Annotated in this window: 101 protein-coding genes, 1 tRNA gene and 1 pseudogene; 90 read left to right on the top strand and 13 right to left on the bottom strand. The window is 65.7% G+C overall.

Annotation, left to right across the window (positions count from 1 at the left end):
• From IV112_RS04030 to rplQ, 43 genes and pseudogenes are all read left to right on the top strand, one after another.
• A pseudogene (locus IV112_RS04030) lies at window positions 1-92 on the top strand (elongation factor Tu); the annotation flags it as partial.
• Between the two features lie 45 nt (window positions 93-137).
• Window positions 138-213 (top strand) — tRNA-Trp (locus IV112_RS04025).
• A 57-nt stretch (window positions 214-270) separates the two neighbouring features.
• Window positions 271-624 carry a preprotein translocase subunit SecE gene (gene secE, locus IV112_RS04020; protein WP_304001134.1) on the top strand — a complete coding sequence of 118 codons (354 nt, stop codon included), beginning with the start codon at window positions 271-273 and terminating at the stop codon, window positions 622-624.
• Entirely contained in the window at window positions 621-1,154 is a 534-nt protein-coding gene (gene nusG, locus IV112_RS04015) for a transcription termination/antitermination protein NusG (protein ID WP_019915273.1), read from the top strand. The genes secE and nusG overlap by 4 nt, the downstream gene beginning before the upstream one ends.
• A 152-nt stretch (window positions 1,155-1,306) precedes the next feature.
• Window positions 1,307-1,738, top strand: coding sequence for a 50S ribosomal protein L11 (gene rplK, locus IV112_RS04010; RefSeq protein ID WP_018228072.1), 432 nt, complete (start codon window positions 1,307-1,309; stop codon window positions 1,736-1,738).
• 2 nt (window positions 1,739-1,740) lie between these two features.
• Window positions 1,741-2,433 carry a 50S ribosomal protein L1 gene (gene rplA / locus IV112_RS04005; protein WP_304001133.1) on the top strand — a complete coding sequence of 231 codons (693 nt, stop codon included), beginning with the start codon at window positions 1,741-1,743 and terminating at the stop codon, window positions 2,431-2,433.
• Between the two features lie 266 nt (window positions 2,434-2,699).
• A complete protein-coding gene (gene rplJ / locus IV112_RS04000) occupies window positions 2,700-3,230 on the top strand; it encodes a 50S ribosomal protein L10 (RefSeq protein ID WP_019915271.1) in 531 nt (176 codons plus the stop codon).
• A 79-nt stretch (window positions 3,231-3,309) separates the two neighbouring features.
• Window positions 3,310-3,687 (top strand): 50S ribosomal protein L7/L12, encoded by a 378-nt coding sequence (gene rplL, locus IV112_RS03995; RefSeq protein WP_019915269.1) that lies wholly within the window; start codon window positions 3,310-3,312, stop codon window positions 3,685-3,687.
• Between the two features lie 322 nt (window positions 3,688-4,009).
• Window positions 4,010-8,086, top strand: a complete 4,077-nt coding sequence (rpoB, locus tag IV112_RS03990; RefSeq protein WP_304001132.1) for a DNA-directed RNA polymerase subunit beta — start codon at window positions 4,010-4,012, stop codon at window positions 8,084-8,086.
• Window positions 8,087-8,143: 57 nt separating this feature from the next.
• Window positions 8,144-12,346: a DNA-directed RNA polymerase subunit beta' gene (rpoC, locus tag IV112_RS03985; RefSeq protein ID WP_304001131.1), complete on the top strand. Its 4,203-nt coding sequence runs from the start codon at window positions 8,144-8,146 to the stop codon at window positions 12,344-12,346.
• Between the two features lie 190 nt (window positions 12,347-12,536).
• Window positions 12,537-12,914, top strand: a complete 378-nt coding sequence (gene rpsL / locus IV112_RS03980) for a 30S ribosomal protein S12 (protein WP_008061703.1) — start codon at window positions 12,537-12,539, stop codon at window positions 12,912-12,914.
• A 25-nt stretch (window positions 12,915-12,939) separates the two neighbouring features.
• The gene (rpsG, locus tag IV112_RS03975; RefSeq protein ID WP_019915266.1) at window positions 12,940-13,410 is read left to right on the top strand and encodes a 30S ribosomal protein S7; all 471 of its coding nucleotides are present in this window, start codon (window positions 12,940-12,942) and stop codon (window positions 13,408-13,410) included.
• 65 nt (window positions 13,411-13,475) lie between these two features.
• Window positions 13,476-15,569 carry an elongation factor G gene (gene fusA / locus IV112_RS03970; RefSeq protein WP_304001130.1) on the top strand — a complete coding sequence of 698 codons (2,094 nt, stop codon included), beginning with the start codon at window positions 13,476-13,478 and terminating at the stop codon, window positions 15,567-15,569.
• A gap of 23 nt (window positions 15,570-15,592) precedes the next feature.
• Window positions 15,593-16,783, top strand: coding sequence for an elongation factor Tu (gene tuf / locus IV112_RS03965; RefSeq protein ID WP_304001129.1), 1,191 nt, complete (start codon window positions 15,593-15,595; stop codon window positions 16,781-16,783).
• 76 nt (window positions 16,784-16,859) lie between these two features.
• Complete coding sequence (rpsJ, locus tag IV112_RS03960) at window positions 16,860-17,171, top strand: 30S ribosomal protein S10 (protein WP_018413334.1); 312 nt, start codon at window positions 16,860-16,862, stop codon at window positions 17,169-17,171.
• Window positions 17,172-17,275: 104 nt separating this feature from the next.
• Entirely contained in the window at window positions 17,276-17,917 is a 642-nt protein-coding gene (rplC, locus tag IV112_RS03955) for a 50S ribosomal protein L3 (protein WP_024300633.1), read from the top strand.
• A gap of 10 nt (window positions 17,918-17,927) precedes the next feature.
• The gene (rplD, locus tag IV112_RS03950; protein ID WP_304001128.1) at window positions 17,928-18,551 is read left to right on the top strand and encodes a 50S ribosomal protein L4; all 624 of its coding nucleotides are present in this window, start codon (window positions 17,928-17,930) and stop codon (window positions 18,549-18,551) included.
• A complete protein-coding gene (gene rplW / locus IV112_RS03945) occupies window positions 18,548-18,874 on the top strand; it encodes a 50S ribosomal protein L23 (RefSeq protein ID WP_020163428.1) in 327 nt (108 codons plus the stop codon). The genes rplD and rplW overlap by 4 nt, the downstream gene beginning before the upstream one ends.
• Window positions 18,874-19,701 carry a 50S ribosomal protein L2 gene (gene rplB, locus IV112_RS03940; protein ID WP_304001127.1) on the top strand — a complete coding sequence of 276 codons (828 nt, stop codon included), beginning with the start codon at window positions 18,874-18,876 and terminating at the stop codon, window positions 19,699-19,701. Before rplW ends, rplB begins: the two co-directional genes overlap by 1 nt.
• A 10-nt stretch (window positions 19,702-19,711) precedes the next feature.
• Window positions 19,712-19,987 carry a 30S ribosomal protein S19 gene (gene rpsS / locus IV112_RS03935; protein WP_008061716.1) on the top strand — a complete coding sequence of 92 codons (276 nt, stop codon included), beginning with the start codon at window positions 19,712-19,714 and terminating at the stop codon, window positions 19,985-19,987.
• A 12-nt stretch (window positions 19,988-19,999) separates the two neighbouring features.
• Window positions 20,000-20,329 (top strand): 50S ribosomal protein L22, encoded by a 330-nt coding sequence (gene rplV, locus IV112_RS03930; protein ID WP_020163430.1) that lies wholly within the window; start codon window positions 20,000-20,002, stop codon window positions 20,327-20,329.
• A gap of 5 nt (window positions 20,330-20,334) precedes the next feature.
• Entirely contained in the window at window positions 20,335-21,189 is an 855-nt protein-coding gene (gene rpsC / locus IV112_RS03925; protein WP_019919625.1) for a 30S ribosomal protein S3, read from the top strand.
• Window positions 21,158-21,571, top strand: coding sequence for a 50S ribosomal protein L16 (gene rplP / locus IV112_RS03920; RefSeq protein WP_008061728.1), 414 nt, complete (start codon window positions 21,158-21,160; stop codon window positions 21,569-21,571). The genes rpsC and rplP overlap by 32 nt, the downstream gene beginning before the upstream one ends.
• Before the next feature lie 3 nt (window positions 21,572-21,574).
• Window positions 21,575-21,769, top strand: a complete 195-nt coding sequence (gene rpmC, locus IV112_RS03915) for a 50S ribosomal protein L29 (RefSeq protein WP_019919624.1) — start codon at window positions 21,575-21,577, stop codon at window positions 21,767-21,769.
• Window positions 21,766-22,035, top strand: coding sequence for a 30S ribosomal protein S17 (gene rpsQ, locus IV112_RS03910; RefSeq protein WP_018228087.1), 270 nt, complete (start codon window positions 21,766-21,768; stop codon window positions 22,033-22,035). Before rpmC ends, rpsQ begins: the two co-directional genes overlap by 4 nt.
• A 155-nt stretch (window positions 22,036-22,190) precedes the next feature.
• Window positions 22,191-22,559, top strand: a complete 369-nt coding sequence (rplN, locus tag IV112_RS03905; RefSeq protein WP_008061731.1) for a 50S ribosomal protein L14 — start codon at window positions 22,191-22,193, stop codon at window positions 22,557-22,559.
• Window positions 22,560-22,578: 19 nt separating this feature from the next.
• Entirely contained in the window at window positions 22,579-22,896 is a 318-nt protein-coding gene (gene rplX / locus IV112_RS03900) for a 50S ribosomal protein L24 (RefSeq protein WP_019919623.1), read from the top strand.
• Between the two features lie 9 nt (window positions 22,897-22,905).
• Window positions 22,906-23,445 (top strand): 50S ribosomal protein L5, encoded by a 540-nt coding sequence (rplE, locus tag IV112_RS03895; protein ID WP_019919622.1) that lies wholly within the window; start codon window positions 22,906-22,908, stop codon window positions 23,443-23,445.
• 7 nt (window positions 23,446-23,452) lie between these two features.
• Complete coding sequence (gene rpsN / locus IV112_RS03890) at window positions 23,453-23,758, top strand: 30S ribosomal protein S14 (RefSeq protein WP_019919621.1); 306 nt, start codon at window positions 23,453-23,455, stop codon at window positions 23,756-23,758.
• 12 nt (window positions 23,759-23,770) lie between these two features.
• The gene (gene rpsH / locus IV112_RS03885) at window positions 23,771-24,166 is read left to right on the top strand and encodes a 30S ribosomal protein S8 (protein WP_019919620.1); all 396 of its coding nucleotides are present in this window, start codon (window positions 23,771-23,773) and stop codon (window positions 24,164-24,166) included.
• Window positions 24,167-24,176: 10 nt separating this feature from the next.
• Complete coding sequence (gene rplF / locus IV112_RS03880) at window positions 24,177-24,710, top strand: 50S ribosomal protein L6 (protein WP_304001126.1); 534 nt, start codon at window positions 24,177-24,179, stop codon at window positions 24,708-24,710.
• A gap of 11 nt (window positions 24,711-24,721) precedes the next feature.
• Window positions 24,722-25,075 carry a 50S ribosomal protein L18 gene (rplR, locus tag IV112_RS03875; RefSeq protein WP_019919618.1) on the top strand — a complete coding sequence of 118 codons (354 nt, stop codon included), beginning with the start codon at window positions 24,722-24,724 and terminating at the stop codon, window positions 25,073-25,075.
• 20 nt (window positions 25,076-25,095) lie between these two features.
• A complete protein-coding gene (rpsE, locus tag IV112_RS03870) occupies window positions 25,096-25,620 on the top strand; it encodes a 30S ribosomal protein S5 (protein ID WP_304001125.1) in 525 nt (174 codons plus the stop codon).
• A gap of 8 nt (window positions 25,621-25,628) precedes the next feature.
• Window positions 25,629-25,811: a 50S ribosomal protein L30 gene (gene rpmD / locus IV112_RS03865; RefSeq protein ID WP_425762881.1), complete on the top strand. Its 183-nt coding sequence runs from the start codon at window positions 25,629-25,631 to the stop codon at window positions 25,809-25,811.
• Window positions 25,812-26,246: a 50S ribosomal protein L15 gene (rplO, locus tag IV112_RS03860; protein ID WP_019919616.1), complete on the top strand. Its 435-nt coding sequence runs from the start codon at window positions 25,812-25,814 to the stop codon at window positions 26,244-26,246.
• A 3-nt stretch (window positions 26,247-26,249) separates the two neighbouring features.
• Entirely contained in the window at window positions 26,250-27,575 is a 1,326-nt protein-coding gene (gene secY / locus IV112_RS03855; protein WP_019919615.1) for a preprotein translocase subunit SecY, read from the top strand.
• 6 nt (window positions 27,576-27,581) lie between these two features.
• Window positions 27,582-27,800, top strand: a complete 219-nt coding sequence (infA, locus tag IV112_RS03850; RefSeq protein ID WP_008061745.1) for a translation initiation factor IF-1 — start codon at window positions 27,582-27,584, stop codon at window positions 27,798-27,800.
• A 32-nt stretch (window positions 27,801-27,832) separates the two neighbouring features.
• Window positions 27,833-27,946 carry a 50S ribosomal protein L36 gene (gene rpmJ / locus IV112_RS03845; RefSeq protein WP_081627205.1) on the top strand — a complete coding sequence of 38 codons (114 nt, stop codon included), beginning with the start codon at window positions 27,833-27,835 and terminating at the stop codon, window positions 27,944-27,946.
• Window positions 27,947-28,000: 54 nt separating this feature from the next.
• Window positions 28,001-28,366, top strand: a complete 366-nt coding sequence (rpsM, locus tag IV112_RS03840) for a 30S ribosomal protein S13 (protein WP_019919614.1) — start codon at window positions 28,001-28,003, stop codon at window positions 28,364-28,366.
• Window positions 28,367-28,382: 16 nt separating this feature from the next.
• Window positions 28,383-28,772 carry a 30S ribosomal protein S11 gene (gene rpsK, locus IV112_RS03835; protein ID WP_008061749.1) on the top strand — a complete coding sequence of 130 codons (390 nt, stop codon included), beginning with the start codon at window positions 28,383-28,385 and terminating at the stop codon, window positions 28,770-28,772.
• Window positions 28,773-28,785: 13 nt separating this feature from the next.
• Window positions 28,786-29,415: a 30S ribosomal protein S4 gene (gene rpsD / locus IV112_RS03830; protein WP_019919613.1), complete on the top strand. Its 630-nt coding sequence runs from the start codon at window positions 28,786-28,788 to the stop codon at window positions 29,413-29,415.
• A gap of 42 nt (window positions 29,416-29,457) precedes the next feature.
• On the top strand, window positions 29,458-30,435 hold the full coding sequence (locus IV112_RS03825; protein ID WP_024300631.1) for a DNA-directed RNA polymerase subunit alpha: 978 nt from the start codon (window positions 29,458-29,460) through the stop codon (window positions 30,433-30,435).
• Between the two features lie 86 nt (window positions 30,436-30,521).
• Window positions 30,522-30,914: a 50S ribosomal protein L17 gene (gene rplQ / locus IV112_RS03820; protein ID WP_020647632.1), complete on the top strand. Its 393-nt coding sequence runs from the start codon at window positions 30,522-30,524 to the stop codon at window positions 30,912-30,914.
• Window positions 30,915-31,021: 107 nt separating this feature from the next.
• On the opposite strand, the gene cobA is transcribed toward rplQ, so the two are convergent.
• The 5 genes from cobA to IV112_RS03795 are packed head-to-tail and all read right to left on the bottom strand — an operon-like array spanning window position 31,022 to window position 35,664.
• Window positions 31,022-31,825, bottom strand: coding sequence for a uroporphyrinogen-III C-methyltransferase (gene cobA, locus IV112_RS03815; protein WP_304001123.1), 804 nt, complete (start codon window positions 31,823-31,825; stop codon window positions 31,022-31,024).
• Window positions 31,809-32,537, bottom strand: a complete 729-nt coding sequence (locus IV112_RS03810) for a phosphoadenylyl-sulfate reductase (RefSeq protein ID WP_304001122.1) — start codon at window positions 32,535-32,537, stop codon at window positions 31,809-31,811. Before IV112_RS03810 ends, cobA begins: the two co-directional genes overlap by 17 nt.
• Complete coding sequence (locus tag IV112_RS03805; RefSeq protein ID WP_304001121.1) at window positions 32,534-33,148, bottom strand: DUF934 domain-containing protein; 615 nt, start codon at window positions 33,146-33,148, stop codon at window positions 32,534-32,536. The genes IV112_RS03810 and IV112_RS03805 overlap by 4 nt, the downstream gene beginning before the upstream one ends.
• Complete coding sequence (locus tag IV112_RS03800; protein ID WP_304001120.1) at window positions 33,141-34,823, bottom strand: nitrite/sulfite reductase; 1,683 nt, start codon at window positions 34,821-34,823, stop codon at window positions 33,141-33,143. Before IV112_RS03800 ends, IV112_RS03805 begins: the two co-directional genes overlap by 8 nt.
• 55 nt (window positions 34,824-34,878) lie before the next feature.
• The gene (locus tag IV112_RS03795; RefSeq protein WP_304001119.1) at window positions 34,879-35,664 is read right to left on the bottom strand and encodes a sulfite exporter TauE/SafE family protein; all 786 of its coding nucleotides are present in this window, start codon (window positions 35,662-35,664) and stop codon (window positions 34,879-34,881) included.
• A gap of 109 nt (window positions 35,665-35,773) precedes the next feature.
• On the opposite strand from IV112_RS03795, the gene IV112_RS03790 reads away from it, so the two are divergent.
• From IV112_RS03790 to xdp1, 4 genes are all read left to right on the top strand, one after another.
• A complete protein-coding gene (locus tag IV112_RS03790) occupies window positions 35,774-36,697 on the top strand; it encodes a CysB family HTH-type transcriptional regulator (protein ID WP_304001118.1) in 924 nt (307 codons plus the stop codon).
• Between the two features lie 67 nt (window positions 36,698-36,764).
• A complete protein-coding gene (locus IV112_RS03785) occupies window positions 36,765-37,334 on the top strand; it encodes an alkaline phosphatase PhoX (protein ID WP_304001117.1) in 570 nt (189 codons plus the stop codon).
• Window positions 37,335-37,440: 106 nt separating this feature from the next.
• Entirely contained in the window at window positions 37,441-40,248 is a 2,808-nt protein-coding gene (gene prsT, locus IV112_RS03780; protein WP_304001116.1) for an XrtA/PEP-CTERM system TPR-repeat protein PrsT, read from the top strand.
• Window positions 40,249-40,387: 139 nt separating this feature from the next.
• Window positions 40,388-41,164, top strand: coding sequence for an exosortase-dependent surface protein XDP1 (gene xdp1, locus IV112_RS03775; protein WP_304001115.1), 777 nt, complete (start codon window positions 40,388-40,390; stop codon window positions 41,162-41,164).
• A 58-nt stretch (window positions 41,165-41,222) separates the two neighbouring features.
• Here xdp1 and IV112_RS03770 read toward each other — a convergent pair whose 3' ends face one another.
• Together IV112_RS03770 and IV112_RS03765 are read right to left on the bottom strand one after the other, a co-directional pair.
• Complete coding sequence (locus IV112_RS03770) at window positions 41,223-43,064, bottom strand: ABCB family ABC transporter ATP-binding protein/permease (protein WP_304001114.1); 1,842 nt, start codon at window positions 43,062-43,064, stop codon at window positions 41,223-41,225.
• A 246-nt stretch (window positions 43,065-43,310) separates the two neighbouring features.
• The gene (locus IV112_RS03765) at window positions 43,311-44,552 is read right to left on the bottom strand and encodes an MgtC/SapB family protein (protein ID WP_304001113.1); all 1,242 of its coding nucleotides are present in this window, start codon (window positions 44,550-44,552) and stop codon (window positions 43,311-43,313) included.
• Between the two features lie 86 nt (window positions 44,553-44,638).
• Here IV112_RS03765 and IV112_RS03760 point away from each other — a divergent pair, with 86 nt between their 5' ends.
• From IV112_RS03760 to IV112_RS03705, 12 genes are all read left to right on the top strand, one after another.
• A complete protein-coding gene (locus tag IV112_RS03760) occupies window positions 44,639-44,842 on the top strand; it encodes a heavy-metal-associated domain-containing protein (RefSeq protein WP_304001112.1) in 204 nt (67 codons plus the stop codon).
• 369 nt (window positions 44,843-45,211) lie between these two features.
• Complete coding sequence (locus IV112_RS03755) at window positions 45,212-45,694, top strand: MSMEG_0572/Sll0783 family nitrogen starvation response protein (RefSeq protein ID WP_304001111.1); 483 nt, start codon at window positions 45,212-45,214, stop codon at window positions 45,692-45,694.
• A 259-nt stretch (window positions 45,695-45,953) separates the two neighbouring features.
• Window positions 45,954-46,991 carry a Nit6803 family nitrilase gene (locus tag IV112_RS03750; protein WP_304001110.1) on the top strand — a complete coding sequence of 346 codons (1,038 nt, stop codon included), beginning with the start codon at window positions 45,954-45,956 and terminating at the stop codon, window positions 46,989-46,991.
• Entirely contained in the window at window positions 46,912-48,048 is a 1,137-nt protein-coding gene (locus tag IV112_RS03745; protein ID WP_304001109.1) for an MSMEG_0568 family radical SAM protein, read from the top strand. Before IV112_RS03750 ends, IV112_RS03745 begins: the two co-directional genes overlap by 80 nt.
• The gene (locus tag IV112_RS03740) at window positions 48,035-48,610 is read left to right on the top strand and encodes an MSMEG_0567/Sll0786 family nitrogen starvation N-acetyltransferase (RefSeq protein ID WP_304001108.1); all 576 of its coding nucleotides are present in this window, start codon (window positions 48,035-48,037) and stop codon (window positions 48,608-48,610) included. The genes IV112_RS03745 and IV112_RS03740 overlap by 14 nt, the downstream gene beginning before the upstream one ends.
• A complete protein-coding gene (locus IV112_RS03735; RefSeq protein WP_304001107.1) occupies window positions 48,607-49,617 on the top strand; it encodes a sll0787 family AIR synthase-like protein in 1,011 nt (336 codons plus the stop codon). Before IV112_RS03740 ends, IV112_RS03735 begins: the two co-directional genes overlap by 4 nt.
• Complete coding sequence (locus tag IV112_RS03730) at window positions 49,610-50,791, top strand: MSMEG_0565 family glycosyltransferase (RefSeq protein WP_304001106.1); 1,182 nt, start codon at window positions 49,610-49,612, stop codon at window positions 50,789-50,791. Before IV112_RS03735 ends, IV112_RS03730 begins: the two co-directional genes overlap by 8 nt.
• A 9-nt stretch (window positions 50,792-50,800) precedes the next feature.
• Window positions 50,801-51,088: an MSMEG_0570 family nitrogen starvation response protein gene (locus IV112_RS03725; RefSeq protein WP_020163453.1), complete on the top strand. Its 288-nt coding sequence runs from the start codon at window positions 50,801-50,803 to the stop codon at window positions 51,086-51,088.
• 19 nt (window positions 51,089-51,107) lie between these two features.
• Window positions 51,108-52,385: an MSMEG_0569 family flavin-dependent oxidoreductase gene (locus tag IV112_RS03720; protein WP_304001105.1), complete on the top strand. Its 1,278-nt coding sequence runs from the start codon at window positions 51,108-51,110 to the stop codon at window positions 52,383-52,385.
• On the top strand, window positions 52,379-53,239 hold the full coding sequence (locus IV112_RS03715; RefSeq protein ID WP_304001104.1) for a Pnap_2097 family protein: 861 nt from the start codon (window positions 52,379-52,381) through the stop codon (window positions 53,237-53,239). Before IV112_RS03720 ends, IV112_RS03715 begins: the two co-directional genes overlap by 7 nt.
• Before the next feature lie 10 nt (window positions 53,240-53,249).
• A complete protein-coding gene (locus IV112_RS03710; RefSeq protein ID WP_304001103.1) occupies window positions 53,250-54,641 on the top strand; it encodes a PLP-dependent aminotransferase family protein in 1,392 nt (463 codons plus the stop codon).
• 270 nt (window positions 54,642-54,911) lie between these two features.
• Window positions 54,912-55,541, top strand: a complete 630-nt coding sequence (locus tag IV112_RS03705) for a PEP-CTERM sorting domain-containing protein (RefSeq protein WP_304001102.1) — start codon at window positions 54,912-54,914, stop codon at window positions 55,539-55,541.
• Between the two features lie 44 nt (window positions 55,542-55,585).
• Here the strand turns inward: IV112_RS03705 and ccoG are convergent, their stop codons facing one another.
• Window positions 55,586-56,977 carry a cytochrome c oxidase accessory protein CcoG gene (gene ccoG, locus IV112_RS03700; RefSeq protein WP_304001101.1) on the bottom strand — a complete coding sequence of 464 codons (1,392 nt, stop codon included), beginning with the start codon at window positions 56,975-56,977 and terminating at the stop codon, window positions 55,586-55,588.
• A gap of 117 nt (window positions 56,978-57,094) precedes the next feature.
• On the bottom strand, window positions 57,095-57,418 hold the full coding sequence (locus tag IV112_RS03695) for an antibiotic biosynthesis monooxygenase family protein (RefSeq protein WP_304001100.1): 324 nt from the start codon (window positions 57,416-57,418) through the stop codon (window positions 57,095-57,097).
• A 539-nt stretch (window positions 57,419-57,957) separates the two neighbouring features.
• Here IV112_RS03695 and IV112_RS03690 point away from each other — a divergent pair.
• The gene (locus IV112_RS03690; protein ID WP_304001099.1) at window positions 57,958-58,680 is read left to right on the top strand and encodes a phytanoyl-CoA dioxygenase family protein; all 723 of its coding nucleotides are present in this window, start codon (window positions 57,958-57,960) and stop codon (window positions 58,678-58,680) included.
• Here the strand turns inward: IV112_RS03690 and IV112_RS03685 are convergent.
• The 3 genes from IV112_RS03685 to IV112_RS03675 form a co-directional block, all read right to left on the bottom strand.
• Window positions 58,671-59,201: a hypothetical protein gene (locus IV112_RS03685; protein ID WP_304001098.1), complete on the bottom strand. Its 531-nt coding sequence runs from the start codon at window positions 59,199-59,201 to the stop codon at window positions 58,671-58,673. The two genes, IV112_RS03690 and IV112_RS03685, sit on opposite strands and share 10 nt — an antisense overlap.
• 189 nt (window positions 59,202-59,390) lie before the next feature.
• Complete coding sequence (locus IV112_RS03680) at window positions 59,391-60,803, bottom strand: PLP-dependent aminotransferase family protein (RefSeq protein ID WP_304001097.1); 1,413 nt, start codon at window positions 60,801-60,803, stop codon at window positions 59,391-59,393.
• Window positions 60,804-60,845: 42 nt separating this feature from the next.
• The gene (locus IV112_RS03675) at window positions 60,846-61,214 is read right to left on the bottom strand and encodes a cupin domain-containing protein (RefSeq protein WP_304001096.1); all 369 of its coding nucleotides are present in this window, start codon (window positions 61,212-61,214) and stop codon (window positions 60,846-60,848) included.
• Window positions 61,215-61,440: 226 nt separating this feature from the next.
• On the opposite strand from IV112_RS03675, the gene IV112_RS03670 reads away from it, so the two are divergent.
• From IV112_RS03670 to IV112_RS03545, 26 genes are all read left to right on the top strand, one after another.
• The gene (locus IV112_RS03670; RefSeq protein ID WP_304001095.1) at window positions 61,441-62,106 is read left to right on the top strand and encodes a TetR/AcrR family transcriptional regulator; all 666 of its coding nucleotides are present in this window, start codon (window positions 61,441-61,443) and stop codon (window positions 62,104-62,106) included.
• Between the two features lie 91 nt (window positions 62,107-62,197).
• Entirely contained in the window at window positions 62,198-64,678 is a 2,481-nt protein-coding gene (locus IV112_RS03665) for an acyl-CoA dehydrogenase (protein ID WP_304001094.1), read from the top strand.
• 9 nt (window positions 64,679-64,687) lie between these two features.
• Window positions 64,688-65,971, top strand: a complete 1,284-nt coding sequence (locus IV112_RS03660) for an acetyl-CoA C-acetyltransferase (protein ID WP_304001093.1) — start codon at window positions 64,688-64,690, stop codon at window positions 65,969-65,971.
• Window positions 65,968-67,935 (top strand): 3-hydroxyacyl-CoA dehydrogenase NAD-binding domain-containing protein, encoded by a 1,968-nt coding sequence (locus tag IV112_RS03655; protein ID WP_304001092.1) that lies wholly within the window; start codon window positions 65,968-65,970, stop codon window positions 67,933-67,935. The genes IV112_RS03660 and IV112_RS03655 overlap by 4 nt, the downstream gene beginning before the upstream one ends.
• Complete coding sequence (locus IV112_RS03650) at window positions 67,932-68,333, top strand: acyl-CoA thioesterase (protein WP_304001091.1); 402 nt, start codon at window positions 67,932-67,934, stop codon at window positions 68,331-68,333. The genes IV112_RS03655 and IV112_RS03650 overlap by 4 nt, the downstream gene beginning before the upstream one ends.
• Before the next feature lie 72 nt (window positions 68,334-68,405).
• A complete protein-coding gene (locus IV112_RS03645) occupies window positions 68,406-69,713 on the top strand; it encodes an OmpP1/FadL family transporter (RefSeq protein WP_304001090.1) in 1,308 nt (435 codons plus the stop codon).
• Window positions 69,714-69,782: 69 nt separating this feature from the next.
• Entirely contained in the window at window positions 69,783-72,164 is a 2,382-nt protein-coding gene (locus IV112_RS03640) for a 3-hydroxyacyl-CoA dehydrogenase/enoyl-CoA hydratase family protein (protein WP_304001089.1), read from the top strand.
• A gap of 13 nt (window positions 72,165-72,177) precedes the next feature.
• Window positions 72,178-73,374 carry an acetyl-CoA C-acyltransferase gene (locus IV112_RS03635; protein ID WP_304001088.1) on the top strand — a complete coding sequence of 399 codons (1,197 nt, stop codon included), beginning with the start codon at window positions 72,178-72,180 and terminating at the stop codon, window positions 73,372-73,374.
• Window positions 73,375-73,611: 237 nt separating this feature from the next.
• Window positions 73,612-74,421 carry an enoyl-CoA hydratase/isomerase family protein gene (locus IV112_RS03630; protein WP_304001087.1) on the top strand — a complete coding sequence of 270 codons (810 nt, stop codon included), beginning with the start codon at window positions 73,612-73,614 and terminating at the stop codon, window positions 74,419-74,421.
• Between the two features lie 351 nt (window positions 74,422-74,772).
• Window positions 74,773-76,536 (top strand): PQQ-dependent dehydrogenase, methanol/ethanol family, encoded by a 1,764-nt coding sequence (locus IV112_RS03625; protein ID WP_304001086.1) that lies wholly within the window; start codon window positions 74,773-74,775, stop codon window positions 76,534-76,536.
• 37 nt (window positions 76,537-76,573) lie between these two features.
• Window positions 76,574-77,332 carry a substrate-binding periplasmic protein gene (locus IV112_RS03620; protein WP_304001085.1) on the top strand — a complete coding sequence of 253 codons (759 nt, stop codon included), beginning with the start codon at window positions 76,574-76,576 and terminating at the stop codon, window positions 77,330-77,332.
• Between the two features lie 55 nt (window positions 77,333-77,387).
• Window positions 77,388-77,795 (top strand): c-type cytochrome, encoded by a 408-nt coding sequence (locus tag IV112_RS03615; protein WP_304001084.1) that lies wholly within the window; start codon window positions 77,388-77,390, stop codon window positions 77,793-77,795.
• Between the two features lie 61 nt (window positions 77,796-77,856).
• Complete coding sequence (locus IV112_RS03610) at window positions 77,857-78,282, top strand: c-type cytochrome (RefSeq protein WP_304001083.1); 426 nt, start codon at window positions 77,857-77,859, stop codon at window positions 78,280-78,282.
• 31 nt (window positions 78,283-78,313) lie between these two features.
• The gene (locus tag IV112_RS03605) at window positions 78,314-78,784 is read left to right on the top strand and encodes a GlcG/HbpS family heme-binding protein (RefSeq protein WP_304001082.1); all 471 of its coding nucleotides are present in this window, start codon (window positions 78,314-78,316) and stop codon (window positions 78,782-78,784) included.
• A 136-nt stretch (window positions 78,785-78,920) separates the two neighbouring features.
• Window positions 78,921-79,640 carry a flagellar brake protein gene (locus tag IV112_RS03600; protein ID WP_304001081.1) on the top strand — a complete coding sequence of 240 codons (720 nt, stop codon included), beginning with the start codon at window positions 78,921-78,923 and terminating at the stop codon, window positions 79,638-79,640.
• Between the two features lie 339 nt (window positions 79,641-79,979).
• Window positions 79,980-80,309 (top strand): hypothetical protein, encoded by a 330-nt coding sequence (locus IV112_RS03595; RefSeq protein ID WP_304001080.1) that lies wholly within the window; start codon window positions 79,980-79,982, stop codon window positions 80,307-80,309.
• 113 nt (window positions 80,310-80,422) lie between these two features.
• Window positions 80,423-81,658, top strand: a complete 1,236-nt coding sequence (locus IV112_RS03590; protein ID WP_304001079.1) for an NnrS family protein — start codon at window positions 80,423-80,425, stop codon at window positions 81,656-81,658.
• A gap of 2 nt (window positions 81,659-81,660) precedes the next feature.
• A complete protein-coding gene (locus IV112_RS03585; protein ID WP_020163478.1) occupies window positions 81,661-82,101 on the top strand; it encodes an RrF2 family transcriptional regulator in 441 nt (146 codons plus the stop codon).
• A complete protein-coding gene (locus IV112_RS03580; RefSeq protein ID WP_304001078.1) occupies window positions 82,098-82,409 on the top strand; it encodes a metal-sulfur cluster assembly factor in 312 nt (103 codons plus the stop codon). Before IV112_RS03585 ends, IV112_RS03580 begins: the two co-directional genes overlap by 4 nt.
• A 29-nt stretch (window positions 82,410-82,438) precedes the next feature.
• Window positions 82,439-82,843, top strand: a complete 405-nt coding sequence (locus IV112_RS03575; protein ID WP_304001077.1) for a ribonucleotide reductase subunit alpha — start codon at window positions 82,439-82,441, stop codon at window positions 82,841-82,843.
• Window positions 82,840-83,922, top strand: a complete 1,083-nt coding sequence (locus tag IV112_RS03570) for a hypothetical protein (protein ID WP_304001076.1) — start codon at window positions 82,840-82,842, stop codon at window positions 83,920-83,922. The genes IV112_RS03575 and IV112_RS03570 overlap by 4 nt, the downstream gene beginning before the upstream one ends.
• Window positions 83,919-84,575, top strand: a complete 657-nt coding sequence (locus IV112_RS03565; protein WP_304001075.1) for a 5-formyltetrahydrofolate cyclo-ligase — start codon at window positions 83,919-83,921, stop codon at window positions 84,573-84,575. Before IV112_RS03570 ends, IV112_RS03565 begins: the two co-directional genes overlap by 4 nt.
• A 19-nt stretch (window positions 84,576-84,594) precedes the next feature.
• Window positions 84,595-86,046: an AAA family ATPase gene (locus tag IV112_RS03560; RefSeq protein WP_304001074.1), complete on the top strand. Its 1,452-nt coding sequence runs from the start codon at window positions 84,595-84,597 to the stop codon at window positions 86,044-86,046.
• The gene (locus IV112_RS03555; RefSeq protein ID WP_304001073.1) at window positions 86,043-87,653 is read left to right on the top strand and encodes a VWA domain-containing protein; all 1,611 of its coding nucleotides are present in this window, start codon (window positions 86,043-86,045) and stop codon (window positions 87,651-87,653) included. Before IV112_RS03560 ends, IV112_RS03555 begins: the two co-directional genes overlap by 4 nt.
• Complete coding sequence (locus IV112_RS03550; RefSeq protein ID WP_304001072.1) at window positions 87,650-88,528, top strand: Rossmann-like domain-containing protein; 879 nt, start codon at window positions 87,650-87,652, stop codon at window positions 88,526-88,528. Before IV112_RS03555 ends, IV112_RS03550 begins: the two co-directional genes overlap by 4 nt.
• A 74-nt stretch (window positions 88,529-88,602) precedes the next feature.
• On the top strand, window positions 88,603-89,049 hold the full coding sequence (locus tag IV112_RS03545; protein ID WP_304001071.1) for a L,D-transpeptidase family protein: 447 nt from the start codon (window positions 88,603-88,605) through the stop codon (window positions 89,047-89,049).
• 276 nt (window positions 89,050-89,325) lie between these two features.
• On the opposite strand, the gene IV112_RS03540 is transcribed toward IV112_RS03545, so the two are convergent.
• Window positions 89,326-89,601 (bottom strand): CopG family ribbon-helix-helix protein, encoded by a 276-nt coding sequence (locus IV112_RS03540; RefSeq protein ID WP_304001070.1) that lies wholly within the window; start codon window positions 89,599-89,601, stop codon window positions 89,326-89,328.
• A gap of 385 nt (window positions 89,602-89,986) precedes the next feature.
• On the opposite strand from IV112_RS03540, the gene IV112_RS03535 reads away from it, so the two are divergent.
• The 4 genes from IV112_RS03535 (at window position 89,987) to IV112_RS03520 (ending at window position 93,287) form a co-directional block, all read left to right on the top strand.
• A complete protein-coding gene (locus IV112_RS03535; RefSeq protein WP_304001069.1) occupies window positions 89,987-90,964 on the top strand; it encodes a DUF5050 domain-containing protein in 978 nt (325 codons plus the stop codon).
• A gap of 72 nt (window positions 90,965-91,036) precedes the next feature.
• Window positions 91,037-92,464: a hypothetical protein gene (locus IV112_RS03530; protein ID WP_304001068.1), complete on the top strand. Its 1,428-nt coding sequence runs from the start codon at window positions 91,037-91,039 to the stop codon at window positions 92,462-92,464.
• Window positions 92,465-92,552: 88 nt separating this feature from the next.
• On the top strand, window positions 92,553-92,786 hold the full coding sequence (locus tag IV112_RS03525) for a DUF1653 domain-containing protein (RefSeq protein WP_304001067.1): 234 nt from the start codon (window positions 92,553-92,555) through the stop codon (window positions 92,784-92,786).
• Window positions 92,787-92,837: 51 nt separating this feature from the next.
• Window positions 92,838-93,287: a GNAT family N-acetyltransferase gene (locus tag IV112_RS03520; protein ID WP_304001066.1), complete on the top strand. Its 450-nt coding sequence runs from the start codon at window positions 92,838-92,840 to the stop codon at window positions 93,285-93,287.
• Window positions 93,288-93,350 lie beyond the last annotated feature (63 nt).

Below are 93,350 nucleotides of genomic sequence, written 5' to 3'. Positions count from 1 at the left end.
CCCCGATCGCGATGGAAGAAGGTCTGCGCTTCGCGATCCGCGAAGGCGGCCGTACCGTCGGCGCCGGCGTGGTTGCAAAGATCGTCGAGTAAAGAGTTGTACTCCGGGTCGCGCGTGCGGCCCGGTTCGCGTTTTGCAGGGGCATAGCTCAATTGGCAGAGCGTCGGTCTCCAAAACCGAAGGTTGGGGGTTCGATTCCCTCTGCCCCTGCCACTCCGGTGGCCAAGCCGGACAAAATTTTGCGGAGTGCGTGCGCACTTCCGGATGCTCATGACTGACCAGTTGAAGCTTGCGCTGGCCATCGCCCTGTTGATTGCGGGTGTGGCCGGCTTTTATGTTTTTGCCGACCAGATCATGGCTGTGCGGGTGCTGTCCGTGCTCGCGGGTCTGGGTGCTGGTGTCGCGGTGGCGTGGTTCACCGAGCCGGGGCGGCGCTTCATCGTTTTTGCCAACGAGTCGGTGGCCGAGGCCAAGAAGGTTGCCTGGCCCAGCCGCAAGGAAACGCTGCAGACCACCGCCATCGTGTTCGGCTTCGTGGTCGTGATGGCGCTGTTCCTGTGGTTGACCGACAAGAGTCTCGAGTGGGTGTTGTACGACCTGATCCTGGGCTGGAAGAAATCATGAGCAAACGTTGGTACGTTGTGCACGCCTATTCCGGCTTCGAGAAGTCGGTTCAGCGCGCGCTGACCGAGCGTGTTGCGCGTTCGGGCATGCAGGACAAGTTCGGCCAGATTCTCGTGCCGGTCGAGGAAGTGATCGAAATGCGCGGCGGCCAGAAGGCCGTGTCCGAGCGCAAGTTCTTTCCTGGCTATGTGCTCGTCGAGATGGAGATGGACGAGGACAGCTGGCACCTGGTCAAGAGCACGCCGAAAGTGACCGGCTTTGTTGGCGGCTCGGCCAACAAGCCGACGCCGATTTCCGACAAGGAAGTCGACAAGATCATGCAGCAGATGCAGGAAGGGGTGGAGAAGCCCCGTCCCAAGGTGCTGTTCGAGGTGGGCGAGCTGGTGCGCGTCAAGGAAGGTCCTTTCACCGACTTCAATGGCTCGGTGGAAAGCGTCAATTACGAAAAGAGCCGTCTGCACGTGTCGGTGACCATCTTTGGTCGTGCGACGCCGGTCGAGCTCGAGTTTTCGCAGGTCGAGAAGGTCTGACCTGAAGTTCAAGGCGGTGCCGCAAGGCGCCGCCACGGTGCGCGGCAGGGCCTTTCGGGTCTGCCGCGTGATTGTTTCCGGCGCTCACGCGCCGGATGAGGAGTGGCCGGGCCTGAGTGTCCGCCACGCTATCACTCGCAAATGGAGTCATCATGGCGAAGAAAATCGTCGGCTACGTGAAGCTGCAAGTGCCGGCCGGCAAGGCGAACCCGTCGCCCCCGATCGGTCCCGCGCTGGGTCAGCGCGGTCTGAACATCATGGAGTTCTGCAAGGCGTTCAACGCGCAGACCCAGGGTATGGAACCGGGTCTGCCGATCCCGGTGGTGATCACCGCCTACGCGGACAAGTCCTTCACTTTCGTGATGAAGTCGCCCCCGGCGACCATCCTGATCAAGAAGGCTGCCGGCATCACCAAGGGCTCGCCGAAGCCGCACACCGACAAGGTCGGCAAGGTCACCCGCGCCCAGCTCGAAGAGATCGCGAAGGTGAAGAACAAGGATCTGACCGCTGCCGATCTGGATGCCGCTGTGCGCACGATCGCTGGTTCCGCCCGCAGCATGGGCATCACGGTGGAGGGCCTGTAATCATGGCAAAGCTCTCGAAGCGCGTTCAGGCGCTGCGCGCCAAGGTTGATCGCAACCGCGCATACCCGCTGGCCGACGCGCTGGCGCTGGTCAAGGAAACCGCCAACGCCAAGTTCGACGAGTCGGTCGATCTGGCCGTGAATCTGGGTATCGATGCGAAGAAGTCGGACCAGCTGGTCCGCGGCTCGGTCGTGTTGCCTGCTGGCACCGGCAAGAGCGTGCGCGTCGCCGTGTTCGCCCAGGGCGCCAAGGCCGAGGAAGCCAAGGCCGCTGGCGCCGATGTCGTCGGTTTCGACGATCTGGCCGCCCAGGTCAAGGAAGGCAATCTGAACTTCGACGTGGCCATCGCCACGCCGGACGCAATGCGCGTCGTCGGCGCGCTGGGCCAGATCCTTGGTCCGCGTGGCCTGATGCCGAACCCGAAGGTCGGCACCGTGACGATGGACGTGACCACCGCGGTCAAGAACGCCAAGGCCGGTCAGGTGCAGTACCGCACCGACAAGGGTGGCATCGTCCAGTGCACGGTCGGTCGCGCCTCCTTCACGCCGGAACAGCTGACGACCAACATCAAGGCTCTGATCGAAGCGCTGAACAAGGCGCGTCCGGCAGCCGCCAAGGGTGTCTACCTGCGCAAGGTGTCGGTGACGACCACCATGGGCGTCGGCATCCGCGTCGATCAGGCGACGGTGCAGTAAGGAATTGAATTCGCGCCTGGTTCGCCGGGCGCATGACAACAGGACTTTGGGCCGTCGCGGCCAGCATGGCGCGGCGGGTTGTCAAAGACCGCAGGTGCCCGCAAGGGTCTAATGGTGCGCAAGTGCCGCCTGCGCAGATGGCGTTACCCGACACAGGATGGATGGTGTCCTCACGGACAGTTTCTTCTCCTGAATACGGTCGCCGCACGTGGTTGATCCGGTGAGCAGTGATGCGATCCGGACGACTGTAATCATGGGAGTAGACCTTGGCACTCAATCTCGATCAGAAGAAGGAAGTGGTTGCCGGCGTATCCGCTGCAGTTGCGGGCGCGCAAGTAATCGTGATCGCCGAGAACAAAGGTCTGGAAGTGGGCGATGTCACGCGTTTGCGTGCCCAGGCCCGTGCGCAGGGCGTCTACCTGCGTGTTCTGAAGAACACGCTGGCTCGTCGCGCTGTTGCGGGTACCCCGTTCGAGGGGTTGGCGAATGAAATGACCGGTCCGCTGCTTTACGGCATGTCGGCCGATCCGGTTTCGGCCGCGAAGGTCATTCAGGATTTCGCCAAGGGCAACGACAAGCTGGTGATTCGCGGTGGCGCGCTGGCCAATTACGTCATGGACGCCGCTGGCGTCAAGGCGCTGGCCTCCATGCCGAGCCGCGAAGAACTGCTGGCCACCCTTCTGGGCACGATGCAGGCGCCGATCGCCAAGTTCGTTCAGACGCTCAACGAAGTTCCGGGCAAGTTTGTCCGTACCGTTGCAGCCCTGCGCGACGAACGCGAAAAGCAGTCCGCTTAAGTTCAGGCCTCAATTCAGATCAAGCAATCATCCGCGCGACTGCATGTTGATGCACCGCGCTTGAAACAGGAGTTTTGAAATGTCCGTTAGCAAAGACCAGATTCTGGAAGCCATCTCCGCCATGACCGTTCTCGAGCTGTCGCAGCTCATCAAGGACATGGAAGAGAAGTTCGGCGTGTCGGCTGCTGCCGCTGTGGCCGTTGCCGCCCCGGCTGCCGGCGCCGCTGCCCCGGCTGCTGAAGAGAAGACCGAATTCACCGTCGTTCTGGCCGCTGCCGGCGAGAAGAAGGTTGAAGTCATCAAGGTCGTGCGCGCAGTGACCGGCCTGGGCCTGAAGGAAGCCAAGGACCTGGTTGATGGCGCTCCGAAGCCCGTCAAGGAAGGCATCTCCAAGGCTGACGCTGAAGCCCTGAAGAAGCAGCTGGAAGAAGCCGGCGCCAAGGTCGAACTGAAGTAATTCGACTCTGGTTGGCGGGAGCGCGTGCTTTGCGGCACGCGCTCCCGTTGTCGTTTATGCAGCATGTTCGGAATACCAGGAAAACGCGGCACTAAACCGCCTTTTCCTTGTCTTCCGAAGCGATCACGGAAGACCGTCGTCGGTCGAGCGAAAGTCCCGCCTCGGGTGTTCAACCCGCGCTTTCGCTGTCAGCCCAGGGGTTGGTAGAGGCCAACCGCCGGTGACGCTGTCCTGATTGCATTCCGTGGTGAAACACGGGTCGCGCGCCGGGTGGCGCACGCTCCGTTTTCCCCGGCCATCGCACTCTTTGTCCGGAGATTTCATGGCCTATACCTACACCGAGAAGAAACGCATCCGCAAAAGTTTTGCCAAGCGCGATGCGGTGCTCGACGTGCCCTTCCTGCTGGCGACCCAGCTGGAGTCCTACACGCAGTTCCTGCAGACCGACGTGCCGCTCGAGCATCGTCGCAATCAGGGCCTGCAGGCCGCATTCACGTCGATCTTCCCGATCAGCTCGCACTCCGGCAATGCCCGTCTCGAGTTCGTCCATTACATGCTGGGCGAACCGGCCTTCGATGTGAAGGAATGTCATCAGCGCGGTCTGACCTTTGCCAGCCCGCTGCGCGCGCGCGTCCGTCTGGTCATCATGGACCGCGAAGCGCCGAAGGAAACGATCAAGGAAGTGAAGGAGCAGGAAGTGTACATGGGCGAAATTCCGCTCATGACGACCACCGGCTCCTTCGTCATCAATGGCACCGAGCGTGTCATCGTCAGCCAGTTGCACCGTTCGCCCGGCGTGTTCTTCGAGCACGACCGCGGCAAGACGCACAGTTCGGGCAAGCTGCTGTTCTCCGCCCGCATCATCCCGTATCGCGGCTCCTGGCTCGACTTCGAATTCGACCCGAAGGACTACCTGTACTTCCGCGTGGACCGTCGCCGCAAGATGCCGGTGACCATTCTGCTGAAGGCCATCGGCATGATGCCGGAACAGATCCTCGAAACCTTCTTCGACTTCGACAGCTTCAACCTGGCGTCGAAGAGCGGCATTCAGATGAAGCTGGTGCCGGAACGTCTGCGCGGCGAAATCGCCAAGTTCGACATCGTCGATGCGTCGGGTAAGGTCGTGGTCGCCAAGGACAAGCGCATCACCGCCAAGCACATCCGTGAACTGGCCGAATCGGGCACCGAATCCATCGCCGTGCCGGAAGACTTCCTGGTCGGCCGCGTGATCGCGACCGCCGTCGTCGATCAGGACAGCGGCGAGATCCTCGCCAACGCGAACGACGAAATCACCGAAGACCTGCTGGCCAAGATGTCGGCCGCCGGCGTCGGCGAGATCAGCACGCTGTACACCAACGATCTGGACCGCGGCCCCTACATCTCGCAGACCCTGCGTACCGATGAGACCGCCGATCAGTGGTCGGCCCGCGTGGCCATCTACCGCATGATGCGTCCGGGCGAGCCGCCCACCGAAGATGCGGTGGAAACGCTGTTCCACGGCCTGTTCTACTCGGAAGAGCGCTACGATCTGTCGGCTGTCGGCCGCATGAAGTTCAACCGCCGTGTCGGTCGTGACGCCATCGAAGGTGCGCCGACGCTGTCGAACGAAGACATCGTCGACGTGATCAGGATCCTGGTGGATCTGCGCAACGGCAAGGGCGAGATCGACGATATCGACCACCTCGGCAACCGCCGCGTGCGTTCGGTCGGCGAACTGGCCGAGAACCAGTTCCGCGCCGGTCTGGTGCGTGTCGAGCGTGCGGTGAAGGAACGCCTGTCGCAGGCCGAGTCGGACAACCTGATGCCGCATGACCTGATCAACGCCAAGCCGATTTCGGCCGCGATCAAGGAGTTCTTCGGTTCCAGCCAGCTGTCGCAGTTCATGGACCAGACCAACCCGCTGTCGGAGATCACGCACAAGCGTCGTGTGTCCGCTCTGGGTCCGGGCGGTCTGACGCGCGAGCGCGCAGGCTTCGAAGTGCGCGACGTGCACCCGACTCACTATGGTCGCGTGTGCCCGATCGAAACGCCTGAAGGTCCGAACATCGGCCTGATCAACTCGCTCGCGCTGTATGCCCGTACCAACAAGTACGGCTTCCTGGAAACGCCGTATCGCCGCGTCGATGCGGGCCGTGTGACGGACCAGATCGACTTCCTGTCCGCGATCGAGGAAGGCAAGTACGTGATCGCGCAGGCGAACGCCTCGCTGGACAGCGAGGGTGGCCTGAGCGACGAGCTGGTGTCCTGCCGCCACAAGGGCGAATTCATGCTGTCGACGCCGGATCAGGTCCAGTACATGGACATTGCGCCGGGCCAGATCGTGTCGGTCGCAGCGTCGCTGATTCCGTTCCTCGAACACGATGATGCAAACCGCGCACTGATGGGCGCCAACATGCAGCGTCAGGCGGTGCCCTGCCTGCGTCCGGAGAAGGCCTTCGTCGGTACCGGCATCGAGCGCACCGTGGCTGTCGACTCGGGTACCGCGGTACAGGCGCTGCGCGGCGGTGTGGTCGACTACGTCGATGCAAGCCGTGTCGTGGTCCGCGTCAATGACGAGGAAACCGTCCCGGGTGAAGTCGGCGTCGACATCTACAACCTGGTCAAGTACACCCGTTCCAACCAGAACACCAACATCAACCAGCGTCCGGTCGTGAAGATCGGCGACATCATCGCCAAGGGCGACGTGGTGGCCGACGGCGCCTCGACCGATCTCGGCGAACTGGCCCTCGGCCAGAACATGCTGGTCGCGTTCATGCCGTGGAACGGCTACAACTTCGAGGATTCGATCCTGCTGTCGGAGCGCGTCGTCGCTGAAGACCGTTTCACGTCGGTCCACATCGAAGAGCTGACCGTGGTCGCCCGCGACACCAAGCTGGGCCCCGAGGAAATCACGCGCGATATCGCGTCGCTCGGCGAAGCACAGCTCGGCCGTCTGGACGAGTCCGGCATCGTGTACATCGGCGCCGAAGTCGAAGCCGGCGACGTGCTGGTCGGCAAGGTGACGCCGAAGGGCGAAACCCAGCTGACGCCGGAAGAGAAGCTGTTGCGCGCCATCTTCGGCGAGAAGGCTTCGGACGTGAAGGACACCTCGCTGCGCGTGCCCTCGGGCATGAACGGCACGGTGATCGACGTGCAGGTGTTCACCCGCGAAGGCATCGAGCGCGACAAGCGCGCGCAGTCCATCATTGACGACATGCTGCGCGGCTATCGCCAGGATCTGGGCGACCAGATGCGCATCGTCGAACGCGACACCTTCGCCCGTATCGAGCGTCTGCTGATCGGCCGCGTGGCCAACGGCGGCCCGAAGCGCTTGGCCAAGGGCGCGACCATCACGCGCGAGTACCTGGACGGCGTCGAGCCGCACAGCTGGTTCGACATCCGCATGGCCGAAGAGGACATCGCTGGCCAGCTGGAAAGCCTGCGCGAATCGCTGGAGAAGACCCGCACCGACTTCGACCTCGCCTTCGAGCTGAAGAAGAAGAAGCTCACCCAGGGCGACGAGCTGCCGCCGGGTGTGCAGAAGATGGTCAAGGTCTATCTGGCGGTGAAGCGTCGTCTGCAGCCGGGCGACAAGATGGCCGGCCGCCACGGCAACAAGGGTGTGGTGTCGAAGATCACGCCGATCGAAGACATGCCCTACATGGAAGACGGCACCTCGGTCGATATCGTGCTGAACCCGCTGGGCGTGCCGTCGCGGATGAACATCGGTCAGATCCTGGAAACCCACCTTGGCATGGCTGCTCGCGGCCTGGGCAAGAAGATCGACGCGATGCTGCGCCGTCAGGCCAATATGGCCGAACTGCGCGCCTTCCTCGACGAGATCTACAACCGCAGCGGCACCAGTGAAGATATCGCCTCGCTGAACGACGGCGAAGTGCTGGAACTGGCGAGCAACCTGAAGCACGGCGTGCCGTTCGCGACGCCGGTGTTCGACGGTGCGCACGAAGGTGAGATCCGCCGCATGCTGGAACTGGCCGACATGCCGGCTGGCGGCCAGATGACGCTGTACGACGGCCGCACCGGCGAGGCCTTCGAACGCCAGGTCACCGTGGGCTACATGCACGTGCTGAAGCTGCATCACCTGGTCGACGACAAGATGCACGCCCGTTCGACCGGCCCGTACTCGCTCGTCACGCAGCAGCCGCTGGGCGGCAAGGCGCAGTTCGGTGGTCAGCGTTTCGGTGAAATGGAAGTGTGGGCGCTGGAAGCGTATGGCGCTTCCTACACGCTGCAGGAAATGCTCACCGTGAAGTCCGATGACGTGACCGGCCGTACCAAGGTCTACGAAAACATCGTCAAGGGCGAGCACAAGATCGATGCCGGCATGCCGGAGTCGTTCAACGTGCTGGTGAAGGAAATCCGATCCCTGGCCATCGACATTGATTTGGAGCGGTTCTAGGACTGGGCGCGAAAGCGTTCCGCCTAGCCCCTAGCCACTAGCCCCAAAGGAGTTGCCATGAAAGCATTGCTGGATCTTTTCAAGCAGGTCACGCAGGAAGAAGAGTTCGACGCGATCACCATCGGTCTCGCGTCGCCGGACAAGATCCGTTCCTGGTCCTACGGCGAAGTCAAGAAGCCGGAAACGATCAACTACCGCACCTTCAAGCCGGAGCGGGACGGTCTGTTCTGCGCCAAGATCTTCGGCCCGGTCAAGGATTACGAGTGTCTGTGCGGCAAGTACAAGCGTCTGAAGCATCGCGGCGTCATCTGCGAGAAGTGCGGCGTTGAAGTCACGCTGTCCAAGGTGCGTCGCGAGCGCATGGGCCACATCGAGCTGGCCAGCCCGACCGCGCACATCTGGTTCCTGAAGTCGCTGCCGTCGCGTCTGGGCATGGTGCTCGACATGACGCTGCGCGACATCGAGCGCGTGCTGTACTTCGAAGGCTATGTCGTCGTCGATCCGGGCATGACGCCGCTGAACCGCGGCCAGCTGCTGTCGGAAGACGACTATCTGGCCAAGGTCGAGGAGTACGGCGACGACTTCACCGCGTTCATGGGTGCGGAAGGCGTGCGCGGCATGCTGCGTTCGCTCGACCTGAACCGTGAAGTCGAGAAGCTTCGCGGCGAGCTGGAAGCCACCAGCTCAGAAGCGAAGATGAAGAAGATTTCCAAGCGTCTGAAGATTCTGGAAGGCTTCCAGCATTCCGGCATCAAGCCCGAGTGGATGATTCTGGAAGTGCTGCCCGTGCTGCCGCCGGACCTGCGTCCGCTGGTGCCACTGGACGGCGGTCGTTTCGCGACCTCCGATCTGAACGACCTGTACCGCCGCGTCATCAACCGCAACAACCGCCTGAAGCGCCTGTTGGAACTGAAGGCGCCTGAAATCATCGTGCGCAACGAAAAGCGCATGCTGCAGGAGGCGGTGGATTCGCTGCTCGACAACGGTCGTCGCGGCAAGGCGATGACCGGTGCCAACAAGCGCCCGCTGAAGTCGCTGGCCGACATGATCAAGGGCAAGGGCGGCCGTTTCCGTCAGAACCTGCTGGGCAAGCGCGTCGACTACTCCGGCCGTTCGGTCATCGTGGTCGGTCCGCAGCTCAAGCTGCATCAGTGCGGCCTGCCGAAGAAGATGGCGCTCGAGCTGTTCAAGCCCTTCATCTTCAACAAGCTCGAACTGAACGGCATGGCGACCACCATCAAGGCCGCCAAGAAGCTGGTCGAGCAGGAAGTGCCGGAGGTGTGGGACATCCTGGAAGAGGTGATCCGCGAACATCCGGTCATGCTGAACCGCGCGCCGACGCTGCACCGTCTCGGCATCCAGGCGTTCGAGCCGACGCTGATCGAAGGCAAGGCCATTCAGCTGCACCCGCTGGTCTGCGTGGCGTTCAACGCCGACTTCGACGGTGACCAGATGGCCGTCCACGTGCCGCTGTCGCTGGAAGCGCAGATGGAAGCGCGCACGCTGATGCTGGCGTCGAACAACGTGCTGTCGCCCGCCAACGGCGAGCCGATCATCGTGCCGTCGCAGGACATCGTGCTCGGTCTGTACTACGCCACCCGCGCCAAGATCAATGGCAAGGGCGAAGGCATGATGTTCGCGAACGTGAACGAAATGCGCCGCGCCTACGAGAACGGCTTCGTCGAACTGCACTCGAAGGTGGCGGTGCGCATCCGCGAAGTCGAAGTCGTCGACGGTGAGAAGCGCGAGAAGATCACGCGCTACGACACCACGGTCGGTCGCGCCATGCTGGCAGAAATCCTGCCGCCGGGCCTGCCGTTCTCGGTGCTCGACAAGCCGCTGAAGAAGAAGGAAATCTCGAAGCTGGTAAACCACAGCTTCCGTCGCTGCGGCCTGCGCGAAACCGTCATCTTTGCCGACAAGCTGATGCAGGCCGGTTTCGGTCTCGCGACCCGCGCCGGCATTTCGATCGCGGTGAAGGACATGCTGGTGCCGGACGCCAAGCACACCATCATCAGCGCTGCCGAAGCGGAGGTGAAGGAAATCGCCCAGCAGTACACCTCGGGTCTGGTGACCGACGGCGAGCGCTACAACAAGGTGGTGGACATCTGGGGCCGCGCCGGTGACCAGGTCGCAAAGGCGATGATGGACCAGCTCGGTCAGGAAGATACGGTCGATCGCAACGGCAACACGGTGAAGCAGGAGTCGTTCAACTCCATCTACATGATGGCCGACTCCGGTGCCCGCGGTTCCGCCGCCCAGATCCGTCAGCTTGCCGGTATGCGGGGCCTGATGGCGAAGCCGGACGGCTCCATCATCGAAACGCCGATCACGACGAACTTCCGTGAAGGTCTGAACGTTCTGCAGTACTTCATCTCGACCCACGGCGCCCGTAAGGGTCTGGCCGATACGGCGCTGAAGACCGCGAACTCCGGTTACCTGACCCGTCGTCTGGTCGATGTGACGCAGGATCTGGTGGTCACCGAAGACGATTGCGGCACGGCCGAAGGCTTCGTCATGAAGGCGCTGGTCGAGGGCGGTGAAGTGATCGAGCCGCTGCGCGAGCGGGTGCTCGGCCGCGTGACGGCTGCCGACGTCGTCAATCCGGAGACGCAGGAAACGGTGATCTACGCCGGTGAACTGATCGACGAAGACCGTTGCGATCTGATGGATTCGCTCGGCGTCGATGAGGTGAAGGTGCGTACGCCGCTGACCTGCGAAACGCGCTACGGCCTGTGCGCCCAGTGCTACGGTCGCGACCTCGGTCGCGGCCAGATCGTGAACGCCGGCGAGGCGGTAGGCGTGATCGCCGCTCAGTCGATTGGTGAGCCGGGCACGCAGCTGACCATGCGTACCTTCCACGTCGGTGGTGCGGCTTCGCGAGCTGCCGCCGCCAGCGGTGTGGAGGCAAAGAGCGCGGGTGTCATCCGCTTCACGCAGAACATGCGCTACGTCACCAGTGCGAAGAACGAGAAGATCGTCATCGCGCGCAGTGCCGAAATCATCATCACCGATGATCACGGGCGTGAGCGCGAGCGCCACAAGGTGCCGTACGGTGCGACGCTGCAGGTCGATGAAGGTCAGACCATCAAGGCCGGTACCGGCCTGGCGACCTGGGATCCGCATACCCGCCCCATCATTACCGAGTACTCGGGCATCGTGCGCTTCGAACACGTCGAGGAAGGCGTGACCGTGGCGAAGCAGGTCGATGACGTGACCGGCCTGACGACGCTGGTGGTTATCGATCCGAAGCGTCGCAGCACCAGCACCAAGGGCCTGCGCCCGCAGGTGAAGCTGCTGACCGAGTCGGGCGACGAAGTGAAGATCGCCGGTACCGATACGGCCGTGTCGATCACCTTCCAGGTGGGTTGCATCATCACCGTGAAGGACGGTCAGGCGGTCAGCGTTGGTGACGTGCTGGCGCGCATCCCGCAGGAGTCCGCGAAGACTCGCGACATTACCGGTGGTCTGCCGCGCGTGGCCGAGCTGTTCGAGGCCCGTTCGCCGAAGGACGCAGGCCTGCTGGCCGAAGTCACCGGTACGGTGTCGTTCGGCAAGGACACCAAGGGCAAGCAGCGTCTGGTGATCACCGAGCCGGATGGCACGGTGAACGAGTTCCTGATCCCGAAGGACAAGCACGTCACGGTGCACGACGGCCAGGTGGTGAACAAGGGCGAGGTGATCGTCGACGGCGCAGTCGAGCCGCACGACATCCTGCGTCTGAAGGGTGTCGAGGAACTGGCGCGCTACATCATCGACGAAGTGCAGGACGTGTACCGTCTGCAGGGCGTGAAGATCAACGACAAGCACATCGAGGTGATCGTCCGCCAGATGCTGCGTCGCGTGGTCATCGTCGATTCCGGCGATTCGAAGTTCATCCGCGAGGAACAGGTCGAACGTTCCGAGGTGCTCGACGAGAACGATCGTCTGGTCGCCGAGGGCAAGCGTCCGGCCGAATACCAGTACATGCTGCTGGGTATTACCAAGGCCTCGCTGTCGACCGACTCGTTCATCTCCGCGGCGTCCTTCCAGGAAACGACGCGCGTGCTGACCGAGGCGGCCATCATGGGCAAGCGCGACGAACTGCGCGGCCTGAAGGAAAACGTCATCGTCGGTCGCCTGATCCCGGCCGGTACGGGTCTGGCCTACCACCGCACCCGTCGTGCCCAGGCTGTCGGCGACGACGCCGCGGCAGCCGATCGCGTGCTGTTCGGTGATGACCCCGTGACGGCGGACGCCGATGCGGGTGAAGCGCAGTAATCGTCTTACGCAGTAGAGAGCACAACCCCGCGGTATTTGGACAATGCCGCGGGGTTGACCCTGTTGTTTTTATGTGCCTATAATCCGGCCTCTTTGTGGGTCCGCCAACCGTAGCGGGCTCAAGGCGAACGAGTCGCGGAGGCGGGCCACTGGATAGGCGTCGCCTCCGGTCTTTTGGAATCTCGAAAAAATGCCAACCATCAATCAGCTTGTACGCAAGCCGCGCACGTCGCCGGTAAGCAAATCCAAGGTGCCGGCTCTCGAAGCCTGCCCGCAAAAGCGCGGCGTCTGCACCCGCGTGTACACCACGACCCCGAAGAAGCCGAACTCGGCGCTGCGTAAGGTCGCCAAGGTGCGTCTGACCAACGGCTTCGAGGTCATTTCCTACATCGGCGGTGAAGGCCACAACCTGCAGGAGCACTCGGTTGTGCTGATTCGCGGCGGCCGTGTGAAGGATCTGCCGGGTGTGCGCTACCACATCGTCCGCGGCTCGCTCGATCTTCAGGGTGTGAAGGATCGTAAGCAGTCCCGTTCGAAGTACGGCGCCAAGCGTCCGAAGAAAGCGTAATCGCAAGAGATTGAGGGGTTAAAAAATGCCGCGTCGTCGCGAAGTACCCAAGCGGGACATTCTGCCGGATCCGAAATTCGGTAGTGTCGAGCTTTCCAAGTTTGTCAATGTGCTGATGTCTGCCGGCAAGAAGTCTGTTGCCGAGCGTATCGTCTATGGCGCCTTTGACCAGATCAAGACCAAGAGTGGCAAGGATCCGCTCGAGGTGTTTTCCCAGGCGATCAACAACGTCAAGCCGGTGGTTGAGGTGAAGAGCCGCCGTGTTGGTGGTGCCAACTACCAGGTCCCGGTTGAGGTGCGTCCGTCGCGTCGCATGGCGCTGTCGATGCGCTGGCTGCGTGAGGCTGCGCGCAAGCGTTCCGAGAAGTCGATGGGGCTGCGTCTGGCTGCCGAGCTGCTGGAAGCGGCTGAGGGTCGCGGCGCTGCAATGAAGAAGCGAGACGAAGTTCACCGGATGGCGGATGCCAACAAGGCGTTCTCGCACTTCCGCTTCTGATTCCAAATTTCGCTTAACTGACTGGCCGCCACTTGTGGCGGCCTCTTGTTTCAAAGGACTGTATCGTGGCACGCAAGACACCGATCGAGCGCTACCGGAACATCGGCATTTCCGCTCACATCGACGCCGGCAAGACGACGACGACCGAGCGGATTCTTTACTACACCGGCGTCAACCACAAGCTGGGTGAGGTGCATGATGGCGCCGCCACGACGGACTGGATGGAACAGGAGCAGGAGCGTGGCATCACGATCACCTCCGCTGCCGTGACCACCTTCTGGAAGGGCATGGGCGGCAACTATCCCGAACACCGCATCAACATCATCGACACCCCGGGTCACGTCGACTTCACGATCGAAGTCGAGCGCTCGATGCGCGTGCTCGACGGTGCGTGCATGGTCTATTGCGCGGTGGGTGGCGTTCAGCCGCAGTCGGAAACCGTGTGGCGTCAGGCCAACAAGTACGGTGTGCCGCGTCTCGCCTTCGTGAACAAGATGGACCGTACCGGTGCCAACTTCTTCAAGGTGTACGAGCAGCTGAAGACTCGTCTGAGCGCGAATCCGGTCCCGGTGGTTGTGCCCATCGGCGCGGAAGAGAACTTCAAGGGTGTCGTTGACCTCATCAAAATGAAGGCCATTCTGTGGGATGAGGCTTCGCAGGGCATCAAGTTCTCGTACGAGGACATTCCTGCCGAGCTGCAATCCACGTGTGAGGAGTGGCGTGAGAAGATGGTCGAGGCGGCGGCCGAGTCCAGCGAAGAGATGATGAACAAGTACCTCGAGAGCGGTGAGCTCTCCGAGGCTGAGATCATCCTGGGTCTGCGCACTCGCACCATCGCTGGCGAGATCCAGCCGATGCTGTGCGGTACCGCATTCAAGAACAAGGGTGTGCAGCGCATGCTGGATGCCGTCGTCGACTTCCTGCCGTCCCCGGTTGATATTCCGCCGGTCAAGGGCATCGGTGAAAACGACGAGCAGGTTGAGCGTGCAGCGGCTGACGACGAGAAGTTCTCGGCACTCGCGTTCAAACTGATGTCGGACAAGTACGTCGGTCAGCTCACCTTCATTCGCGTCTATTCGGGCGTTCTGAAGTCCGGTGATACGGTGTACAACCCGGTCAAGGGCAAGAAGGAACGTATCGGCCGCCTGGTGCAGATGCACGCCAACGATCGCCAGGAAATCGAAGAGGTTCGTGCGGGCGACATCGCTGCTGCGATCGGCCTTCAGTCGGTGACCACTGGTGAAACGTTGTGTGATCCCGATGCCGAAGTCACGCTCGAGCGCATGGAATTCCCGGAGCCGGTGATTCACGTCGCCGTCGAGCCGAAGACCAAGGGTGACCAGGAAAAGATGGGCCTGGCGCTGGGTCGTCTGGCGCAGGAGGATCCGTCCTTCCGCGTGCGTACCGACGAAGAATCCGGTCAGACCGTCATTTCGGGCATGGGTGAGTTGCACCTCGAAATCATCGTTGATCGCATGAAGCGCGAGTTCGGTGTCGAGGCAAACGTTGGTGCGCCGCAGGTGGCCTATCGCGAGGCCGTGCGCAAGTCGGTTGAGCAGGAAGGCAAGTTCGTCAAGCAGTCCGGTGGTCGCGGTCAGTACGGCCACGTCTGGATCAAGCTTGAGCCGAACGAGCCGGGTAAGGGCTATCAGTTCGTCGATGCGATCAAGGGCGGTACCGTGCCGCGCGAGTTCATCCCGGCGGTCGATCGCGGCCTGCAGGAGACCCTGCCGAACGGCGTTCTGGCTGGCTTCCCGGTGGTGGACGTCAAGGTCACTCTGTTTGATGGCTCCTACCACGACGTGGACTCGAACGAAAACGCGTTCAAGATGGCTGCTTCGATGGCCTTCAAGGATGCGATGCGCAAGGCCAGCCCGGTTCTGCTCGAGCCGATGATGGCCGTCGAGGTAGAGACGCCTGAGGACTACATGGGCAACGTCATGGGTGACCTGTCCGGTCGTCGCGGCATCGTCCAGGGCATGGAAGACCTGCCGGGTGGTATCAAGGCAATCAAGGCTGAAGTGCCGCTCGCGTCGATGTTCGGTTACTCGACCACGCTGCGCTCGCTGAGCCAAGGTCGCGCAACCTACTCGATGGAATTCAAGCATTACGCGGAAGCGCCCAAGAACGTCGCTGACGCCATCATCAACAAGAAGTGAGTTTTGGGATTTAGGGGTTAGAAATGGCAAAGGGAAAGTTTGAGCGCACCAAGCCGCACGTGAACGTGGGCACGATTGGTCACGTTGACCATGGCAAGACGACGCTGACGGCGGCGATCACGACGGTGCTGGCGGCCAAGTTTGGCGGTTCGGCCAAGGCCTACGACCAGATCGACGCGGCGCCGGAAGAGAAGGCGCGCGGCATCACGATCAACACCGCGCACGTGGAATACGAGACGGCCAACCGCCACTACGCCCACGTGGACTGCCCCGGCCACGCCGACTATGTGAAGAACATGATCACCGGAGCCGCCCAGATGGACGGTGCCGTGCTGGTGTGCTCGGCCGCTGACGGCCCCATGCCCCAGACCCGCGAGCACATCCTGCTGGCGCGCCAAGTGGGCGTGCCTTACATCATCGTGTTCCTGAACAAGTGCGACATGGTTGACGACGCCGAGCTGCTCGAGCTGGTTGAAATGGAAGTGCGCGAGCTGCTGTCGAAGTACGACTTCCCGGGCGACGACGTGCCCATCGTCAAGGGCTCGGCTCTGAAGGCGCTGGAAGGCGACAAGACCGACCTGGGCGAAGGTGCCATCATGGCGCTGGCCGCTGCGCTGGACAGCTACATCCCGACGCCGGAGCGCGCAGTGGATGGCGCCTTCCTGATGCCGATCGAAGACGTGTTCTCGATCTCGGGTCGCGGCACCGTGGTGACCGGTCGTATCGAGCGCGGTATCGTGAAGGTCGGTGAGGAAATCGAAATCGTCGGTATCAAGCCGACGGTGAAGACCACCTGCACCGGCGTTGAAATGTTCCGCAAGCTGCTGGATCAGGGTCAGGCGGGCGACAACGTTGGCGTGCTGCTGCGCGGCACCAAGCGTGAAGACGTGGAGCGTGGTCAGGTTCTGGCCAAGCCGGGCTCGATCAAGCCGCACACGCATTTCACGGCCGAGATCTACGTGCTGTCGAAGGAAGAAGGCGGTCGTCACACGCCGTTCTTCAACGGCTACCGCCCGCAGTTCTACTTCCGTACGACGGATGTGACCGGCTCGATCGAACTGCCGGCCGGTACCGAAATGGTGATGCCGGGTGACAACGTGTCGATCACGGTGAAGCTGATCGCCCCGATCGCGATGGAAGAAGGTCTGCGCTTCGCGATCCGCGAAGGCGGCCGTACTGTCGGCGCCGGCGTGGTTGCAAAGATCGTCGAATAATTAGTACAATCGTCAGCTTTTGCGCCGGGTGGCTTGTGCTACCCGGCTTTGCTCTTTCGCTCTTTGGGAAAATCCAATGCAAAGCCAGAAGATCCGTATCCGCCTCAAGGCATTCGACTATCGCCTGATCGATCAGTCGGCTCTTGAGATCGTGGATACCGCAAAGCGCACCGGTGCCGTCGTTCGTGGTCCCGTGCCGCTGCCGACCCGCATCGAGCGTTTCAATGTGCTGCGTTCGCCGCACGTGAACAAGAGTTCGCGCGATCAGTTCGAAATCCGTACCCATGTTCGCCTGATGGACATCATCGATCCGACCGACAAGACCGTCGACGCATTGATGAAGCTCGATCTGCCGGCGGGTGTGGATGTCGAGATCAAGCTTCAGTAAGTGCAGTCTTTTCCGGCGTTCTTTTTGCCGGTAAGCGTCATCGGATGTTCCGGTGGCAGTTGAAACGGATCCCGGTCAATCGCAACCGGGATGAGGAGAAAAACATGACTCTAGGCCTTGTGGGTCGCAAGGTCGGCATGACGCGTATTTTCACCGATGACGGGCAAACCGTTCCGGTGACGGTCGTGGATGTGTCGAACAATCGCGTCACCCAGATCAAGACAGCAGAAACCGACGGTTACACGTCGGTGCAGGTCGCTTTCGGCAAGCGTCGCGCTACTCGCGTGAACAAAGCCGCCGCAGGTCATTTCGCCAAGGCAGGTGTCGAGGCCGGTGAGGTGCTGCGTGAATTCCGTGTGGACGCTGGCAAGCTCGCCGAATTCAAGGCGGGTGATGTGATCAGCCCCGCCTCGGTGTTTTCGGTAGGCCAGAAGGTCGATGTGACGGGTACGTCCATCGGTAAGGGCTTTGCCGGTGCCATCAAGCGCCACAACTTCTCGTCCAACCGTGCGTCGCACGGTAACTCGATCTCACACAACTCGCCGGGCTCGATCGGTATGGCGCAGGACCCGGGTCGCGTTTTCCCGGGCAAGCGCATGGCCGGTCACCTCGGTGACGTCAAGTGCACCCAACAGGGGCTGGAGGTCGTGCGTATCGACGAGGCCCGTCAGCTGCTGCTCATCAAGGGCGCAATTCCGGGTTCCAAGGGCGGCGACGTTGTCGTGCTGCCGGCGGTCAAGGGCTGAGGAGAGCGCGATGGCTGAATTGAAGGTTTTGAACGACGCCGGTCAACAGGCGGCGACGGTGCAGGCACCGGACGCGCTGTTCGCCCGCGAATACAACGAAGCGCTGGTTCATCAGGTGGTCGTGGCCTATCAGGCCAACGCTCGCCAGGGTACCCGCGCTCAGAAGGATCGTACGCTGGTCAAGCACACCACGCGCAAGCCGTGGCGTCAGAAGGGCACCGGTCGCGCACGCGCCGGTATGTCCTCCAGCCCGCTGTGGCGTGGCGGCGGTCGCATCTTCCCGAACTCGCCCGACGAGAACTTCTCGCAGAAGGTCAATCGCAAGATGTATCGCGCCGGCATCGCCGCGATCCTCTCGCAGCTGGCTCGCGAAGACCGCATCGCTGTGGTCGAGAGTTTCAATGTCGAGGCTCCGAAGACCAAGCTGCTGTCGAGCAAGCTCAAGGGCATGGGTCTGGATTCGGTGCTCGTGATCACCGACGAACTCGATGAGAACCTGTTCCTGTCTTCGCGCAACCTGCACAACGTGCTGGTCCTGGAAGCGCACGAGACGGATCCGGTGTCGCTCATCCGCTTCGGCAAGGTGCTGGTCACGCGCAGCGCGATGAGCAAATTCGAGGAGATGTGGGCATGAGCAACTTTTCGCAGGAAAGGCTGATGCAGGTTCTGCTCGCGCCGCAGATTTCCGAGAAGGCGACCTTTATTGCCGACCGTAACAACCAGGTCGTGTTCAAGGTTGCGCCGGATGCTACCAAGCCGGAGATCAAGGCTGCGGTCGAACTGCTGTTCAGCAAGGGCGACAACAAGATCGAAGTCCTGTCGGTTCAGGTCCTGAACGTGAAAGGCAAGATCAAGCGTTTTGGCCGCACGTTCGGCCGTCGCAGCGACTGGAAGAAGGCCTTTGTGCGTATCAAGCCGGGCCAGGACATCGAGTTCGCTGAAGGAGGGGCTGTCTAATGGCACTCGTCAAAGTCAAGCCGACTTCGGCCGGCCGCCGTGCCGTCGTCAAGGTCGTCAATCCGACCCTGTACAAGGGCCGTCCGGTTGATTCGCTCACCGAGAGTCAGAACAAGACCTCGGGTCGCAACAATCACGGCCGGATCACGACCCGTCACAAGGGTGGTGGTCACCGTCAGCAGTATCGCGTGATCGATTTCCGTCGCAACAAGGACGGCATCGTCGCTACGGTCGAGCGCATCGAGTACGACCCGAACCGTTCGGCGCATATCGCGCTGCTGTGCTACGCCGATGGCGAGCGCCGCTACATCATTGCTCCGAAGGGCATGGTGGTCGGTCAGCAGGTGGTCAGTGGTTCGGAAGCGCCGATCAAGTCGGGCAACGCTCTGCCGCTGCGTAACATTCCGGTCGGTTCGACGGTGCATTGCATCGAAATGACGCCGGGCAAGGGCGCGCAGCTGGCGCGCGCTGCGGGTACGTCAGTTCAGTTGCTGGCGCGCGAAGGCACCTACGCCCAACTGCGTCTGCGTTCCGGTGAAATCCGTCGTGTGCACGTTGAGTGCCGCGCGACCATCGGCGAAGTGGGCAACGAAGAAAACAACCTGCGCAAGCTTGGCAAGGCCGGCGCAACCCGTTGGCGCGGTGTGCGTCCGACGGTTCGCGGTACCGTGATGAACCCGATCGATCACCCGCACGGTGGTGGTGAGGGTCGTACCGGTGAAGGCCGCGTTCCCGTCAGCCCGTGGGGTCAGCCGACCAAGGGCTACCGCACCCGCAGCAACAAGCGCACGAGCAACATGATCGTGCAGCGCCGCTACAAGCGATAAGAGGTAGGCAATGGCACGTTCAATCAAGAAAGGCCCGTTCGTCGACGCCCACCTGCTGGCCAAGGTGGACACGGCTCGCGCGTCGAATGACAAGCGTCCGATCAAGACCTGGTCGCGTCGTTCGACCGTCCTGCCGGACTTCATCGGTCTCACCATCGCCGTGCATAACGGTCGCCAGCATATTCCGGTCTATGTTTCGGAAAACATGGTCGGTCACAAGCTGGGCGAGTTTGCGCTGACCCGTACGTTCAAGGGTCACACCGCAGGCAAGAAAGCGAAGAAGTAAGGAGCGATGACAATGGAAACCCGTGCAAATCTTCGCGGTGTGCGTCTGTCGGCGCAAAAGGGTCGGCTGGTCGCCGATCTGATCCGCGGCAAGTCGGTCAGTCAGGCTCTGAATATTCTGGCTTTCAGCCCCAAGAAGGGCGCAAAGATCATCAAGAAGGTCGTCGAGTCCGCAATCGCCAATGCCGAGCATAACGATGGTGCCGATATCGACAGCCTCAAGGTGAAGACCATTTACGTGGAAAAGGGTGTTGTGCTCAAGCGCTTCACCGCCCGGGCCAAGGGACGCGGTAATCGCATCGTGAAGCCGACCTGCCACGTGTTCGTCACGGTTGGAGACTGAAGGTTATGGGACAGAAGATTCATCCGACCGGCTTCCGTCTGGCGGTCACGCATAACTGGGCTTCGCGCTGGTTCGCGTCCAGCAAGGACTTCCCGCGCATGCTCAATCAGGATCTGCAGGTTCGCGCGTTCCTGAAGAAGAAGCTGGCGCACGCGTCCGTCGGCCGCGTGGTCATCGAGCGCCCGGCGAAGAATGCCCGTATCACCGTGTACTCGGCCCGTCCGGGCGTGGTGATCGGCAAGAAGGGCGAAGAGATCGAGCTGATCAAGGCGCAACTGGCCAAGATGATGGGCGTGCCGGTGCACGTCAACATCGAGGAAATCCGCAAGCCGGAGATCGACGCGCAACTGATCGCCGATTCGATCGCCCAGCAGCTCGAGAAGCGCATCATGTTCCGCCGCGCGATGAAGCGCGCCATGCAGAACGCAATGCGCCTCGGCGCCCAGGGCATCAAGATCATGTCGTCGGGTCGCCTGAACGGTATCGAGATTGCTCGCCGTGAGTGGTATCGCGAAGGTCGCGTGCCGCTGCACACGCTGCGTGCAGACATCGATTACGGTACGTCGGAAGCGAAGACGACCTACGGTGTGATCGGTATCAAGGTGTGGGTGTTCAAGGGTGAGATGCTCGCCCGCGGCGAAGCGCCTGCTGTTACCGAAGAAAACGATAACGCACGTCGTCCGCGTCGTGACGGTCGTCGCCCCGAAGGCGACAACCGCCCGGCAGGCCGCCGTCCCGCTCGTGATGCGAAGCCCGAAGGCGGCGCACCGGCAGGGGATGCCGACGTGAAGTCCACTCAGCAACGAGTCAGAAAGTCAGGAGCTAGCAATGCTGCAGCCGGCGAGAAGAAAGTACCGTAAGGAGCAGAAGGGCCGCAATACGGGCCTCGCCACCCGCGGCACCAAGGTTTCCTTTGGCGAGTACGGTCTCAAGGCCACGTCGCGCGGTCGTCTGACGGCTCGTCAGATTGAATCCGCACGTCGTGCGATGACGCGTCACATCAAGCGCGGTGGTCGTATCTGGATTCGCATTTTCCCCGACAAGCCGATCTCGAAGAAGCCGGCGGAAGTGCGTATGGGTAACGGCAAGGGCAATCCGGAATACTGGGTTGCGGAAATTCAGCCGGGCAAGGTGCTGTACGAGATGGACGGCGTCGACGAGGCGCTGGCGCGCGAGGCGTTCCGCCTGGCAGCAGCCAAGCTCCCGCTCGAAACCACCTTTGTCGTGCGACAGCTGGGGTAAGCGATGAAAGCCAAGGATCTGCGGACGAAAGATGCCGCTGAATTGAACAAGGAGTTGATGGATCTCCTGAAGGCGCAGTTTTCGATGCGCATGCAGAAGGCCACTCAACAGCTGACCAACACCAGCGAACTTAAGAACGTGCGCCGCGATATCGCGCGCGTTCGTACCCTGCTGCAACAGAAAGCGAGTACGAAATGAGCGAGACCAATCAAAAGGTTCATCGCACGCTGGTCGGCCGAGTGGTCAGCGACAAGATGGACAAGACCGTGACCGTTCTGGTGGAGCGTCGTGTGAAGCACCCGCTCTACGGCAAGGTGATTATGCGGTCGAAGAAGTATCACGCGCACGTCGAAGGCCTCGAAGCGCACGAAGGCGATCTGGTTCAGATCGAAGAGTGCCGCCCGATCAGCCGTACGAAGGCGTGGAAGGTTACGCAGGTTGTAGAACAGGCTCGCGTGATCTGAAGATGTATTTCAGGGAGGGGCTTGTGTAGTCCCTCCCTGCGTGCTATTGTGGCGCGCTTTGCTTCGCCGAGCCTCAAAGTTTTGTTGGGCTCGTCCTACACCCTGACGGGTCCAAGACTGACCGCTCTCAGAGCGGGATAAGTTGGAGATAACAAATGATCCAGATGCAATCCATGCTGAACGTGGCCGACAACACCGGCGCGCGCTCGGTCATGTGTATCAAGGTGCTGGGTGGTTCCAAGCGCCGTTACGCCGGTATTGGCGATGTGATCAAGGTCAGCATCAAGGATGCTGCGCCCCGCGGTCGCGTCAAGAAGGGCGAGGTCTATAACGCGGTGGTTGTTCGCACTGCGAAGGGTGTGCGTCGTCCGGACGGTTCGCTCGTGAAGTTCGACGGCAATGCCGCAGTGCTTCTGAACAACAAGCTCGAGCCGATCGGTACCCGCATTTTCGGGCCGGTCACGCGTGAGCTGCGCGGCGAGCGTTTCATGAAGATCGTTTCGCTGGCGCCGGAAGTTCTCTGAGGCCAGGCTGGAGAGTCAGATGGAAAAGATTCGCAAGGGCGATGAAGTGGTGGTGCTGACGGGCAAGGATCGCGGTCGCCGCGGTACCGTGCTGCGTCGCGTTGATGAGCGCTCGGTTCTGGTTGAGGGCGTAAACCGCGTGAAGAAGCATCAGCGGCCGAACCCGATGAAGGGTCAGCAGGGCGGCATCGTCGAGAAGGAAATGCCGATCGACATTTCGAATGTTGCGCTGTTCAACCCGGCCACCAGCAAGGGTGATCGTGTGGGCATCAAGACGCTTGAAGACGGTACGAAGGTCCGTTTCTTCAAGTCGAATGGCGAGTTGGTCAAGGCTTAAGGAACGACAATGGCGCGCTTGCAAGATTTTTACAAAGCAACCGTTGTGGGCGATTTGACGGCTCGCTTCGGTTACAAGTCGGTGATGGAAGTTCCGCGCATCACCAAGATCACGCTGAACATGGGTGTCGGCGAAGCGGTGGGTGACAAGAAGGTTCTTGAGCACGCCGTGGGCGACATGGTCAAGATCGCTGGTCAGAAGCCGGTCGTCACCAAGGCCCGTAAGGCCATCGCGGGTTTCAAGATCCGTGAGGGTTATCCGATCGGCTGCATGGTGACGCTGCGCGGTCCCCGCATGTTCGAATTCCTGGATCGTCTGATCACCGTGGCGATGCCGCGCGTGCGTGACTTCCGTGGTGTGTCCGGCAAGGGTTTCGACGGCCGTGGCAACTACAACATCGGCATCAAGGAACAGATCATTTTCCCGGAAATCGAGTACGACAAGGTCGACAAGGTCCGTGGAATGAACATCAGCATCACGACGACCGCCAAGACCGACGAGGAAGCCAAGGCTCTGCTCGCCGCGTTCAAGTTCCCGTTCAAGAATTGAGGTTGCCATGGCCAAGTTGGCATTGAAAAACCGTGAAGAGAAGCGTGAGAAGCTGGTCGCTAAGTTTGCTGCCAAGCGCGCTGCGCTCGAGGCTGTCATCGCTGACATGTCCGCGTCCGACGAAGATCGTGCTTCCGCTCGCCTGAAGCTGCAAGCGCTGCCGCGCAATTCCAGCCCGACGCGTCTTCGCAATCGTTGCGAGCAGACCGGGCGTCCGCGCGGTGTGTTCCGCAAATTCGGTCTTTGCCGCAACAAGTTGCGTGAAGCGGCCTTCCGCGGCGAAGTGCCCGGCATGGTCAAGGCTAGTTGGTAACAGGGGTACAAGATGAGCATGAGTGATCCGATTGCGGACATGCTGACCCGCATCCGCAATGCACAAATGGCACAGAAGGGCTCTGTTGTCATGCCGTCCTCGAAACTCAAGGTGGCGATCGCCGGGGTGCTGCAGTCCGAAGGTTATATCGACGGTTTCAGCGTGCGCACCGATGGTGGCAAGGCTGAGCTGGAACTGGTCCTGAAGTATTACTCGGGCCGCCCCGTCATCGAGCGCATCGAGCGCGTCAGTCGTCCTGGTCTTCGCGTTTACCGCGGCATGGACGATCTGCCTCGCGTGATGAACGGTCTGGGTGTGGCCATCGTTTCGACGCCCCGTGGCGTCATGACCGATCGCAAGGCCCGCGCCGAGAAGGTCGGCGGCGAAGTGCTGTGCATCGTGGCTTGAGGACGAAGACATGTCACGTATTGCAAAGAATCCAGTTGTTGTACCGAAGGGTGTCGACGTTGCCCTGAGCAACGGCGAGCTGTCGGTCAAGGGTCCGCTCGGCCAGATCCGCCGCGTGATCAACCCGGCTGTTTCGGTCACTGTCGATGGCGGCGAGATCCGTTTCGGTCAGATCGAAGGCGCCGAGAATACCAAGGCGCTTTCCGGGACCATGCGCGCGCTGGTCGCGAACATGGTTCAGGGTGTCACCCAGGGTTTCGAGCGCAAGCTGCTGCTGGTCGGCGTGGGCTACAAGGCGCAGGCGCAAGGCGACAAGCTGAACCTGTCGCTTGGTTTCTCGCACCCGGTCGTTCATCAGATGCCCGAAGGCATCAAAGTGGAAACGCCGGCGCCGACGGAAATCCGCATCAAGGGTGTCGACAAGCAACTCGTTGGTCAGGTCGCCGCTGAAGTCCGCGCGTATCGCCAGCCCGAGCCGTACAAGGGTAAGGGCGTTCGCTACGCGGACGAAGTGGTGGTGATCAAAGAGACCAAGAAGAAGTAAGGGTGACGAACATGGACAAGAACATTTCCCGTCTGCGCCGCTCCCGCCAGACCCGTGCGCGCATCGCCCAACTGAAGGCCGTTCGTCTGTCGGTTCACCGCAGCAACAGCCACATCTACGCGCAGGTCTATTCCGGTTGCGGCACCCGCGTGCTCGCGGCTGCGTCGACCATCGAAGAGTCGGTGCGCAAGGAAGTGAGCAACGGCGGCAACGTGAAGGCGGCCACGCTGGTCGGCAAGCTGATTGCCGAGCGCGCTCGCGCGCAAGGTATCGAGCAGGTGGCATTCGATCGTGGTGGTTTCAAGTACCACGGCCGTATCAAGGCGCTCGCTGAGGCCGCCCGCGAAGGCGGTCTCAAGTTCTAACTGATCAGGCGACTCAAGCGATGGCTAAACCGCAACGCAAGCAAAACCAGGCCCAGGAAGAACGCGACGACGGCCTGCGTGAAAAAATGGTGTCGATCAACCGTGTCACCAAAGTGGTGAAGGGTGGTCGTATTCTCGGTTTCGCGGCTCTGACCGTGGTCGGTGACGGCGACGGCGGAATCGGCATGGGCAAGGGCAAGGCGCGTGAAGTGCCGGTGGCCGTGCAGAAGGCGATGGAAGAGGCGCGTCGCAAGATGGTTCGTGTGAGCCTTCGCGATGGCAGCTTCCATCATCCGATCGTCGGCCACCATGGCGCGTCGACCGTGCTGATCCAGCCGGCCGCAGCCGGTACCGGCATCATCGCCGGCGGTCCGATGCGTGCCGTGTTCGAAGTGATGGGCGTGACGGACGTCGTCGCCAAGTCGCTCGGCTCGTCGAATCCTTACAACCTCGTGCGCGCCACGCTTAACGGCCTGCTGCGCATGAGCACGCCGTCGGAGATTGCCGCCAAGCGCGGCAAGACCGTGGCGGACATTCTCGGCTGAGGTCTGTGATGGCTGATAAAACTCTGAAGGTCACTCTGGTGAAGAGCCTGATCGGTCGCAAGCAGGATCACCGCGCCACGGTGCGCGGCCTGGGTCTGCGCCGTCTGCATCACACCGTCGTCCTTGAGGACACGCCGGCAGTCCGCGGCATGGTCACCAAGGTGTCTTACCTGCTGAAGGTCGAGGCTTAAATGGAACTGAATGACATCAAGCCCGGCGAGGGCTCGAAGCACGCGCGCCGTCGCGTCGGTCGCGGCATGGGCAGTGGCCTGGGCAAGACCTGCGGCCGCGGCCACAAGGGTCAGAAGTCGCGTTCGGGCGGCTGGAAGAGCGTCGGTTTCGAAGGCGGCCAGATGCCGCTGCAGCGCCGTCTGCCGAAGCGTGGCTTCACGTCGCTGACGCGTGCCCGCAACGAGGAAGTCAATCTTTCGTCGCTGTCGCGTCTGCCGGTCGAGGACGTTGATCTGCTGGTGCTCAAGCAGTTTGGCCTCGTGTCTCGCGACGCGCTGTCTGCCAAGGTGGTTCTGTCGGGCGAGATCACCCGCCGCGTCGTGCTCAAGGGCATCGGTGCGACCAAGGGTGCGCGCGCGGCGATCGAAGCCGCTGGCGGCCAGGTCGGAGAGTAAGCGTTGGTTACTGCCGCCCAGCAGCCCGGCCGTAGCGCCAAGTTCGGTGATCTGTGGCGTCGCCTGTGGTTCCTCGCAGGCGCGCTGCTGGTCTATCGCCTCGGTGCGCACATTCCGGTCCCGGGTATCGATCCTGCTCGTCTCGCGGAATTGTTCCAGGGGCAGCAGGGCGGCATCCTCGGCGTGTTCAACCTTTTCTCCGGCGGTGCGCTGTCGCGTTTCACGATCTTCGCGCTGGGGATCATGCCGTACATCTCGGCGTCGATCATCATGCAGCTGCTCACCGTCGCAGTGCCGTCGCTTGAGGCGCTGAAGAAGGAAGGTGAGGCAGGGCGTCGCAAGATCACGCAGTACACGCGTTACGGCACTCTGGCGCTCGCACTGTTCCAGGCCTTCGGTATTTCCGTTGCGCTTGAATCGCAGCAGGGATTGGTGCTCGATCCGGGAATGATGTTCCGCTTCGTGACGATCTCGACTCTGATCACCGGGACAATGTTCCTGATGTGGTTGGGCGAACAGATCACCGAACGCGGCATTGGCAACGGGATCTCGATCATCATCTTTGCGGGTATTGCTGCGGGGCTTCCGGGTTCCATAGGCGGACTTCTCGAGCTGGTGAATACCGGTGCGATGCACGAGCTGACGGCGCTGTTCATCGTTGCGCTGGTGTTCGCTGTGACGGCCGTGGTGGTTTTCGTCGAACGCGGTCAGCGCAAGATCCTGGTCAACTACGCGAAGCGTCAGGTCGGCAACAAGGTGTATGGCGGACAGAGTTCGCACCTGCCCTTGAAGCTGAACATGGCCGGTGTCATTCCGCCGATTTTCGCGTCGTCGATCATCCTTTTCCCGGCGACGCTGGCGGGCTGGTTCGCAACGACGGACAGCACGCGCTGGCTGAAGGATTTGGCTGCCACGTTGTCGCCTGGACAGCCGATCTACGTGTTGCTGTACGCGACGGCAATCGTTTTCTTCTGCTTCTTCTATACGGCGCTGGTTTTCAACGCCAAGGAGACGGCGGACAACCTGAAGAAGAGCGGTGCCTTCGTTCCGGGCATCCGTCCGGGCGAACAGACGGCGCGCTATATCGACAAGATCCTGACGCGTCTTACCCTGGTCGGTGCGGTGTACATCACGCTGGTCTGTCTGCTGCCTGAGTTCCTGATCCTGAAGTGGAATGTTCCGTTCTACTTCGGCGGCACGTCGTTGCTGATCATCGTTGTAGTGACGATGGATTTCATGGCTCAGGTGCAGGCGTACGTGATGTCTCATCAGTACGAGAGCCTTCTGAAGAAGGCGAATTTCCGCGGGGCTGGGTTCCCGACGCGTTAGGTAGCTATGTCCAAGGAAGATGTCATTGAAATGCAGGGTGAAGTTGTTGAAACCCTGCCGAATGCGACGTTTCGCGTGAAGCTCGAAAACGGACACGTGGTTCTCGGGCACATATCCGGAAAGATGCGGATGCACTACATCCGCATTCTTCCCGGTGACAAGGTAACGGTGCAGCTCACGCCTTATGACCTGAGCAAAGGTCGCATCGTGTTTCGCGCCAAGTAGGTCCGGCGTTTGGTTCCAGTTGGAGAAATGGGATGAAAGTCCAAGCATCTGTAAAGCGCGTCTGCCGCAAGTGCAAGGTGATCCGTCGCCACGGTGTCGTCCGCATCATTTGTGCTGATCCGCGTCACAAGCAGCGTCAAGGTTGACGTTAGCTAGTGGTCTTTGATAACATTTAAGGTTTCGCTTTTCGGGGTGACTGCATGGCCCGTATCGCCGGCGTTAACATTCCTAACCACCAGCACACCGAGATCGCTCTGACGGCGATTTTCGGGGTTGGTCGTTCCCGCTCACAAAAGATTTGCGACGCTGCCGGCATTGCCCGCACGACGAAGATCAAGGACCTCTCGGAGGCCGAAATGGATCGGCTGCGGGAAGAGGTCGGCAAGTTCACCATCGAGGGTGACCTGCGCCGTGAAGTGACGATGAACATCAAGCGCCTGATGGATCTGGGCTGCTATCGCGGTGTTCGTCATCGTCGTGGCCTGCCGCTGCGTGGTCAGCGCACCCGCACGAATGCCCGCACCCGCAAGGGTCCGCGCAAGTCGATCGCTGGCGCCAAGAAATAAGCAATAGGACACGATCATGGTCAAGAGTGCTGCAAAAGTCCGGAAGAAGGTCAAGAAGAACGTCGCGGAAGGTATCGCGCACATTCACGCTTCCTTCAACAACACCATCATCACGATCACCGACCGTCAGGGCAACGCCCTGTCGTGGGCAACGTCGGGCGGCGCCGGCTTCAAGGGTTCGCGCAAGAGCACGCCGTTTGCAGCACAGGTGGCCGCAGAGGCCGCTGGCAAGGTCGCTGTCGAATGCGGTGTGAAGAACCTGGAAGTCCGCATCAAGGGTCCCGGCCCGGGTCGCGAGTCGGCCGTTCGTGCGCTGAATGCGCTCGGCATCAAGATTTCGTCGATCACCGACATCACGCCGATCCCGCACAACGGTTGCCGTCCGCCCAAGCGTCGGCGCATCTAAGAGGAATTAGAGAATGGCTCGTAATCTCGACGCGAAGTGCCGTCAATGCCGTCGTGAAGGCGAAAAGCTCTTCCTGAAGGGCGAAAAGTGCTTCACCGACAAGTGCGCCATCGAGCGCCGTTCGTATGCCCCGGGTCAGCACGGACAGAAGTCCGGCCAGCGTCTGTCCGGTTTCGGTCAGCAGCTGCGTGAAAAGCAGAAGATCCGTCGCATCTATGGCGTGCTCGAGCGTCAGTTCCGCCGCGTGTATGCCGAGGCCGAGCGCCGCAAGGGTCAGACCGGCGAGAACATGCTGCAACTGCTGGAAAGCCGCCTCGATACGGTTGCTTACCGCATGGGCTTTGGCGCTTCGCGTGCCGAGTCGCGTCAGGTCGTGCGTCACAACGGCGTGCTGGTCAATGGCAAGCGCGTCAACATCCCGTCGTACGAAGTGCGTCCGGGTGATGTGGTCGAGCTGACCGAACGTGCCAAGGGCCACCTGCGCTCGAAGGGCGCGCTCGAAGCTCAGGCTTCGCGCGGTTTCCCTGAGTGGCTGGATGTCGATTCCAAGGCTGCTCGCGGCGTGTTCAAGTCGCTGCCGGCCCGTACCGACCTGCCCTCGACGATCAACGAAAGTCTGGTCGTCGAACTGTACTCCCGCTGATCGCTGGTGCGATCAGCCTGCTGACGTCACTGAGGACTGCAGATGCAAAGCAATGCTCTCTTGAAACCGCGAATCATTGACGTACAAAATCTTTCCCCGGCTCACGCACGCGTTGTGATGGAGCCGTTCGAACGCGGGTTCGGGCACACGCTGGGCAACGCGCTCCGTCGCATTCTCCTGTCGTCGATGCCTGGCTACGCGCCGACCGAAGTGCAGATCGAAGGCGTGCTGCACGAGTACTCGACGCTGGATGGCGTGCGTGAAGACGTGGTCGACATCCTGCTGAATCTGAAGGGTGTCGTACTGAAGCTGCACAACCGCTCCGAGGCCTACCTGCGCCTGTCGCGTAACGGCGAAGGCGTCGTGACGGCTGGCGATATCGAGGTCACGCACGATGTCGAGATCGTCAATCCGGAACACGTGATCGCTCACGTTGCGCCGGGTGGCAAGCTGGATCTCCAGTTCAAGATCGAACAGGGCCGTGGTTACGTGCCGGGTACCGTTCGTCAGAGCTCTTCGGAGAACAAGGCGATCGGTCACATCGTTCTCGATGCGAGCTTCAGCCCGGTTCGCCGCGTGAGCTATTCGGTTGAGTCGGCGCGCGTCGAACAGCGTACCGACCTCGATCGTCTGGTGATGGATGTCGAAACCAACGGTGCTGTCGAGCCGGAAGAGGCGGTGCGCTACGCTGCCCGCGTCCTGGTTGATCAGCTGTCGGTGTTCGCTGAGCTGGAAGGCACGGCTCCGGCCGTCGAGCAGCGCAAGCCGGCGGTGATCGATCCGATCCTGCTGCGCCCGGTCGATGACCTGGAGCTGACGGTGCGTTCGGCGAACTGTCTCAAGGCCGAGAACATCTATTACATCGGCGATCTGATCCAGCGAACCGAGAACGAACTGCTGAAGACCCCGAACCTGGGTCGCAAGTCGCTGAACGAAATCAAGGAAGTACTTGCCTCGCGTGGTCTCACGCTGGGCATGAAGCTCGAGAACTGGCCGCCTGCCGGCCTCGATCGGGCATAACACCATACCGGCGCACCGCGCCGGATACAAGATGAACCGGCCACCTGCCTGACCCGCGGTGGCCGCATAATTTATACGGAGTCATCATGCGTCATCGTAACGGTCTCAGAAAGCTTAACCGCACCAGCTCGCATCGCGAAGCGATGTTCCGCAACATGGCCGTGTCGCTGCTGCGCCACGAGGCCATCAAGACCACGGTTCCGAAGGCCAAGGAACTGCGCCGCGTCGTCGAGCCGCTGATCAACCTCGGCAAGACGCCGAACCTGTCGAACCGCCGCCTCGCCTTCTCGCGTCTGCGTGACCGCGAAGTCGTGTGCAAGATCTTCGACGTGCTGGGCCCCCGCTACGCTAACCGCAATGGCGGTTACCTGAGCATCCTTAAGATGGGCTTCCGCGTCGGCGACAATGCGCCGATGGCATTCGTCCAGCTGATGGATCGCCCGGACGAAAGTGCGGAGCCGGTTGAAGTCGCCGAGTAAGCGAATTCCATCGGTGCCAAACAAAAAGCCCCGCGATGCGGGGCTTTTTGTTTCGGCGTCGTTCGCACACTGTCGCGTAGTGGAGTGTGCGTGATGGAGTCGCGGCGTCAGGCCGCGCTGGCGCTGTCGTCCTGCCAGAGGGGCGTGTGCTGCTGCAGGACTTCATGGAATACGTCACCGAGCATCACGAGCACCGGCCCCTCGGGTGTTCCCGCGGTGCCCAGCAAGGCGCCGATCGGTTGTTCCGACAGCCCCTGAAGCGTCGTGAAGCCCTCGCGCGATGCCGGGTGACTCGCGTTCTCGACCAGCGCTACCGGAGTAGACGGGTCGCGCCCGTAGCTCATCAGTTCGCGTGCAATCGCCATCGATTCGTGCGCGGCCATGTAAAGCGCCAGCGTCGGTGTGTCGGCATTGGCGCGCAGCGCCTGAGAGGGGTGTTCGCCCTCGCCGGCACGCGGCGTCAGCAGCGCAACGCTGCGTGCGATGCCCCGACGCGTCAGCGATACGCGGAGCTGCGCGCTGGCGGCGCTGGCCGCTGTGATGCCCGGAACAACCTCGTACTCGATACCCGCTGCGGCCAGCGCATCCATCTCTTCCTGAGCGCGACCGAACAGCATCGGATCGCCGCCCTTGAGACGCACTACCCGGGCATGCGTGCGCGCGGCGTGGATGAGCTTCTGGTTGATGAAGCGCTGAGCGGTGGACTGCTTGCCGCAGCGCTTGCCGACAGCAATGTGCTTGGCCTGAGGTGCGAGCGACAGCACGTCGTCGCCGATCAGCGCGTCGTGCAGCACGACCTCGGCTTCGGCGAGCAGCCGGACCGCGCGGACGGTCAGCAGGTCTACGGCGCCCGGACCGGCGCCGACCAGCCAGACCTTGCCAGAAGAGCGGTGTTCAGCCGGCTTTGACATGGAGACCGCACTCCTTGCTTTCCGGGTTCTCCCACCACCAGCGTCCGGCGCGGATGTCCTCGCCCGGCGAGATCGCTCGGGTACAGGGCTGGCAGCCGATGCTCGGGAAGAAGCGCTCGTGCAGTTCGTTGTACGGGACTTCGTGCGTATGGATGTAGACCCACACCTCGCGCTCGGTCCAGTCGGACAGCGGATTGAACTTCTCGATACCGTGACCTTCGTCGAATTCGCGCGTTGGGAGTGCGCTCCGCGTCGCCGATTGCTGGGCCCGCATGCCGGTGATCCAGGCCTTCTTGCCGGCCAGCGCCCGCTTCAGCGGCTCGACCTTGCGCATCGCACAGCAGGCCTTGCGCAGGTCCACCGAGTTGTAGAAGGCGTTGATGCCGTGCTTGCGCACGTACTCTTCAACCGCCTCGTGACGCGGAAAGAAGGTGACCGGGCGCGCACCGTAGTGCTGTTCCGCCTTCGCCATCAGGTCGTAGGTCTCGGGCGGCAGGCGGCCGGTGTCCAGCGTGAAGATCTCGATCTCGAGTGCGTTGCGCTGGATCAGGTCGGTCAGCACCATGTCTTCCGCGCCCATGCTGCTGGCGAAGCCGATGGGCTGGAACTCGGCGGCGGCCTGCCTCAGCAGTTCGGTCGCCGCCGCGGTCTTCTGCGCCACCGTCGCGCGCATCGCGTCGGTGATGTTCGGATGGATCAGCGGGTTCTTCATGCGATCGCCTTCTGCCCAATGCGCCGACGGAACACTGGCGTGATGCCGTCGGTGGAGGTCTGGTAGGGCGTGGTGAAGTCGTTCAGCGCAGCAATGCAGCGCTCCGGCTTCTGGTCGGCGCGCAGCAGATAGGCGTCGAAGCCGGTGCGGCGGAAGAAGAACATCTGGTCGCGCAGCACGTCGCCCAGCGCGCGCAATTCGTTGCGGTAGCCGTAACGGGTGCGCAGGATGAAGGCGATCGAAAAGCCGCGGCCGTCGATGAACTTGGGGAAGTTCACGCCGATCAACGGCAGCCGGTTCAGATCGCCGCCGAGGCTTTCCGCCAGTTCGGCCGGTTCCTCGTGACTGTCCAGCCAGACCGCGATCTCGCCCGCGGCAACGCGTGCCGCAAGCTCTTCACGACGGCGCAGCCACACGGTCAGCGGGATCATTACCTTGCCGGCCGGCACTTCACAGGCGGCGACCACGTCCTCGGGTGCGGCCGGTTCACCGGTCAGCTTGAACATGACAACCTTGCCGGCGGCCTTGCGCACCGGTTCGGTCGACTCCGGCAGTTTCACCCAGGTCCATTCGTTCTCTGCGAGCGCGTTGTCGCGGATCAGGTCAGCCATGGGCCACCTCGGCTTTCTTTGCGGTTTCGCCGTACACGCGGGCCTTGAACGGCGCGACGCCGAGCCGGCGTACGGTGTCGAGGAAGCGCTCTTCCGGCGTGCGCGCCTCGACATAGGTTTCGATGAGCTTCTTGATCACGCCCGGCACTTCGTCCGCTGCGAACGACGGGCCGATCACGTCGCCGAGCGACGTGGTGTTGCCCTGGGCGCCGCCGATCGACACCTGGTACCACTCGGAACCGGCCTTATCGACGCCGAGAATGCCGATATGGCCGACGTGATGGTGACCACAGGAATTCATGCAGCCGGAAATGTTCAGCTCCAGGTCGCCAATGTCGTACAGGTAGTCCAGATCGTCGAACTCGGCCTGGATCGCCTGCGCGATCGGGATGGACTTGGCATTCGCCAGCGAGCAGAAGTCGCCGCCCGGGCAGCAGATCATGTCGGTCAGCAGCCCGATATTGGGCGTCGCCAGTCCGTGCGCGCGCGCGCCCTGCCACAGGTCGTAAAGGTCGGCCAGCGCTACGTCGGCCAGCACCAGGTTCTGTTCGTGCGTCACGCGCAGTTCGCCGAAGCTGTAGCGGTCGGCGAGATCGGCGACGGCTTCCATCTGTTCCGACGTGATGTCGCCCGGTGCGACGCCGTGCGGCTTCAGCGACAGCGTGACCGAGCGGTAGCCCGGACGCTTGTGCGCACGCACGCAGCGCGACACCCAGCGGGCGAAGGCGCGGTCTTCGGCGAGGTGCGCATCGAAGGACGCATCGCGCGCGGGACGGGCGGGGGCGTCGGGATCCGAGAACGCGGCGCGGGCCAGATCGAGTTCGGCTTCGGTGACGGTGGCGATGCCGTCGCGCTCCAGCTTCCATTCCTCATTGACCTGGCGCGCGAACTCTTCGGCGCCGATCGCCTTGACCAGGATCTTGATGCGCGCCTTGTAGGCGTTGTCGCGGCGGCCGTAGCGGTTGTAGACGCGCAGCACGGCATCGAGATAGGTCGGCAGGTGCGGCCAGGGCAGGGCGTCGTGAATGACGCTGCCCAGTATCGGCGTGCGACCCATGCCGCCGCCGACGATGACGCGTACCAGCACTTCGCCCTTGTCGTCGCGGTAAAGATGCAGGCCGACGTCGTGCGCATAGGTCACCGCACGGTCTTCAAGCGTGCCGCTGACGGCGATCTTGAACTTGCGCGGCAGGAAGGCGAATTCCGGATGGAAGGTCGACCACTGGCGCAGCACCTCGCAGTACGGACGCGGATCGACGATCTCGTCCGGCGCCACGCCGGCGAACGGATCGGTCGTGATGTTGCGGATGCAGTTGCCCGAGGTCTGGATGGCGTGCATTTCCACCGTCGCCAGTTCGGCCAGGATGTCGGCGGTGTCCTCCAACTTCGGCCAGTTCAGCTGCATGTTCTGGCGCGTCGTGAAGTGACCGTAGCCGCGGTCGTAGCGGCGGGCAATGTCGGCCAGCTTGCGCAACTGCACACTGGACAGCATGCCGTAGGGTACGGCGATGCGCAGCATCGGCGCATGGCGCTGGATGTAGAGGCCGTTCTGCAGACGCAGCGGGCGGAATTCGTCTTCCGACAGTTCGCCGGCCAGATTGCGCTGCAACTGGTCGCGATACTGGGCGACGCGCTCCATCACCAGAGCGCGGTCGTAATCGTCGTAGCGATACATAAGGGTGGTCCAGTCATGGGTGTCCGACCCATGCCGGACTACCCGTTGCCCTCTTTCAGCCTAGAAGGTTCAGGCTCAGTTTTCCGCCGATGCCGAACAGCATGCTGGCCAGCAGCGGACGCAGGAATCGTTCGGGCATGCGCGCCGCGATCTGGCTGCCGAGCGCGATGCCGGGCAGCGAACCGACCAGCAGTGCGCCGAGCAGCGTCCAGTCGACATTGCCCAGCCACCAGTGGCCCATGCCGGCCACCAGGGTCAGCGGCACGGCATGCGCGATGTCGCTGCCGACGATGCGCACGGCAGACAGCCGCGGATAGAGAAATACCAGTGCCGCCGTGCCAAGCGCGCCAGCGCCCACCGAAGAGATCGTCACCAGCAGACCCAGCACTGCGCCGGTGGCGATGGTCAGCACCCGCAGATGGCGTTCGCGGAATTCGCCGATGCCCGGCCGCTCGGCCAGAGCCTGCAGACGGGCTCGGAAAAGCAGCGCGCACGCAGTCAGAACAAGCGCCACACCGAGCGTACCGCTGATCAGCGACTGGCTGCCATAGGCCGAGCCGGAATGCGTCGATAACCACCACAGCGTCAGCGCCGCCGCCGGCACGCTGCCGGTGCCCAGCGCAGCGACGATGCGCCAATCCACTGTTCCATTGCGACCATGCACGACCGCACCGCCGGCCTTGGTCACGGCCGCGTACAGCAGATCGGTGCCGACCGCGACCGCCGGGTGGATACCGAACAGCAGCACCAGCAGCGGCGTCATCAGCGAACCGCCGCCCACGCCGGTCAGACCGACGATGGCGCCGACGAAAAAGCCCGCGACCGAATAACCGAAATCCATGAATGCACTTTCTGCACTTTAAGGCGACCGAGGGTAGCGGCCTTCGAAGATAATTGGAAATGCTTTGAAGTAAGATCGAAATGACTTCCAGTGCTAATTGGAGTGGGACATGAACCTGCAACAGCTGCGTTACATCGCCGAAGTCGCCCAGCGCAACCTGAACGTGTCCGAGGCGGCGCGCGCGCTGCACACCTCGCAGTCCGGCGTGTCGCGGCAGATCAGCCTGCTGGAGGAGGAGCTTGGCGTCGATGTGTTCGTGCGCCAGGGCAAGCGACTGGTGGCGATCACCCGACCCGGCGAGGAGGTGGTCGCCATTGCCCGCCGCATGCTGCGCGACATCGGCGCGCTGCGTCAGGTTGGTGATGAATACGCCAGCGGCGACCTGGGGCGGCTGTCGATCGCCACTACCCATACCCAGGCGCGCTACGTGCTGCCGCGCGTGCTGTCGGAGTTCCTGCGCGCCCACCCCGGGGTGCAGATCGAACTGCACCAGGGCAATCCGACGCAATGCTGCGAATTCGTGCTGTCCGGCGCGGCGGATCTGGCGATCGCGACCGAAGCGATCGACGACTACGAACAATTGGTCAGCCTGCCCTGTTACCAGTGGAACCGCTGCCTGATCGCGCCACCCGGTCATCCGCTGCTCGACGTGAAACCGCTGACACTGGAAGCGATCGCCGCCTGGCCGCTGATCACCTACGACTTTTCCTTCACCGGCGGATCGCGCGTGAACCAGACCTTTGCCGAGCGCGGGCTGACGCCGCGTGTAGCGCTCAGCGCGATCGACGCCGACATCATCAAGACCTACGTGGCGCTGGGTCTCGGCGTCGGCATCGTCGCGCAGATGGCGTTCGATCCGGAGCAGGACCGCGGACTGCGCGCGGTCGATTGCGCCCATCTGTTCGAGTCGAGCACCACGCGTATCGGTCTGCACCGCAACGCCTGGTTGCGCGGCTACACCTACGCCTTCATCGAGGCCTTCGCCGCCTCGCTCACCCGTGATGTGGTCGACCGGGCGCTCGGCCGCGGCTGAAGGTTTTCATCGGCCGGTAACTTCGCCGGGCGACAGTGTCGGAATTGTTTCCACTCAAGATCCGACCATGACCGTGGCGCCCCTGCATCCCCTCCATCTCGATCCGACCGGCCGACATGCCGTACTGACCGGCGTCACCTACCTTGCAAGCGCACCGCTGCAGGCAAAGGACGGGCGCTGCGTGCTCTATCTGACCGAGGCCGCCCAGCCCGAGCACGTCTATAAATTCATCGGCCCGCTGCCGGATGGTGGGGCGCTGCAACATGGCGCGCTCTACGTCGCACGACTGGGCGACGCCGGCCACGGGCGCTGGTTGCCGCTGGTGCCCGCGCGCCAGGGCTTCCTGCTATGGGACGCACAGCTGAACGTGGCCGATGTGCTGGCCCGCCCTGCCGACGCCGCCCGCCGGGCGGGCGCCAGCCGCATCGACGCGCTGTTCTGCGTGCAGGCGCGCGCGGACGGTGGTCAGCTTCTCTTGTGCGACCACGCTGGCGCGGCACTGGTCTGGCGCGAGGCGCTGGGCGATGCGGCCAGTCTCAGCTTTGCCTGGCAAGGGGCGGCGCCGTGCAGCGACAGGCCCGCCGCAGCGCTTTCGCCGGATCGCACTCGCCACGATACGCAGCCGGTCGCGGGCTGACCGGCCTGCGCACGCCGTCCTCCGCGCGGCTCCCGTGACGCGGTCGCGGGCGGCAGCGGCGGGCTGCGGCCTATACTCCGGCGTCTGTTTACATCGACAGCCGCCCATGACCCGCTTCCGCTTCTCCCTCGTCGCAGCGCTGTGCGCTGCCGGTCTGCTTGGCGCCGGACCGCTGCAGGCGGCCGACGGTGCCAGCCGCTACTACGAGGATGCCCTGGTCCGCTTCGAACGCAAGGACGACGCCGGCGCCATCATCCAGCTCAAGAACGCGCTGAAGGCCGATCCCGGCTTTCTCGCCGCGCACATGCTCATGGGGCGTGCAGCGCTGCGCAAGGGTGACTACGCAGCGGCCGAGGTCGCGCTGAACGAGGCGCGTCAGCGCGGCGTGTCGCGTGCCGAGTACATCGTTCCGCTGGCGAACCTGCTGGTATCGACCGGGCGCCAGAAGGAAGTGATCGACACGCTGTCGCCGGACGATCTGCCGCCCGGAATCCGCTACGAAGTGATCGTGCTGCGCGCCAAGGCGCATCTGGAACTGGGCCAGTATCCGCAGGCCTTGTCGACGGTGCGCGAGGCGCGTGCGCTGAATCCGTCGTCCGCCTCGGCGGTCGTGATGGAGTCGCGCATTGCGCTTCAGGCTGGTCGCCCTGCGGAGGCGGCCACGCTGGCCGAACAGGCGACCACGCTGGCACCCAATGATTCCGACGCCTGGGGCATGCGTGCCGCGGTTGCCTACGCGATCGCACAATTGCCGGCGGCGCTGTCGCATTACGACCGCGCGCTGCAGCTGGCTCCCGACAACAGCGAAGCGCTGCTCGGCCGCAGCTCGGTGCTGATGGACCTCGGGCGCATGCCGGAGGCCAAGCAGTCCCTGCTGACCTTGTCCAAAGTCGATGTGAACGAGCCGCGCTCAGCTTATCTGCGCGCGGTGATCGCCGAATCGGAGGGCGACCGTGCAGCGGCGCGCAAGCTGCTCGGCGAGGTGGTCGGGCTGATCGATCCTTTGCCGCGCTCGGTCCTGACCAGCCGCTCCCATCTGGCGCTGATCGCCGGCCTGTCACATCTGAGCCTCGGTGGGGCGGTCAAGGCCAAGGAGTATTTCGAATTGCACATCCGCTTCTTCCCGTCGCAGATGGCGGCACGCAAGCCCCTGGCGTCGCTGCAGATCGCGATGGGTGAAGCGGCCGCGGCCGTGTCGACGCTCGAACCGCTGATGCGTACGGCAAGCGGTGCGCGTGATCCCGAGGCACTGACGCTGATGGCCAGCGCGTACAGCCGCCTGAAGCGCCACCAGCAGGCGACCGAACTGCTCGAGCAGGCGGCAAAGCTGGGCGCGTCCTCGCAGACCCAGACCTCGCTCGGGTTGAGCCTGATCGACGCGAAGCAGACTGCGCTCGGCATCGAGCAACTGCGCAATGTGCTGAAACAGGATCCCGGTCAGGCGCGCGCCAGCACCGCGCTGGCGCTCGTTGCGCTGCGCGACAGCCAGCCGCGCAAGGCGGTCGAACTGATGGAGGCGGTGGTCAAACGCGAGCCGGACAATCTCGCGGCGCTGAACCTGCTTGGTGTGTCGCGCGCGGCGGCCGGCGACTTCGCCGGCGCACGCAAGGCCTACGACAAGGCACTCGCCGCCGACCGCAATTTCGACAGCGTCAAGCTCAACCTGGCCAAGCTCGAAGTTGCCGAGGGCAAGCCCGATCAGGCTCGTGCGCGCCTCGATGCGTTGATCAAGGAAAAACCCAACAGCGCCTCGGCGCTTTACGAAAAGGCCATGCTCGACGCCGCGACAGGGCGCGCCGCGGACGCGCTGCGCGGCCTCGAAACCCTGCACGACAAGCACCGCAACCATGTCGAAGGCCATGTCGCGCTGATCGAGCTCTACCTGCAGACCGGCGCGTCGGACAAGGCGCTGGAAGCAGCCAAGGGCGTCAGCCAGGGACAGCCGGGCTATCTGGCCATCCAGGCGGCACTGGCCCGTGTGCAGCTGGCGCGCGGCGACGCGGCCGGCGCGCGTGCCACGCTGACCTCGATGACCCGGGTTGCCGATTTCGATCCGTCAGCCCAGTACCGCATCGCCCAGCTGCAGCGCATGGCCGGCAATCCGGCCGGCGCCAGCTACAGTCTGGAGAAGGCCCTGCAGGGCGATCCGAACTATCTGCCCGCCAGAATCATGCAGGGCGAGCAGATGCTGGCCGAAGGGCAGCTCGACAAGGCGGAGGCGCGTGCGCAGGAACTGCTCAAGTCACCGGCCGCGCCCGCCGAGGTGCACCGACTGGCGGGCGATGTCGCGATGGCGCGCGGCCAGTGGCAGAACGCGATCACCCACTACCGGAACGGCCTCGGCAAGGGCGGCAACGTCGAACTGGCGGGGGGGCTGTACGAAGCGCATCGTCGTGCCGGCAACGCGGCCCAAGGGCGGGCGGCAGTGGAGACGCTGGTCAAGGAGCGTCCGCGCGATCTGGCATTCAAGCTGCTGCTGTCGCAGGCGCAGACCGACGCCGGCATGCTGCGCGAGGCAAAGGCAACACTGGAAGCCGTGCTGAAAACGGGCGGCGATTCGGCGCCGGTGCTCAACAACCTGGCCAATCTGCAATGGCAGACCAAAGACGCAGCTGCGCAAGCGACGGCCGAACGCGCGTTCAAACTGGCGCCGGCAGACCCGCTGGTGCTCGACACGCTGGGCTGGATACTGGCGCAGAAGGGCCAGACTGACGCCAGCCTGCGCCACTTGCGCGAGGCGCGATTGCGCAGTCCGCAGAACCCGGAAATCCGCTATCACCTCGCCTGGGTGCTGGCGAAGACCGGCCGGAAGGCAGAGGCCCTGCAGGAACTGGACGCCGCGCTGCAGCCGGGCCGGACCTTCCCGGATGCGGACAAGGCCAGGGCGCTGCGCAGCGAGCTCGGCGGACGATGAAACATCTTGTCGAAATTATTTACAGCACACATTTTCACAGTCTTCATGTTGTTGTTTTTAAAAGATTAAGTACTTCTGGCCCTAAAATTGCTAGGAAGGTATCAAGACAGCAATGTCCCCTTCTGACCAAGGAAAGACAATGAACAAGAAACTGATCAATGCAATCGGCGCCGTGGTGATCGCGGGTTTTGCCGGTGCGGCCTCGGCGGCGCAGTACAGCTGGTCGTTCACCTCGACCGCTACCTCGCACGTCGGCGCCAGTGGTTTCGGCTCCAACATCTCCGAATATTCGTCGATGACCTACACCAACGGCGCAGGCCAGTCGGTGAACATCCAGGGCTTCGCCAACACCGCTTCGGGTTCGACCATCGAGCGCGCCTACCTGACCTACCAGGGCAGCAGCGGTCTGGGCATGACGAGCCGTGATTCCTCGTGGAACAACGAGGTCGACAACTACGGTTCCGCGACCTATCCCGATCACGCCATGGACAACGAAGGCGCGATGGAAGGCATGCTGTTCTCGTTCGGTTCTGAAATGAATCTGAATCTGGTCGACATCGGCTGGTTCAGCGGCGATTCCGACATCACGGTGTATGCCTACACCGGTGCTTCCGTGGCGGACATCAACAGCACGGTGACGGGCAAGACCTTCTCGACGCTGAGCGGCTGGACCAAGATCGGTGATTTCACCGGCAACAGCGATCCGCGCAGCACGACCAACGGCACCTACTCGCGCTACTGGCTGGTGACGCCGGGTTCGTCGTCGGACTACAAGGACTACATCAAGCTGGCCGGCGTGACCGCAACGACCAAGCCGACCACGCCGCCGCCGGCCGTTCCGGAACCGGCTTCGCTGGCGCTGATCGGCACCGCACTGGCAGGCATGATTGCCGTGCGTCGTCGCAAGACGGCCTGAGCGGATCTCCCCGCACCTGAAAAAACCGCGCTTCGGCGCGGTTTTTTTTCGCCTTCTTTCAGAGCGTGGTGCCGTCCTCTTCCTGTGCCTGCAAGGCCCACATCTGAGCGTAGGCGCCATCCAGCGCCAGCAGTTCGCTGTGACTGCCCCGCTCGATGATGCGGCCGGCGTCCATCACCAGGATCTGGTCGGCGTCCATGATGGTGGACAGCCGATGCGCGATGATGAGCGTCGTGTGGCCGCGCGCCACCTGTTCGAGCTGGCTCTGGATCGCCTGTTCTGTTTTCGAGTCGAGCGCCGACGTGGCTTCGTCGAAGATCAGTATCGGCGGATTCTTCAGCAGCGCGCGGGCGATGGCCACCCGCTGCTTCTCACCGCCCGACAGTTTCAGCCCGCGCTCGCCCACCTTGGTTGCATAGCCGTCCGGCAGCTTCTGCACGAAGTCGTGCAGCTGCGCGGCGCGGCTGGCGGCCTCGACCTCGGCGGCGGACGCCGTGACCCGGCCGTACTGGATGTTGTAGTGGATGCTGTCGTTGAACAGCACGGTGTCCTGCGGAACGATACCGATCGCGCCGCGCAGGCTGTCCTGCGTGAGCTGGCGGATGTCGGTGCCGTTGATCGTGATCCGACCGCGGCCCTCGGCCACGTCGTAGAAGCGGTAGAGCAGCCGCGCCAGCGTCGACTTTCCGGAGCCCGAGTGACCCACGACGGCGACGCGATGGCCGGCCGGTATCGTGAAGTCGACGTCGTGCAGGATCTGCCGCGCCGGTTCGTAACTGAAGTTCACCTGCTGGAAGCGCACCTCGCACGGGCCGTCAGCCAGTGTCAGTGCGTCTGGCGCGTCGGCGACCTCGCGGTGCGTTTCCATCAGCGCGAACATGCGCTCGATGTCGGTCAGCGACTGGCGGATTTCCCGGTACAGCACGCCGAGGAAGTTCAGTGGAATGTAGAGCTGGATCATGAAGGCATTGACCAGCACGATGTCGCCGATGGTCATGCGGCCCTCCGCCACGCCCACCATGGCGCGCCACATCATCAGCGTGACGCCGATGGCGATGATGAAGGCCTGGCCCATGTTCAGCCATGACAGAGACACCTGGCTGCGCTCCTGCGCGCGTTGCCAGCGGATGAGCTGCTCGTCGTAGCGGCGCGCCTCGAATTCCTCGTTGTTGAAGTACTTCACCGTCTCGTAATTGAGCAGGCTGTCGATGGCTCGTGTGTTGGCTGCCGAATCCAGTTCGTTCGCCTCGCGCCGCAGGGTGGTGCGCCAGTTCGTCACGGTCACGGTGAAGGTGATGTAGAGCGCCAGCGTGACGAAGGTGATCAGTGCGAAGCTCGCTTCGTACTTCACGGCGAGGATGCTCAGCACGAGCCCGATCTCGACCAGCGTCGGCAGGATGGAGTAGAGCGTGTAGCTGATCAGCGAGCCGATTGCCCGCGTGCCGCGCTCGATGTCGCGGGTCAGGCCGCCGGTCTGGCGTTCCAGGTGGAAGCGCAGTGACAGCGCGTGCAGATGGCGGAACACCTGCAGCGAAATGCGCCGCACCGCCTGCTGGGTGACGCGCGAAAACACGATTTCGCGCAGTTCGGTCAGCATCGAAGTCGAGAAGCGCAGCGCACCATAGGCGGCCAGCAGACCCAGTGGCACCAGCAGCGGCGCCGCTTCGAGCGCCGCGCGGCTGCTGGCGGCTGCCGGCGCCAGCGCGTCGATGATCTGCTTGAACACCAGTGGCACCGCGACGTTCGAGCCCTTGGCCAGTACCAGACAGGCAAGCGCGATCAGCACGCGCCATTTGTAGGCCCAGAGGTAAGGCAGCAGGTTGCGGATGGTTTCGGAATCGCGGCGGCGGGCGCCCGGCACGGTCGCGGCGGGCAGGGGGGCGGTGGCAGATCGTCTCATGGCCGGATTCTACGGGCTGCGCGGCCGCGTGCCAGCGCTATCGAAGCCGGCGCAGGCCAGGTGCATGCCTGCCGTGGAGGCGCGGGGCCTTTTGCTGCGGCCGCCGCGCCTGAACGGCCGCGTTACCGGGGCACCGGCCGAGTCGAGGTCTGCAGACCGCTCTCACAAGGTGCTCGCCGCCGTGCCGATCACGCGGATTCGCAGCTGCGACCCTCGGCAGCGCCGAACAGCGTGTGCTGCCAGCCCTCAGACCAGCAGCGTCAGCCAGGCAGCACCGACCGACAGCAGAACGCCGGGTACGACCTGCAGGGCGAAGGCGCGGTCACCGGTGGTGACGGCGACGATGAGCTTACTCGACGCATTGGTGGTGAAGCCGGCCAGTATCGGCAGCACCGCCTGCTCGGCCGTGATGCGGCCGCTGGCCTGCAGCGAGGCCACCGCGGCTGCAGCCGAATGGGCGTCGGCGAAGCCTGCCAGCGCTGCCGCCAGGCCTGCACCGCTGGCGCCGTAGCGGTCGGTCAGGAAGGCGGTGATCAGCAGCAGCACGCCCATGGTGGCGGCGAACAGCATGGCCAGCCGCGGGTTGAAGGGCCGGCCGGGCGGCGGCGTGTCGCCGTCCCGCGTCCGCACGCTGCGCAGCGCGATCAGCAGGCCGTAGGCCGCGGCGGCCACACCGGCCGCCAGCAGCGGCAGCGCCATCGCACGCAGCACGGCCGGGCTGGTCGCCGCCAGCAGCACGGCGAGATAGACCACGGTCGCCAGCGACGACAGTACGGCGCCGGACACCGCGCCCGCGCGCAGCGCCGGGTCGCGTCGCGCTTCGGCACCCATGGCGGCGATGGTGGCGGTGCTCGACACGAAACCCGAGGCGAAGCCTGCGAAGGTGAGGCCGAGCGCCGGACCGGCCGCGCGCAGCGCGATATGGCCGCAGGCGTTGATCGCCATCATCAGTACCGCCAGCGTCCACAAGGTGCGCGGGTTGATCGCCCCGAGCGGGTCGACCGTGCGGTCGGGCACCAGCGGCAGGATGACCAGCGCGGCAGCGGCCAGCAGCAGGCCGTCGTGCACCTCCTGTTCCGACAGCACGCGTACGACGAAGCGGTGTAGCTGGCTGCGCGCCGCCAGCGCGATCGCGACCAGCACGCCGATGCCGATCGCCAGCCGCGCGTCGTGCATGGCCAGCGCACCGAGCATGAAGGTGAGCACCAGCGCGATTTCAGTGGTGAGGCCCGGGTCGTCCTCGCGCGAGCGGCGGTAGGACACGATGGCCAGCACGCCGACCACGGCGGCCAGCACGGCCAGCGTCGCGCCGCCGCCGAGCAGCATCGCGAGTGCCCCCAGCAGCGAGGTCAGCGTGAAGGTGCGCAGGCCGGCCGCGGCGCGGGCCGGGCCCTCGCCCTTGCGGCGCTCGCGCTCGATGCCGATCAGCAGGCCGATGCCGAGCGCGGCGGCCAGGCCGGTCAGCCGCGGATCGATATCGGTGGGCATGGCAGGTGACGGAATGAGCTCATACCATTACCTTACCCGACGGCGCGCCGGTCTCCGGCCGCCGCATGTTGCGGAGACCTCTATCCATGCACACCACCGTGATCACCGTCGACGGCCTCGAAAGCGAGGACTGCGTCCATGAAATCACCAACGTGATCCACGAACTGCCCGGCATCAACACGGTCGAGGTCGCGCTGGCGACCGGCACCGTCAGCGTCGAGCACAGCCCTCTGGTCAGCGAAGCCGATATCCGGCAGGTGCTGGAAGACGAGGGCTACGCGCTCAAGTAACGCACGCCACACCCGCGTCAAGCCGCGCCGGCCGGCACGTTCGCGGGCCCGTCACATGCCTGTGGCGTAAGACGCATCGCCGCAGCCGCCTCGGCGCGATCGCCAATGATCGGGTGCATTGATCGCATCCGCATGCTTCATTCCGGTGCGCGATCGGGCCGCTAAATCCATGCTTTGAAAAGGGTTTTTCAGTCTCCGCGCGGGGTGCGTGCGGCCGCAAGGCGGCGTGTGCATCCATTGATCGCATATTGATTGCACTCATCCGGGCGCCGGTGGCACGGCGCATGCGAATGGAAGGGCGAGCGTCTGAAGGACAGTCAATGTTCCGGACGCCACTTTCCTGATCGCATATCACCACCGGAGATTGCCATGCCCAAAGTCACCCGCCCCGCCAACGAGAAGGGCGAATTCCTCGTCGACTACGAAGAGAAGGTGTTCGAGGACGTGAAGGCCGAGCCCGGCGAGAAGGCGCTGGTCACCTTCCACACCGTCGCCTTCGAGGGGTCCATCGGTTTCGTCAATCTGCTGCAGGCCACGCGACTGCAGCGCAAGGGTTTCGATACCTCGGTGCTGCTGTACGGCCCGGGCGTCACGCTGGGTGTGAAGCGCGGCTTCCCGACGCTGGGCGACGAAGCCTTCCCCGGCCACCAGAACTTCAACAAGCAGATTTCGAAGTTCATCGAGGAAGGCGGCAAGGTCTATGCATGCCGCTTCGCGCTGCAGGCGCTGTACGGCCACGGCGAAGGCGCGCTGATCGAAGGCATCCGTCCGATCAATCCGCTGGATGTGCTGGACATCATCCTGCTGCATCGCAAGGACAACGCCTTCATCCTCGATACCTGGACGCTGTGATCATGGGCGCCCGCACTTTCTTCGGAGCGCGGCATCCCTGCGCCATATTGCCGATCGGGCCGCGTCGGGACGAGCGGACCGCCGAGGCAAGGGCGGGCGGCGCCTGGCCGTGGGGCTCCGCTTCAGACTCGCCGCGCGTGGCGGCGACCGCGAATGCGTCGCCTCGCGCCTCGGGCACCTGGCCGTGGGAGGGCGAGGCCGTTCGCGGCGCGTCGCAAGCAGTCCGTCGTGAAGCGATCAATGGATCGGGGCCCAGGCCATGAGCGCGCCGCGCATCATCCGCGCCGCGGCCATCCAGATCGCGCCCGATCTCGAATCCGCCGACGGTACGCTGGCCCGCGTGCTGGAGGCGATCGACGAGGCAGCGGACCGCGGCGCGCAGCTGGCCGTGTTTCCGGAAACCTTCGTGCCCTACTACCCGTACTTCTCCTTCGTGCAGCCGGCGGTGCGCATGGGCGCCGACCACCTGAAGCTGTACGAGCGGGCGGTGACGGTGCCCGGGCCGGTCACGCAGGCGGTCGCGGAGAAGGCGAAGTCGCGTGGCATTGTCGTGGTGCTCGGCGTGAACGAGCGCGACCACGGCAGCCTGTACAACACGCAGCTGGTGTTCGACGCCGACGGCAGCCTGCGGCTCAAGCGTCGCAAGATCACGCCGACCTATCACGAACGCATGGTGTGGGGGCAGGGCGACGCCGCGGGGCTGAAGGTGGTCGACACCGCTGTCGGCCGACTCGGCGCGCTCGCCTGCTGGGAACACTACAACCCGCTGGCGCGCTACGCGCTGATGACCCAGCACGAAGAAATCCACTGCGCCCAGTTCCCGGGCTCGATGGTCGGCCAGATCTTCGCCGACCAGATGGAAGTGACCATCCGCCACCACGCGCTGGAGTCCGGCTGCTTCGTCATCAATTCCACCGGCTGGCTGAGCGACGAACAGATCCAGTCCATCACGCCGGACGCCGGCCTGCAGCGCGCGCTGCGCGGCGGCTGCCACACCGCCATCGTGTCGCCCGAAGGCGTCCATCTGGCGCCGCCGCTGACAGAAGGCGAAGGCATGGTGGTGGCCGATCTCGACATGGCGCTGGTGACCAAGCGCAAACGCATGATGGATTCGGTCGGGCATTACGCGCGGCCGGAACTGCTGAGTCTGGCCATCAACGACCGGCCCGCCTCGACCACGGTCGCCCTGCACGACACCTCACTCCGGAGCACTGCCGATGAGCACGATCACGACCCCCGACGCCTCCAGCCGGCAACTGATGACGGACCTGCAGTCGTACGGCTTGCGGCTGGCTGATCCGAAGGCCGGCGCACCCAGCCGCCGCGGTGGCGCGGGGCCGTCCGACCACAAGGCGGTGACGGTGGATGGCGTCACCATCATGGTGCCGGTGCATACCGGCAGCGCCTTTGCGTCGCCCTTCACGGCCGACGCACCGGACGCCGACGGCCGCGTGCAGATCCGCCGCGGCCACATTCCGATCGCGCTGGCGAGCTTTCCGAAGCAGCCGCGCTTCTATGCCTTGCAGACCCTGGACGGCATTCCGTATTCGCATATCGCGACGCTGCACGGCGCCGACGTGCTGGCGACCACGGTGCTGCAGACCTGCATCCGCTACGAAAGCCGACGCAAGGCCTGCAAGTTCTGTTCGATCGGCCAGTCGCTTGCGGCCGGCCGCACCATCGCGCACAAGACGCCCGAGCAGCTGGCCGAAGTGGCGCGCGCCGCCGTGTTGCTCGACGGCGTCAAGCACATGGTCATGACCACCGGCACGCCGGCCACGCCAGACCGCGGCGCGCAGGTGCTGTGCGATTCGGCGTTCGCGGTGCGCGCCGCGGTCGATCTGCCGATACAAGGGCAGTGCGAACCGCCGGACGACGACCGCTGGTTTGCGCGCATGAAGGCGGCCGGCATCGACACGCTGGGCATGCACCTCGAAGTGGTGACGCCGGCGCTGCGCGAACAGATCATGCCGGGCAAGGCCACGGTGCCGATGGCGCGCTACATGGAGGCGTTCGCCGCGGCGGTCGAGGTGTTCGGCCGCGGCCAGGTGAGCAGCTACATCCTCGCCGGGCTGGGCGACACGAAGGAGGCCATTCTCGACATGAGCACGCAACTCATCGCGCTCGGCGTCTATCCCTTCGTCGTGCCCTTCGTACCGATCAGCGGCACGCCGCTGGAAGACCATCCGGCGCCGTCGCCCGAATTCATGCGCTCGATACTGGCGCCGCTCGGCGAGATGGTGTCCGTCGCCGGGTTGCGTTCGACCGATATCAAGGCCGGTTGCGGCAAGTGCGGCGCCTGTTCGTCGCTGTCCTCGTTCGAACGTACGGAGGCTGCCCATGCTGTCGGCTGACGCGAAGGACCTGTGCGAACTGCCGCCACGCTTCGCGCCCTGCGAGTTCCGCATCAAGTGGGCGCATGGCGACTGGGAACACGACCAGGCGATGCGGCTGCGCCGCGCCGTGTTCTGCGTCGAGCAGGGCGTGTTCCCGGGCGACGACCGCGACGCCATCGACGACCAAGCGCAGATCATCGTCGCGCTGGCCTGCGTCGGTGGCATGCCGGACCAGGTGGTGGGTACGGTGCGCATCCATGAAGACCGCAACAGCGACCCCGGCCTGTGGTGGGGTTCGCGTCTGGCCGTGCATCCGGCCTTCCGCAGCCAGGGCCGACTGGGGGCGACCTTGATCCGCCTCGCGGTCACCAGCGCGCACGCGCGCGGCTGCCATGCCTTCCTCGCGCACGTGCAGGCGCAGAACCTGCCGCTGTTCCGCCGCCTGCACTGGACGCCGCTGCAGGCGGAAACGCTGCACGGCCGGCCGCACTGGCTGATGCAGGCGCAGCTCGATCATTACCCGCCGTGCTACGACGTCTACACCGGCTTCGTCGCGCGCAGCGCCGGAGCGTCGGCATGACGCAGCCCGCGATGTCGCTCACCGAACTGACCGATGCGCTGCGTGGCAGCCCGGGCTTCGCACACAAGCGCGACATTTCCGACGTGATGGCCGCGCTCGGTCGCGCGCTGCCCGGCGGCGTCGCCGACATGGCGCAGGCCGTGGCCATCGGCGACGACTGCGCCGCCATTCCCGATCCGTCGGGCGAAGGCTGGCTGCTGTTCGCGATCGAAGGTCTGGTCGAGGAATTCGTCGCCCGCATGCCGTGGTTCGCCGGTTACTGCGGCCTGATGGTCAATGTGAGCGACATCTGCGCGATGGGTGGCCGGCCGATCGCGGTGGTCGATGCGCTGTGGAGCGACGGTGCCGACAGTTCCGAGCCGGTGCTCGACGGTCTCGCCGCCGCATCGGCGCGCTACGGCGTGCCCATCGTCGGCGGCCACAGCAACCACCGCGCCGCGCGCGGCCAGCTGGCGGTGGCGGTGCTGGGCCGCGCGCGCAAGCTCATCACCAGCTTCGACGCGCAGCCGGACGACGATCTCATCCTCGCGGTCGACCTGCGCGGCGCCTTCGAGGAACCGTATCCGTACTGGAATGCGTCCACCCGTGCGCCGGCAGAGCGGCTGCGCGGCGACATCGAAATCCTGCCGCGCCTGGCCGAAGACGGCCTGTGCGACGCCGGCAAGGACGTGAGCATGGCGGGCGCCATCGGCAGCGCGCTGATGCTGCTCGAATGCTCGGGTGTGGGCGCGCAGATCGACCTCGACACCGTGCCGCGCCCCGATGGCGTGCCGCTGCTGCGCTGGCTGCTGTCCTTCCCCAGCTTCGGCTATGTGCTGTCGGTGCGCCCGCAGCAGCGGCTGCGCGTGCTCGAACGCTTCGCCGCGCGCGGTATCGCGGCTGCGCGCATCGGCCGCGTCACCGCCGCGCCGGAGGTATGGCTGACCCAGCGCGGTGAGCGGGCGCTGCTGTGGAATGTGAAGGACCAGCCCTTCATCCGCGCTCCGCGGGAGACCATCGATGTCTGAGCCGCTGCGCATCGGCCTGCTGACGCACTCGGTCAATCCGCGCGGCGGCGTCGTGCATACGATCGAGCTGGCGCAGGCGCTGCATGCACAGGGCCACGACGTGACGGTGTTCGCGCCGGCCGCCGGTGGCCAGCGCCTGTTCCGCGCCATCGACTGCCGCTTCGAGCCGGTGCCGGTCGCTGCCGCCGCGCGCGACGTCGTCGGCATGGCTCGCTCACGCATCGCCGCCTTCGTCGACCACCTCTCGCCGCGTCTCGAACCCGCGACGTTCGACGTGCTGCACGCGCAGGACGGCCTCGGTGCGAATGCGCTCGCCACGCTGCAGCAGCGTGGACGGATCGCCGGCTTCGTGCGCACCGTGCATCACCTCGACCCGTTCGCCGACCCGCAGCTCGCCGCCTGGCAGACGCGTGGCGTGCTGGCTGCGCGCGCGGTGCTGTGCGTGAGCCGGCTGTGGCAGCAAGCCTTGCAGGACGATCTGGGCGTGCAGGCGCACTGCGTGAACAACGGCGTCGATCTGGTGCGCTACACGAGCACGCCGGATGCGCGTGACGGCGCACTGGCGCAGCGCCTCGGCCTGCGCGGCGGCCCGATTCTCCTCGCTGTCGGCGGCATCGAGGCGCGCAAGAACACGCGCCGCGTGCTGCAGGCCTTCGCCCTGCTCAAGCCGTCGTTGCCGCAGGCACAGCTGCTGATCGCAGGCGGCGCCAGCCTGCTCGATCACGCCGACTACGCGCAGGCCTTCCGCGACGATGTGTACGCCAGCGGCCTGAGCGCCGGGGAGGGGGGCGACGTCGTCATCACCGGCGCGCTCGACGACGCCGACATGCCGTCGCTGTTCCGTCTCGCCGACGTGCTGGTGATGGCCTCCACGCGCGAGGGCTTCGGTCTGGTCGTGCTGGAGGCGCTGGCCAGCGGCACGCCGGTGGTCGCCTCGCGTATCGCACCGTTCACCGAATACCTGGACGACGACACCGCGAGCTGGGCCGACCCGCTCGACACCGCTTCGATCGCGCAGGCGATGCGGCACGCACTCGATCCCGCACGCGCCGCACTGCTGCGTACGCCGCCCGCTGTGTGCCGTCGCTACAGCTGGGCGGCCAGCGCCGCGCGCCACGTCGACCTGTACCGCGCGCTGTGCATCGCACCGGCGCGCCAAACCGAAACCGTCTGAGGACTTCACATGCCCGCCATGCACTTCACCGTCCGCTGGCCGGACGCGACCGAAACCCGCTGCTACTCGCCATCGCTGGTAATCAAGGACTACTTCGCGCCGGGCGCCCGCTATCCGCTGCCCGACTTCATGGCTTCGGCGCGCGAGGCGCTGCATATCGCCTCCGAGCGGGTACGCGCGAAGTACGGCTTCGCCTGTTCGGCCGCGATGGACCAGCTGGCTGACCTCGAACAGCTCGCCGCCCGCTGGGGCGACGACCCGCACACCCACATCGAACTGGTCAGTTTCGACGAATGACCGCCGCAAGGAGAACGCCATGAGCACCCCCGAAACCATCCCCCATCTGCCGGTCATCATCGTCGGCGGCGGCCAGGCCGGCCTGTCGATGAGCGCCTGCCTGCAGCAGTCCGGCATCGAACATCTGGTGCTGGAAAAGCACAGCGCGATGCACGTGTGGCGCACCCAGCGCTGGGACAACTTCTGCCTGGTCACGCCGAACTGGCAGTGCGCGCTGCCCGGCCACGCCTACGACGGCGCGGACCCGCACGGTTTCATGAAGAAGGACGAGATCAATGCCTGGCTCGACGCCTTCCGCCGCAAGGTGAATCCGCCGCTGCGCGAGGGCGTGTCGGTGCAGCGCGTGACACCGCGGCCTGACGGCGGCTTTCACGTGTCGACCTCGGCCGGCGACTGGACCGCCGACCAGGTGGTGGTGGCCAGTGGCGGCTATCACGTGCCCATCGTGCCGCGCATGGCCGAACGGCTGCCGGCCGGCATCACGCAACTGCACTCCGAGCAGTACCGCAACGCCGACGCGCTGCCGCCGGGCGCCGTGCTGGTGGTCGGTTCCGGCCAGTCCGGCGCGCAGATCGCCGAGGATCTGCATCTGGCCGGCCGCACCGTGCATCTGGCGGTGGGGGACGCGCCGCGCTGCGCCCGCTTCTACCGCGGTCGCGACGTCGTCGACTGGCTGGCCGACATGGGTTACTACGACATGCCGGTGACTGCCCACCCCTTGCGTGAGGGCGTGCGCGACAACACCAATCACTACGTCACCGGCCGCGATGGCGGGCGCGACATCGATCTGCGCCGCTTCGCGCTCGAAGGCATGCAGCTCTATGGACTGCTGCAGGACTTCCGCGACGGCGCCCTGCAGTTCGCCCCGGGTCTGGCCGCCGCGCTGGACAGCGCGGACCGCACTTACAACGGCATCAATGCCGCCATCGACAAGCACATCGCCGACCGTGGCATCGACGCCCCGCCGGCTTCGGTCTATGAGCCGGTATGGCAGCCGGACGAGGAGCGTGCCGCGCTCGATCCGGTCGCCGCCGGCATCACCAGCATCATCTGGTGCATCGGTTTCTCGCCTGACTTCCGCTGGGTCGATGCGCCCGTCTTCAATGGCCGCGGCGATCCGGTGCATGTGCGCGGCGTGACGCAGCAGCCGGGGCTGTACTTCCTCGGACTGCCCTGGCTGCATACCTGGGGCTCCGGCCGCTTCTCCGGCGTGGCGCGCGACGCCGAGTTCCTGGCAGCGCGCATCGCTGCACTGCGCGCCGCGCAGCCCGCCGACGCGGAGGCGCTGACATGCTGATGGACAGCGCCGAACGCCTGCAGTCTTCGTCGGCGCTGCAGCAGCACTACTGCGCCGGCATGCCCCAGCTTGGACTGTATGGTCTGGCGGAAAACTGGCTGCTCAAGGAATGCGGCCATCTGCACTGGATGGCGATCGCGCGCGCGCAGGGCATGCAGCTGCCGGAGTTCGTCGACGCTGCCGGTCGCAAGAGCTATGCGGCGCTGACTGCGGTGCATCTGCGCGAGGCGCGGCTCGACGCCGTGGCAGAGAACGCGCCGTTCTCGCTGACGGTACGTGCCGTGTCGCCCGGCCGCGCCCAGCACTTCAGCGCGCAGACCTTGCGCACCGGCAACACGCGCGCGGCGCGCATCGAACTGCTGTCCGCCTTCGTGCGGCGCGACGCGGGCAGCAACCGCAGCATCGTGCGCGCGCCGGTCGAAGGCGCGGAGTGCGGTGACCGCACGCTGACCGATGCAGCGCTGTCGCTGCAGGCGCGCGCCCGGCTGTTCCGCACCGGCGACGGCGTCGCCCGCATGGGGCTGCAGCCGGCTGCACGTGGAAGCGTGCTGCGCGCCGTCGACATCACGCCGTGCCCGCACAACGATTTCAACGGTGCCGGCCTGCTTTACTTCGCCAGCTTTCAGGCGCTGGCGGACCGCGCCGAACTGGCCTGCTTCGGGCTGTGCCCGGCGCTGACCGCCGAGCGGGAACTGTATTTCTACGGCAACATCGACCCCGGCGAGACGGTGCGTGTCGAACTGCTCGCCGCGCGCGACGACACGTCCGAGTTCGCGCACTGGTGGCGCGTGCGCCGCTGTGCCGACGGCGAGCGCATCGCCGACCTGATCACCCGCAAACGACGACTGCCCTGAACCGACGCCGATGGACAAGACCTCGCAGCACTGGCTCAAGCGCATCCGTTCGAGCAACAAGCCGGCCTATCTGCTGATTGCCGACCTCATCGCCGAGGACGTGCGCAGCGGGCGGCTGACTCCGCGCGACCGTCTGCCTGCGCTGCGCGATCTGGCCGACACGCTCGAACTGAACTACACGACGGTGGCGCGTGGTTACGCCGAGGCGCGCAAGCGCGGGCTGATCGACTCGCGTGCCGGCATGGGCACCTTCGTCCGCGGCTCGACGCCGGGCATGGCGCTGCGCGGTGGCAGTGCGGCCGAAATGACGATGAACCTGCCGCCCGAACCGCAGGAGCCGGCGCTGCTGGCCCACCTGCGCGACAGCGCGGCGCAGCTGATGGCGCAGTCCGACTGGAACGACCTGCTGCGCTACCAGGACTTCGGCGGCACGCGTGAAGACCGTGCCGCCGGCGTGCACTGGCTGCGCCAGCGACTGCCGCTGTGCGCGGTCGAACGCGTGCTGGTGTGCCCGGGCATCCACAGCGCGCTGACCGCGCTGGTGTCGCTGCTGGCGCGGCCGGGCGAGACGATCTGCGTCGAGTCGCTGACCTATCCCGGCATCAAGGCTATCGCCGCCCAGCTCGGCGTGCAGCTGCATGCGCTGCCGCTCGACGACGACGGCCCCAGCGCCGACGCCTTCGAGCACGCCTGCAAGACGCTGAAGCCGCGGGCGCTGTACTGCAACCCGACCTTGCTGAATCCAACCACCGGCACGGTCACCCGTGCGCGGCGCGAGGCGCTGGCCGACGTCGCGCTGCGCTACGCCATCCCCATCATCGAGGACGACGCCTACGCCATGCTGCCGCCCGAGGTGCCGTCGCCGCTGGCCGCACTTGCGCCGGCGCTCACCTATTACATCGGTGGCCTGTCCAAGTGCTTCGGTGCCGGGCTGCGCGCCGCCTACGTGCACGCGCCAGGGCCGCGCCAGGCCGAGCGGCTGGCCGGCGCACTGCGCGCGACCACGGTCATGTGCTCGCCCATCACCACCGCGCTGGCCACGCGCTGGATCACCGACGGCACCGCCGAAGCCATGCTGCAGGCCATCCGCGCCGAATCGGTGGCGCGCCAGGCGTCAGCGGCGCGGCTGCTGGCCGGGCACGCGCTGCGCGCGCAGCCGGAGAGCTTTCACTTCTGGCTGCCGCTCAGCTCCGACTGGTCCATGGTCGAGTTCGCCTCCAACCTGCGCGCCCAGGGCGTGGCCGTCGTCGCCAGCGCCGCCTTCAGCACCGACGGGACGCCACCGGACGCCGTGCGCGTCTGCCTCGGCGGCCCGATGTCGCGCGAGGACTGTGACATCGCGCTGCGCCTGATCGCCGACACGCTGGAACACCCGATGCATCCGCATGCGAATGTGATGTGAGGGCAGGGGCCAGGGACTAGGGGGCAGGGGCTGGAGGGCGGTGCGTGCCCGGGCGGAGCCAGGGGCTGTGGCCGGCAGCCCGGATGTTCATGTCGCGGCATCTGCCTGTCGGCTGCTTTTACACCGACCTGTCCGAGGAATGGCATTGATGGGGCGTGGCGAACGCAAGCCATTGCTTTTGCGAGAGAGTGACGTCGGTCGGACCCGCACTGGTGCAGCTCTTGCTCGCGGTCCGTTGTATCGTGGCTTTCCAGCAGAGGAGCACTATCAATGAGCGTGACGAACAGGGCATTCGTTGCCGCGGGACTGTTGGCCTCCATCTTCGCCGCTGTTCCGGCGCAGGCGGCAAGCCTGTCCGGTTCCTACACGGCGGACGATTACGCAACGGTCTATCTGTCCACCGATCTGCTTGCCGATGCCGGTGAGATCATCAGCGACAAGACCACGCTCTGGGGGGCCAGCGAGAGCTTCTCGGGCGTCGCGTTGGCGGCGGGGCAGGACTACTACCTGCTGATTCATGCGCGTAACGTGTTCAGCGGTCCGGCCATGTTCATCGCGGATTTCTCTATCAGCGGCGAAGGCTTCCGTTTCGCCAACGGCCAGCAGACCCTCAGCACCGGCACCGCATACTGGACGGTGAATGAAAGCGGTTTCGGCGCGCCGGGTGCGACACCCGTGAGTCTCGGAACGAATGCCGGCCTGCAGATCTGGGGTCAGCGTCAGGGCATTTCGGCCGACGCCGAAGCGATCTGGGCCTATTACGCGGACTGGAGCGCCGGCTACAACGGTCCGGCGTATTTCGTCGCCCACATCGTGGCCGTGCCGGAGCCGGAAACCTGGGCGATGTTCGGTGCGGGACTGGCACTCCTGGCGACGCGCCGGCGCGCCGTGAAGCGCTGAACCGGGGCGTTTTTTCGCCTTCGGCGACTGGAGCGGAACCGGCGCTACCGGAACAGGAAGCGGCTGCGCTCGCTGGCGCTCTCGTCCGGCCGCCCGAGTCGGGCGACCACGATGTCCAGCGGCTGCGCGCCACGCAGCGTGCCGTCGTCGGGCGCGGATACGGTCAGTCTCAGGCTGGCGACGCTGTTCCGGGCGACGCGCAGGCGGTCGTTGCCGACGATGGTCGCACCCGGCACGCCATCGATCTGTGCGACGTACTCGACCTCGTTGCGCGTCAGGTTGGCGACCTTCAGCAGGTAGGCGTTCTCGATGCGGCCGTCGGCCGTTTCGCGCATCAGCACACCGCGGTCGCGCAGCACGTCGAGTCGCACTTCGGGCCGGGTCACCATCTGCCACACGCCAAGCGCGGCGAACACGGAGAGCAGCGCGGCGTAGAGCTTCACGCGTGGCTGTACCGCCGTGGGGGCGCGTCCGGACAGCACGGGTTCGGACGCGTAGCGGATCAAGCCGCGGGCGCGGCCGACCTTGTCCATCACCGTATCGCAGGCATCGACGCACAGGCCGCAGTTGATGCAGGCGTACTGCACCCCGTTGCGGATGTCGATGCCGGTCGGGCACACCTGCACGCAGATCGTGCAATCCACGCAGTCGCCAGCGCCGCTGCTGCGCGCATGCGCCCGGGGCTCGCCGCGCAGCCTGTCGTAGCCGACCTGCCGCGTGTGTGCGTCGGTCATCACGCCCTGGAAGCGCGAGTAGGGGCACATGTGCTGGCACACCGATTCGCGCGCGAAGCCGGCCTGCAGATAGGTAAAGGCGGCGTAGAACAGCAGCCAGAAGCCTTCCCACATGCCCACGTCCCAGGCGGTGACGCGCGGCAGCAGATCGCGGATCGGCGTGAAGTAGCCGACGAAGGTGATCGCGGTCCACGCCGCCAGCGCGAGCCACAACGCGTGCTTGGCGCCCTTGATCGCCGCCTTGCGCGGACCCCAGGCTGCCGCGTCCAGCGCCCGGCGTGCGGCAGGCTTGCCTTCGAGCCGCGCCTCGATCCACGTGAACATCATCGTGTACACCGTCTGCGGACAGGCGAAGCCGCAGAACAGCCGTCCGGCCAGCGCGGTCACGAAGAACAGCGCCAGCGCCGCGACGATGAGCACGAAGGCGAACAGCAGCGCGTCCTGCGGCCACAGTACCCAATCGAACAGATAGAGCCGCTCGTGCGGAATGTCCATCCACAGCGCCGGCCGCACCGTATCGCCGTCATGCCAGGTGAGCCACACGCCACCGTAAAACACGAGCTGGGTGAGCCACACCATGGCCCAGCGCCCGCTGTTGAAACGGCCGGATACCGCACGTGCATGCACGGTGCCCGGGCGGGGATGGAAAGTGAGTGGCACGGCGCGGACCGCGCCTCCCGCCAGCGTCGTATCGGTGTTCATCTGCAGGCTCCGGAAAGGGATGCCGGCAGTACACCCGCCGCAGGCGAACAGGGACAGATTCAGCGGAGTTGAATCAATATGGGCACAGATGGAATCCGTCGCGCCCCTTGATGCGGATCAAGTGACCGACGCGAGCGGATGCGGGATGCCCTTGTCGCCATAGGTGCGCACCACCTGCGCGATCACCACCTGATAGCCCTTGAGCCAGCGCGCCTGCAGCTGCTTCGCCCGGATGTGCTCCGGGTGAGTCATCAGTGCCTGCAGCGCGTCCATCGAATCCCAGTAATAGACGTTCGAGATCAGCCCGGTTTCGGCGTTCTCCCAGGCTTCCTCGCCGAGGTAGCCGGGAATGGCGCGGGCGACCTCGGCGATGATGGCGTCCAGCGCGTGGAAGTCGTCGTCGTACTGGCCCTTGGCGAAGGTGAAGGTGGAGGTGTACATGAAGGATGGCTCGTCGGAGAAACGTTCTGGAAAGAGGACTTGGGGCAGCGGCCTGCACGAGAGGAAAGAGATCTTCGGGGGTGTCAACGCTGCGGTTGCGCGTCCCGCAGCACTTCCGTCGGAGCGATGGGCGACCTGTTGATGCTGTGCCGGCGATCAGGGCGCGCATTGTCCGCCGCGATCAGCATGCCTGCACGCCAGGGTGAAATAGCAAGCGTATATACCGTGACCTCGCGATATCGGGGAGCAGCCAAGTTTGGCCCGCTTCGGAAGCGCTTCGGCGCCGGGCCTGTGCGTCGTGTCCGGCCCGCACCGTCTTCCGTGCCGCACCGCACCCAGCAGATCGAGACGATGTCCTTGCAAGCCTCCGGGATCACAAGTTCGGCCGATGCCAGTCGTCCTGCGTCGGTTCATACTGGCGCCAGCCGCATTCATGAGTCGGCAACCGATACCCTGCTCGGCGGCATCAGATGACCACGAAATTTCTGCTCGAGTACGCACGAATCCAGCACGTCTATGCACGTCTGGCGCGGAGCAGCTTGTCCAACCGGCAGGCGCGCGAGGTCGTCGAGCAGGGTTTCAGTGTCGTCGACGATTGGTACGACAGCGGGACGGTGACGGCAATGCGTGCTGCCGTACCCGAGGTCTCTGCGCTCACGGTTGAACCGCAATCGCCGTCGGTGCGCTCACTGCACGACGCGTCGTCGATGGCCGCTTTTGCGCCGTTCTTCGAGGACTCGCGCATTCGCGACGTGGTCGAGACCATCATGGGGGCGCGCGCTGAACGGGTGCGCGACTGGGCCCAGGTCAGGCTGGCGGACGGACCGCGCGGCGCTTTCGACGAGTTCTTTCACATCGACAGTTTCAAGCACCGCATCAAGGCCTTCCTCTATCTGACCGATGTCGGTCACGACGACGGGACGCTGGTGGTGGTTCCGAACTCCACCACGGGATTCTGGCGGGTTCCGCTTGCGCACGAGCTTTACAGCGTGGAAAGGCGCAGCGCTGCAAGCTGGTACACCGAAGCGGCGTCGTATGACGCCATATCGGGCCGCATCGAGAACCACTTTGCCGGCTGTCTGACGCATTACCGCGCCGAACTGCTGATGCGCCGGCGCAAGCTCTCACCGGTTCCGCTGCGCGGCAAGGCCGGCACGCTGGTCATCTGGGACAGCCGCTGCCTGCACAAGCACATCCCTTCGACGACGGATCGCCGGGTCATGCTCGAAGCCGTATTTGCGTGTGCCGGGGCTTATGGCTGAGCCGGTGGGGCCGCGTTCCGGGCCTCGATTCGCTGCTTGATCCGTTGCACTTCCTCGTAGAACTCGCCCACCACACCCTTGCCGCAGTAGCCCCGTTCGCGCATCAGGGCGTCCACCATCGCGCTGTCGAAACGCAGCATCGAGCCGAGGTGGGCTTCCATGTCCTCCTCATAGACATCCTGCGGATAGAGCCCGTCCTTGGCCGCCAGATAGCAGTTGAACAGGATGTCGATGATGAGCACCAGCCAGACGCGCTGCTGCTGGCTCTTCAGCGTGTACGCACCGCCCGGGCTGTACATCGCGGCATCCAGTTCGGAAATCGCCGGCACCTGGATGCTCAGTTCCTTCTTGCGCATCCATTGCTCGTAAATGGTCTGCAGGCTCTGGTTCTTTTCGGTGGTCCTGGTCAATCGGCTCACGCTGACGGCGATCCAGATGCCGACGGCGGCGTTGGCCAGGCCGACCAGGACGGCGGCCCAGTCCGCCGCCGATCCGGGCGCGGACAATATCTTTTCGATCATACGAAACTCCATTCCAACGCTGTCAGACACACCCTCTGACACAAGGAGAACGCCCACGCTTGAAGGCACAGGCAGCCTGAAGCGCGCTTTCCTTCACCCAGCGCGGCGCTCTTTCATCCCGCTGACAAGTCGCGCTCCTGCAGCGCCGGTGAAAGCGCTGCACTGTCGGCAGGCTGTCGTGCCCGTGCTTCAGAGCATGGAGGCGATCAAGCGTCCCAGGGTCGCGATCGCCTCGCGCTGCGCCGGACCCTCAGGATGCCCGAAGTTCAGCCGCACGAAATTCCTGAATTCGCGTTGCGCCGAGAAGATCGGCCCCGGTGCGATGCTGATCCCGCTTGCCAGCGCTTCGCGGTGCAACGCCAGCGTGTCGCAGCCCTCCGGCAGTTCCAGCCACAGGAAGTAGCCACCCTCGGGCTCGGCCATGCGGGTACCGGCCGGGAAGTAGGCTTCGACGTCGGCGACCAGCGTGGCCTGCTGGGCACGCAGGGTGGTGCGCAGCGTGCGCAGATGGCGGTCGTAGCCACCCTGTTTGAGGTAGTCGGCCAGCGCGTGCTGCAGCGCCGCCGGGGTGGCGAGGCTGAATGACAGTTTCTGCCGGCGGATCGCGTCGGCGTGGCGGCCGGCGGCGACCCAGCCGATGCGGAAGCCGGGAGCCAGGCATTTCGAGAAGGACGACACGTGCATGACGCGGCCGTCGCGGTCCAACGCCTTGCTGCACAAGGGTGCCTGTTCGCCGTGGTGCAGTTCGGCATAGACGTCGTCCTCGATCAGTGGCACGTCGTGGCGGTCGAGCAGGGCCATCAGCTGGCGGCGACCGTCGTCGGGCACGCAGGCGCCGGTCGGGTTGGCGTAATTGAGCATGAACAGGCAGGCGCGTACCGGGTGCTTGTTCAGCAACTGGTCGAGCGCGGCGAGGTTCAGGCCTTCGCGCGGGTGGCTGGGCACTTCGACCACCTTGAGCCCGAGCCGCTCGGCGGCCTGCAGGCCGGCATAGAAAGTGGGCGATTCGACCGCGATCAGGTCGCCCGGCCGGGTGACCGCCTGCAGGCAGAGGTTCAGCCCCTCCATTGCGCCATTGGTGATGATGATGTCGTCCGGCGCGACGTCGGCGCCTAGACCAAGGTAGCGCAGCGCGATCTGCCGGCGCAGTTCGGGATGGCCGGGCGGCAGGTCGGTCAGCGTGTCCTGCGGCTTGATGCGGCGCGCAGCGGCGGCGAGGGCGCGGCCGAGTCGGTCGAGCGGGAACAGTTCGGGTGCCGGAAAGCTGGAGCCGAGCGGTACGACGGCCGGGTCGCGCACGCTGTCGAGGATTTCGAAGATGAAGTCGCTTACCTTCAGCGCGGTCGAACGCTGCCCCGGCCGCGACATGGCCGGTTCCTGCAGGCGCTGACCGAGGCGGGCGCGTACGAAGTAACCGGAGCGCGGGCGCGCCTCGACCAGACCGCGGCTCTCCAGCAGTGCGTAGGCCTGGGTGACGGTGATCGGGCTGAGGTCGTGCGCGCGGCAGGCGTGGCGCACCGAGGGCAGGCGGTCGCCCGGGCGCAGCACGCCGTCGGCGATCAGTTGTGCGGTGCGGTCGGCGAGGTGCTGGTAGAGCGTCATGCGCCGATGCTATCAGGCAGCGACGCTGCCCCCGACCGCGCGTCAGTCGGTCAGTTTTCCGAAGCCGAGCAGCCGGGTGCCACCGCCGGCAGGGTTGGGGCCGTAGATGCCCAGCATGCGCGCGTAGTCCGGCGCGTAGTAGCGGCCGATCGAACCGCCGCGCACACACACTGTGTCGCCGGCGGTCGCTTCGACCGTCACACCAGCCGATTCGACGAACAGCCGGCCTTCGAGCACGTAGGCGTATTCGTCGTGCGCGTGCTCGTCGGTCCACGTTTCGCCGCGCAGTTCCCATTCCATCAGAACCGGCGCGGTCCAGCCCTTGGGGTCGGGGCGGGTGATCCAGTGCACGCCCGGTCCGCCGTCGCCGACCAGGGGTTGTTTCGGGTACTTCACCGGTGCGTCCGGCATGAGGGATCTCCTGTTCTGCGATTGCCGCGACCTCACGCGGGCAAGGTCGTGCCACAGGGCGGAGGCGGATGTGAAGGCTGATTATTCGGGCGGGAGCGACGCAGGACAATGCCCCGAAAGAGGTAGCCGCCGCGGTTCCGGCTTATGCGGCGGTGCAGGATTGACATGTGCGATACGAGGGTCTAGATTCAAACGAACGTTTGAACACAAGGCCGTGCCCGACCCCATGGACGCCCGCCGCAACCGACTTTCCGTGACCGAAACGCGCATCCGCATCCTCGATGCGGCGCAGTCGCTGTTTGCCGCGCACGGTTTCGAGGCGACCTCGATGAGGATGATCACGACCACGGCCAGCGTCAATCTGGCGGCGGTCAATTATCACTTCGGCTCGAAGGACGTGCTGGTGCAGGAGGTGCTGCTGCGCGGGCTACGACCCCTGAACGCGCTGCGCATGCAGGCGCTCGACGACGCGGAAGCCGCCGCCGGCGGTGCGCCGGTCAAGGCGAGGGTGATCGTCGAATGCTTCTTCAGCGGTTCGCTGGCGCTGGCGGCGCAGAGCGAACAGGGACGCGAATTCATGCGCCTGCTGGGCCGCACCTTCACCGAGCCGTCGGCGGTGGTGCGCGAGTGCCTGGCGACCGAGTACGCGCCGGTGATCGGCCGCTATCGCGACGCCCTGAGCCGGGCGCTGCCGGCAGTGCCGGTCGAGGACATCGTGTGGCGCCTGCATTTCATGTTCGGCGCCATGTCCTACGCAGTATCCGGCTTCGACACGCTGCAGGTGATGACCGGCGTGCAGATCGACGAGCCGGACGCGATGGCGCGCATGGTGCCGCGATTGATGAGTTTCCTGCTCGGCGGCCTGCGCGCGCCGTTGCCGGAATCGAACTGATGGGGCGAAAGCCCGGACGATTACAACTAGACTGCGGACATAAGCGCCTTGCGCGCGTATCGCAGCAGCATGACCGGACGAGGAGATACACATGACCTGGACGCTTCTTCTGCTGTTGCCGCTGGGCCTGATCGCGCTGGCCTACATGCGGGTGCCACTGCTGCTGATCACCGCGGCGCTCGCCGCCTGGCTGGTCGCAGCGGCACTGCATTTCGACTGGTCGGTCGCGGCCAGCGTCACCGTCGCCGTGCTGGTCGGCATTCCGGCGCTGCTGCTGAATCTGGTGCCGCTGCGCCGCGCACTGATTTCGCGGCCCCTGCTCGCGGTATACCGCAACATCCTGCCGCCGATGTCGGATACCGAACGCATTGCCCTCGAAGCGGGCACCGTCTGGTGGGAAGGCGAACTGTTCCGCGGGCATCCCGACTGGCAGAAACTGCACGCCTACCCGGAACCGCAACTGAGCGCCGAAGAACAGTCCTTCCTCGACAACGAGGTTGATGAGCTGTGCCGTCTGTCCGACGACTGGCGCATTTCGCACGAGCTGAAAGACCTGCCGCCGGAGACCTGGCAGTACATCAAGGACAAGGGCTTCCTCGGCCTCATCATTCCGAAGAAGTACGGCGGCAAGGAGTTCTCGGCCTGGGCGCACTCACAGATCGTCACCAAGCTGTCGACGCGCTGTTCGGCGTCAGCGGTGACGGTGATGGTGCCGAACTCGCTCGGCCCGGCGGAACTGCTGCTGCATTACGGCACTGACGCGCAGAAGGATCACTACCTGCCGCGCCTGGCCAAGGGGCTGGAGATTCCGTGCTTCGCACTGACCAGCCCGCAGGCCGGTTCCGACGCGGCGTCGATTCCCGACTACGGCATCGTCTGCCGCGGCATGCATGAGGGCCGCGAAGTGCTCGGCATGCGCGTGACCTGGGACAAGCGCTACATCACGCTGGGCCCGGTCGCCACGCTGCTCGGCCTCGCTTTCCGCCTGTACGACCCCGATCACCTGCTGGGCGAAACCGAAGACATCGGCATCACCTGCGCGCTGATTCCGACCGACCACCCGGGCGTGCAGATCGGTCGTCGCCACTTCCCGCTCAACGCGGTGTTCCAGAACGGCCCGAACTGGGGGCGCGACGTGTTCATGCCGCTGGAGTGGATCATCGGCGGGCCGGCGATGGCCGGCCAGGGCTGGCGCATGCTGATGGAGTGCCTGGCTGCCGGCCGTTCGATCTCGCTGCCGGCCTCCAACACCGGCATGGCCAAGCTCACCGCACGCGCCGTCGGCGGCTATGCCCGCGTGCGCAGCCAGTTCAAGACGGCGATCGGCCGCTTCGAAGGCATACAGGAACCGCTGGCCCGCATCGGCGGCCACCTGTACATGATGGACGCGGCGCGGCGGATGACGGCGTCGGCCATCGATCTCGGCGAGAAGCCGTCGGTGGTGTCGGCCATCGTCAAGTACCACATCACGGAGCGCGCCCGTATCGTCGTCAATGACGGCATGGACATCCTCGGCGGCAAGGGCATCTGCCTCGGCCCGTCGAACTTCCTCGGCCGCGCCTACCAGCAGATTCCGATCGGCATCACGGTCGAGGGCGCAAACATCCTGACGCGCAGTCTCATCATCTTCGGTCAGGGCGCCATCCGCTGCCATCCCTACGTACTGCGCGAAATGCGCGCCGCGCTGGCCGACGATACGCCGGAAGCCCTTACGGAGTTCGATGACGCGCTGTTCGCGCACATCGGCTACACCGCGAGCAATGCAGTGCGCACGCTGATCACCGGCCTGACCGGTTCGCACTGGGTCGGCGTGCCGGGTGATCTGGCGCCGGAGACGCGACGCTACTACCAGCAGCTCACGCGCTTCTCGACCGCCTTCGCCTTCATCGCCGACGCCGCCATGCTGACCATGGGCGGTGACCTGAAGCGCAAGGAGAAGCTGTCGGCGCGGCTGGGTGACATCCTGTCGCTGATGTATCTGTGCTCGGCCACGCTGAAGCGCTACGAGGCCGAAGGCCGCCAGGCAGCCGACGCGCCGCTGATGCACTGGGCGATCTGGGACGCCCTGTTCCATGCGCAGACCGCGTTCGAAGGCGTCATTTCCAATTTCCCGAACCGCCTGATCGGCATGCTGCTACGCCGCCTCATCTTCCCGCTCGGCCGGCCCTACGTGGTGCCGTCGGACCGCCTCGGCAGCGAGGTGGCGAAGCTGCTGATCGAGCCGTCGGCGACGCGCGACCGGCTGACCGCGGACATGTATGTGCCGCAGGACGAGCACGACGCGGTCGGCGCCATCGAGCATGCGCTGAAGGCGACGGTGGCCGCCGAGGCGATCGAAGCCAAGGTGCGCGCGGCGCAGAAGCGCGGCGATCTGAAGGCGCGCGGGCCGGGCATGATGCGCGCCGCTTTCGAGGCTGGCGTCATCGACGCGCAGGAATTCGCGCTGGTCACCCGGCGCGACGAACTGCGCGACCGCGTGGTCAAGGTCGACGATTTCGCGCAGGACTTCGGCGCCGACGCCGTGCCCGCGACGCCGGCCGAAGCGCGCAACGTCACCGCGCTCGCCGCCTGAGGAGTGGCCATGGCGTTTCCCGAAGTATTCGTCGTCGATGGAGCGCGCACCCCGTTCCTGAAGTCGCGCAACGCGCCCGGTCCGTTCGCAGCGGCCGACCTCGCGGTGGCGGCCGGCAACGCGCTGCTGGCACGCCAGCCTTTCCGCCCGGACCAGCTCGACGAAGTCATTCTCGGTTGCGCCGCGCCGTCGGCCGACGAGGCGAACATCGGCCGCATCGCCGCGCTGCGCATGGGCTGTGGCGATCGCGTGCCCGGCTGGACGGTGATGCGCAACTGCGCCAGCGGCATGCAGGCACTGGATTCCGGTCTCGCCAACATCCAGCGCGGTCGCGCCGACCTGGTGCTGGCCGGCGGTGTCGATGCGCTGTCGCGCGCCCACCTGTTGTTCTCCGACGCGATGGTGCGCTGGCTGTCGCAGTGGTACGCGGCAAAGACGCTGGGCCAGCGCGCATCGCTGATCACGAAGTTCAGGCCGGCGATGCTGGCGCCCGTGATCGGCCTGATCAAGGGGCTGACCGATCCGGTGATCGGTCTGAACATGGGCCAGACCGCCGAGAATCTTGCCGCCCGGTTCGGCATCAGCCGTACGCAGATGGACTTTTACGCCATGCGCTCGCACCAGCGCACGGCCCGCGCGCTCGACGAAGGCTGCTTCGGCGAGATCGTGCCGCTGACCGACCGCGACGGAAAGCTCTACGCCGAAGACGACGGCATGCGTCGCGACTCGTCGGTCGAGCGGCTGGCGAAGCTGCGCCCCGTGTTCGACCGGAAGCACGGCCACATCACCGCGGGCAACAGTTCGCAGGTGACCGACGGCGCGAGCTGGCTGCTGCTCGCGTCGCAGAAGGCCGTCAATCAGTACGGCCTGAAGCCGCTTGGCCGCATCCTCGACGTGCAGTGGGCGGCGCTCGATCCGGCGCAGATGGGACTGGGCCCGGTGCATGCCGCGACGCCCATCCTGCAGCGTCACGGTCTCGGATTGAACGACCTCGACGCCTGGGAAATCAACGAAGCCTTCGCCGCCCAGGTGATCGGCTGCATCGAAGCGTGGAAGAGCGACAGCTACTGCCGCGAACAGCTCGGACTGTCACACGCGCTCGGTACGCTGGACGAGCGGCGTCTCAACGTCGATGGCGGCGCGATCGCGATCGGCCATCCGGTTGGCGCCAGTGGCGCGCGCATCGTGCTGCATCTGTTGCACGTGCTGAAGCGCTGCGGGGGTGGCCGCGGCATGGCCTCGATCTGCATCGGCGGCGGACAGGGTGGTGCGATGCTGGTGGAAACCGCATGAGCGTGCATGCAAGCGATCTGAAGCACTGGCGCATCGAGCGCGACGAAGACAACCTCGTCTGGCTGGTGTTCGACCGCGCTGGCGAGAACGTGAACACGCTGTCCGGCGAGGCGATGCGCGAACTGGGCCTGGTGCTCGACGCCTTCGACGCCGCGCCACCGCGCGCGCTGGTCATCCTGTCCGGCAAGACGGGCGGTTTCATTGCCGGCGCCGATATCGGCGAATTCGGTGCGGTGAAGGACGAAGCGGGCGCGCGCGACATCGTCGGCCGCGGCTGGAACCTGTTCAACCGGCTGGCCGCCGTGCGCTACCCGACCTGCGCACTGGTGCGCGGCTTCTGCGTCGGCGGCGGCACCGAACTGGCGCTCGCCTGCCGCCACATCGTCGCGGTGGACGAACCGGGCACCCGCTTCGCACTGCCCGAAGTGCTGCTGGGCATCGTGCCCGGCTGGGGCGGCATGCTGCGCCTGCCTCAACGCATCGGCGCACCGGCCGCGCTCGACATGATGCTGACCGGCCGCGCACTCGACGTGAAGCGGGCGAAGGCGGCCGGCCTGGTCGACGAGATCGCGCCGGCGAGGCTGATGCGCGAGCACGCCCGCGCCCGCGTGCTGTCCGACCCGGCGCGCCGTCCGCTGCCCTTGCTGCAGCGCCTGCTGCTCGGCCCGCTGCGTGGCATGGTGGCGCGCAAGGCGCTTGAAGGCGTGGCGAAGAAGGCACGTCGCGAGCACTACCCGGCGCCTTACGCCATCGTCGAGATGTGGCGCGACTTCGGCGGCAATGCGCTGGCGGTGCCAGCCGGTCATCCGGCGTCGATGGCGGCACTGGTGGCCCACCCGACGACGCCCAACCTGCAGCGCGTCTATCACCTGCGCGAGCGTCTGCGCGGCTTCGCGAAGAACGACGCCGCGACGCTGCCGCCGGTGCGCCGCGTGCACGTCGTCGGCGCTGGCGTCATGGGTGGCGACATCGCCGCCTGGTGCGCACTGCGCGGCTTCCAAGTGACCTTGCAGGACAACGGCCTCGCGCGCATCGCGCCGGCCATGCAGCGCGCGGCGAAGGCCTTTGCGCGCAAGTTCCGCCGCGACCGCACTGCGCTGCGCGCCGCGCTCGACCGGCTGATTCCGGACCCGACAGGCGCCGGCGTCGCCGGTGCCGACCTGATCATCGAAGCCATCTACGAGGATCTCGGCGCCAAGCAGGCGCTGCTCGCCGACGTCGAGCGGCGCGCGAAACACGACGCCCTGATCGCCACCAATACCTCCAGCCTGCGCATCGAGGACATCGCGCAGGCGCTGCACGTGCCCGGCCGTCTGGTCGGCATCCATTTCTTCAATCCCGTGGCGAAGATGCCGCTGGTCGAAGTGGTGCGCGGTGCCGACAGTTTCGAGCTCGCAGTGCAGCGCGCCGCCGCCTTCGTCGGCGCGCTCGACAAGCTGCCACTGCCGGTGGCCAGCGCGCCAGGCTTTCTGGTCAATGCGGTGCTCGGACCCTACATGCTCGAAGCGATGAAATGCGTCGACGAAGGGATGTCGCCCGAGGTGGTTGATCGCGCGGCGCTCGATTTCGGCATGGCGATGGGGCCGATCGAACTGGCCGATACCGTGGGTCTCGACATCGCAATGGCCGCAGGCGCCCGCCTGACCGGCGGCGCAACGGCACCAGCCTGCCTGCAGCAGCGGGTGAACGCCGGGCACCTCGGTTGCAAGAGCGGGCAGGGCTTCTACGTCTGGAAGGATGGCCGACCGGTGCGCACCGGCGCTGCCACCGTGCCGGCGGGACTGGCGGCGCGGCTGGTCGAGCCGCTGATCCGGGTGACGCGCCGCTGCGTCGAGCAGGGCGTGGTGGCCGATGCAGACCTGGCCGACGCCGGCCTCATCTTCGGCGCCGGCTTCGCTCCGTATACCGGCGGACCGCTGCACTATCATGCGGTTTCCGCAATGCAACATCAGAGTCATCCATGAGCCAGAACATCGAACACCTTCCAGAAGAACAACCGGCGCTGCGCATGCTGCCCATGCCGCGCGACATCAATGCCGCCGGCGACATCTTCGGCGGCTGGGTCATGTCGCAGGTCGACGTCGCTGGATCGATCGCGGCGATGCGCCGCACGCGTTGCCGCGTGGTGACGGTGGCGGTCAATTCATTCGTTTTCCTGCAGCCGATCACGACGCAGTACCTCGTGTCCTTCTACTCGCGCGTCGCGCGCGTCGGCACCACGTCGATCACGGTCGATGTCGACGTCTACGCAGAAACCGGCTATGACAGTGTGAAGATCCTGAAGGTCGCCTCGGCGCAGCTCACCTATGTCGCGGTGAACGAGGACGGCAGCAAGCGACTGATCGCGCCCGAACAGTCCTGACAGTATTCGGTGTGCCCTGTGCAGGGACACGCCGTGAGCGCAGCACCATTTACGACGCACAGAGGAGGAGTCATGACGCAGACGAAACAGCGCCGCAGCCACGGTGCCACGATGAAGGTTCTGGCCCTGGCGATCGGCGCCTTCGGCTCGACCGCCAGCCACGCCGCCGCCTTCCAGCTACTCGAAGGCAACGCGAGCGGCCTCGGTAACGCCTATGCCGGCAGCGCGGCGGTCGCCGAGGACGCCAGCACGGTGTTCTTCAACCCGGCCGGCATGACGCTGCTGCCCGGGCGCAATGTGGCCTTCTCGGTCGACCTGGTACGGCCGCAAGCCGAGTTCTCAGACCGTGGGTCGACCGGGCCCGGAGGCGCGCCCGGAGTGGGTGGCAACGGTGGAGATGCCGGCGATTGGGCAGCCGTCCCTGCGGGCTACATGACTTGGCAGCTGACCGATCGCTTGTTCGCAGGCTTGGGGGTCGGTGCGCCATTTGGCCTGAAGACCGAGTACCCGAATAGCTGGGTCGGTCGATTTCATGCTGTGAAGTCGGAACTTAAGACGGTCAACATCAACCCGTCCATCGCCTTCAAGGTGAGCGACGTGTTTTCGGTAGGTTTCGGCGTTAATTTCCAGCGCATTGACGCTGATCTGACCAAGGTGGCAACGGCGGGAGGCGGATCAGCACTACTTGGACGCATTGAAGGCGACGACACGGCGTGGGGCTGGAATATCGGCGCCATGTATCAGTTGTCGCCGACGACCCGACTGGGCCTAGCCTATCGGTCGAAGATCGATTACGAATTGAAGGGTACGTCAAAGTTCACGGCACTTAACGCGGCCGGTGCTCTTGCTTTGCCTGGCGTAACGGCGGCACGCGGCGGCAATGTAACGGCCGACGTGGAGCTTCCCGAGGTGGCGACTTTCAGCGTTCATCAGCAACTATCCGAGCGTTGGACCATGTTGGGCGATGTGAGTTGGACGGGATGGTCTTCGCTGCAAGAGCTCAGCATCAATCGCACCGACGGTGTAAACGTGACCACCGAGGATTTGCGTTGGCGCGACACTTGGCGTGTTGCATTCGGTGGCACGTATGCCTATACCGATGCGCTGAAATTGAAGTTCGGTCTGGCTTGGGACCAGACACCAGTGCGTGACGCAACCCGTCTGCCGCGCGTACCAGACGAGGACCGCTTCTGGCTGTCGTTTGGCCTGCAGTGGAAGCCGACTGCCGATTCGGCAGTCGATGTGGGCTACGCCCACATCTTCGTCAAGGACGCGAAGCTCAACAACGGTGGCACGACGCCGCTCACGACCGGCAGGATAGTCGGCGAGTACGAGAACTCAGTCGATATCCTTGGCGTGCAGTACTCGACCCGCTTCTGATCCGTCCCTCTGTCGTACCCGGTCCGGTCGCCGCGCGCGGCCGGGCCGCCTCTCCCGGGAGTCCGCATCGTGACATCCTCCAGATTCCGCATCCGTCGCGTCGCCGTACTGGGCGCCGGCGTGATGGGCGCGCAGATTGCCGCCCACTGCGCCAACGCGAACGTTCCCGTCATCCTGTTCGATCTGGCCGCAAAAGAGGGTGACCCCGACGCCATCGTCAAGCGCGCCATCGCTGGGCTGAAGAAGCTCGAACCGGCGCCGCTGGCCACCGCCGACCGCGCGGCTCATATCGAAGTGGCGAACTACGACCGCGACGCGGCGCGACTGGCCGACTGCGATCTGGTGATCGAGGCGATCGCCGAGCGCATGGACTGGAAGCACGGCCTGTACGCCAAGGTGGCGCCGCATCTGCGTGCTGACGCGATCTTCGCCACCAATACCTCCGGCCTGTCGATCAATGCGCTGGCCGACGGCTGCCCGGAAGCGATGCGCAGCCGTTTCTGCGGGGTGCACTTCTTCAACCCGCCGCGCTACATGGCGCTGGTCGAACTGATTCCGGCGCGCGGCACCGACGCCGCGCTGCTCGACCGCCTCGAAGACTTCCTCACCACGACGCTGGGCAAGAACGTGGTGCGCGCGCTCGACACGCCCAACTTCGTCGCCAACCGCATCGGCGTGTTCTCGATGCTGGCGGCCATGCACCATACGACGCGTCTGGGCCTCGGTTTCGACGAGGTCGACGCGCTGACCGGCCCGGCCATCGGCCGGCCGAAATCGGCCACCTACCGCACGGCCGACGTGGTCGGTCTGGATACCTTGCTGCACGTCGTCAAGACCATGACCGACAATCTGCAGGGCGACCCTTGGCACCGCCACTACGTCGCACCCGCCTGGCTCGCCGCACTGGTCGAGCGCGGCGCGCTCGGGCAGAAGACCAAGGCCGGCGTCTATCGCAAGGATGGCAAGGCGATCAAGGTGCTGGACCTTGCGCTGCAGGATTACCGCGATGCCGCCGGCGCGGTCGCCGAAGAGGTGCAGACGATACTTGCCGAGCGCGACCCGGCGATGAAGCTGGCCGCGTTGCGGGCGAGCGAACATCCGCAGGCGCAGTTCCTGTGGTCCATCTTCCGCGACGTGTTCCATTACGTCGCCGTCCATCTGGGCGACATCGCGCACAACGCGCGCGACATCGACTTCGCGATGCGCTGGGGCTTCGGCTGGAGCGCCGGCCCCTTCGAAACCTGGCAGGGCGCCGGCTGGCAGCAGGTCGCCGGATGGCTGCGCGAGGACATCGCCGCCGGCCGCGCGATGTCGGACGCGCCGCTGCCGGCCTGGGTGTTCGAGCGCCACGGCGTGCACGAGGCCGCGGGTTCGTGGTCGGCTGTCGCCGCGAAGCTCGAGCCGCGCAGCGTGTCGCCGCGTCAGCTATTCCCGGAACGCGTGCTGGCCGAAGTGCCGCGCGCGACGCACACCGTATGGGAAGGCGAGGAGGTGCGGCTGTGGACGCTGGACGACGCCGACGGCGAGCGGGTGCCGGTGCTGTCCTTCAAGAGCCGCATGTCCTGCGTCGGGCCGAAGGTGCTGGACGGCATCCGCGAAGCCATCGCGCGCGCTGAGCGCGACTTCGACGGCCTCGTGATCTGGCAGCCGCAGGGGCCCTTCTCGGTCGGTGCCAACCTGAAGCAGATCCGTCCGGTGCTCGAAGCGGGCGACTTCGTGACGCTGGAACGCGTGATCAACGACTTCCAGCAGGCGTCGATGGCGATCAAGTACGCCCAGGTGCCGGTCATCACTGCGGTGCAGAACATGGCGCTCGGCGGCGGCTGCGAGTTCGTCATGCATTCGCCGCGCGCGGTGGTGGCACTCGAAAGCTATATCGGCCTGGTCGAAGCGGGCGTCGGCCTGATCCCGGCTGGCGGTGGCTGCAAGGAATTCGCGATCCGCGCTGCGCGCGCGGCCGAAGCGTCGGCAACGAAAGACCCGATGAACTTCCTGCAGTCGGTATTCCAGACCATCGCGATGGCGAACGTGTCGAAAAGCGCACGCCACGCGCAGGAACTGGGCCTGCTGAAGCAGGAGGACGTGGTCGTGATGCACGCGAATGAACTGCTGCACGTCGCGCGCCGCAATGCGGTGGCGATGGCCGACAGCGCCTGGCGTCCGCCGCTGCCGGCGGTCGACATTCCGGTGGCCGGTCGCAGCGGCATCGCGACGCTGGACATGATGCTGGCGAACATGCGCGAGGGCGGCATGATTTCCGCGCACGACTACCGCGTCGCGCACGCGTCGGCGACCGCGCTGTGCGGCGGTGACATCGAAACCGGCGCGCGGGTGAACGAACAGTGGCTGCTCGAAGTCGAGCGGGCGCTGTTCGTCGATCTGCTGAAGACGAAGGAAACGCAGGCGCGCATCGCGCACATGATGGACACCGGCAAGCCGCTGCGGAACTGACGGGAGATTCGCGATGAAACAGATACAGGATGCCTACATCGTCGCCGCGAAGCGCACGGCGGTCGCGAAGAAGGGTGGTGCCTTCCGCCACGTGCGACCGGACGACATGCTGGCGCACACGCTGCGCGGCGTGGTCGACGCGGTGCCCGCATTCGACCTGAACGACATCGGCGACGTGGTGGTCGGCTGCGCGATGCCGGAAGCGGAGCAGGGCATGAATGTCGCGCGCATCGGCCTGCTGCTCGCCGGCTTCCCGGTGTCGGTGCCGGGCGTCACCGTGAACCGCTTCTGTGCCAGCGGGCTCAACGCGGTGGCCGACGCGGCGATGAAGATCATGACCGGCCAATGCGATATCGCCATCGGTGCCGGCACCGAATCGATGACGGTGATGCCGACCATGATGGGCAACAAGGTGACGGTGAATCCGCGTGCCTTCGAATCGCCGGAGAACGTAGCCATTGCCTACGGCATGGGCCTGACGGCCGAAAAGGTGGCGCACAAGTACGCCGTGTCGCGCGAGGACCAGGACGCCTTCGCGCTCGCGTCCCACCAGAAGGCGCTGGCGGCGATCGCCGCCGGCCGCTTCGCCGGTGAAATCCTGCCCTACACCGTGCGCAGCCATCTGCCGGACCTGGCGAGCAACACGGTGCGCATCGTCGAACGCGTGTTCGATACCGACGAAGGTCCGCGCGCCGATTCGAGCGCCGAGGGGCTGGCGAGGTTGCGCCCGGCGTTCGCCGCGCGCGGCTCGGTCACTGCCGGCAACAGCTCGCAGATGTCGGATGGCGCGGCGGCGGTGCTGCTGATGTCGGAGGCGGCGGTGCAGCGCACCGGAGCGACCCCGATCGCGCGCTTCCGCAGCTTCGCGGTGGCCGGCGTGCCGCCGGAAATCATGGGCATCGGCCCGGTCGAGGCGATTCCGCGCGCGCTGAAGCAGGCCGGCATGGCGCAGGCCGATATCGACTGGATCGAACTGAACGAGGCGTTCGCCGCTCAGGCGCTGGCCGTCATGCGCACGCTCGATCTCGATCCTGCGAGGGTGAATCCGCTCGGTGGTGCGATTGCGCTCGGCCACCCGCTGGGTGCGACCGGTGCCATCCGCACCGCCACCGTCATCGCGGCGATGCAGCGCGGTGAAGCGCGCACCGGCATGGTGACCATGTGCATCGGCACCGGCATGGGTGCGGCCGGCATATTCGAGAAGGTGTGAGCGGAACAGCGACGGCGCCGGTGCGAAGGCCCAGTCGCGGCCAAGGCCGCTCCCACAGAATCATCGGCGCGGGTCGTTCCCGAGGCGTCCTGTGGGCGCGGCCTTGCCCGCGACGCAGCGCTGGCGGACCGCGGACTTCGGTTCTCAGATCGCCATCGCGAGCAAGCTTGCCCCACAGGACGCGTCGCCCTGCAGGCGGTATAAGCTCGCGCCTTCGTCCTTGAGGTTTCCCTGCCGATGACATCCAACGATTCCGGCCGCATCCTGACCACGCTGGAGCGCGGTGTGGCCACGCTCACCATGTCGCGCCCGTCGCGGCGCAACGCCTACACGACGGCGATGATGCAGTCATTGCGCGAGGCGGTCGAGCGGGTGCTGCCCGACCCCGAGTGCCGTGTGCTGCTGCTGCGCGGCGACGGGGCGAGCTTCAGCGCCGGCGGCGACGTGCACGAGTTTTCGCAGAGTCTGCCGCTGGATGCACCGGCGCGTCTGGCCACCTTTCGCGCGCTGGTCGAGAACTGGGTCAATCCGGTCATCATAGCGCTGCGTCACGCACACCAGCCGGTGGTGGCCGCGGTGCGCGGCTACTGTGTCGGCTACGGACTGTCGCTGATGCTGGCGTCCGACATCGCCATCGCGGCCGACGACGCGGTGTTCAGCACCGCCGGCATCGGGCTGGCGCAACCGGGGGCCGGCGGTCAGTCGCACTTCCTGGTGCGCGCACTGGGCGAGCGCCGGGCGCGCGAGCTGATGTGGAGCGCGCGCCGCTTCGACGCGCACGAAGCGAAGGCGCTGGGGCTGGTCGAGCGCGTGGTGACGGTGGCGGAGTTCGACGACGCGGTCGAAGCCGAGGTCGAACGGCTGGCGAGCGGGCCGCGCCACGGCTGGGCGGAAATCAAGCGACTTCTGAATACGTCGGGTCAGCCGCTGGCGCAGCAACTGGCCGACGAAGCCGCCGCCTTCGGCCGCTGCGCCGCGACCCAGGATTTCGCCGAAGCGGTGACCGCCTTCATCGCACGGCGCAAGCCGAAGTTCGAAGGGCGCTGAAGGCGCGCGCCGGGGCGCCGCGCGTCATCACCGGCGCGGGTCGAACCCTCTCGAAGATCGCCCTGCTGCGACATTTGTAGCGCAGTTATTCCGAGACAGCTGTCTCATCTCCCCGCCTCCGACTGTCTCAGGGACGACCTCCTGCAAACGGCGGGTCGGCATCCCGTTCGCCGGATAGCGCCGCCTGTTCCCGATTTCCGCCGCAACCGATCCGACACCGCCTCAGTGGCACGAATGCTGCAGGCGTATGCCTGCGTGTGTCATCGGAACGCAGGATGTTCCGCAGGTACCGGCCGATAAAAACCGGGCCGGTGACCGGGCATGCGCATCCACAACAACGGAGGAAGCCTGATGAACAAGCACAACGGCCGCGCACTGCGGCCCGGCGCATTGAGTTCGGTTGCAGGGAGTCTGCTGGCAGCGCTGCTGCTCGCCCCGATGGTCGTCCATGCCGAGGATCCGGAACCCCCGCTCGGCATCAACGTGCTCGAAGCCACTTTCAAGTGGCGTCCGAACTACGTCAGCGACGACATGCTGATCCACGCCGACAAGGACGCCAACAACTGGCTGCATTACGGCAAGGACTACCAGGGCACGCGCTTCTCGCAACTGCGTCAGGTGACCCAGGACAACGTGAAGAAGCTGGTGCCGAAGTGGAACCTGTCCTTCGGCGTCAATGATGCGCAGGACAGCCAGACCACGGTGGTGAATGGCCGCATCTACGTGACGGCCAGCCAGAACAAGGTGTTCTCGATCGACGGCCTGACCGGCCGCATGATCTGGAAGTACGAGCGCTCGCTGCCGGGCGATCTCGGCCCGCGCCTGTGCTGCGAGGCAGTGAACCGCGGCGTGGCCGTGTACAAGGACATGGTCTACATGGCGACGCTGGACACTCACGTCGTCGCGCTGAACAACACGACCGGCAAGGTGGTGTGGGAGAAGAAGCTCGGCGACTACACGACCGGCGAAATCTACACCTCGATGCCGCTGGTGGCCGACGGCAAGATCGTGGTCGGCAACTCGGGTGGCGACGTCGGCGGCAACGTCGGCAAGATCACCGCGCTCGACCCGGACACCGGCGAAATCGTCTGGCAGACGCTGACCCGTCCGGTCGACGCCAACGATCCGAACGCCAAGACCTGGGCCAACGACTCGTGGCGCACCGGTGGCTCGTCGGCCTGGCTGACCGGCAACTACGAAGCGAAGACCAACACCATCTACTGGGGCGTCGGCAACCCGACGCCGGACTTCGATCCGAGCGTGCGCAAGGGCGACAACCTGTACAGCAACTCGACGCTGATCATGGATGCGCGTACCGGCAAGATCAAGACGCACTTCCAGTACACGCCGAACGACGCCTGGGACTACGACGGCAACAACGAAACCATCCTGGTGGACGACGAGAAGGGCCGCAAGGTGTGGCTGCACGGCGACCGCAACGGTCACCTGTACTCGATCGACCGCACGACGGGCAAGTGCAACTGGGTGGTGCCGATTGCGCGTGTGAACTGGGTCAAGAGCTGGGGCGACAACTGCCGGCCCATCGTGAATCCGGACAAGGTGCCGGGTTACGACAAGGTAGTGAAGGACATCGCGCCGATTCTCGACGGCGGCAAGGAATGGCACCCGGCGGCCTACAGCCCGCAGACCAAGCTGCTCTACGTGCCCTACATCGACAGCTCGATGGACATCCAGGCCAAGAAGATGGAATGGAAGAAGGGTGAGTGGTTCCTGTCGTCCAAGGTGCTGAAGGCCAACCCCTACACCGGTGGCATCAAGGCGTTCAACGCCACTACCGGCGAACTGGTGTGGCAGCGTCCGCAGAGCACGCCGGCCACCAGCGGCATGCTGGCGACCGCCGGTGGTGTGGTGTTTGCAGGCGACGCCGAGGGCTGGTTCCACGCGATGCGCGACGACACCGGCGAGGCGCTGTGGCGCTTCAACGTCGGCACTGGCATCCACGGCAACCCGACCACCTTCACCGTGGATGGCAAGCAGTACGTGGCCATCGTGTATGGCCCGGGCGGCGGCAGCCTGTGGCCGCTGGTGTATGACGAGCTGTTCAAGCACCAGAACCGCGGTGGCGGCATGATGATCTTCGGCCTCGCCGAGTAATGGAGCCGGGGCGCCCGCAAGGGCGCTCCGCATCGCCATGACGAAGTCCTCCGCATTCCGCACCGCCGCCTGCGCGCTGGCTCTGGCGCTGTCTTCCATCGTGTCGGCCGCCCCGCTTACCGCCTGCGTGGTCGATGGCAACGAACCGTTCTCGTCCAGCAGCGGCGGCGCTCGCGGCCTCGACGTCGAGGTCGTGCAGGCGCTGTCGGCGAAGCTCGGCCGCGAACTGAAGCTGAACTGGATCGTCGTGCCGTCGCGCGGCGGCATGGGGCGCGCACTGAAGCAGTCGATACAGGCCGGCGCCTGCGACCTGTTCGTCGGCCTGCCGGAAACCGAGGGCGGTGGCGAGGATCTGGCCGAACGTGGCCTGGTCGCCTCGACGCCCTATGTGTCGGTCGGCTACGTGCTGGTCGCGCCGACGGCAGGCAAGGTGAAGTCGCTGTCCGATCTGGGCAAGGCCAAGGTCGGCGCCGTCACCGCGACGCCGGCCGACCTGCACCTGCTGGCCGGTGGCTACAACCGCACGCCCTACGGCAATCACCGGCAACTGATGGAGGCGCTGGCACGCGGCGAGATCGCGGCGGCGCTGGTGTGGGCCGGCCGCCTGGCCGAGACCCCGCCGCCGGACGGTATCGGCGTGCGCCAGGTGCTGACCGAACCGTCGCTGACCACCCGCTTCGTCATCGCCAGCCGGCGCGCCGATGCGGCGCTCGGCGGCGCGGTAAACGACGCACTGGCAGCGCTCAAGGCCGACGGCACGCTGGACGCCCTCGCGCGCCGGGCCGGCTTCCCGTGATCCACCGGCGCTGGCGGCCCGCCGCCGGCGCCACCGCATTCGAATGGAGTTGCAGATGTTTCGTGTCACCGCAGCGAGCCTGCTGCTCGCCGGCCTGATCGCCGGTGCGCAGGCCGACGAAGCCATCCCGGCCACCAATCCGCTGGCCAACGACCCGGACGCTGCGAAAGCGGGCGAAGAGCTGTTCGGCCGCAACTGTCAGCAGTGTCACAACTCGCGCGGCAAGGGCGGCAAGGGCCCGCAACTGGTGAAGGGCGCCTGGGGACCGGGCGGTGCCAATACCGACGGCTACATGTACGGAATCATCGCCAACGGCCGCCCGAACACGCAGATGGGCGGCTTCGGCCCGGCGCTGACGCAGCAGGAGATCTGGCAGATCGTCGCCTTCCTGCGCGAGGAGGCCAAGCGCGTCAAGGCGGCCGAGAAGGCCAAGGCCGGCGCCGAGGACGACCTCTGGTTCTGATCCACCGTCCGGCTGCGCCTGTCGCGGCCGGACCTGTCGCATTTCCGATGGAGCACATTTCATGACCTACCCCCTGACACGCGCGGCCGCGCGGTATGCCATCGCGCTCACGCTGACGCTCGGCGTCACCCCGGTGTCGGCCTTCGGCCCAGGAGGCCCCGGCGGCGGCGCGCCCGCGGCCAGCGACGCCAGCGCTGGCGAGGAACTGTTCGGTCGCAACTGCCAGCAATGCCACAACTCGCGCGGCAAGGGCGGCAAGGGCCCGCAGCTCGTGAAGGGCGCCTGGGGCCCGGGCGGCGCGAATTCCGACGACTACATGTTCAAGATCATTTCCGAAGGTCGGCCGAACACCCAGATGGGCGGTTTCGGCCCGGCACTGAAGCCGGAAGAGATCCGCCAGATCATCGCCTTCCTGCGCGAGGAGGCGAAGCGCGTGCAGGTCGCCGACAAGAAGGCCGCCGCGGCCGATGACGAAAACTGGTTCTGAGCCTGTCACACCACAACAAGGAGAACACGATATGAAAACACACATCGCCGCAGCGCTCGCCTTCGCCCTCGTGGCCGGCGGCGCCTACGCCCAGACCGTACAGCCGGCGCTCGACCTGGCCACCGCCAAGGCGATCGCCGAAGGCTGCGAGAAGTACGCCGCCGGCAAGGGCTGGCGGATGATCACTGCGGTACATGACATCGCCGGCAATCCGAAGTACTTCAGCCGGATGGACGGCAGCATCCTGATCAGCGTGCAGGTTGCACAGCTGAAGGCCGACACCTCGGCCAGCCTGCCGGTGTCCACGCGCCAGTTCCGCGAACTGGCCAAGGGCATTCCTGGCGCGGAAGTGCTGCCGCGCACCACCTCCATCATCGGTGGCCTGCCCATCATGACCTCGAAGGGCGTGCACATCGGTGGCGTCGGCGTCAGCGGCGGCAGCGAAGCAGAGGACGAGGAGTGCGCGCAGAAGGGTCTGGAGGCGGCAAAGCACCTGCTCTGAACGCGTTGGCCGGTCGGCGCGTGAAATGTAAAAATTTTTTGCGCCGACGGCCTCCGGCCCCTTCAGTTCCACGCGGATAAATCGTTAAACCCGTTTCGGGTAGCCGATCAACGCCTTACGCCGTGTCGGAACGACAATGAATACCAGAGCCGCCAGCCCCATCGAAGACGCCGTGAAGACCGGCGATGCTGCGACCACACTCCAGGACGTGCTGTTCAAGGACATCGGCCTCAAGGTCGGTGACCGCATGGTGATCGAACCGCCGGCCAAGCTCGGCGACCAGCCGGGCGTGGTCAAGCTGATCGGCTGGGTGAACGACCTGAGCGTGCTGGTGACCATGCCCGACACGCGCCCCTGGGCCGGCCCCCCGATAGAGGGCGACACGATAGGCGTGCGCGCCTTTTCCGGGCGCCATGCCTATGGATTCACCACCGTCGTCGGCAAGCGTTCGGTGCGCCCCTTCGAATACCTGCATCTCGAGTTCCCGCGCCGCATTTCGATGCGGCAGATCCGCAACGCCGAGCGCATCGCCACCTCGATCAGCGCTCGCGTGATGGACACCGACGAGCCGGTGCCCACGGTGGTGACCAACCTCAGTGCCACCGGCGCCGAAGTGCGTGTCTGGCAACCGGGCCGCGAGGTCGGCGACAAGGTGTCGCTGGAGTTGATCCTCGACATCCACAAGGTGCGCACCCGCGTCGTCGTCAGCGGCCACATCCGCAATCGCCACGAAGTACCCGACACCGGCGAGCCCGCCTATGGCGTCGAATTCGACGACATCAACGCGCAGACGTCGGTGTTCCTGAAAAGCTACGTCTACCAGAATCTGGTCGAACAGCCGCACCGGCGGCTGTAGTCGCGGCCCTCCGGCTGCAGGCTCCGGTTCAGGCTTTCATCGCGAGCACGCTCGCTCCCACAGGAACACGGCTTCAGCGGCCGCTTGCGCGCACCGCCCGTGGGTGCGGCCGCCGCACAGTCCGCGGGCTTCGATACAGGCTGCTGTCGGGTCAGAAGACCCCTCCCACAGAACCTCGGCTCCGGCTCAGGCTTCGGGTCTGGCGCATGGTCCCCCGTGGGCGCGGCCCTGGCAGCGACAGGGCTTCTGACACGGTCCTTCGCGCCATCCCGGCGAACCCTTGCAAGCGCCTGCGGTCACCCTCATATCGACAGTTCGCACAGACAGGGGCGCCCACGCATGTACACCGATCCATCCTCCCGGCGCCTGCACGGCCGGCACCTCCACATCCAACCCAAGGGCTTCTTCGGCAAGCTGTTCGCGGTCATTGCCGCTGGCGGCCTGCTGGTGCTCGGCCTCATGTTCTCGGTGGTGATCGTCGCCGTGGCGGTGGTGGGCGGGTTGCTGTTCTGGGGATGGATGTGGTGGAAGACGCGCGAACTGCGTCGGCGCATGCGCGAACAGATGGACAACCCGATGCAGACGCCCTTCGGCGACGTGCCGGACAGCGGTGGCCGCGTCATCGAAGGCGAGGTCATCCGCAGCGAGCACGATTCGGCCGGCCGCTGAGCCCCGTCGATGCCGATCGTTCCCGCCGGACCGACGTCCGGCTTGTCCTGCGTCAAGTCTTAAGGTCTATCGAGGATATATGTTTGCAGCCGTCAACCTGACGGACCGCGAACATGGCCATCCTGCTTACCATCGACGAACCGGCGACCGGCCCGGCGCACGCGCCCTCGGCCGACGCCTTCCTCGAGATGGGCTTCCGCCCGCTCTACCTGGCTGGCGCGCTGTGGGCACTGGTCGCCGTGGCGCTGTGGATATTCGCGCCGCAGTGGGCGGGCGGCACGCTGGGCGGCCTGGCCTGGCACGCGCATGAAATGCTGTGGGGCTTCGTCGCCACCATCGCGGTCGGCTTCCTGATGACGGCCGGTGGCGCCTGGACCGGCATCAACCCGATCGAAGGCCGCGCACTGGCCGTGCTGTGCCTGCCATGGATGGTGGCACGCGCCGCCTTCCTGCTGCCGGGCGACGCCGCCTTCCTGGTCGGCGCACTGGCCGACGTCGCCTTCTTCGCGCTGGCCGCCGCGGCGCTCGGGCGTTCGGTGCTGCTGTCGCGCAATACCCGCAACTACGCCGTGCCCTTCATGCTGCTCGCACTCGGCGTGACCGACGCCGCCTTCCTGATTGCCGCCCGCGCCGGCGACTACGGCACGCTGATGCAGCACTTCAACGCCGGCCTGCTGGTGATGGCGCTGCTCACGCTGCTGGTCGCCCGCCGCGTCATTCCCTTCTTCGCCATGCGCGCGGTGCCCGGCCTGACCGTGCCCACCCATCTGAAAAGCGGCATGGCGCAGCTGATTGCCAGTGCGCTGGCGGTGCTCGGTCTGCTCGCCGGCTGGCCGCTCGTGCAGGCGGCCGCGCTGGCCGCGGCGGGCGGCATCGCGCTGGTGCAGTGGGCGAGCTGGAAGCCGTGGCGCGTGCTGCACAAGCCGCTGCTGTGGATTCTGTACGTCGGCTATGTGTCGCTCGGCGCCGGTCTGCTGCTGGCGGCAGCACACGCGGCCGGCGTCGGTCTGCCGACGGCGCTGCACGTGCATGTGATTGCGATGGGCGGCTTTTCGGTGCTCATCATCGGCATGATTACGCGCACCGCGCTCGGCCACCTCGGCCGGCCGCTCGAAACAGACCGCAGCATGGTCACCGCCTACGTGCTGGTGATCGCCGCCGCCGTGCTGCGGCTGGCCGCGCTGCACCCTTCGGCCGCGTCGGTGCATCTGCTGCACCTGGCCGCGACCGTGTGGGCGCTCGCCTTCGCGCTCTACCTGTGGCGCTTCTTCCCGATGATGATCCGGCCGCGGCCGGACCGCGCCGGGCCGGCCGTGCAGCCGGTTTCCATCACGCCCCGCCGGAGCTGAACATGCGCCTCACGACGATGACCGATTACGCGCTGCGCCTGCTGATGCACGTGGGGCAGCACCCGGAACGGCTGTGCACCATCGCCGAGGTGGCGCAGGCCTACGGCATTTCCGAGGCGCATCTGATGAAGGTGACGCACCAGCTCGCGCTTGCCGGCTGGCTCGACACGGTACGCGGCAAGGGCGGCGGCATGCGGCTGGCACAGCCGCCAGCCGACATCCGCCTCGGTGCGGTCGTCCGCAGCGTCGAACCTGATTTCCGGCTGGTCGAATGTCTGACCGACACGCCGCGTACCGGCTGCACGCTCGAAGGACGCTGCCGGCTCACCGCCATCGTCGATGGTGCGTTGCAGGCCTTTCTCGCTCACCTCGACGGTCATACGCTGGCCGATCTGCTGGCGCAGTCGCCGGGCAGCGTCGCGCCGCTCAGGAGAGTTTCATGACCGCGAACATCCCGACCATTGACGCCTTGCGCGCCGCTCTGCACACGGTGCCCGACCCGGAGCTGGCGGAGAGCATCGTCGACCTCGGCCTGCTCAAGCACATCGACATCGGGGACGGCCGCGTCGACGTCGTGCTCATTCCCACCAGCGCGACCTGCCCGATGGGCGAGGTGCTGATCGAGGACGCGACCGCTGCACTGCGCGCCGCCTGCCCGCCCGGCTGGGTGGTGCATGTCGAGTTCGACTGGGACACCGAGTGGCATCCGGGCCGCATGAGTCCGGCATTGCAGCTACGCTTCGGCTGGTAAGAACCCCGATCATCCACGGAGCCTTCCGCATGCAGATTTCCACCTTTGACGACCTGCTCGCCGCCGCACGCCAGCAACCGGAACCGCAGCGCCTGCTGCTGGTGTTCGCCCGCGCCGAACTGCCGGACGGTGCCACCGCGGCCGAGCGCGCACGCTTCGAGGCGGGGCAGGGCGGGGCGCTGGTGCCTCAGGTCTGCGTCGACAAGTCGCCGCACGAACTGCAGGACTTCGCCACGCTGATCGAAGAGTCGCAGCTGTTCGCGCCGGACTGGTCCATTGCCTTCGTCGCTGCGCTGTCCGGCCGCGACGGCCAGCCACCGACGGCGGCCGACGTCGACCGCGCGCTCGACCGCATGGTCGAGTCGGTCAAGGCCGGCCGGTTCGACAGCCTGATGCCGGTGGACCGCCACGGTCACGCGGTGCGGCTGGGATGAAACCGGCGCGGTCGCCGCTGTGGGGCAGGGCGGTCGCCGCCTGCGCGCTGCTGGCGGCGTTCGCGTTGCTGTCCGGCATGACCGGCGGTCTGGCGCGCCTCGGCTTGCCGCTGCCTCTGATGCCAGCGCCGGTGCATGGCGCGCTGATGCTGTGTGCCTTCTTCGGCACCTTGATTGCGCTCGAGCGCGCGGTCGCGCTGCAGCGACTGGCCGGGCTGCTGGCGCCGTTGCTGGCTGGCGTAGGCGGCGTGCTGGCGCAGGTGCCGGTGTTGCTGCCGCTGGCCCAGGTCTGCTGGGCGGCCGCTGCGGCCGGCCTTGTCGCCCTCTATATCTATGCGGGCGCCACCCGCGCCTGGTCGCTGCATCTGCTGGTCGAAGCGGGCGGCGCTGCGTGCTGGCTGGTCGGTGTGCTGCTGTGGATGCTGCACGGCGATCTCGCTGCGCTGACCCGCGGTGGCGTCGGCTTCCTCGTGCTCACCATCGCCGGCGAGCGCCGTGAGCTGACGCAGATGGTGCGCCTGCCGCCGCTGGCGCGCCGGCTGTTCGTCGCCGCGGTCGCGCTGATCGCGTTCGGCGTCAGCGGCGTGCTGCCCTTTGCGCTGTGGTCGGGCTGCGCGCTGCTGGCCGTCTGGCTGCTGCGCTGGGACATCGCGCCGCGTGCGTGGCGTGCGGCTGGCTGGGCGGGTCATACGGCCCAGTGCCTGACCGTGGGCTATCTGTGGCTGCTGGTGGGCGCGCTGCTCAGTCTGTATGGCGAACTGTCGGTGGACGCCGCTCCGGTTGCCGCGACCGGGCTGCACGCGGTGCTGCTCGGTTTCGTGTTCGCCATGGTGTTCGGCCACGCCCCCATCATCCTGCCGGCGCTGCTGCGACTGCGGCCTGCCTATACCGGCCTGGCGCGCCTGCCACTGTGGCTGCTTGCAGCCAGTCTGGCGCTGCGCATTGTCGCGGTCGGCGTCGGGCGGCATGATGCACTGATGGTCGCTGGCGCCGGTCACGCGCTGGCCATCCTGCTGTTTGCCGGCGTCATGTTGCGTGCGGTGAGTGCAGGTCTACATAGGAAGGAGATGCCCGCATGAGCACCCCGGACAATCTGGCCGCCTGGCGGCGTGCCGAACGGCAACGACTGCTGGCCGAGCGCGAGGCGGTCGATCCGGCACAGCGCATGGCGCGCAACGTCGAAATCACCGGCTATCTCGAAGCCGGCTTTCCGCTGCTGCAGCACATGACGGTCGGCTTCTGCTGGCCCTTCCGCGGCGAGTTCGACTCGCGCCATCTGCTGCGCTCGCTGCGCGTGCAGGGCGCGCGCGGTGCGCTGCCCGAAGTGGTCGAGCGCAAGGCGCCGCTGGTATTCCGCGAATGGTGGCCCGGGGTGGCGACCACACCCGGCGTCTATGACCTGCCGGTGCCGGACGACACCAATGTCGTCCAGCCGCACGCGCTGCTGATTCCGCCAGTCGGTTTCGACGCGCGCGGCTACCGCCTCGGCTACGGCGGCGGTTTCTTCGACCGCACGCTGGCCGCCTGCGCGGTGCAGCCGCTGAAGATAGGCGTGGCCTTCGAACTGTCGCGCATGCCCACCATCCACCCGCAGCCGCACGACATTCCGATGGATTTCATCGTGACCGAGGCCGGTATTTTCGAAGTCGGCGTCGACGGCCTGCACGAGATCGACGTCGACAGCTGTGCACAGCGCGCGCACGCGCTGGTCGCCAGCCGCATCCTGCGCTGAATAACGGAGACCCACACAGATGTCCGCCTCCGCCGTTGCCGCCGACGCGCCCTTCGCGTCGCGTCTGGCTGAACTGCTTGCCACCCTCGAACGCGGCCTGGTCGAGCGCCGCCACGTCGTGCGCCTCGCGCTGCTGGCCGCCCTGGCCGGCGAGCACACGCTGCTGATCGGCCCGCCTGGCACCGCCAAGAGCGAACTGGCGCGCCGGCTGCACCGCGCCTTCCGCGACGCCCGCTACTTCGAGCGCCTGCTCACCCGCTTTTCGGTGCCGGAAGAACTGTTCGGCCCGCTGTCCATCCGCGCGCTGGAGGAGGACCGATACGAGCGGCACACCGACGGCTTCCTGCCGGACGCCACCATCGCCTTCATCGACGAGGTGTTCAAGGCCAACAGCGCCATCCTGAATGCGCTGCTGACGCTGCTGAACGAGCGCGAGTTCGACAACGGCGCCGGCCGTCAGCTGTGTCCGCTGGTCAGCGTGATCGGCGCCACCAACGAGGTGCCGGACGACGAAGTGGGCGAGGCCTTCTTCGACCGCTTCCTGCTGCGCGTGCCGGTCGGCCGTGTCAGCGCCGATGGCTTTGCCGCGCTGCTCGAAGCGGGCTGCGCCGACGAATGGGCGCCGCCGGACGAGGCGCTCGCGCTCGGCGACGAAGACCTCGGTGCGGTGTCGCTGGCGGCACACGAGGTCGTGCTGCCGGCGCGCGTGGTCGGCGTGCTGGCCGATCTGCGCGCGCAGATGACGGAGCAGGGCACTTACGTATCTGACCGTCGCTGGGTGAAGACGGTGTGGCTGCTGCGCGTGGCTGCCGCCGCCGAGGGCCGTACCGAAGTCGGGCTGTGGGACCTGCTTTTGCTGCCCGCCTGCGTCGCGCCCGACGCCGAGCGCCAGGCCGAGGTCGCCAACTGGCTGCACGCGCGCCTCGGTGTGCGCGAGGCTTTCGCGCCGCCGCGACTCACCCGCGTCGTGCAGGCCTTTCAGGCCCAGCTCGAAACCGAGCAGAACGCCAACGACCTCGACTACGACGAATCCGGCCGGCTGCGCTTTTCGCCGTCGGAAGTCGGCACCGAGAAGGCCGAGGAACTGGCCGGCGAGATCGGCGACGCCAAGGGCGGCGCCGGTGCGCTGCGTATGAGTTACAGCCGCCGCCGTCGCTACGGTCCGGCGCACATCGCGGCGCGCACCGCGCAGATCGACGACCTGCTTGCGCGCATCGCCGCCTATGCCGAAGAACTGGCGGCCGAACGCGCCAGCCTGGCCGCCACCCGTGCCCGCACGCTGTGGCTGGACGAAGCGCTGCTCGCCCGTGTCGATGCCCACCTGGCGGCGACCGCTGCGCTGATCGCCGAACTGGCCGAGCGTGCGCGCGACGCCCGTCGCGGTTTCGAGAACCTGCCGCGGCTGTCGGCCGAAGAGGCCGCGCGTTACGCCGACGTGCCGGAGCCGGTCGCGCACGAGCCGCTGGCGTGAGCACGCAGGCGCCGCTGCTGTTCCAGTCGCGCGAGGCGCGGCTGGCCGCGCTCGACGCGCTGCCGCGCACGCTGTGGCTGGGCGCGCTGACGCAGGCACAGGGTCGGCTCGAACCGCGACTTGCGGCGCTGGTCGCGCTGCGCAGCGCGCTGGTCGGCGGCCGCGTGCCGCCCGCCGCCGACTGGTGCTGGCCGTCGCCCGAACTGATCGCGGCGCTGTGCGAAACCTTCGCCGAACTCGATCTGCCGGCCTACTGCACCGGCCGGCAGGAACTGAGCGACGTGGTCGTGCAGAGCCTGCTGTTCCACCTCGACTTCATCCCCGATTACCGCGACCGCGGAGCGACTGACGCGCGCGCCACGCGGATGGCGATCGAGGCCTTCGGTTCCGACTGGCAGAACCGCCGCGGCCAGATGGACGAATTGATGGAGGTGTTCGGCAAGCTGCCGGACGACGGCAAGAACGCGCGCTGGGACCTGCTGCCCGGGCTGCTGAAATCCGAAGGCTGGCGCGAGGTGCTGCGCATCCGCCGCCTGCTCGAAAGACTGCCCGAACTGGCCGACTGCATACGCCGGCTCGGCCGCGCCCGGCCGTCCGACGAGCGCGACGACGCCAGTCGCAGTCAGGTCGAGGTGATGGATAGCGCGGTCGCGCGCCACACCGAACAGCGCACCGTGCGCGTGCCGGACATGCCGGGCGAGACGCGTGGCGTCCATCGGGCCGACCGCATCGCCCGCATGCTGCCGGCCGAATCGGTGCTGCTCGGTCACCCGGCGCTGCGCCTGGTGTGGCACGCCCGGCGTGCCGAACGCACGCTGCTCTGCTACGAGGACGACGACCGCATGACCGAGGTGCGCCACATCGACGCACCGGTACTGCGGCCGCGGCCCGATCCGCAACCCGATCGGCGGCTGGAGATGGGGCCGCTGCTGGTCTGCGTGGACACCTCCGGTTCGATGCAGGGTGGCGCCGGCGAAGTGGCCAAGGCGGTCGTGCTCGAAGCGGTGCGCACCGCGCACGCGCAGGGTCGCGCCTGCCATGTGTTTGCCTTCGGCGGCGCCGGCGAGGTGGTGGAGATGCAGATCGGCGTCGACGCCGAAGGCCTGGGCCGGCTCATCCACTTCCTCGGTCAGGGCTTCAAGGGCGGCACCGACATCTGCGGCCCGCTGGAGAAATCCATCGCCTGTCTCGAACAGGCGGCCTGGCAGATGGCCGACCTGCTGATCGCTTCCGACGGCGAATTCGGCGCCACGCCCGAACTGGTTGCCCGGCTCGACGACGCCAAGCGCGCGCTTGGCCTGCGCGTGCAGGGCGTGCTGATCGGCGACCGCGAAACCATCGGCTTCCTCGAAGTGGCCGACCACATCCACCCGGTGCGCGACTGGCGCCGCTATGGCGACGGCGCACGCGGCAGCGATTCGCCGGTGCATACCCACCGCCTCACCGCGCTCTACTTTCCGGGCGCGCTGCGCACCGCCGAGAACCGCGACGCCACGGTCAGCGGCGAAATCGCGTCGGCCGCCGTGCGTGCCGGCCTGCGACGCGGCCAGCCGCTGCCTGCCGATCTGCTGCCACCCGACCACTCGTCCGACGACCCGACATCATGAGCTTCGCCACCGACTACCTCGCCCAGATCGAACGCATCGCCGAACGCATGCCGCTGCCGCGCGTGCGTGCCCTGCACCTGCCACCGTCACGGCCGGACGAACCCTGCCGCGACGGCGGGAGCGGTCACGCGCGCGGCGAGTTCTGCGCGCTGGAACTGGAGGACGGCAGCATCGGCCTGTCCTACGTGCTGCTCGACGACACGCTGGAGCGCCTGCGCAGTGGCCCCGGCCTCGATGATCTGAAGGGCATCGACGCGCTGGCACTGGCGCGCCGCTATGTGAGCGGGCAGGGCGTCGATCGCACGCTGGGTTTCGTCTGCGCCAACGCGATCACCCGCTGCCTGTTCGACCGCGCTGGCTATCGTCCGGATGGCAGCAGCGACTCGATCGGCCAGATGGATCCGCAGCCCGGCGAAGACATCGGCATGATCGGACTGTTCGGCCCGCTGGTGGACCGCATCGTCGCCGCTGGCGCCCGCCTCACCGTGATCGAACTGGACGAGAGCGCCGTCGGCGAGCGCGAAGGCTGGCGCGTCACCACCGACGGGGCGGCGCTCGAAGCCTGCGGCAAGGTGCTGTCCACCAGCACGCTGCTGCTCAACGACACGCTGGACCGCATGCTCGCCCACTGCCGCGCCGCCCGCTGGTTCGCCATGGTCGGCCCCAGCGCCGGCTGCCTGCCCGACGCGCTGTTCGCCCGCGGTGTGACGCTGCTCGGCGGCAGCTGGGTCGAGGACCGCGCAGCCTTCATCGACGGACTCACGTCGGGCGACAAGGACAACCGGAAAGGCCGCAAGTCGACCAGCAAGTTCGCGCTGACGAAGGAGGGGTGGCCGGGGTTCGAGGTGTTGCTGGAGCGGGCAGCGCAAGGATGAGTCGCGGCACGCTCGCCCGCCGTGCCGTCCGTGCGACATGCGTGTCTATCGTTGCCGCGTGGACGACTATCGGCATGGCCGTAGCAGTGGCCGCGCCAGCGGTTGACAGGGTGAAGGTCGACAAGCTTGGACGGCGGTTGTATCTGATGCTTGGCGGAGAAGTCGTCCGTTCGTTCCCGGTGGCATTGGGAGGCAATCCGGTCGGCCACAAGCAGCAGGAAGGTGACCGGCGCACCCCGGAGGGGCGCTACGTGCTCGATTTCAGGAAGGCAGACAGCGCTTACCACCGCGCGTTGCACATTTCCTATCCGGATGCCAATGACTCCGACAGCGCCCGCATCCGAGGCGTGCCACCGGGCGGTGCTGTGATGATTCATGGACAGCGTAACGGCTTTGGGTGGATGGCGCCCCTTGTTCAGCGATTCGACTGGACAGATGGTTGCATCGCGCTCTCGAACGCCGATATGGATGTCGTGTGGGCACTGGTTGAACCCGGGACGCCGATCGAGATCTTTCCGTGACCTTAGTCGGAGTGTGACAGGCCCCTCTGTCCCCACGACCCGCGCCCGGGTAAAGCGAATGCAAGCGGGCAGATACGCCTTCCGGAGCGAACACGGGCATTTCAGCGCAGCTCCAGCGCAAGACATGTGCGCAATACCCATACCGGCCGATGAAGATGCCGCTGTCCCGTGGGGTTCGATATATGGCAGCTTTTTGTTGAAGCGGGGCTGGCTCTGCGGCAGGTCCGGACCTCCGCTAAGGTGGGATCACGCGAACTGCGCGCCTCCATCCGGCGGTCATTCAGGCAGCTTTCCGGGCCGATCCGTGCCGAGGGACGCCGCCCAAGCCTTTACGTCGTCGTGGCTCACCGCGTTCCCATTCCCGACATCGACGTCTGCCATGGCCTCCAGCGTCAGGCGGTGGCGCTCCGCTTCGCGCTCGACGTAGGCGGCAAGCGCCTGTTTCACCACCCAGCCGCGCGAACGCTCAAGCCGTGCCGCCAATTCGTCCACCTGTTCTGCCAGCTCGACGGGCAGGTGAGCGGTCATCACTCGGGTGTCTGCTGAAGCCATGAGTCACTCCAAATCACTTTCAATCAAGTTAGTCCGGGCGGAGGTTCTTATCCATCCTCTGTCGGATTTCTTTGCACCCGGCACCGTCGGCGTGCATGGACGTCTGGCGCCCGGCGCACGACCGGGCGGATTTCTCGAAGCCTGTCCGATGGCGATCTACGCGCAATGCATGGGCAGGCGGCAGGGGGACTTTGTCGGGCGGCGCCAAGTGGCTGAGCGGAAAGGCGTCTTGTGCTCCGGCTGGTCTCCGCGCCACCTGCGGCGATTTCCGGCCTTTCTGCCTGCCGCCGCCGCCCCTCGGCGCTTCACGCACGAAGGAATGTCTCTTGCTCCGGCCTCGCCGGGCGAAACGTCCTTCGCCGTACTGATCCGGAGATCACCAAAAATGAAAAAACGGGGTCGTCACCTCCTCGCGCTTGCGCTGTCCTGTAGCAGCTACGCCGCCGTTGCGGCCGACCAGCTGGTGTGGTCGGAAACCTTTCAACGCTTTACGCCGACCTTCGCCTTCGTCGGTTCGATCAATACCGCGACCGTGCCGGGTGGCACGTCGAGCGCTCTGGTGACCGATCCGACTCGCGTGAAGGGGCCGAATGGGGTCGAGTACGTCGGTGGTCGCCTGTGGTGGCCGGACCAGCAGCTGAACCGCGTCGTGTCCATGCTGCCGGATGGCAGCAGCTTCAAGACCTACAACGTCGCCGGCGCCTACGACGTCGACGTGCAGGGCGGCATGCTCTACGTGACACGGCAGAACTCGGGCGACATCCTGAGGCTGGATCTGTCGCTCACCTTCCCGTCGGCGGATGTCGTCAGCAGCGGCCTGAGCTCGCCGTTCGCGATCGACGTGACGGCCGACGGCATGTTCTGGAGCCAGGTCGGCACGTCGAACCGCCTGATGCGCTCGAATCTCGATGGCTCGGGCGCGCAGACCCTGCTCACCGGCGTGAATTCCTACGACTTCGAAGTGACCGGCGGTTACATCTATCTGACCACGACCGACGGCTTCGTCAAGCGCGCCAACCTCGACGGCAGCGGGCTGACCACGCTGGCCAGCGGGCTCGGCTTCCTGAATGGCATCGACGTGACCGACGACACCATTTATGTATCCGCGCTGCAGGGCCTGTTCACTACGCCCCAGGGCAATACGACGCAGGGCGCCGGCCGCATCGTACGCATGGCGCTGGACGGCAGCGACGCGGTGGAAGTGATCCGGGCGCAGCAGGACTTCGACCCCGATCTGCCGTTCAACCCGTCGCAGGTGCGCGGCGTGGCAGTGCTGGCGGTGCCGGAACCGTCTGCGTACGCGATGCTGCTCGCCGGGCTCGGTCTGACGGGTCTGGCCGCGCGCCGTCGCCGTTGCGGCTGACGCGGATGCCGTGATGTCGATGCCACGGCTTTCCGCCACAATCGTGCATCACGGGCTGCGAGGGCGCGAACGATGAAGCAGGCGGTGGTATTGATACACGGCATCGGCGAGCAAAAGCCGATGGACACGCTGCGCGGCTTCGTAGACAGCGTGCTCGATCCGCCCGACCCGGGGGAAGAAGCGTTCTGGAGCAAGCCGGACCCGCTGTCCGACCTGTTCGAACTGCGCCGCCTGCAGTCGCGCGGGCGCAGCGGCAGCACGCATTTCTACGAGTACTACTGGGCCTACAAGGTCGAAGGCACCTCGCTGCAGGCGGTGCTGGCCTGGCTGTGGAGCCTGATCTGGCGCAGTACGCGCGGGCTTCCGCACTCGGCGCGCACGCTGATCTGGATCGCGCGGCTGTCGGTCGGCGGCCTGTTCGCATTGCTGGCGACAGGCGTGGCGGCGCAATGGGTATCCGCACTGCAGGCGATGTCGCCCGGCGACTGGCGCTGGCTGACCGCGGCGGGCCTTTGGTTGCTGCTGCAGGGCGCGCTCATCCACTACCTGGGCGATGCGGCGCGCTATCTCAGCCCTCGTCCCGGCAATATCCGTCTGCGTCGCGCCATCCGGGCCGACGGCACCCGCCTGCTGCAGGCGCTGCACGAGCGAGGCGAATACGATCGCATCATCGTCGTCGGCCACAGCCTGGGCAGCGTGATCGGCTACGACATCCTGAATGCCTGGTGGCAGCGCTGCCACGAAGAACTGCCCGGACTGGCGGACGAGACGGTTCGCGCCTTCGTGCGCGACGCGCTGAAGGGCGACGGACCGCAGCCGGTGCTGCGGTCGGAACTGTCCGCGCTCGGCGAGGCGTTGCGGCCGGACAGCGACGCGACCGCGCTGGACGTCTTCCGCGAGGCGCAGCTGGCCGCACAGATGGAGCTGAGAAAGCTCGGTCATCCGTGGCGGGTGACCGACTTCATCACGCTGGGCAGCCCGCTCACGCATGGCGCGCTGCTGCTGGCGCGCAGCAGCGAGGAATTCGGAGCGCGCAAGCGGCAACGCGAACTGCCGACCTGCCCACCGCAGCGGGATGGCAAGGGCTATGCATATGGCGTGAAGCCGCCGGTCGATATCGGTGCCGGCAAGAAGTTCACACCGCTGCTGCCGCACCACGCCGCGGCCTTCGCGGTCACGCGCTGGACCAATCTGTACGCGCCGGTGCGCTGGGGTCTGTTCGGCGATATCGTCGGCGGCCCGCTCGCCGGTGTGTTCGGCTGTGGCATTCGCGACATTGCCGTACGCGTAGGCGGGTGGCGCGGCTGGACGGTGGCTGCGCATACCGCCTACTGGCACCGGACGACGCCGGAATCCGGGGCTGCGGCGTGCGCAGGTTCGGCATTGAACACCCTGGTCGATACGCTGGCTTTGCGCAAGCTTCGTCAACTGGTGGCCGATCGGTCCGGGGCCACGCCGAAGCCGGCGGAGCAGACGTCAGACGCCGACGCGAAACCATAGGAACCGACGGCCGCGCGGCCTTCGCCAATGCGGGCCGCTACTGTGACCGATCCCGCAACTTCAAACCCTGTCATGCCGAGCCCGTCCGATGAGTGACCTTGCACCGCTCCCGACCATCGCCCCCGGTCCTTACCGCCACTACAAGGGCGGCGAGTACGAAGTCGTCGGCGTCGTCCGTCACAGCGAGACGCTGGAGCCCATGGTGCTGTATCGCCCGCTGTACAACGATTCGGGGCTGTGGGTGCGGCCCTACGACATGTTCGTCGGGCTGGTCGAGATCGACGGCGTGCCGCAGCTGCGCTTCGAGCGGCTGCCGGACTAGATCGCCTGACCGGAATCCGGTCATCATGCGGGCTGTATTCCGGGAGCCCGCATGATGCAGATCGACACCGCCACCCTCGCCGACATCCCCGCGCTGTGCGGACTGCTGTCCGCGCTGTTCGCGCAGGAAGCCGAATTCACGCCGGACACCGCAGCCCAGGCGCGCGGGCTGGCGATGATCGTCGGCGATCCGCGCGTCGGCAGCGTGCTGGTCGCGCGACGCGATGGAGAGGTCGTCGGCATGGTGAATCTGCTGTTCACCGTATCGACCGCGCTCGGCGAACGCGTCGTGCTGCTGGAAGACATGGTGGTCGCGCCGTCCGTCCGCGGCGCCGGTGTCGGCAGCGCGCTGCTGACCGCCGCCATCGACTTCGCACGCGTCCAGCGCTGTCCGCGCATCACCCTGCTGACCGACCGCGTCAACGCGGACGCACAGCGCTTCTATGCGCGCCATGGTTTCACCGCCTCGGACATGCTGCCGATGCGCCGGGTAGAAGGCTGAGGGCGGTGTTGTTGTGGGAGATTCTATGTTCCGGCGCAAGCGTTTTCGTGCTGTTTCGGGACA

It is taken from the genome of Methyloversatilis discipulorum (assembly GCF_018780585.1).
In the GTDB taxonomy this organism is placed as follows: Bacteria; Pseudomonadota; Gammaproteobacteria; order Burkholderiales; family Rhodocyclaceae; genus Methyloversatilis; species Methyloversatilis discipulorum_B.
The sequence above is the reverse complement of the archived record's forward strand: the minus strand, read 5'-3'. Positions and strand labels throughout refer to the sequence as shown.

Coding starts and splice junctions, on each gene's coding strand:
- secE (WP_304001134.1), top strand. CDS start 271: ATGACTGACCAGTTGAAGCTTGCGCTGGCCATCGCCCTGTTGATTGCG.
- nusG (WP_019915273.1), top strand. CDS start 621: ATGAGCAAACGTTGGTACGTTGTGCACGCCTATTCCGGCTTCGAGAAG.
- rplK (WP_018228072.1), top strand. CDS start 1,307: ATGGCGAAGAAAATCGTCGGCTACGTGAAGCTGCAAGTGCCGGCCGGC.
- rplA (WP_304001133.1), top strand. CDS start 1,741: ATGGCAAAGCTCTCGAAGCGCGTTCAGGCGCTGCGCGCCAAGGTTGAT.
- rplL (WP_019915269.1), top strand. CDS start 3,310: ATGTCCGTTAGCAAAGACCAGATTCTGGAAGCCATCTCCGCCATGACC.
- rpoB (WP_304001132.1), top strand. CDS start 4,010: ATGGCCTATACCTACACCGAGAAGAAACGCATCCGCAAAAGTTTTGCC.
- rpoC (WP_304001131.1), top strand. CDS start 8,144: ATGAAAGCATTGCTGGATCTTTTCAAGCAGGTCACGCAGGAAGAAGAG.
- rpsL (WP_008061703.1), top strand. CDS start 12,537: ATGCCAACCATCAATCAGCTTGTACGCAAGCCGCGCACGTCGCCGGTA.
- rpsG (WP_019915266.1), top strand. CDS start 12,940: ATGCCGCGTCGTCGCGAAGTACCCAAGCGGGACATTCTGCCGGATCCG.
- tuf (WP_304001129.1), top strand. CDS start 15,593: ATGGCAAAGGGAAAGTTTGAGCGCACCAAGCCGCACGTGAACGTGGGC.
- rpsJ (WP_018413334.1), top strand. CDS start 16,860: ATGCAAAGCCAGAAGATCCGTATCCGCCTCAAGGCATTCGACTATCGC.
- rplC (WP_024300633.1), top strand. CDS start 17,276: ATGACTCTAGGCCTTGTGGGTCGCAAGGTCGGCATGACGCGTATTTTC.
- rplD (WP_304001128.1), top strand. CDS start 17,928: ATGGCTGAATTGAAGGTTTTGAACGACGCCGGTCAACAGGCGGCGACG.
- rplW (WP_020163428.1), top strand. CDS start 18,548: ATGAGCAACTTTTCGCAGGAAAGGCTGATGCAGGTTCTGCTCGCGCCG.
- rplB (WP_304001127.1), top strand. CDS start 18,874: ATGGCACTCGTCAAAGTCAAGCCGACTTCGGCCGGCCGCCGTGCCGTC.
- rpsS (WP_008061716.1), top strand. CDS start 19,712: ATGGCACGTTCAATCAAGAAAGGCCCGTTCGTCGACGCCCACCTGCTG.
- rplV (WP_020163430.1), top strand. CDS start 20,000: ATGGAAACCCGTGCAAATCTTCGCGGTGTGCGTCTGTCGGCGCAAAAG.
- rpsC (WP_019919625.1), top strand. CDS start 20,335: ATGGGACAGAAGATTCATCCGACCGGCTTCCGTCTGGCGGTCACGCAT.
- rplP (WP_008061728.1), top strand. CDS start 21,158: ATGCTGCAGCCGGCGAGAAGAAAGTACCGTAAGGAGCAGAAGGGCCGC.
- rpmC (WP_019919624.1), top strand. CDS start 21,575: ATGAAAGCCAAGGATCTGCGGACGAAAGATGCCGCTGAATTGAACAAG.
- rpsQ (WP_018228087.1), top strand. CDS start 21,766: ATGAGCGAGACCAATCAAAAGGTTCATCGCACGCTGGTCGGCCGAGTG.
- rplN (WP_008061731.1), top strand. CDS start 22,191: ATGATCCAGATGCAATCCATGCTGAACGTGGCCGACAACACCGGCGCG.
- rplX (WP_019919623.1), top strand. CDS start 22,579: ATGGAAAAGATTCGCAAGGGCGATGAAGTGGTGGTGCTGACGGGCAAG.
- rplE (WP_019919622.1), top strand. CDS start 22,906: ATGGCGCGCTTGCAAGATTTTTACAAAGCAACCGTTGTGGGCGATTTG.
- rpsN (WP_019919621.1), top strand. CDS start 23,453: ATGGCCAAGTTGGCATTGAAAAACCGTGAAGAGAAGCGTGAGAAGCTG.
- rpsH (WP_019919620.1), top strand. CDS start 23,771: ATGAGCATGAGTGATCCGATTGCGGACATGCTGACCCGCATCCGCAAT.
- rplF (WP_304001126.1), top strand. CDS start 24,177: ATGTCACGTATTGCAAAGAATCCAGTTGTTGTACCGAAGGGTGTCGAC.
- rplR (WP_019919618.1), top strand. CDS start 24,722: ATGGACAAGAACATTTCCCGTCTGCGCCGCTCCCGCCAGACCCGTGCG.
- rpsE (WP_304001125.1), top strand. CDS start 25,096: ATGGCTAAACCGCAACGCAAGCAAAACCAGGCCCAGGAAGAACGCGAC.
- rpmD (WP_425762881.1), top strand. CDS start 25,629: ATGGCTGATAAAACTCTGAAGGTCACTCTGGTGAAGAGCCTGATCGGT.
- rplO (WP_019919616.1), top strand. CDS start 25,812: ATGGAACTGAATGACATCAAGCCCGGCGAGGGCTCGAAGCACGCGCGC.
- infA (WP_008061745.1), top strand. CDS start 27,582: ATGTCCAAGGAAGATGTCATTGAAATGCAGGGTGAAGTTGTTGAAACC.
- rpmJ (WP_081627205.1), top strand. CDS start 27,833: ATGAAAGTCCAAGCATCTGTAAAGCGCGTCTGCCGCAAGTGCAAGGTG.
- rpsM (WP_019919614.1), top strand. CDS start 28,001: ATGGCCCGTATCGCCGGCGTTAACATTCCTAACCACCAGCACACCGAG.
- rpsK (WP_008061749.1), top strand. CDS start 28,383: ATGGTCAAGAGTGCTGCAAAAGTCCGGAAGAAGGTCAAGAAGAACGTC.
- rpsD (WP_019919613.1), top strand. CDS start 28,786: ATGGCTCGTAATCTCGACGCGAAGTGCCGTCAATGCCGTCGTGAAGGC.
- IV112_RS03825 (WP_024300631.1), top strand. CDS start 29,458: ATGCAAAGCAATGCTCTCTTGAAACCGCGAATCATTGACGTACAAAAT.
- rplQ (WP_020647632.1), top strand. CDS start 30,522: ATGCGTCATCGTAACGGTCTCAGAAAGCTTAACCGCACCAGCTCGCAT.
- cobA (WP_304001123.1), bottom strand. CDS start 31,825: ATGTCAAAGCCGGCTGAACACCGCTCTTCTGGCAAGGTCTGGCTGGTC.
- IV112_RS03810 (WP_304001122.1), bottom strand. CDS start 32,537: ATGAAGAACCCGCTGATCCATCCGAACATCACCGACGCGATGCGCGCG.
- IV112_RS03805 (WP_304001121.1), bottom strand. CDS start 33,148: ATGGCTGACCTGATCCGCGACAACGCGCTCGCAGAGAACGAATGGACC.
- IV112_RS03800 (WP_304001120.1), bottom strand. CDS start 34,823: ATGTATCGCTACGACGATTACGACCGCGCTCTGGTGATGGAGCGCGTC.
- IV112_RS03795 (WP_304001119.1), bottom strand. CDS start 35,664: ATGGATTTCGGTTATTCGGTCGCGGGCTTTTTCGTCGGCGCCATCGTC.
- IV112_RS03790 (WP_304001118.1), top strand. CDS start 35,774: ATGAACCTGCAACAGCTGCGTTACATCGCCGAAGTCGCCCAGCGCAAC.
- IV112_RS03785 (WP_304001117.1), top strand. CDS start 36,765: ATGACCGTGGCGCCCCTGCATCCCCTCCATCTCGATCCGACCGGCCGA.
- prsT (WP_304001116.1), top strand. CDS start 37,441: ATGACCCGCTTCCGCTTCTCCCTCGTCGCAGCGCTGTGCGCTGCCGGT.
- xdp1 (WP_304001115.1), top strand. CDS start 40,388: ATGAACAAGAAACTGATCAATGCAATCGGCGCCGTGGTGATCGCGGGT.
- IV112_RS03770 (WP_304001114.1), bottom strand. CDS start 43,064: ATGAGACGATCTGCCACCGCCCCCCTGCCCGCCGCGACCGTGCCGGGC.
- IV112_RS03765 (WP_304001113.1), bottom strand. CDS start 44,552: ATGCCCACCGATATCGATCCGCGGCTGACCGGCCTGGCCGCCGCGCTC.
- IV112_RS03760 (WP_304001112.1), top strand. CDS start 44,639: ATGCACACCACCGTGATCACCGTCGACGGCCTCGAAAGCGAGGACTGC.
- IV112_RS03755 (WP_304001111.1), top strand. CDS start 45,212: ATGCCCAAAGTCACCCGCCCCGCCAACGAGAAGGGCGAATTCCTCGTC.
- IV112_RS03750 (WP_304001110.1), top strand. CDS start 45,954: ATGAGCGCGCCGCGCATCATCCGCGCCGCGGCCATCCAGATCGCGCCC.
- IV112_RS03745 (WP_304001109.1), top strand. CDS start 46,912: ATGAGCACGATCACGACCCCCGACGCCTCCAGCCGGCAACTGATGACG.
- IV112_RS03740 (WP_304001108.1), top strand. CDS start 48,035: ATGCTGTCGGCTGACGCGAAGGACCTGTGCGAACTGCCGCCACGCTTC.
- IV112_RS03735 (WP_304001107.1), top strand. CDS start 48,607: ATGACGCAGCCCGCGATGTCGCTCACCGAACTGACCGATGCGCTGCGT.
- IV112_RS03730 (WP_304001106.1), top strand. CDS start 49,610: ATGTCTGAGCCGCTGCGCATCGGCCTGCTGACGCACTCGGTCAATCCG.
- IV112_RS03725 (WP_020163453.1), top strand. CDS start 50,801: ATGCCCGCCATGCACTTCACCGTCCGCTGGCCGGACGCGACCGAAACC.
- IV112_RS03720 (WP_304001105.1), top strand. CDS start 51,108: ATGAGCACCCCCGAAACCATCCCCCATCTGCCGGTCATCATCGTCGGC.
- IV112_RS03715 (WP_304001104.1), top strand. CDS start 52,379: ATGCTGATGGACAGCGCCGAACGCCTGCAGTCTTCGTCGGCGCTGCAG.
- IV112_RS03710 (WP_304001103.1), top strand. CDS start 53,250: ATGGACAAGACCTCGCAGCACTGGCTCAAGCGCATCCGTTCGAGCAAC.
- IV112_RS03705 (WP_304001102.1), top strand. CDS start 54,912: ATGAGCGTGACGAACAGGGCATTCGTTGCCGCGGGACTGTTGGCCTCC.
- ccoG (WP_304001101.1), bottom strand. CDS start 56,977: ATGAACACCGATACGACGCTGGCGGGAGGCGCGGTCCGCGCCGTGCCA.
- IV112_RS03695 (WP_304001100.1), bottom strand. CDS start 57,418: ATGTACACCTCCACCTTCACCTTCGCCAAGGGCCAGTACGACGACGAC.
- IV112_RS03685 (WP_304001098.1), bottom strand. CDS start 59,201: ATGATCGAAAAGATATTGTCCGCGCCCGGATCGGCGGCGGACTGGGCC.
- IV112_RS03680 (WP_304001097.1), bottom strand. CDS start 60,803: ATGACGCTCTACCAGCACCTCGCCGACCGCACCGCACAACTGATCGCC.
- IV112_RS03675 (WP_304001096.1), bottom strand. CDS start 61,214: ATGCCGGACGCACCGGTGAAGTACCCGAAACAACCCCTGGTCGGCGAC.
- IV112_RS03670 (WP_304001095.1), top strand. CDS start 61,441: ATGGACGCCCGCCGCAACCGACTTTCCGTGACCGAAACGCGCATCCGC.
- IV112_RS03665 (WP_304001094.1), top strand. CDS start 62,198: ATGACCTGGACGCTTCTTCTGCTGTTGCCGCTGGGCCTGATCGCGCTG.
- IV112_RS03660 (WP_304001093.1), top strand. CDS start 64,688: ATGGCGTTTCCCGAAGTATTCGTCGTCGATGGAGCGCGCACCCCGTTC.
- IV112_RS03655 (WP_304001092.1), top strand. CDS start 65,968: ATGAGCGTGCATGCAAGCGATCTGAAGCACTGGCGCATCGAGCGCGAC.
- IV112_RS03650 (WP_304001091.1), top strand. CDS start 67,932: ATGAGCCAGAACATCGAACACCTTCCAGAAGAACAACCGGCGCTGCGC.
- IV112_RS03645 (WP_304001090.1), top strand. CDS start 68,406: ATGACGCAGACGAAACAGCGCCGCAGCCACGGTGCCACGATGAAGGTT.
- IV112_RS03635 (WP_304001088.1), top strand. CDS start 72,178: ATGAAACAGATACAGGATGCCTACATCGTCGCCGCGAAGCGCACGGCG.
- IV112_RS03630 (WP_304001087.1), top strand. CDS start 73,612: ATGACATCCAACGATTCCGGCCGCATCCTGACCACGCTGGAGCGCGGT.
- IV112_RS03625 (WP_304001086.1), top strand. CDS start 74,773: ATGAACAAGCACAACGGCCGCGCACTGCGGCCCGGCGCATTGAGTTCG.
- IV112_RS03620 (WP_304001085.1), top strand. CDS start 76,574: ATGACGAAGTCCTCCGCATTCCGCACCGCCGCCTGCGCGCTGGCTCTG.
- IV112_RS03615 (WP_304001084.1), top strand. CDS start 77,388: ATGTTTCGTGTCACCGCAGCGAGCCTGCTGCTCGCCGGCCTGATCGCC.
- IV112_RS03610 (WP_304001083.1), top strand. CDS start 77,857: ATGACCTACCCCCTGACACGCGCGGCCGCGCGGTATGCCATCGCGCTC.
- IV112_RS03605 (WP_304001082.1), top strand. CDS start 78,314: ATGAAAACACACATCGCCGCAGCGCTCGCCTTCGCCCTCGTGGCCGGC.
- IV112_RS03600 (WP_304001081.1), top strand. CDS start 78,921: ATGAATACCAGAGCCGCCAGCCCCATCGAAGACGCCGTGAAGACCGGC.
- IV112_RS03595 (WP_304001080.1), top strand. CDS start 79,980: ATGTACACCGATCCATCCTCCCGGCGCCTGCACGGCCGGCACCTCCAC.
- IV112_RS03590 (WP_304001079.1), top strand. CDS start 80,423: ATGGCCATCCTGCTTACCATCGACGAACCGGCGACCGGCCCGGCGCAC.
- IV112_RS03585 (WP_020163478.1), top strand. CDS start 81,661: ATGCGCCTCACGACGATGACCGATTACGCGCTGCGCCTGCTGATGCAC.
- IV112_RS03580 (WP_304001078.1), top strand. CDS start 82,098: ATGACCGCGAACATCCCGACCATTGACGCCTTGCGCGCCGCTCTGCAC.
- IV112_RS03575 (WP_304001077.1), top strand. CDS start 82,439: ATGCAGATTTCCACCTTTGACGACCTGCTCGCCGCCGCACGCCAGCAA.
- IV112_RS03570 (WP_304001076.1), top strand. CDS start 82,840: ATGAAACCGGCGCGGTCGCCGCTGTGGGGCAGGGCGGTCGCCGCCTGC.
- IV112_RS03565 (WP_304001075.1), top strand. CDS start 83,919: ATGAGCACCCCGGACAATCTGGCCGCCTGGCGGCGTGCCGAACGGCAA.
- IV112_RS03560 (WP_304001074.1), top strand. CDS start 84,595: ATGTCCGCCTCCGCCGTTGCCGCCGACGCGCCCTTCGCGTCGCGTCTG.
- IV112_RS03550 (WP_304001072.1), top strand. CDS start 87,650: ATGAGCTTCGCCACCGACTACCTCGCCCAGATCGAACGCATCGCCGAA.
- IV112_RS03545 (WP_304001071.1), top strand. CDS start 88,603: ATGGCCGTAGCAGTGGCCGCGCCAGCGGTTGACAGGGTGAAGGTCGAC.
- IV112_RS03540 (WP_304001070.1), bottom strand. CDS start 89,601: ATGGCTTCAGCAGACACCCGAGTGATGACCGCTCACCTGCCCGTCGAG.
- IV112_RS03535 (WP_304001069.1), top strand. CDS start 89,987: ATGAAAAAACGGGGTCGTCACCTCCTCGCGCTTGCGCTGTCCTGTAGC.
- IV112_RS03530 (WP_304001068.1), top strand. CDS start 91,037: ATGAAGCAGGCGGTGGTATTGATACACGGCATCGGCGAGCAAAAGCCG.
- IV112_RS03525 (WP_304001067.1), top strand. CDS start 92,553: ATGAGTGACCTTGCACCGCTCCCGACCATCGCCCCCGGTCCTTACCGC.
- IV112_RS03520 (WP_304001066.1), top strand. CDS start 92,838: ATGATGCAGATCGACACCGCCACCCTCGCCGACATCCCCGCGCTGTGC.